The organism is Stenotrophomonas sp. PAMC25021 (assembly GCF_004795795.1).
GTDB classification, from domain to species: Bacteria; Pseudomonadota; Gammaproteobacteria; order Xanthomonadales; family Xanthomonadaceae; genus Stenotrophomonas; species Stenotrophomonas muris.
Genome location: NZ_CP039255.1, coordinates 3,794,918 through 3,907,215, shown reverse-complemented (window position 1 = coordinate 3,907,215; position 112,298 = coordinate 3,794,918). Strand labels below are relative to the sequence as shown.

Annotated in this window: 110 protein-coding genes, 2 tRNA genes and 4 pseudogenes (1 of these 116 cut by a window edge); 43 read left to right on the top strand and 73 right to left on the bottom strand. The window is 65.6% G+C overall.

Annotated features, from left to right (window positions below):
* Positions 1–82 precede the first annotated feature (82 nt).
* A complete protein-coding gene (locus E5790_RS18090) occupies positions 83–463 on the bottom strand; it encodes a response regulator (protein WP_032957303.1) in 381 nt (126 codons plus the stop codon).
* 132 nt (positions 464–595) lie between these two features.
* Between E5790_RS18090 and E5790_RS18085 the strand changes: the two genes are divergently transcribed.
* Both E5790_RS18085 and E5790_RS18075 read left to right on the top strand, forming a co-directional pair.
* A tRNA-Leu gene (locus E5790_RS18085) sits at positions 596–681 on the top strand.
* 305 nt (positions 682–986) lie between these two features.
* On the top strand, positions 987–2,426 hold the full coding sequence (locus E5790_RS18075; protein WP_111205922.1) for a GGDEF domain-containing protein: 1,440 nt from the start codon (positions 987–989) through the stop codon (positions 2,424–2,426).
* Here the strand turns inward: E5790_RS18075 and E5790_RS18070 are convergent.
* The gene (locus E5790_RS18070; RefSeq protein WP_111205921.1) at positions 2,423–4,249 is read right to left on the bottom strand and encodes a methyl-accepting chemotaxis protein; all 1,827 of its coding nucleotides are present in this window, start codon (positions 4,247–4,249) and stop codon (positions 2,423–2,425) included. The two genes, E5790_RS18075 and E5790_RS18070, sit on opposite strands and share 4 nt — an antisense overlap.
* A 580-nt stretch (positions 4,250–4,829) precedes the next feature.
* Here E5790_RS18070 and E5790_RS18060 point away from each other — a divergent pair.
* Together E5790_RS18060 and E5790_RS18055 are read left to right on the top strand one after the other, a co-directional pair.
* Positions 4,830–5,918 carry a DUF5694 domain-containing protein gene (locus E5790_RS18060; RefSeq protein ID WP_014647537.1) on the top strand — a complete coding sequence of 363 codons (1,089 nt, stop codon included), beginning with the start codon at positions 4,830–4,832 and terminating at the stop codon, positions 5,916–5,918.
* Between the two features lie 62 nt (positions 5,919–5,980).
* Positions 5,981–6,271, top strand: coding sequence for a putative quinol monooxygenase (locus E5790_RS18055; protein ID WP_046431272.1), 291 nt, complete (start codon positions 5,981–5,983; stop codon positions 6,269–6,271).
* Here the strand turns inward: E5790_RS18055 and E5790_RS18050 are convergent.
* The 15 genes from E5790_RS18050 to E5790_RS17980 form a co-directional block, all read right to left on the bottom strand.
* Entirely contained in the window at positions 6,213–6,515 is a 303-nt protein-coding gene (locus tag E5790_RS18050) for a hypothetical protein (protein WP_080052993.1), read from the bottom strand. The two genes, E5790_RS18055 and E5790_RS18050, sit on opposite strands and share 59 nt — an antisense overlap.
* A 62-nt stretch (positions 6,516–6,577) precedes the next feature.
* Positions 6,578–8,767, bottom strand: a complete 2,190-nt coding sequence (locus E5790_RS18045) for a PAS domain S-box protein (RefSeq protein ID WP_014647539.1) — start codon at positions 8,765–8,767, stop codon at positions 6,578–6,580.
* A 207-nt stretch (positions 8,768–8,974) separates the two neighbouring features.
* Positions 8,975–11,362 (bottom strand): Tex family protein, encoded by a 2,388-nt coding sequence (locus E5790_RS18040; RefSeq protein WP_111205920.1) that lies wholly within the window; start codon positions 11,360–11,362, stop codon positions 8,975–8,977.
* Between the two features lie 207 nt (positions 11,363–11,569).
* Entirely contained in the window at positions 11,570–11,785 is a 216-nt protein-coding gene (locus tag E5790_RS18035; protein WP_005410085.1) for a hypothetical protein, read from the bottom strand.
* Positions 11,786–12,534: 749 nt separating this feature from the next.
* Positions 12,535–12,987 (bottom strand): hypothetical protein, encoded by a 453-nt coding sequence (locus E5790_RS18030; RefSeq protein ID WP_032956093.1) that lies wholly within the window; start codon positions 12,985–12,987, stop codon positions 12,535–12,537.
* Positions 12,984–13,187: a PspC domain-containing protein gene (locus E5790_RS18025; RefSeq protein ID WP_014647543.1), complete on the bottom strand. Its 204-nt coding sequence runs from the start codon at positions 13,185–13,187 to the stop codon at positions 12,984–12,986. The genes E5790_RS18030 and E5790_RS18025 overlap by 4 nt, the downstream gene beginning before the upstream one ends.
* A gap of 64 nt (positions 13,188–13,251) precedes the next feature.
* On the bottom strand, positions 13,252–13,620 hold the full coding sequence (locus E5790_RS18020; protein WP_049408149.1) for a YfeK family protein: 369 nt from the start codon (positions 13,618–13,620) through the stop codon (positions 13,252–13,254).
* A 33-nt stretch (positions 13,621–13,653) separates the two neighbouring features.
* Positions 13,654–14,721 (bottom strand): class III poly(R)-hydroxyalkanoic acid synthase subunit PhaC, encoded by a 1,068-nt coding sequence (gene phaC / locus E5790_RS18015; protein WP_046431281.1) that lies wholly within the window; start codon positions 14,719–14,721, stop codon positions 13,654–13,656.
* The gene (phaE, locus tag E5790_RS18010; RefSeq protein ID WP_111206947.1) at positions 14,718–15,791 is read right to left on the bottom strand and encodes a class III poly(R)-hydroxyalkanoic acid synthase subunit PhaE; all 1,074 of its coding nucleotides are present in this window, start codon (positions 15,789–15,791) and stop codon (positions 14,718–14,720) included. The genes phaC and phaE overlap by 4 nt, the downstream gene beginning before the upstream one ends.
* Positions 15,792–15,813: 22 nt before the next feature.
* Positions 15,814–16,428: a phosphatidylcholine/phosphatidylserine synthase gene (locus E5790_RS18005; protein WP_014647547.1), complete on the bottom strand. Its 615-nt coding sequence runs from the start codon at positions 16,426–16,428 to the stop codon at positions 15,814–15,816.
* A 454-nt stretch (positions 16,429–16,882) separates the two neighbouring features.
* Positions 16,883–18,244, bottom strand: a complete 1,362-nt coding sequence (locus E5790_RS18000; RefSeq protein WP_111206948.1) for an MATE family efflux transporter — start codon at positions 18,242–18,244, stop codon at positions 16,883–16,885.
* A gap of 118 nt (positions 18,245–18,362) precedes the next feature.
* Positions 18,363–18,980, bottom strand: coding sequence for a DUF2239 family protein (locus E5790_RS17995; RefSeq protein WP_032956104.1), 618 nt, complete (start codon positions 18,978–18,980; stop codon positions 18,363–18,365).
* Between the two features lie 124 nt (positions 18,981–19,104).
* Positions 19,105–19,593: an 8-oxo-dGTP diphosphatase gene (locus tag E5790_RS17990; RefSeq protein WP_014647550.1), complete on the bottom strand. Its 489-nt coding sequence runs from the start codon at positions 19,591–19,593 to the stop codon at positions 19,105–19,107.
* A 41-nt stretch (positions 19,594–19,634) separates the two neighbouring features.
* Complete coding sequence (locus E5790_RS17985) at positions 19,635–20,144, bottom strand: DUF1249 domain-containing protein (protein WP_049444258.1); 510 nt, start codon at positions 20,142–20,144, stop codon at positions 19,635–19,637.
* 178 nt (positions 20,145–20,322) lie between these two features.
* Positions 20,323–21,144, bottom strand: a complete 822-nt coding sequence (locus E5790_RS17980; protein ID WP_014647552.1) for a pyruvate, water dikinase regulatory protein — start codon at positions 21,142–21,144, stop codon at positions 20,323–20,325.
* A 144-nt stretch (positions 21,145–21,288) separates the two neighbouring features.
* On the opposite strand from E5790_RS17980, the gene ppsA reads away from it, so the two are divergent.
* Both ppsA and E5790_RS17970 read left to right on the top strand, forming a co-directional pair.
* A complete protein-coding gene (ppsA, locus tag E5790_RS17975) occupies positions 21,289–23,667 on the top strand; it encodes a phosphoenolpyruvate synthase (protein WP_014647553.1) in 2,379 nt (792 codons plus the stop codon).
* Between the two features lie 148 nt (positions 23,668–23,815).
* Positions 23,816–24,709, top strand: a complete 894-nt coding sequence (locus E5790_RS17970; protein WP_136191781.1) for a mechanosensitive ion channel domain-containing protein — start codon at positions 23,816–23,818, stop codon at positions 24,707–24,709.
* Positions 24,710–24,798: 89 nt separating this feature from the next.
* Here the strand turns inward: E5790_RS17970 and E5790_RS17965 are convergent, their stop codons facing one another.
* The 5 genes from E5790_RS17965 to E5790_RS17945 form a co-directional block, all read right to left on the bottom strand.
* Positions 24,799–25,914, bottom strand: coding sequence for an alkene reductase (locus E5790_RS17965; protein ID WP_014647555.1), 1,116 nt, complete (start codon positions 25,912–25,914; stop codon positions 24,799–24,801).
* A 200-nt stretch (positions 25,915–26,114) separates the two neighbouring features.
* Positions 26,115–26,987: an EcsC family protein gene (locus tag E5790_RS17960; protein WP_046431294.1), complete on the bottom strand. Its 873-nt coding sequence runs from the start codon at positions 26,985–26,987 to the stop codon at positions 26,115–26,117.
* A 170-nt stretch (positions 26,988–27,157) separates the two neighbouring features.
* Entirely contained in the window at positions 27,158–27,730 is a 573-nt protein-coding gene (gene orn / locus E5790_RS17955; RefSeq protein WP_111205481.1) for an oligoribonuclease, read from the bottom strand.
* A gap of 75 nt (positions 27,731–27,805) precedes the next feature.
* Positions 27,806–28,330, bottom strand: coding sequence for a tRNA adenosine(34) deaminase TadA (tadA, locus tag E5790_RS17950; RefSeq protein ID WP_014647558.1), 525 nt, complete (start codon positions 28,328–28,330; stop codon positions 27,806–27,808).
* Positions 28,331–28,405: 75 nt separating this feature from the next.
* The gene (locus E5790_RS17945; RefSeq protein ID WP_049441669.1) at positions 28,406–28,765 is read right to left on the bottom strand and encodes a helix-turn-helix domain-containing protein; all 360 of its coding nucleotides are present in this window, start codon (positions 28,763–28,765) and stop codon (positions 28,406–28,408) included.
* A 78-nt stretch (positions 28,766–28,843) separates the two neighbouring features.
* Here E5790_RS17945 and E5790_RS17940 point away from each other — a divergent pair, with 78 nt between their 5' ends.
* On the top strand, positions 28,844–29,611 hold the full coding sequence (locus E5790_RS17940) for an NAD(P)H-dependent oxidoreductase (RefSeq protein WP_111205482.1): 768 nt from the start codon (positions 28,844–28,846) through the stop codon (positions 29,609–29,611).
* 68 nt (positions 29,612–29,679) lie between these two features.
* Entirely contained in the window at positions 29,680–30,117 is a 438-nt protein-coding gene (locus tag E5790_RS17935; RefSeq protein ID WP_111205483.1) for an acetyltransferase, read from the top strand.
* Positions 30,118–30,150: 33 nt separating this feature from the next.
* Here E5790_RS17935 and E5790_RS17930 read toward each other — a convergent pair whose 3' ends face one another.
* Positions 30,151–30,657, bottom strand: coding sequence for an N-acetyltransferase (locus E5790_RS17930; RefSeq protein WP_111205492.1), 507 nt, complete (start codon positions 30,655–30,657; stop codon positions 30,151–30,153).
* A gap of 258 nt (positions 30,658–30,915) precedes the next feature.
* Between E5790_RS17930 and E5790_RS17925 the strand changes: the two genes are divergently transcribed.
* The 3 genes from E5790_RS17925 to E5790_RS17915 are packed head-to-tail and all read left to right on the top strand — an operon-like array spanning position 30,916 to position 33,594.
* Positions 30,916–31,572, top strand: coding sequence for a hypothetical protein (locus tag E5790_RS17925; protein WP_229653708.1), 657 nt, complete (start codon positions 30,916–30,918; stop codon positions 31,570–31,572).
* 43 nt (positions 31,573–31,615) lie between these two features.
* The gene (locus tag E5790_RS17920) at positions 31,616–32,269 is read left to right on the top strand and encodes a hypothetical protein (RefSeq protein ID WP_014647564.1); all 654 of its coding nucleotides are present in this window, start codon (positions 31,616–31,618) and stop codon (positions 32,267–32,269) included.
* Positions 32,266–33,594: an XVIPCD domain-containing protein gene (locus tag E5790_RS17915; protein WP_111205485.1), complete on the top strand. Its 1,329-nt coding sequence runs from the start codon at positions 32,266–32,268 to the stop codon at positions 33,592–33,594. Before E5790_RS17920 ends, E5790_RS17915 begins: the two co-directional genes overlap by 4 nt.
* 54 nt (positions 33,595–33,648) lie before the next feature.
* Here E5790_RS17915 and E5790_RS17910 read toward each other — a convergent pair whose 3' ends face one another.
* The 25 genes and pseudogenes from E5790_RS17910 to E5790_RS17790 all read right to left on the bottom strand — a co-directional run bounded on the left by E5790_RS17910 (position 33,649) and on the right by E5790_RS17790 (position 57,961).
* Positions 33,649–34,497, bottom strand: coding sequence for a hypothetical protein (locus tag E5790_RS17910; protein WP_229653709.1), 849 nt, complete (start codon positions 34,495–34,497; stop codon positions 33,649–33,651).
* Between the two features lie 519 nt (positions 34,498–35,016).
* Positions 35,017–36,024, bottom strand: coding sequence for an XVIPCD domain-containing protein (locus E5790_RS17905; RefSeq protein WP_075075582.1), 1,008 nt, complete (start codon positions 36,022–36,024; stop codon positions 35,017–35,019).
* A gap of 57 nt (positions 36,025–36,081) precedes the next feature.
* Positions 36,082–36,618 (bottom strand): hypothetical protein, encoded by a 537-nt coding sequence (locus E5790_RS17900; RefSeq protein WP_069118276.1) that lies wholly within the window; start codon positions 36,616–36,618, stop codon positions 36,082–36,084.
* A gap of 490 nt (positions 36,619–37,108) precedes the next feature.
* A complete protein-coding gene (locus E5790_RS22215) occupies positions 37,109–38,062 on the bottom strand; it encodes a hypothetical protein (protein WP_343182306.1) in 954 nt (317 codons plus the stop codon).
* A gap of 36 nt (positions 38,063–38,098) precedes the next feature.
* Positions 38,099–38,266, bottom strand: a complete 168-nt coding sequence (locus E5790_RS22210; RefSeq protein WP_321186030.1) for a hypothetical protein — start codon at positions 38,264–38,266, stop codon at positions 38,099–38,101.
* A 269-nt stretch (positions 38,267–38,535) separates the two neighbouring features.
* The gene (locus E5790_RS17890) at positions 38,536–39,024 is read right to left on the bottom strand and encodes a DUF4189 domain-containing protein (protein ID WP_229653776.1); all 489 of its coding nucleotides are present in this window, start codon (positions 39,022–39,024) and stop codon (positions 38,536–38,538) included.
* A 324-nt stretch (positions 39,025–39,348) separates the two neighbouring features.
* Positions 39,349–39,849, bottom strand: coding sequence for a DUF4189 domain-containing protein (locus E5790_RS17885; protein ID WP_080355775.1), 501 nt, complete (start codon positions 39,847–39,849; stop codon positions 39,349–39,351).
* 182 nt (positions 39,850–40,031) lie between these two features.
* Positions 40,032–40,430, bottom strand: a pseudogene (locus E5790_RS17880) (type IV secretion system protein); the annotation flags it as partial.
* A gap of 834 nt (positions 40,431–41,264) precedes the next feature.
* A pseudogene (locus E5790_RS17870) lies at positions 41,265–41,968 on the bottom strand (type IV secretion system protein); the annotation flags it as partial.
* Positions 41,969–42,147: 179 nt separating this feature from the next.
* A complete protein-coding gene (locus tag E5790_RS22115) occupies positions 42,148–42,435 on the bottom strand; it encodes a DUF4189 domain-containing protein (RefSeq protein ID WP_229301551.1) in 288 nt (95 codons plus the stop codon).
* Between the two features lie 261 nt (positions 42,436–42,696).
* On the bottom strand, positions 42,697–43,779 hold the full coding sequence (locus E5790_RS17860) for a type IV secretion system protein (RefSeq protein ID WP_229653777.1): 1,083 nt from the start codon (positions 43,777–43,779) through the stop codon (positions 42,697–42,699).
* Between the two features lie 111 nt (positions 43,780–43,890).
* Complete coding sequence (locus tag E5790_RS22110) at positions 43,891–44,163, bottom strand: DUF4189 domain-containing protein (RefSeq protein ID WP_229301244.1); 273 nt, start codon at positions 44,161–44,163, stop codon at positions 43,891–43,893.
* Between the two features lie 315 nt (positions 44,164–44,478).
* A complete protein-coding gene (locus tag E5790_RS17850; protein WP_111205489.1) occupies positions 44,479–45,621 on the bottom strand; it encodes a type IV secretion system protein in 1,143 nt (380 codons plus the stop codon).
* A gap of 83 nt (positions 45,622–45,704) precedes the next feature.
* On the bottom strand, positions 45,705–46,520 hold the full coding sequence (locus E5790_RS17845; protein WP_053091844.1) for a hypothetical protein: 816 nt from the start codon (positions 46,518–46,520) through the stop codon (positions 45,705–45,707).
* Positions 46,521–46,572: 52 nt separating this feature from the next.
* Positions 46,573–49,020: a VirB4 family type IV secretion/conjugal transfer ATPase gene (locus E5790_RS17840; RefSeq protein ID WP_069118278.1), complete on the bottom strand. Its 2,448-nt coding sequence runs from the start codon at positions 49,018–49,020 to the stop codon at positions 46,573–46,575.
* Between the two features lie 81 nt (positions 49,021–49,101).
* Complete coding sequence (locus E5790_RS17835; protein ID WP_019660289.1) at positions 49,102–49,410, bottom strand: VirB3 family type IV secretion system protein; 309 nt, start codon at positions 49,408–49,410, stop codon at positions 49,102–49,104.
* Positions 49,403–49,753 (bottom strand): TrbC/VirB2 family protein, encoded by a 351-nt coding sequence (locus tag E5790_RS17830; protein ID WP_229653778.1) that lies wholly within the window; start codon positions 49,751–49,753, stop codon positions 49,403–49,405. Before E5790_RS17830 ends, E5790_RS17835 begins: the two co-directional genes overlap by 8 nt.
* 637 nt (positions 49,754–50,390) lie before the next feature.
* Positions 50,391–50,855 (bottom strand): annotated as a pseudogene (locus E5790_RS22205) (lytic transglycosylase domain-containing protein); the annotation flags it as partial.
* Positions 50,856–50,870: 15 nt separating this feature from the next.
* Positions 50,871–51,914, bottom strand: coding sequence for a P-type DNA transfer ATPase VirB11 (gene virB11, locus E5790_RS17820; RefSeq protein ID WP_069118280.1), 1,044 nt, complete (start codon positions 51,912–51,914; stop codon positions 50,871–50,873).
* Positions 51,915–51,928: 14 nt separating this feature from the next.
* Entirely contained in the window at positions 51,929–53,200 is a 1,272-nt protein-coding gene (locus E5790_RS17815) for a TrbI/VirB10 family protein (protein WP_046431336.1), read from the bottom strand.
* The gene (locus E5790_RS17810) at positions 53,197–53,976 is read right to left on the bottom strand and encodes a TrbG/VirB9 family P-type conjugative transfer protein (RefSeq protein ID WP_014037652.1); all 780 of its coding nucleotides are present in this window, start codon (positions 53,974–53,976) and stop codon (positions 53,197–53,199) included. The genes E5790_RS17815 and E5790_RS17810 overlap by 4 nt, the downstream gene beginning before the upstream one ends.
* Complete coding sequence (locus E5790_RS17805) at positions 53,973–55,028, bottom strand: type IV secretion system protein (RefSeq protein ID WP_111205491.1); 1,056 nt, start codon at positions 55,026–55,028, stop codon at positions 53,973–53,975. The genes E5790_RS17810 and E5790_RS17805 overlap by 4 nt, the downstream gene beginning before the upstream one ends.
* 89 nt (positions 55,029–55,117) lie before the next feature.
* Positions 55,118–55,564 carry a hypothetical protein gene (locus E5790_RS17800; protein ID WP_032957008.1) on the bottom strand — a complete coding sequence of 149 codons (447 nt, stop codon included), beginning with the start codon at positions 55,562–55,564 and terminating at the stop codon, positions 55,118–55,120.
* A gap of 424 nt (positions 55,565–55,988) precedes the next feature.
* Positions 55,989–57,668 carry a type IV secretory system conjugative DNA transfer family protein gene (locus E5790_RS17795; protein ID WP_014647580.1) on the bottom strand — a complete coding sequence of 560 codons (1,680 nt, stop codon included), beginning with the start codon at positions 57,666–57,668 and terminating at the stop codon, positions 55,989–55,991.
* A 35-nt stretch (positions 57,669–57,703) separates the two neighbouring features.
* Entirely contained in the window at positions 57,704–57,961 is a 258-nt protein-coding gene (locus tag E5790_RS17790) for a hypothetical protein (protein WP_014647581.1), read from the bottom strand.
* Positions 57,962–58,107: 146 nt separating this feature from the next.
* Here E5790_RS17790 and E5790_RS17785 point away from each other — a divergent pair, with 146 nt between their 5' ends.
* Both E5790_RS17785 and E5790_RS17780 read left to right on the top strand, forming a co-directional pair.
* Positions 58,108–58,512 carry an HD domain-containing protein gene (locus E5790_RS17785; protein ID WP_111205449.1) on the top strand — a complete coding sequence of 135 codons (405 nt, stop codon included), beginning with the start codon at positions 58,108–58,110 and terminating at the stop codon, positions 58,510–58,512.
* 132 nt (positions 58,513–58,644) lie between these two features.
* Positions 58,645–59,856, top strand: a complete 1,212-nt coding sequence (locus E5790_RS17780) for an MFS transporter (protein WP_111207067.1) — start codon at positions 58,645–58,647, stop codon at positions 59,854–59,856.
* A 16-nt stretch (positions 59,857–59,872) separates the two neighbouring features.
* Here the strand turns inward: E5790_RS17780 and E5790_RS17775 are convergent, their stop codons facing one another.
* On the bottom strand, positions 59,873–60,352 hold the full coding sequence (locus tag E5790_RS17775; RefSeq protein WP_046431348.1) for a MerR family transcriptional regulator: 480 nt from the start codon (positions 60,350–60,352) through the stop codon (positions 59,873–59,875).
* 89 nt (positions 60,353–60,441) lie between these two features.
* On the opposite strand from E5790_RS17775, the gene E5790_RS17770 reads away from it, so the two are divergent.
* The 7 genes from E5790_RS17770 (at position 60,442) to E5790_RS17740 (ending at position 65,441) form a co-directional block, all read left to right on the top strand.
* Entirely contained in the window at positions 60,442–61,680 is a 1,239-nt protein-coding gene (locus E5790_RS17770; protein WP_111207068.1) for an NADH:flavin oxidoreductase/NADH oxidase family protein, read from the top strand.
* 92 nt (positions 61,681–61,772) lie between these two features.
* Positions 61,773–62,249 (top strand): hypothetical protein, encoded by a 477-nt coding sequence (locus tag E5790_RS17765; protein ID WP_014647586.1) that lies wholly within the window; start codon positions 61,773–61,775, stop codon positions 62,247–62,249.
* A gap of 103 nt (positions 62,250–62,352) precedes the next feature.
* Complete coding sequence (locus E5790_RS17760; RefSeq protein ID WP_014647587.1) at positions 62,353–62,622, top strand: hypothetical protein; 270 nt, start codon at positions 62,353–62,355, stop codon at positions 62,620–62,622.
* A gap of 128 nt (positions 62,623–62,750) precedes the next feature.
* Complete coding sequence (locus tag E5790_RS17755; protein ID WP_014647588.1) at positions 62,751–62,996, top strand: hypothetical protein; 246 nt, start codon at positions 62,751–62,753, stop codon at positions 62,994–62,996.
* A 114-nt stretch (positions 62,997–63,110) separates the two neighbouring features.
* On the top strand, positions 63,111–63,359 hold the full coding sequence (locus E5790_RS17750; protein WP_014647589.1) for a hypothetical protein: 249 nt from the start codon (positions 63,111–63,113) through the stop codon (positions 63,357–63,359).
* Positions 63,360–63,369: 10 nt separating this feature from the next.
* Complete coding sequence (locus E5790_RS22105) at positions 63,370–63,552, top strand: hypothetical protein (protein WP_046431358.1); 183 nt, start codon at positions 63,370–63,372, stop codon at positions 63,550–63,552.
* 185 nt (positions 63,553–63,737) lie between these two features.
* On the top strand, positions 63,738–65,441 hold the full coding sequence (locus E5790_RS17740) for a PAS domain-containing sensor histidine kinase (RefSeq protein WP_049442514.1): 1,704 nt from the start codon (positions 63,738–63,740) through the stop codon (positions 65,439–65,441).
* A 7-nt stretch (positions 65,442–65,448) separates the two neighbouring features.
* On the opposite strand, the gene E5790_RS17735 is transcribed toward E5790_RS17740, so the two are convergent.
* The gene (locus tag E5790_RS17735; protein WP_111207069.1) at positions 65,449–66,972 is read right to left on the bottom strand and encodes an FAD-dependent monooxygenase; all 1,524 of its coding nucleotides are present in this window, start codon (positions 66,970–66,972) and stop codon (positions 65,449–65,451) included.
* Positions 66,973–67,054: 82 nt separating this feature from the next.
* Between E5790_RS17735 and E5790_RS17730 the strand changes: the two genes are divergently transcribed.
* On the top strand, positions 67,055–67,699 hold the full coding sequence (locus E5790_RS17730; protein ID WP_046431363.1) for a TetR/AcrR family transcriptional regulator: 645 nt from the start codon (positions 67,055–67,057) through the stop codon (positions 67,697–67,699).
* Positions 67,700–67,772: 73 nt separating this feature from the next.
* The gene (locus E5790_RS17725; RefSeq protein WP_111207070.1) at positions 67,773–69,914 is read left to right on the top strand and encodes a TonB-dependent receptor; all 2,142 of its coding nucleotides are present in this window, start codon (positions 67,773–67,775) and stop codon (positions 69,912–69,914) included.
* Positions 69,915–69,963: 49 nt separating this feature from the next.
* Here E5790_RS17725 and E5790_RS17720 read toward each other — a convergent pair whose 3' ends face one another.
* The 3 genes from E5790_RS17720 to E5790_RS17710 form a co-directional block, all read right to left on the bottom strand.
* Positions 69,964–71,286, bottom strand: a complete 1,323-nt coding sequence (locus E5790_RS17720) for an XVIPCD domain-containing protein (protein ID WP_049442493.1) — start codon at positions 71,284–71,286, stop codon at positions 69,964–69,966.
* A 19-nt stretch (positions 71,287–71,305) separates the two neighbouring features.
* Positions 71,306–72,172, bottom strand: a complete 867-nt coding sequence (locus E5790_RS17715; protein WP_111207071.1) for a hypothetical protein — start codon at positions 72,170–72,172, stop codon at positions 71,306–71,308.
* A gap of 76 nt (positions 72,173–72,248) precedes the next feature.
* Positions 72,249–72,656, bottom strand: a complete 408-nt coding sequence (locus tag E5790_RS17710; RefSeq protein WP_049442492.1) for a hypothetical protein — start codon at positions 72,654–72,656, stop codon at positions 72,249–72,251.
* Positions 72,657–73,289: 633 nt separating this feature from the next.
* Between E5790_RS17710 and E5790_RS17705 the strand changes: the two genes are divergently transcribed.
* Entirely contained in the window at positions 73,290–73,739 is a 450-nt protein-coding gene (locus E5790_RS17705) for a DUF3592 domain-containing protein (RefSeq protein ID WP_049442491.1), read from the top strand.
* 54 nt (positions 73,740–73,793) lie between these two features.
* On the opposite strand, the gene E5790_RS17700 is transcribed toward E5790_RS17705, so the two are convergent.
* Entirely contained in the window at positions 73,794–74,147 is a 354-nt protein-coding gene (locus tag E5790_RS17700; RefSeq protein ID WP_049442490.1) for a winged helix-turn-helix transcriptional regulator, read from the bottom strand.
* Positions 74,148–74,250: 103 nt separating this feature from the next.
* On the opposite strand from E5790_RS17700, the gene E5790_RS17695 reads away from it, so the two are divergent.
* From E5790_RS17695 to E5790_RS17685, 3 genes are all read left to right on the top strand, one after another.
* A complete protein-coding gene (locus tag E5790_RS17695; protein ID WP_111207072.1) occupies positions 74,251–75,240 on the top strand; it encodes an MDR family oxidoreductase in 990 nt (329 codons plus the stop codon).
* Between the two features lie 150 nt (positions 75,241–75,390).
* The gene (locus E5790_RS17690) at positions 75,391–78,144 is read left to right on the top strand and encodes a UvrD-helicase domain-containing protein (protein ID WP_111207073.1); all 2,754 of its coding nucleotides are present in this window, start codon (positions 75,391–75,393) and stop codon (positions 78,142–78,144) included.
* Between the two features lie 127 nt (positions 78,145–78,271).
* Positions 78,272–78,658 carry a DUF6713 family protein gene (locus tag E5790_RS17685; RefSeq protein WP_111207074.1) on the top strand — a complete coding sequence of 129 codons (387 nt, stop codon included), beginning with the start codon at positions 78,272–78,274 and terminating at the stop codon, positions 78,656–78,658.
* 43 nt (positions 78,659–78,701) lie between these two features.
* Here E5790_RS17685 and E5790_RS17680 read toward each other — a convergent pair.
* Positions 78,702–78,791 (bottom strand) — tRNA-Ser (locus E5790_RS17680).
* A gap of 150 nt (positions 78,792–78,941) precedes the next feature.
* On the opposite strand from E5790_RS17680, the gene E5790_RS17675 reads away from it, so the two are divergent.
* Positions 78,942–80,288, top strand: coding sequence for a hypothetical protein (locus E5790_RS17675; RefSeq protein WP_111207054.1), 1,347 nt, complete (start codon positions 78,942–78,944; stop codon positions 80,286–80,288).
* Between the two features lie 72 nt (positions 80,289–80,360).
* Here the strand turns inward: E5790_RS17675 and E5790_RS17670 are convergent, their stop codons facing one another.
* Positions 80,361–81,353 carry a LysR family transcriptional regulator gene (locus E5790_RS17670; protein ID WP_005410175.1) on the bottom strand — a complete coding sequence of 331 codons (993 nt, stop codon included), beginning with the start codon at positions 81,351–81,353 and terminating at the stop codon, positions 80,361–80,363.
* 127 nt (positions 81,354–81,480) lie between these two features.
* Between E5790_RS17670 and E5790_RS17665 the strand changes: the two genes are divergently transcribed.
* Positions 81,481–82,068, top strand: coding sequence for an NAD(P)H-dependent oxidoreductase (locus tag E5790_RS17665; protein ID WP_032957392.1), 588 nt, complete (start codon positions 81,481–81,483; stop codon positions 82,066–82,068).
* Positions 82,069–82,204: 136 nt separating this feature from the next.
* The gene (locus E5790_RS17660) at positions 82,205–82,567 is read left to right on the top strand and encodes a ligand-binding protein SH3 (RefSeq protein WP_111207053.1); all 363 of its coding nucleotides are present in this window, start codon (positions 82,205–82,207) and stop codon (positions 82,565–82,567) included.
* 66 nt (positions 82,568–82,633) lie between these two features.
* Here E5790_RS17660 and serS read toward each other — a convergent pair whose 3' ends face one another.
* Positions 82,634–83,914 (bottom strand): serine--tRNA ligase, encoded by a 1,281-nt coding sequence (gene serS, locus E5790_RS17655; protein ID WP_014647612.1) that lies wholly within the window; start codon positions 83,912–83,914, stop codon positions 82,634–82,636.
* A 113-nt stretch (positions 83,915–84,027) separates the two neighbouring features.
* Between serS and E5790_RS17650 the strand changes: the two genes are divergently transcribed.
* Both E5790_RS17650 and E5790_RS17645 read left to right on the top strand, forming a co-directional pair.
* Positions 84,028–84,666, top strand: a complete 639-nt coding sequence (locus E5790_RS17650) for an energy transducer TonB (protein ID WP_111207052.1) — start codon at positions 84,028–84,030, stop codon at positions 84,664–84,666.
* Between the two features lie 119 nt (positions 84,667–84,785).
* Positions 84,786–85,358: an energy transducer TonB gene (locus E5790_RS17645; protein ID WP_046431429.1), complete on the top strand. Its 573-nt coding sequence runs from the start codon at positions 84,786–84,788 to the stop codon at positions 85,356–85,358.
* 300 nt (positions 85,359–85,658) lie between these two features.
* Here the strand turns inward: E5790_RS17645 and aroA are convergent, their stop codons facing one another.
* The 4 genes from aroA to E5790_RS17625 form a co-directional block, all read right to left on the bottom strand.
* The gene (aroA, locus tag E5790_RS17640) at positions 85,659–86,966 is read right to left on the bottom strand and encodes a 3-phosphoshikimate 1-carboxyvinyltransferase (RefSeq protein WP_111207051.1); all 1,308 of its coding nucleotides are present in this window, start codon (positions 86,964–86,966) and stop codon (positions 85,659–85,661) included.
* Between the two features lie 76 nt (positions 86,967–87,042).
* Positions 87,043–88,248, bottom strand: coding sequence for a prephenate dehydratase (gene pheA, locus E5790_RS17635; RefSeq protein ID WP_181454216.1), 1,206 nt, complete (start codon positions 88,246–88,248; stop codon positions 87,043–87,045).
* Positions 88,249–88,293: 45 nt separating this feature from the next.
* The gene (serC, locus tag E5790_RS17630; RefSeq protein WP_014647617.1) at positions 88,294–89,379 is read right to left on the bottom strand and encodes a 3-phosphoserine/phosphohydroxythreonine transaminase; all 1,086 of its coding nucleotides are present in this window, start codon (positions 89,377–89,379) and stop codon (positions 88,294–88,296) included.
* A 472-nt stretch (positions 89,380–89,851) separates the two neighbouring features.
* Entirely contained in the window at positions 89,852–90,658 is an 807-nt protein-coding gene (locus tag E5790_RS17625) for an FHA domain-containing protein (protein WP_111207049.1), read from the bottom strand.
* Between the two features lie 125 nt (positions 90,659–90,783).
* Here E5790_RS17625 and E5790_RS17620 point away from each other — a divergent pair, with 125 nt between their 5' ends.
* From E5790_RS17620 to E5790_RS17610, 3 genes are all read left to right on the top strand, one after another.
* On the top strand, positions 90,784–91,059 hold the full coding sequence (locus E5790_RS17620; RefSeq protein ID WP_005417302.1) for a polyhydroxyalkanoic acid system family protein: 276 nt from the start codon (positions 90,784–90,786) through the stop codon (positions 91,057–91,059).
* Between the two features lie 80 nt (positions 91,060–91,139).
* On the top strand, positions 91,140–91,631 hold the full coding sequence (locus tag E5790_RS17615) for a phasin family protein (protein WP_049442483.1): 492 nt from the start codon (positions 91,140–91,142) through the stop codon (positions 91,629–91,631).
* Between the two features lie 236 nt (positions 91,632–91,867).
* Positions 91,868–92,872, top strand: coding sequence for a restriction endonuclease (locus E5790_RS17610; protein WP_049442482.1), 1,005 nt, complete (start codon positions 91,868–91,870; stop codon positions 92,870–92,872).
* 146 nt (positions 92,873–93,018) lie between these two features.
* Here the strand turns inward: E5790_RS17610 and E5790_RS17605 are convergent, their stop codons facing one another.
* The 4 genes from E5790_RS17605 to E5790_RS17590 form a co-directional block, all read right to left on the bottom strand.
* Entirely contained in the window at positions 93,019–93,411 is a 393-nt protein-coding gene (locus E5790_RS17605; protein WP_111207048.1) for a type II toxin-antitoxin system HicB family antitoxin, read from the bottom strand.
* Positions 93,412–93,419: 8 nt separating this feature from the next.
* Positions 93,420–93,602 (bottom strand): type II toxin-antitoxin system HicA family toxin, encoded by a 183-nt coding sequence (locus E5790_RS17600; protein ID WP_080053039.1) that lies wholly within the window; start codon positions 93,600–93,602, stop codon positions 93,420–93,422.
* Between the two features lie 94 nt (positions 93,603–93,696).
* Positions 93,697–94,425 (bottom strand): histidine utilization repressor, encoded by a 729-nt coding sequence (gene hutC / locus E5790_RS17595; protein ID WP_032957259.1) that lies wholly within the window; start codon positions 94,423–94,425, stop codon positions 93,697–93,699.
* Between the two features lie 28 nt (positions 94,426–94,453).
* Positions 94,454–95,824 carry a formimidoylglutamate deiminase gene (locus tag E5790_RS17590; protein WP_111207047.1) on the bottom strand — a complete coding sequence of 457 codons (1,371 nt, stop codon included), beginning with the start codon at positions 95,822–95,824 and terminating at the stop codon, positions 94,454–94,456.
* A 67-nt stretch (positions 95,825–95,891) separates the two neighbouring features.
* Here E5790_RS17590 and hutI point away from each other — a divergent pair, with 67 nt between their 5' ends.
* The 6 genes from hutI (at position 95,892) to E5790_RS17560 (ending at position 105,059) form a co-directional block, all read left to right on the top strand.
* Complete coding sequence (gene hutI, locus E5790_RS17585; protein ID WP_046431452.1) at positions 95,892–97,115, top strand: imidazolonepropionase; 1,224 nt, start codon at positions 95,892–95,894, stop codon at positions 97,113–97,115.
* The gene (gene hutH, locus E5790_RS17580; RefSeq protein ID WP_046431447.1) at positions 97,112–98,653 is read left to right on the top strand and encodes a histidine ammonia-lyase; all 1,542 of its coding nucleotides are present in this window, start codon (positions 97,112–97,114) and stop codon (positions 98,651–98,653) included. Before hutI ends, hutH begins: the two co-directional genes overlap by 4 nt.
* The gene (hutG, locus tag E5790_RS17575; protein ID WP_049442479.1) at positions 98,650–99,504 is read left to right on the top strand and encodes an N-formylglutamate deformylase; all 855 of its coding nucleotides are present in this window, start codon (positions 98,650–98,652) and stop codon (positions 99,502–99,504) included. Before hutH ends, hutG begins: the two co-directional genes overlap by 4 nt.
* On the top strand, positions 99,501–101,168 hold the full coding sequence (hutU, locus tag E5790_RS17570; RefSeq protein ID WP_049442478.1) for a urocanate hydratase: 1,668 nt from the start codon (positions 99,501–99,503) through the stop codon (positions 101,166–101,168). The genes hutG and hutU overlap by 4 nt, the downstream gene beginning before the upstream one ends.
* A 148-nt stretch (positions 101,169–101,316) precedes the next feature.
* Positions 101,317–102,753, top strand: a complete 1,437-nt coding sequence (locus E5790_RS17565) for a serine hydrolase domain-containing protein (protein ID WP_111207046.1) — start codon at positions 101,317–101,319, stop codon at positions 102,751–102,753.
* Positions 102,754–102,947: 194 nt separating this feature from the next.
* Positions 102,948–105,059: a TonB-dependent receptor gene (locus E5790_RS17560; protein WP_111207045.1), complete on the top strand. Its 2,112-nt coding sequence runs from the start codon at positions 102,948–102,950 to the stop codon at positions 105,057–105,059.
* Positions 105,060–105,105: 46 nt separating this feature from the next.
* On the opposite strand, the gene E5790_RS17555 is transcribed toward E5790_RS17560, so the two are convergent.
* Positions 105,106–105,624 (bottom strand): hypothetical protein, encoded by a 519-nt coding sequence (locus tag E5790_RS17555; protein WP_014647630.1) that lies wholly within the window; start codon positions 105,622–105,624, stop codon positions 105,106–105,108.
* A 204-nt stretch (positions 105,625–105,828) separates the two neighbouring features.
* Positions 105,829–106,310: pseudogene (locus E5790_RS17550) on the bottom strand (hypothetical protein); the annotation flags it as partial.
* Between the two features lie 205 nt (positions 106,311–106,515).
* On the opposite strand from E5790_RS17550, the gene E5790_RS17545 reads away from it, so the two are divergent.
* Positions 106,516–106,839, top strand: a complete 324-nt coding sequence (locus E5790_RS17545; RefSeq protein ID WP_014647632.1) for a hypothetical protein — start codon at positions 106,516–106,518, stop codon at positions 106,837–106,839.
* Positions 106,840–106,873: 34 nt separating this feature from the next.
* On the opposite strand, the gene E5790_RS17540 is transcribed toward E5790_RS17545, so the two are convergent.
* A complete protein-coding gene (locus tag E5790_RS17540) occupies positions 106,874–107,449 on the bottom strand; it encodes a TetR/AcrR family transcriptional regulator (RefSeq protein WP_049442476.1) in 576 nt (191 codons plus the stop codon).
* A 69-nt stretch (positions 107,450–107,518) separates the two neighbouring features.
* Between E5790_RS17540 and E5790_RS17535 the strand changes: the two genes are divergently transcribed.
* On the top strand, positions 107,519–108,064 hold the full coding sequence (locus E5790_RS17535) for a thioesterase family protein (RefSeq protein WP_046431478.1): 546 nt from the start codon (positions 107,519–107,521) through the stop codon (positions 108,062–108,064).
* Between the two features lie 3 nt (positions 108,065–108,067).
* On the opposite strand, the gene E5790_RS17530 is transcribed toward E5790_RS17535, so the two are convergent.
* The 3 genes from E5790_RS17530 to E5790_RS17520 form a co-directional block, all read right to left on the bottom strand.
* Positions 108,068–108,745: a hypothetical protein gene (locus E5790_RS17530; protein ID WP_046431481.1), complete on the bottom strand. Its 678-nt coding sequence runs from the start codon at positions 108,743–108,745 to the stop codon at positions 108,068–108,070.
* Between the two features lie 141 nt (positions 108,746–108,886).
* A complete protein-coding gene (locus E5790_RS17525; RefSeq protein ID WP_229653779.1) occupies positions 108,887–109,621 on the bottom strand; it encodes an SGNH/GDSL hydrolase family protein in 735 nt (244 codons plus the stop codon).
* A 97-nt stretch (positions 109,622–109,718) separates the two neighbouring features.
* Complete coding sequence (locus tag E5790_RS17520) at positions 109,719–110,684, bottom strand: DUF2268 domain-containing putative Zn-dependent protease (RefSeq protein WP_111207044.1); 966 nt, start codon at positions 110,682–110,684, stop codon at positions 109,719–109,721.
* A 138-nt stretch (positions 110,685–110,822) separates the two neighbouring features.
* Between E5790_RS17520 and E5790_RS17515 the strand changes: the two genes are divergently transcribed.
* The gene (locus E5790_RS17515; RefSeq protein WP_111207061.1) at positions 110,823–111,806 is read left to right on the top strand and encodes a hypothetical protein; all 984 of its coding nucleotides are present in this window, start codon (positions 110,823–110,825) and stop codon (positions 111,804–111,806) included.
* Between the two features lie 13 nt (positions 111,807–111,819).
* On the opposite strand, the gene E5790_RS17510 is transcribed toward E5790_RS17515, so the two are convergent.
* Positions 111,820–112,140, bottom strand: coding sequence for a hypothetical protein (locus E5790_RS17510; protein ID WP_049442473.1), 321 nt, complete (start codon positions 112,138–112,140; stop codon positions 111,820–111,822).
* Between the two features lie 118 nt (positions 112,141–112,258).
* On the bottom strand, positions 112,259–112,298 hold the end of the coding sequence (locus E5790_RS17505) for a hypothetical protein (RefSeq protein ID WP_229653710.1). Its footprint extends 773 nt past the window's final position; only the last 40 of its 813 coding nucleotides appear in the window; its start codon lies off the right edge, out of view; it ends in the stop codon at positions 112,259–112,261.

Below are 112,298 nucleotides of genomic sequence, written 5' to 3'. Positions count from 1 at the left end.
TGGATCAGGGGTTGCCGCCGCGCATCGCAGACGTGAGGATTCAGCCCCCGCAGCTTCCCCCTGCCGGTGCGTGGCGAGCGGCTCAGGCCTTGGCGCTGGAGCGTCCCACCGCACGCGCCAGCGCCCGCGACAGATCGGCCGACAGGTACGGCTTGACCAGCAACAGGCCGGCCAGCATCGGCGCAGGCAGCTGCTCGGCCAGCATCCCGGTGGCCAGCACGAACGGAATGCCACGCGCCGAAAGCGCTGCAGCCACTGGTTCACTGGTCTCGTTGCGGGCCAGCCGGTAATCCAGCAGGGCCACGTCAGGAGTGCTCTGCTCCAGCAGCCGCAGGGCCTCGGACACACTCGCGGCAAGCCCGACCACAGTCGCACCGGCATGCACCAGCTGCATCTGCAGCAGGGCCGCACTCATCTCGTCGTTCTCGACCACCAGCACCCTCAGGTCCTGCAACACTGTCATCAGCTACCGCTCCTGGAGGCAATTGCACGTCGGGAGTATAGCTACCAAGGGGCCAATGCCGACAGGAACCGCCCTGATAGGCTCTCCTACTAGGCATCTCCTGCCGACCTCGGTTACACTCGCATGCTGCCTGCCGGTGTGGCGGAATGGTATACGCAGCTGACTCAAAATCAGCCGGGGGTGACCCCATGAAGGTTCGAGTCCTTTCACCGGCACCACTGCATCAAAGGCCAGGTCCATGACCTGGCCTTTTGCATTTCCCGGGCCGGAGCGCCGGCACTGGCGAGGATGCCCCAGCATGCCCCTCCCACGCTTGCCGACATACTGCGCGCCCATCGCCACGTGCGGGGGCAGCCCCGCGACGTCTGGACGTACGCCCACGTCAACGCCGTCGTGTCACCCCGCTGAAACGAAAATGTGACAGCCGACAAGGTTGCGAATAGCACTAGCGCACACTTTTCTTGCCAGCCTCACCTACTTCTGCCTATCGTGATCCCAGCCGGATCTGGGGGCGGGGGAATGCATGACGTTGCGTGCGGCACTGTTTTTCATGGTCACGCACGCGCTCGTCATTGCCTTGATCGGCCCGCAGGACCCGGTTGGCTCCTACCTGATGCTGATCACCGCCCCCCTTCTGGCCGCTCTGGCCTGCGTGCGACGCGCGCGCGACAGCCAGGCGGCCTGCAAGTGGCGAACGCTGGGCGCTGCCGTCGGCCTGTTCTCGCTGGCCCTGCTGGCCCTGCTGTATCGCAATGTGGCCGGCCTCAGCCCTGCGCAGATGACCGCCTCGTCGCTGATCCTGTATGTGTTCTACCGGATTCCGCTGACCTACGTTGCCGCCAGCCCAGGCGGCGGCAACCGCTGTATCCGTGCGGTGGACCTGGCGGTCATCGCGCTGCTGTGGTTGCTGTACTTCGTGCATACGCGGGCGATGGCACACCTCAACACCGCATTGTGGACGCAATGCCTGCACACCCTGAGCAACGTGCAGAACAGCCTGGTGTTCTGCTTCGCGCTGATCCGCTTCCTGGCCGAGGACAATGCCGACCGCCGCGACTTCTTCCGCACGTTGACGATCTACGCGCTCGGCTACTTCCTGATGGCGCTCTACATCAATACCTGGCAGCCGCAGGTACCCGATGGTGGCTGGGGCGACCTGCTGATCAGCGGGCTGTTCGTGCTGCTGGCAGTGCTGGCCGGCAGCACGTACCGCCCACCGGCGGTGGCTGTGCCGCGCAACCTCCGCCGCATCGTCGATGCCGGCGTGCCGCTGATGCTGCCGTTGCTGCTGATGATGGTGGCGCTGCTGGTGGCACGCCTGCAGCCGACCCTGGCCACCGTGGGGTTCATCGGTGCCATGCTCGGCCATGCCCTGCGCAGCGTGCTCACCCAGGTGCAGATCCAGCGTGAGCGCGACGAGCTGGCGCTGCTGGCCCGGCGCGATCCGTTGACCGGGCTCGGCAACCGGCGCAACTTCGATGAAGCGCTCGGCAGCGCGCACGGCCGCGCCCGTCGCCAGGGCGTGGGGCTGGCGGTGCTGATGATCGATATCGACCACTTCAAGCGACTCAACGACACCTACGGGCATCCGGAAGGTGATCGCCGCCTGCAGGCGGTCGCCGCGATCCTCGACGGCTGCCTGCAACGCGGTGATGACCTGCTGGCCCGCTACGGCGGCGAGGAGTTCATCGCCGCCCTGCCCGCGCCCGACATCGGCCACGCCCTGGGCCTGGGCGAGCGCCTGCGCGCCGCCGTGGAAGCCGCCGCCCTGCCCGCCGCCCAGGCCCACGTGACCATCAGCATCGGCATGGCCTGGCAGGCCGCGCATGATGAGGGTGACCCGCGCAGCCTGGTCGAGCGTGCCGACCAGGCCCTGTACCGGGCCAAGCATGCCGGCCGCAACTGCGTGCACGCCGCCCCGGCCGTCGAGGCCGGGGAACAACACGCCGACCGCCGCGCCTAGACCGCGCGCAGCACCGCCGCACCATGCATGTGCCCCGCCCCACCCTGCACGCGGAAGCTGGCCACCGTCTGCAGCAGCTGCGCCGACTGTTCTTCCATGCTGCGCGCCGCGGCCGAAGCTTCCTCGACCAGCGCGGCGTTCTGCTGGGTGCCCTGGTCGATCAGATCGACGGCATGGTTCATCTGCTGGATGTCGTCGCTCTGCTGCTGCGCGGCCGTGCTGATCTCGGACATCAGGTCGCTGACCCGGCGCACGTTGACCACGATCTCGTCCATGGTGCGGCCGGCGCTCTCAACCTGCGCGGTACCGGCACCGACATTGGTCACCGACGCATCGATCAGCTGCTTGATCTCCTTGGCGGCACTGGCCGAGCGCTGCGACAGTTCCCGGATCTCGGTGGCGACCACGGCGAAGCCACGCCCGTGTTCGCCCGCACGCGCGGCTTCCACCGCGGCGTTCAGGGCAAGGATGTTGGTCTGGAAGGCGATGCCGTCGATCACGCCGATGATGTCGACGATGCGGCGCGAGGACGCGTTGATCACCGCCATGGTTTCCACCACTTCGTGCACTACGTTACCGCCGCGCGCCGCGACATCGGCGGCACCACCGGCCAGCTGACTGGCCTGCCGTGCGTTGGTCGCGGTGCGCTGCACGGTCTCGGCCAGGCCCTTCATCGACACCGCGGTCTCTTCCAGCGACGCTGCCTGCTGCTCGGTGCGCTGCGACAGATCGCTGTTGCCCTGCGCGATCTCGGTGGCGCCGACGGCGATGGTGTCAGCGGCGAACTTGATCTGGCCGATGATCGCGGCCATCGCCTCGACCAGCGAATTCACCCCTTCGCACAGCTCGGCGATCGGCCCGGTCTTGTCGGCGGTGGCCACGCGCCGGGTCAGGTCGCCCTCCTTGGCGGCCGCCACCACTTCACGGGTCTGCGCCACGGCACGCTGCATGGCCTGGTTCTCATGCACCTGCGCGGTGATGTCGGTGGCGTACTTGACCACCTTGAACGGCTTCCCGTTGAGGTCCAGGATCGGGTTGTAGGACGCCTGGATCCAGACCTCGCGTCCGCCCTTGCCGAGGCGCCGGTACTGGCCGGCATCATATTCGCCACGGCCGAGCTTTTCCCAGAACTGCCGATACTCGGCACTGCAGCGATACTCAGGTTCGACGAACAGCGAGTGGTGCTGGCCACGCACATCATCCAGGCTGTAACCGGTGGCAGCCAGGAAGTTGTCGTTGGCCGACAGGATGCGGCCATCCATGCTGAACTCGATCACCGCCTGCGACTTGTCGATCGCCGCCAGCTGGCCGGCCGAGTCGGCCGCCTGCAGCTTCTGCGCAGTGATGTCAGTGGCGAACTTGACCACCTTGTACGGACGCCCCTGCCGGTCCAGCACCGGGTTGTACGAGGCCTGGATCCAGATCTCGCGCTGGTTCTTGCCAAAACGCCGGTACTGGCCCGCGTCATATTCGCCACGACCCAGCCGCGCCCAGAAGTCACGGTATCCGGCGCTGCGCGCCTGCTCGGGGTCGACGAACAAGGAATGATGCTTGCCCTGGATCTCCTCCAGCCGGTAACCCATCGCCTGCAGGAAGTTCTCGTTGGCCTGCAGGATGGTGCCATCGAGGGCGAACTCGATGACCGCCTGGACCCGGTGCAGCGCCGCGACCTGCGCCTCCAGCTCGGCACGGCCATCGGCCGCCGCCTCGACGTCGCTGCGGTGCTGCGGTGCCAGCGCGCCCAGCAGGGCGCGCCACGGCGACCAACGGGTATGCAGCTCGGCCGGCGCCTGCGCGCCCGCCGTAAAGCCTGGAATGAGCATTGTCTGATCCTCGGTGTCCGGTAAGCGGTTGCGACCCGACGGGCGGGATGCCCGGCGGCAACTTCAGTTGCTTGGGACTACAGGTACCGGCAGGCACCCCTCGAGCGGCTGGCAAGAACGTCTGGTGCGGGTGCGATCGGCATAAGGAGCGGCGGAACACACAGCGCGGGCCGCCCGTCGGGGGCAGCCTGGGGTCCTGCAGCGGGCGACTTGAGCGGGATCCAGAGGGAATATCGGCGATGCGATCGGTGGCTTTAGCCGGATTCCGCGACGTCCGTCGCATCTTCAGATGCTGCTGCAGGGATGCGGTAGACAATCGCGATGCACTTCACATTCTGCTCACGCGCGACAGGGGCACCGCCGAGCGGTTTCGCCAGGCGCCGGCTGGGCAGGTTCTGCTCGGCACCGGGTGTCGTCAGGGCATATGTCGCGCGTTGTCGCCGTCACTGGGCATAGCCTTGCCCGGCACGCGGATGCAGTTCAAGCGGAAAAGGTTTGCATGACCAACGGGAGATCCGATGGCAGATGAAACTGGCCAGCATGCAGCGAACCGCAGGACGCTCACTGACACGGAGATCGCATGTTCCCACGCCTGGCCAGTTTCCTCATCCTGGGCCTGTGCAGCAGCGGCGCCTTCGCTGCCGACGCCACCTACCGCCCCAGCTTCCATCCCGACCAGCTGAAGGGCCCGCCTGCCGGGCGCCCGAACGAAGTGCTGGTACTGGGCACCCCCCACTTGTCCGGCCTGCCCAAGTCCTTCCAGCCCGCCTTGCTTGAACCGTTGCTGCAGCGACTGGTCGCCTGGAAGCCCGAGCTGATCGCCACCGAAGACCTGTCAGGCCTGCAGTGCGATTTCATGCGTCGCTACCCGGCACGCTATGCGGAGAGCGTGGCCACCTACTGCTTCGACACCACCGCTGCGCAGGCTGCGACCGGACTGGACGTGCCTACGGCGAACACCCAGGCCGAGCACCTGCTTGCGACCTGGCCGGACGAGCCGACGCCCGCCCAGCGTCGTCGGCTCGCAGCATTGTTCCTGGCAGCGGGTGAACGCGGCTCGGCGCAGGTGCAGTGGCTGCGCCTGCCTGCGTCCGAGCGCAAAGGCGGTGATGGACTGACACCTGCCTTGGTCGAGATCCTCGAAAAAGGCTTGGTTCGCCGCAATGAAACCCACCTGATCGCCGCCGAGGTCGCCGCCCGCCTCGGGCAGGAACGTCTGTGGGCCGTGGACGACCACACGGCCGATTCGCCCACGCCCGCCGAGGATGAAGCGGCGGCCAGCGCGGCCATCACCGGTGCCTGGAACAATACGCACTCGCGCGCGCGGCGGGAGGCCGATGAACGCCTCGTGGCCGATCTGGACAAGCCCGGCGGTGTCATGGCGCTGTATCGGGACTACAACAGCCCGGCGGCGGCGATGGCCGCCTACCAGAGCGACTTCGGCGCGACGCTCGTCGAGCCGTCCTCCAAGGCGTTCGGCCGGATGTACGTCGGTTACTGGGAAACCCGCAACCTGCGCATGGTCGCCAACATCCGCGACGTGCTGAGCCAGCATCCTGGCAGACGCATGCTGGCCATCGTGGGTGCCTCGCACAAGGGCTACTACGAGGCCTACCTCAATCAGATGCATGACGTGCGGCTGGTCAGTGCGGACACGGTATTGCGTTGACGGGAACAGGTGCCGGCCATGCGCCGGCGCTATTCTGCAAGGCCCGATTCGCAGGTGCCGACATGCTGAAAGTGATCGCCGAGGATTTCATCCATCCCGATGCGGTGGACACCGTGCTTCCCCTGTACCGGGAGCTGGTGGCGTGCACGCTGCGCGAGCCGCGCTGCCTCGGCTATGAACTGTTCGTCGACCAGAAGGATCCGGGCCACTTCATCTTCATCGAGCTGTGGCCCGACCGCGCCGCGCTCGACCTGCACTGTGCCAGCGAACACTTCCAGCGCCTGGTGCCACAGATCAATGCCTTCCAGTGTGCGCCGTGCCGGTTCCTGCTGATGGATGCCGTACGGGTGTAGTGCCTGCAGCGGGATGCACATGATCGCTGCGGCCATGCCGCCACAGCAACAGGCAGGCCGCAACCGTGCAGGACAGGCTCAGGACCAGCAGCGCGACTGCACCTTGCTGCAACACGGGCAACAACGCCCTTGCGTGCAGGTCGCCGCGCAGCTGTTCGGCGCGTAGACAGGCGGCCAGCGCCAGGCACCAGCCGATCAGGGCCGGAATGAACTTGCGTACCGCAACCGGGTTCCAGGCATTCATGGAGGTTACCTGCTTGAGTGGAGTGCGCGCAGTATTCGCGCGCGTCCTCTCACAGGCTGAGATCAGTCCTCCGCGGCGTCGGGATCGTCACCCGGAAGCTGGGACAACTCGCCCTGCACCTGCACGTTGTTGCGCCCCATCGCCTTGGCCCGGTAGCACTGGGCATCGGCCGCAGCCACCGCCTGGTCCACGCTCATGCCGCCGGCCAGCGGCGCGATACCGATGCTGGCACCGATCCGCAGCCGGTCCTGGTCCCACGGAATGGACAGCGCGGCCAGGGTGTGCAGCAGCTCGCCCCCGATGCGGGCCGCACGCCGCGGCGTACAACCGGACAGGATGACCGCGAATTCGTCGCCGCCCAACCGTGCCACCACGTCCGAATCGCGCACGCCATGGCGCAGCACGCTGGCCACCGCCCACAGCACGGCATCGCCGGCCAGATGGCCCCAGGTGTCGTTGACCGGCTTGAAGCGGTCCAGATCGATGTACATCAGCGAGGCAGCCTGGCCGGTGCGCTCCACGCGGGTGATCGCCTGCTGCAGGTGTACCTCGAAACCGCGGCGGTTGCTCAGTTCGGTGAGCGGATCGATCTCGGCCAGGTGGCGGGCTTCGCGCTGGCGTGCCCGCTGCTGGGTGTCGTCGCGCAGCACCCACACCGCGCCGCGCACGTGGCCTTCGTCATCGCGCAGCCAGGCGCGGGTCAGGTCCACCGGCACCGTTGCCGTGCCCAGGCGCAGCAGCAGGTCGGCGTGCAGGTCCACCGCGTTGCTCTCCGGGTCCAGCAGCACCGTCACATCCAGTACCGAGCCGGGCGCGTACTCGGTGGTCAGCGCCAGCACGTCCTGCACCTTGTGCCCGGCCAGCGACAAGGCGCCATCACCGGCCAGGGTGCGCACCGCAGCCGCGTTGGCGTAGTCGATGCGGCCATCAAGGCTGACGCTGAGCACCAGGTCGGCCACCGCATCCAGCGTGATTCGGCTGCGTTGTTCACTCTCGAACAGGCGCTGCTCGCTGCTGCGCTGGGCGGTGATGTCCTGGATCTGCGACACGAAATGCAGCGGTTCGCCATGCTCGTTGCGCACCAGCGACACCGACAGCCGCGCCCAGATGATGCGGCCGTCGCGGTCGAGGTAGCGCTTTTCCAGGTGATAGTGGCTGCGTCGCCCGGCCAACAGGTCCTGTACCAGGGCCAGGTCGGTCTGCAGGTCATCGGGATGGGTCAGGCGCTGGAAATCGACCTGCAGCAGCTCTTCTCGCGGGTAGCCCAGTATCCGGCACAGCGCGTCGTTGACATCCAGCCAGCGTCCTTCCAGCGACACCAGTGCCATGCCCAGTGCGGCGGAGGTGAACGCGCCAGCGAACTTCTCTGCCGAAAGTCGTGCTTCGGCGCGTGCCTGCAGGATCTCGGTAATGTCGATGGCCATGCCGACGTAGCCGATGCGCGTTCCATCGGCACTCTCCATGCGGCTGATCGACAGGCGTACCTGGCGTGACTGGCCATCCTTGCGCAGCAGCGTCCACTGCCGCGAGTAGGTCTGCCCGTCGGCACGCGCGCTCAGCGCCTCGAACACGCCGGGAAGATTGCCATCAGCATCAGCCAGCGGCTGCAACCACGCTTTCAGTTCGGCTGGATCGTGGAAGGCGTCGAGCCGGCGCTGGCCGACCACCTCCGCCGCGCTGTAGCCCAGCAGGCGCTCCGCCCCCGTGTTGAACAGGGTGATGGTGCCATCGGTATCGGTGGCGATCACCGCCACCTCATCGGACGCATCGACCACGGCCTGCAGGCGCTGCCGGGTCTCGGCCGCGTCCTGCCTTGCCTGCTGCAGCTCGGTGACATCGGCATGGGCACCGGCCATCCACAGCGGCTTGCCCTGCCCGTCCCATTCAAAGACCCGGCCACGGTCCTGGATCCAGATCCACTGGCCGTTCCTGTGGCGCATGCGCAGCAGGCAGGCGTAGTTGTCGCTGCGCCCTTCGAAATGGTCGTCCAGCGCTGCATCGGACAGCGCAATGTCATCGGGATGGACCAGCTTCAGGAACGTCTTCTGGCAGATCGGTTCCAGCTCATCCAGGCGATAACCGACAATCTCGGCCCAGCGCGCATTGACCCGCATCTCGCCGGTCTGCACGTTCCATTCCCAGGTACCCGCAGCGGTACCGTCGATGATCATCGCCAGCCGGCGACGCTCTTCCGCCAACGCCTGCAGGCGGCGCTCCAGCAGTCCATTGCCGTGGGTGCCCTGGCCCGGCATCACTCCGGTCCCCTGCCGGCACGGGCAGGCGCCGACCGCAGCGAAGCACTGCGGCCTGCAACGAAGACGGCGGGTCGTGCTGGCGTCATGGTCCTCCCCAGCGACAGCGGGGAGGCCAAACGCCCCCCTCAGGCGCAAGTGTGCGCAATCACGGGGAAAACCGACAAGTCCCCCGACCCGGATCAACCGTGACGGGGGGCACGATCCTCAGCTGCGCTTGGCCCGGGCAAAGGCCTCGGCCAGGGCATTGTTGGCCGGCGGCGCAGACTGGGCCGGACGGCCGCCAGCGCCCTGGCCGCGGTTCGGTCCACGGTTCTGGCCGCCAGCGTCACGGCGCGGCCCTTGGCCCTGGCCCCGCTCATCGCGCTGGCCCGGGCGGCTGGTGGCCTGGCCCGGGGTATCGTCCAGGCGCCGGGTCAGGGCGATGCGCTTGCGCGCCACGTCCACCTCCAGCACCTTCACCTTGACGATGTCACCGGCCTTGACCACGTCGCGCGGGTCCTTCACGAAGGTATCGGCGAGCGCCGAGATGTGGATCAGGCCGTCCTGGTGCACGCCGATATCGACAAAGGCCCCGAAGGCGGCCACGTTGCTGACCACGCCCTCCAGCACCATGCCCTCGCGCAGGTCCTTGATGTCCTCGACGCCCTCGGCGAAGCGCGCCGCCTTGAACTCCGGGCGCGGGTCGCGGCCCGGCTTTTCCAGTTCCTTCAGGATGTCGCGCACGGTCGGGACGCCAAAGGTGTCGTCGGTGAACTGTTCTGCCTTCAGGCCACGCAGGAAGCTGCCGTCACCGATCAGCGCCTTGATCGGGCGCGCGGTGCTGGCCACGATGCGCTCAACCACCGGATAGGCTTCGGGGTGTACCGCCGAGGCGTCCAGCGGCTGGTCGCCATCGGCGATGCGCAGGAAGCCGGCGCACTGCTCGAAGGTCTTCTCGCCCAGGCGCGCGACCTTCAGCAGGTCCTTGCGGCGCTTGAACGGGCCGTTGTCGTCGCGATGGCGCACGATGTTCTCGGCCACCGTGGCCGACAGGCCGGACACCCGGGACAGCAGCGCGGCCGAGGCGGTGTTGACATACACGCCGACCGCGTTCACGCAGTCCTCCACGCGCGCGTCCAGCGCCCGCGCCAGGCGGTACTGGTCCACGTCGTGCTGGTACTGGCCGACACCGATCGCCTTGGGTTCGATCTTGACCAGTTCGGCCAGCGGGTCCTGCAGGCGACGAGCGATCGATACCGCGCCACGCAGCGACACGTCCAGCCCCGGGAACTCCTTGGCCGCGAACTCGGAGGCCGAGTACACCGAGGCGCCCGCCTCGCTGACCACGACCTTCTGCAGCTTCGGGTTGGCGGCAGCCTTGATCGCTTCGCCGGCCAGCTTGTCGGTTTCGCGGCTGGCGGTGCCATTGCCGATCGCGATCAGCTCCACGTTGTGCTTGGCGCACAGCTGCTTGATCGTCTGCACCGACTGCTCCCACTGGCGGCGCGGTTCGTGCGGGTAGATGGTGTCGGTGGCGACCAGCTTGCCGGTGGCATCGACCACGGCGATCTTGCAGCCAGTACGGATGCCGGGGTCCAGGCCCAGCACAGTCTTCGGGCCGGCCGGTGCGGCCAGCAGCAGGTCCTTCAGGTTGTCGCCGAACACCGCGATGGCTTCGGCTTCGGCCTTTTCGCGGGCCTGGTTGAACAGGTCCAGCAGAAGATGGGTGTGCAGCTTGGCGCGCCAGGTCAGGCGGCAGGCATCCAGCAGCCAGCGGTCGGCGGCACGCCCCCGGTCGGCGATGCCGGCCTTGCGTGCCACCCGACCCTCGGCGTACTGGTGGCCCGCTTCGGCATCGCTGCCCGGGTCCAGTTCCAGGAACAGGATCTCTTCGCGGCGCGCGCGGAACAGCGCCAGCAACCGGTGCGAGGGAATCTTCGCCAGAGATTCGGCATGTTCGAAATAGTCGCGGTACTTGGCGCCTTCGGTTTCCTTGCCCTCGGCCACGCTGGCACGGATCACGCCGGTCTCGCCCAGCCAGGTGCGCAGCTCGCCAACCAACGCGGCATCTTCGCCCCAGCGCTCCATCAGGATCGCGCGGGCGCCTTCCAGCGCGGCCTTGGTGTCGGCCACACCCTTGTCGGTATCGACGAAGGTGGCCGCGAACGTCTGCGGGTCCTGCGTCGGATCGGCCAGCAGGCCATCGGCCAGCGGCTCCAGACCGGCCTCGCGGGCGATCTGGGCGCGGGTACGTCGCTTGGGCTTGTACGGCAGGTACAGGTCTTCCAGCCGGCTCTTGGTATCGGCGGCCAGGATGTCATTGCGCAGCTCGTCGCTGAGCTTGCCCTGCTCGCCGATGCTGGCCAGCACCGCCGCACGGCGGTCCTCCAGCTCGCGCAGGTAGGTCAGCCGGGTTTCCAGGTTGCGCAGCTGGGTGTCGTCCAGGCCACCGGTCACTTCCTTGCGGTAGCGCGCGATGAACGGAACGCTGGCGCCCTCGTCGAGCAGGCCGACGGCGGCGCGTACCTGGGCGGACTGGGCACCGATCTCGTCGGCGATGGTCTGGGCGATCTGCTGGGCGAGCGCGCTCTGGGCGTTCTTGGCGTCGTGCATTGCTTCAGGTCTGAGCCGCGTTACGGGAAGACCCCATTCTGGCAACCGACGACGGAGCCGGACAAGGCATTGACAGGGGACGAGGTACAGCGGCGTAGCCGGAGTGGACGCCGGCATCCTGGCAAAGAGCGGGCCCGGACTGGCCCGGGGCTGGGATGCCGGCGCGGGCGCGCGATGGTGGGCGCGCCCTGCCGCGTGTTGCGTAGGTCAGCGGTAGTGGCGGGCGGCGCGCTGCATGACGATCTCGTCACGCATGCCTTCCAGGGCCATCAGGCGGACCTTGCCGACACCCTGCAGTTCCATGAACCGCTCCGTGTAGAACTCCGGCCCCAGCGCGGTGTCGGCGCGGGATTTGCTGAAGCCGTAGGGCACCACGCCCTTCTCGCCATCCTTGCTACCACCGACATAAAGAACGATTGCCATGTGATGTATTCCTCCAAATTGCTACTGCGTACTGCACTCGATGAGCCATGCTGCGAGCTCATCGGGGGAGAGCTTACCGCGTCGAACCTGACTGGAACGTCACGAAGGCTAATGACGATCGGTTGCATGCAGATGACTGCGGGATCGCAGCAGAATGCTTACGGATCTTTAACTTCCGGCTAACGAATCCAGGGCCGTTCCCGCCAACGGCGAAGCCCCTCGTGGGTGGTCGTGTAACGCGTTTCATGTGATTGGGCCGCGCACCCACCTCGCCCGGCCCCTGACAGTTTTTCGGGCACGTCCAGCCACGGAAAAGAAAAAAGAAGATCAAAAGCAAAAACAGCTTGCCTGGCCGCTTTTTGTAGAGCCGAGCCCACGCTCGGCTGCTTTCAGGCCAGTCCGCGAAGCCGAGCGCAGGCTCGGCTCTACACAAGCAAGCGCAGCGCGCGACCCGCTTTTGCTGTTCTTTATCTCTTCCGTGGCTGGACGCGCACGGAATCTGTCAGCGGCCGGGTGGGTGGGGGTGGCGGGGTATCCGCGGCATGGGTCGGGCGCATGCGCCCGACGGGTTGGGCAGGACGCCCAACCCCGGTCTTGCCGTGTGCGCAGGACAGCGCACACGTGCAAGCCGCGGCCAAGCCCCCATGAATGGGGTCACGGCGTCCGCGCTGGCCCCACCCACCCGGCCAGCCCCCAGGAAGCAGGCATTCCGCGACCAAGCCACGAGGGGCTGTGCCGTTGGCTGGAAACTACGGCCACCAGCCTTGCCCGAACCGGGCGAAATGATCGGCCGCCCGCTCGAACGGATTGCGCGCACTCACTCCGCCACACAGCAGGTACACCGGCAGGTACAGCGGCCCCAGCACCATGTACTGGTAGACATGCGCACGCTCATGGTCGTCCAGCCGGATCAGCGGCTCCACGCCCCACCCCGCCTGATGCGCGTAGGTCCGGCAGGAAATGCCAAGATCGTGGCCCGTGTGCAGGATCACATTGCCCAAGGTGATCGCCCCACCCGGCCCCCACGGCCAGCGGTCGAACACCAGCGCGCAGTCACGCCCGCTCCAGCGCAATGTCGCGCCGCCGAGCATGCCGGCCAACCCACCCATCAGGCCGATCAGGGTGTTGGGCAGGGTCCACACCGCGCCCAGCACCTGCAGCGCGCGCAGCCAGATCGGCCAAGGCCGGGAGGCGGTGTTCAATCGGCCTCGTTCGGCATCAGCAGCCACAGGATCAGGTAGACCAGGATGCCGGGGAAGGCCGCCGAGGCCAGCGACAGCAGCACGTAGACCACCCGCAGAAGGGTGGCATTCCAGCCGAAGCGATGGGCAATGCCACCCATCACGCCGGCGATCATGCGGTCGTTCAATGAACGCGACAGTGTCTTGGGCGTGGTGTTCATGGCGGCGGCTCCGGGCAACGGACAGGGCAGTCGAGCGTGGCTCGACTCTACACCCTGCCCGTGTCTAAGGCGTGCGGTGACGCAGCGCCTGCAGGCGCGCACCGAACCAGGCGGCTGCGGTCTGTTCAGGCTGCCCCGGGCACTGGATGCGATAGGGTTTGCCGCTCATGCTGCTCTGGCTGGCGGCGCGCTCGATGAACTGCTCGGCGCTGTCCACCATGTCCTTCTTCAGCAGATAGTCGTACTTGCGCTGCAGATGCGCGCGCGCATCGCCGCCGTCGTACCAGCTGCCATTGCGCTGGAACCGGCACTGGGAGCCGTCCAGGCTGGCGATCAACTGGGCGATCTCCCGCCGCGCGTCTGCACCGGGTGCGGCCTGGGCAAGGGGCGCTGCCAGCAGTACCGCAAGAATCAACAAAATCCGGTACGTCATCATCCCTCCAAGTCAGTCGAGCAGGGCTCGACTCTACAGGTCGCGCGCCTTCAGCCAACCATCGATCGTGGCCGGCACTTCGCGCTGCGCGCGCCCGGACACGTAGATGCCGATATGGCCACCGCGGAAGCTGGACTCGGTGTAGTCGTCCGTGCCCAGGCGCCCGCGCATCGCGCGCGAGGCGTCCGGCGGCACCAGATGATCCTGCTCGGCGTAGATGTTCAGCACCGGCAGCGTCACCTGCGACAGGTCCACTGCTTCCTCGCCGATCCTTACCGTGCCCTTCATCAGGCCATTGGCCTGGTAGAACTGCTTGATGAAATCGCGGAACGCCTCGCCCGCCAGGTCCGGCGAATCGAAGATCCACTTCTCCATGCGCAGGAAGTCCTCCAGCGCCGCCTTGTCATCGAGGATGTCGAGCAGGCCGACGTACTTCTGCACGTTCAGGCGGAACGGCTTGAGCATCAGGTAGCTGGCGTTCATCAGGTCGGCCGGGATGTTGCCCAGCGTATCGACCAGCAGGTCCACGTCCACCTGCCGCGCCCAGTGCGAGAGCATGTTGTCGGCGGTCTGGAAATCGACCGGGGTGACCATGGTGATCAGCTTGCCCAGCTTCTGTTGGCGCAACGCTGCGTAGCAGAGTGCGAACACGCCGCCTTGGCAGATGCCGAGCAGGTCGACCGGGCCACCACTGCGCACGCGCAGCGCATCGACCGCTCCGTCGATGTAGCGCAGCAGGTAGTCCTCCAGGGTCTGGAAGCGTTCGGACCGGTCCGGGTAGCCCCAGTCCAGCACGTACACGTCCTGGCCCAGCGCCAGCAGCTTCTGCACCAGCGAACGGTCGGCCTGCAGGTCGACCATGTACGGCCGGTTGACCAGCGCGTAGACGATCAGCAGCGGCGTGCGCCGGGTCGGCGCCTGCTCACCGACGAAGCGATACAGCACCACCTTGCCGTCGCGCCAGACTTCCTCGCGCGCGGTCACGCCATAGTCCACGTCTTCCACCTGCGGCAGCAGCTTCAGCCCTTCCATCAGCTTGCGCTGCATGGCCAGGCTCTCCTGCATCAGGTCATCGGCGTTGAAGCCCAATGGTCCCTTCATCGGTCACGCGCCCCAGCGCGAGGTGCGGCCTTCTTCGCAGATGTCTTCTTTGCAGATGTCCTCTTCGCAGGCGCCTTCTTTGCCGGCGCGGCCTTCTTCGCGGCCTTGCGCGCAGTTGGCTTCACCTTCGCCGGCGCCGGCTGCGCCACCGGATCGACCTCAGCGGTTCCAGCCAGCACAGCCACCTGCGCCTGCAGGCGGCGCAGGCTGCGCTCCAGCTCGGCGATGCGGCGGTGTGCGGCATCCATCTCGCTCCGGGTCGGCAGGCCGATCCGTTCACTCATCTGTTCCACCTCCCGCTGCAGGCCGGCGCGCAGGCGCATCTGCGCGTTGCCCAGCGAGGCGTACACCTGCTGGAACGGTTCGGACATGGCGACCTTGGCGTAGGCCTCCTCGGCAACTTCGATCCACAGGTCGAACATCGCGCGGGCGCTGGTCAGCTGGCTGCCGGGCTGTTCGTGCTCGGCCAGGCGCTGCTCGAACAGCGCAAAGGCTTCGTCCAGTGCCTGCTTGATCTGATCGACATAGGCGCGCGAATGCTGCTGGTATTCCTCCTGCGCACGCAGCAGGGCCTGCCAGCGCGCCTGGTGCTCGCGGCCGGGGCCGAATGCCGGGCTCTGCAGCCACGGGCCCGCCTGCAGCTGGAACTGCTGCAGCCAGGCGGCGAATTCGGGTATCGCGGCGCCGGCGTGCGTGCTGCCACGGGCGCCCTGCAGCATCCACTGGAGCATGCCGTCGCCCTGCCCCTGCACCGCCTCGCGCCAGGCCTGGGCCACATCGGCACTGCTGGCGTCGCGGCCCGCAAACCGTGCGGCGACCTCCTGCATGGTGCCGTACCAGCTGCCCGCCTGTTCGCGGAACCGGCGCACGGCATCTTCCGGCGCGCCCTGCGCCTGCTCGGGCAACAGCTGGCCCCACCAGTCGAACAACCGCTGCCAACTGCCGGGATCGTCACCGGCGGGTGCGCCGGGCGTGCTCGCATGGCGCAGGGCATCGCCCCAGGCGCCGAAATACTGCCGGGCCAGGGTTTCGAAATCGCTGCTGCCGGTGTCGTGGGCCGAGCTGGTCATCGCAGGCCTCCGCAGGGCTGGCTCATGGCTTGGGAATACGCAGGGTCTTGCTGATCATCAGCGACCCGGACAGGGCGAACAACAGCACCATCGGGTGCAGCTGCCACGGGCCGATCTGCCACTGGCCGAACCAGATGTTCTGGCCGATGGCATCGGTGCCGGCGGCAATCGCCAGTACGATCACCAGCACCAGGCTGGTCGGGATCGGGGTGCCCTCGAAATACGTGACCTTGCCCTCGTCGCCGGCGAGCGCCTCGGCAGTGACGTTGTAGCGTGCCAGGCGGCTGACGCCGCAGCAGACGAAGTAGCTCAGCACCAGCCAGTCCCATCCGCCCTGCATGCCGCAGGCATAGGCCAGCGCCGCCGGCGCCACGCCGAAGGAGATCACGTCGGACAGCGAGTCCAGCTCGCGGCCCAGGGTGGAGCTGGACTTGCGCCAGCGCGCGATGCGCCCGTCGAGGGCGTCGAAGATGAAGGCCAGCGGGATCAGCGCCATGCCGAACAGCAGATAGCCGCGCTCGCCGTCCTGCAGGAAGCGCATCGCGGCAAAGACCGCACCGGTGCCGCAGAAAGCATTGGCCAGGGTGAACCAGTCGGCCAGCTGGAATTCGCGCAGCATCGAGAAGTGACGTTTCATGGGTCTCACGGAGCATCAAGGCCCACAGGTTACCGCGAGCGCCGCCGCTGGCGACAGCGCTGGCTCAGCCGATCCTTCACCGCCCCCTCACCCGCCGTCACCGGCGGTGAATTTTTCGCCACCCATCTTGACAGCCTAGGGGGGTGGCGCCTGTCGGGGCTTATCCACAAAGTTGCCCACGCGTAATCCACACCCCCTGTGGACAACCAGATCTCACCGACTGCGACGGTGGACATTTCCTCATCACTCGTCCGCGGGGTTTCCCTACTTCCCAAGCCGCAGAGTCGGCGCTATGGTCACCGGCGGGCCCGCCGCCGCCGCGTCCGATTCCTGGTGACGGGCGGCGATGATGCCGGATGCTTCCACCTGCCGCTGGCGCAGCGGCCCTGAAGTGGTAGAGCCGGCCGCTGGCCGGCTGCCCCGACCGTTCCGCGTTGCCGGCCAGCGGCCGGCACTACCCAGCCTGCACCCGCCGCCAGCGCTCGAAACAGAACACCTGCATCACCAGCATCGCCAGCAACCCCAGCGGCCACGCCCACCACACGCCGGCCAGCCCGTGCTGCGCCTGCATCCACATCGCCAGCGGCAGCTCCAGCAGCAATACCGCCACCATGCCCAGCAGCGCTGGCCGCCATACCGTGCCACTGCCGCGCATCACCCCTACCAGCACGGTGCTGCCGCCCATCGCCAGCACGCCCCATGCCACCGTGCGCAACTGCAGCGTGGCCAGTTCATGCGCTTCGGCAGCCACCAGGATCAGGCCGGTCAGCCAGGGCGCAAGCGCCATCACCAGCAGCACCACTGCACTCAGCATCGCCAGTCCAAGCAGCACGCCGGTGCGGGCGATGCCGGGCAGCCGTGCCGTACGCCCCGCGCCCATCGCATGCGCCGCAAGGATGGTGGCGGTAATGCCCAGTGACATGGCCGGCAGCTGCACCCAGCTCATCAACTGGTTGACCGCACCGTAGGCCGCCGTGGCCGTGTAGCCGTAGCGGTTGATCCAGCCCAGCAATACGATCTCGGCAATGGCCAGGCTGAGCATCTGCAGCGAAGACGGTACGCCGATGCGCAGCATCGCGCGGATGAGCGCGCCATCGAAACGGATGGCACGCAACTGCTCGCGCCGTGGCGCCAGGGGATGTCCTACCCGATGCCAGCGCCACAGCAACCAGCCCAGGGCCAACAATGAGGCAAACGCCGCCGATACAGCCGCACTGGCCGACCCCAGCCGCGGCAGGCCGGTCCAGCCCAGGATCAGCAGCGGCGTGCACAGCAGGCCGACCACCGTGGCCAGCAGCAGCGCCTGCAGCGGCGTCTTTGCATCGCCCACTGCGCGGCTCACGGCAGTGGCCAGCCACAGCAGGAAGAACACCGGAGCCGCCAGCAACAGCACGCGCGCGTACACGATGGACTCGCCGAGGATCGCTGCCGGCGTGCCCAGTGCCGCCAGCAGCTGTGGCGCGAAACCGCCGCCCAGGGCCATCACCAGCACCGACAACAGCAGGATCAGCGCCACCGCGCTGCCGGCCACCGCGCGCGCCTGTTGCGGGCGGCCCGCGCCCCAGGCCTGGCCGATCAGCACCATCGCGCCCGTGGCCAGGCCCATCACCAGGGCCAGCAGCAGGAAAAAGACCGGGAAGAACGCCGCGGCCGCAGCCACCGCCTGTGTGCCAAGCAGGTGGCCGAGATAGATGTTGTCCAGCGTGCCTGCGGCCAGCTGCAACGCATTGGTCAGCAGCATCGGCAGCAGCAGCGTCAGGTAGGTGCGCCACAGCGGGGGTGCTGCCGGAGGTGTCGGATGTACAGGGGGGCTCATGGGATTCTCTGGGCAAGGCGCCGCCCTGCCCGGCGTTTCCGCCAGCAAAGCAAGCACAGGGGAAGCGGGCCGCGGCCCGCGATCAGATGACGCCGTCGCTCAGCAACGGCGCGATGGCTCAGCCGTCAGCGTCTTCGAACGCCAGGCGCAGGGCGTGGTCGCGCACATCCCTGGGCCAGGAATGCAGCGCTGCTTCCAGGCCCGCGCGGTCATGCGCGAACAGCACCCGAATGGCCTCCTCGAAGCCCGGCAGGTCACCGGCGATGGCCTGCAGGAAGTGATAGGTACGCTCGCTGTGGCGGCGCTGCCGATCCTCGTCGGCACCGGCACGGCTGGCCGCTTCCACCAGCCTGCGCAGCACCACCGAAGCCCCACCCGGCTGTTCGGCCAACCACGCCCAATGCCGCGGCAGCAGCGTCACTTCGCGGGCGACCACGCCCAGTCTGGGGCGGCCACGGCCACGCGGGGTTGCGGGCGCCTCTCCGGTAGTGACGTCGGCATCCGCCTCCACGGCGGAGGGAAACGCTTCGGTCACCCGTGCCAGCAGCTCTGTGTCGCTGCCGCGCGTGTCGAAATCGCGGGTTCGCCCGCTGGCGTTGTCGAACACCAGCAGCGGACCGGCTGCGTTGTCGGCACGCAGTTGTTTCAACGCCAGCGCTGCCACTTCCGGCGTGCCGGAAGCGACCAGGCGATGGCCGTCGAAACAGCTGAAGGGAGGAAGTCGGGACACAGGCATGGCAATGGCATCAGAGGCGATGCGTGAATATTGCCCGGGTAATTTCACCGAGTCAATATTGTCCGGGTATTAATTTGCCAGAAGAGCGTGCCAACCAAGGTTGGCACCCACCCGATTCGTCACCTCACAGCCGGCTGTAGGACCAACTGACCATGCGGCCGTCCTTGTACGGCATCACGCCGTGGAACGGGCGCGGGTCGGCGTCGAACACCAGCGGCAGGAAGTTGCGGTCGCCCTCCCACATCGGCAGCGTGTCCAGCTTGTCCAGGTCCACCCACTCCAGCGTGCCCTCGTGGTTGCCGCCGTGCGGGGTGCCTTCGAAAGTGTCGATGACGAACACGAAGCCCAGCCAGTCTTCACCGTGCTTGCCGAAGCCCGGCCAGCTGAGGGTGCCGCGCAGGCGCATGCCGGTGCAGTCGATGCCGGCTTCCTCGGCGATCTCGCGACGCATGCTGGCTGCCACGTCCTCGTCCGCTTCGATCTTGCCGCCCAGCCCGTTGTACTTGCCCAGGTGGTGGTCACCCGGACGGGTGTTGCGATGGATCATCAGCACCTGGCGACGATCAGGCGACAGCACGTAGCCCAGGGTGGCGACGATCGGGGTGTACGGCATGGGCGGCATCCAGCGGCAGGTCAGCCGTGGATTATGGCCGATCAGCGCACCAGCGACAGGCGGCGCTCGGCGAGTGTGCCTGCGCCATCGGGATCGCGGCGCAGGGTGGCCACGCCGTGACCGCGCTCAGCCAGGTATTCCAGCCACTTGCCGAGGAAGGTGTTCATCCGCATGCGGTGGCTGATCAGCTCGGCCGGCGGCGGGTACAGGCCCATCGTGTCCTGCCAGCGGCGGCCGACGTAGCAATGGGTGGTCTCGGCCTGGCGTGCGTCACGGTAAAGGCGCACATACGCCGAGGGATCCGGCTCACCGGTGACCGGGTCGGCCAGGTCGTAGGTCAGGCGCAGTTCCACCGTGTAGCGGTGGCACTCGATCACGTCCAAGCGTACGTCCAGGCCGTCGCCGATCGAGGAAATGTAGCTGCCCGCCACCAATCCGGCCGGTTCGAACAGGCGCACCAGATGGCGGTAGTTCTCCGCGTACAGGCCCATGAGCCAGCTCAACCGGCTCAGGCGGGGAATACGTTCGGTGCGGGGCGAGGCTTGGGCCATGGGTCGATCCTACACGTTGGTGCTTCAACGTGGGGGCGCCTCAAGCCACAGCCAACCCGTCAGCGACGATCCCCGTGTAGAGCCGAGCCCATGCTCGGCTGCTGTTCGGGAAGAACCCGGCGGCCCAGCCGAGCGTGGGCTCGGCTCTACAGGGCGAAGTGCAGCGCGCCGGAACGGATCAATACAGCTCGCGCTGCAGCCCCAGCGTGGCCAGCACCTTGCTGGAAATCTCCTCGATCGAGGTATGCGTGGTGCTCAGGGTCGGGATCCGCTCCATGCGGAACATGGTCTCGGCCGCAGCCACCTCGCGCTTGCAGGTCTCCAGGTTGGCGTAGCGCGAGTTCGGACGGCGCTCCTGGCGGATCTGCTGCAGCCGGTCCGGATCGATGGTCAGGCCGAACAGCTTGCGCCGGTAATTGCGCAGTCGCGGCGGCAGGCGATCGCTTTCCAGGTCTTCGTCGGTCAGCGGGTAGTTGGCCGCGCGTACCCCGTAATGCAGGGCCAGGTAGATGCAGGTCGGCGTCTTGCCCGCGCGCGACACCGCCACCAGGATCACGTCGGCATCGTCGTAGTTCACCGCGATGCCGTCGTCATGCGTCAGGGCGAAGTTCATCGCGTTGATGCGACGGTGGTAGGTATCGAAATCGACCATGCCGTGGGCCTGGCCGACCCGGGCCAGGCGCGGGCTGGCCAGTTCACGCTCCAGCGGCTCGATGAACGGCGCGAACACATCCAGCATCAGTGCCCCGCTGTCGGCCAGGATCAGGCTCAGGCTCTGGTCCACGCAGGAGTTCACCACGATCGGCCGGACTTGGTAGCGCTCCCCTGCTGCCTGGATCCGGGCACAGGCTTCACGCGCTTTTTCGGGGTCGTCGACAAACGACATGCGGTCGGTAATGAAGCTGAACCCGGAGAACTGGGTCAGCAGGCTATGCCCAATGGTTTCAGCGGTGATACCGGTTCCATCGGAAACGTAGAACACCGGACGGATGGTCGACATGCGCGCTTTTACCCCCTACGAAGCTTAAAAAGGCCGCCAGCACAAGCTTGTGCCGACGGTGCTCTGCCCGGCATCATATCGGCTTCTTCCTACGGACGCGGCCACTCAGCCCGCCTCGGGCGATGGCCAAACGGAGCATCGCGCTTGAACGAGAACATCCTGTGGTTGCACGAACTGCGTCTGGCCGATCTGGCCCGCGTAGGCGGCAAGAATTCGTCGCTGGGCGAGATGATCGGCAACCTGGCCGGTCTGGGCGTTTCGGTGCCGGGCGGTTATGCCACCACCGCTGAAGCCTTCAAGGACTTCATTGCGCACAACGATCTGTCCAAGCGCATCTTCGACAGGCTGGCCACGCTGGACGTCGAGGACGTCAACGCGCTGACCGCCGCCGGCAAGGAAATCCGCAGCTGGGTGATCGATGCGCCGCTGCAGCCGCAGCTGGACCAGGACATCCGCACCGCTTACGCCAAGCTGAGCGCCGACAACGGCGGCGGCGATGTGGCCGTGGCCGTGCGTTCCTCGGCCACCGCCGAGGATCTGCCGGATGCCTCCTTCGCCGGCCAGCAGGAAACCTTCCTCAACGTCACCGGTGCCGACGACGTCGTGCACAAGGTCAAGGAAGTGTTCGCCTCGCTGTACAACGACCGCGCCATCGCCTACCGCGTGCACCACGGCTTCAAGCATGAGGATGTGTTCCTGTCCGCCGGCGTGCAGCTGATGGTGCGTTCGGGCGTCGGTTCGTCCGGCGTGCTGTTCACCCTGGACACCGAGTCCGGCTTCCGCGACGTGGTGTTCGTCACCTCTTCGTTCGGCCTGGGCGAAATGGTCGTGCAGGGCGCGGTCAATCCCGACGAGTACTACGTCTACAAGCCCACCCTGCAGGCCGGCAAGCCGGCGATCCTGCGCCGCTCGCTCGGCAGCAAGGCGATCCGCATGGTGTATTCCGATGTTCCGGGTGAGCGCGTCAGGATCGAGGACACCCCGGCCGAGCTGCGCAACACCTTCTCGATCAGCGACGAGGACGTGCAGGAACTGTCCAAGCAGGCGCTGGTCATCGAAAAGCACTACGGCCGCCCGATGGACATCGAGTGGGCCAAGGACGGTGTCAGCGGCAAGCTGTTCATCGTGCAGGCGCGCCCGGAAACGGTGAAGTCGCGCAGCCACGCCACCCAGATCGAGCGCTTCGCGCTGACCGAGAAGGGCGGCAACGTGCTGGCCGAAGGCCGCGCCGTCGGCGCCAAGATCGGCTCGGGCGTGGCCCGCGTGGTGAAGACGCTGGACGACATGAACCGCGTGCAGCCGGGCGACGTACTGATCGCCGACATGACCGATCCCGATTGGGAACCGGTGATGAAGCGCGCTTCGGCCATCGTCACCAACCGTGGCGGCCGTACCTGCCACGCCGCGATCATCGCGCGCGAGCTGGGCGTGCCGGCCGTGGTCGGTTCGGGCAACGCCACCAAGGTGATCGAAGATGGCCAGCTGGTCACCGTCAGCTGCGCTGAAGGCGATACCGGCTTCATCTACGAAGGAAAGCTCGGCTTCGAGCGCACCACCACCGATCTGGGCAACATGCCGCCGGCACCGCTGAAGATCATGATGAACGTGGCCAACCCGGAACGTGCCTTCGACTTCGGCCAGCTGCCGAACGCCGGCATCGGCCTGGCCCGCCTGGAAATGATCATCGCCAGCCACATCGGCATCCACCCGAACGCGCTGCTGGAATACGACCGCCAGGATGCGGCGACCAAGAAGAAGATCGACGAGAAGATCGCCGGCTACGGTGATCCTGTCAGCTTCTACGTGGACCGCCTGGCCGAAGGCATCGCTACGCTCACCGCCTCGGTTGCACCGAACCCGGTGATCGTGCGCCTGTCGGACTTCAAGTCCAACGAGTACGCCAACCTGATCGGCGGCAGCAACTACGAGCCGCACGAAGAAAACCCGATGATCGGCTTCCGCGGCGCCAGCCGTTACGTCGACCCGAGCTTCTCGGCCGCCTTTGCGCTGGAGTGCAAGGCCGTGCTGCGCGTGCGCAACGAAATGGGCCTGGACAACCTGTGGGTCATGATTCCGTTCGTGCGCACCCTGGAAGAAGGCCGCAAGGTCGTCGAGGTGCTGGAACAGAACGGCCTGAAGCAGGGCGAGAACGGCCTGAAGATCATCATGATGTGCGAAGTGCCGTCCAACGCACTGCTCGCCGATGAGTTCCTGGAGATCTTCGACGGCTTCTCGATCGGCTCCAACGACCTGACCCAGCTCAGCCTGGGCCTGGACCGCGACTCGTCGATCGTCGCGCACCTGTTCGACGAACGGAACCCGGCAGTGAAGAAGCTGCTATCGATGGCGATCAAGGCCGCACGCGCCAAGGGCAAGTACGTCGGCATCTGCGGCCAGGGCCCGTCCGATCACCCGGATCTGGCCGAATGGCTGATGCAGGAAGGCATCGAGTCGGTGTCGCTGAACCCGGACACCGTGGTCGATACCTGGCTGCGCCTGGCCAAGCTGAAGGCCAACGGCTGATGCCGTAATGGGCTGACGTCGCTTTCATCGACGTCCGCACATACTGCTGCCGCACGCAAGCCCCGCCTCTGCGGGGCTTGCTGTTTCTGGCGTCCGTGCACGCCACGCGCACCTCGCGCCTGTCCCTCAGCAGCAAAGGAACTCCCGCATGATCGCCGCCGCCCGACCCGCCCCCGCCGCAACGCCCTGGTTCCACTCGCTCAACTGGGAGCGCCTGCTGGAAACCTACGGCGTACCGTTGCTGGCCGCGATCGTGGTGCTGCTGGTGGGCCTGTGGGTGGCACGGCGCCTGTCCAACGCGATGCCGCGCGCTACGGCTCGCATGGGCGTGGACCCGATGCTGGGCAGCTTCCTGCGCAACGTGGTGTATGCCGCATCGCTTGTGATCGTGGTGGTGCTGGCGATCGGCACGCTGGGCGTGCAGATCACCCCGTTGCTGGCCGTGCTCGGTACCGCTGGCCTGGCCGTCGGCCTGGCATTGAAGGATTCGCTGTCCAACATCGCCTCGGGCGTGATGCTGGTGACGCTGCGACCGTTCCGCGTGGGCGATGTGGTCACCGTGGCCGGACAGACCGGCACGGTGCGCGAAGTGCGCATCTTCCAGACCGTCATCACCGGTGCCGACAACCAGCACACCACCATTCCGAACACGTTGATCACCGCTGCACCGATCATCAACCTCACCGCCGAACCGACCCGCCGCGTCGAACTGGTGATCGGCATCGGCTATGAAGACAACATCCAGCTGGCGCGCGATACCGCGCTGGCGTTGATGAAGGCCGACCCACGCGTGCTGCAGACACCGGCACCGGACGTGGTGGTGTATGAGCTGGGCGCGCACGCCATCAACCTGGGCATCCGCTGCTACGTGAAGTCGGCCGACTGGTTCGGTACCAAGGTCACGCTGCTGGAGCAGCTGAAGCTGGGCTATGACAAGGCCGGCATCAACATCCCGTATCCGCAGCAGGACATGCACCTGTACCTGCATGGAAAGGATGGCGGGGTGATAGAGGCTGACGCGCTGGTGCGCGACAAGCCCTGATCCATGCCGGTAGTGCCGACCAACGGTCGGCACCCACCCATCGGCGATACGACATCGGAATGCCGGCCGCTGGCCGGCAGCGTCCAGGATCAGGCCGCGACGCTCTCTTCCAGCGTCGGATAATCGGTGAAGCCCGCCGCGCCACCGCCAAAGAATGTCGCACGATCCGGCGGATTCAGCGCCGCACCGGTACGCAGTCGCTCCGGCAGGTCCGGGTTGGCGATGAACGGCCGGCCGAAGCCGATCAGGTCAGCCCAGCCTTCAGCCAGTGCCTGCTCGGCGCGTTCGGCGGTGTACTTGCCGGCGTAGATCAGCGTACCCGGGTAGACCATGCGCAGCGCCTGCTTGAACGCCACCGGCATCAGCGGTGCATCGTCCCAGTCGGCTTCGGCGATGTGCAGGTAGCCCACGCCCAGCTCACCCAGCAGGTGCGCCGCGGCCAGATAGGTCGCCTGTGGCGTATCGTCCACCGCGCCCTGCAACGTCGTCAGCGGCGCCAGACGGACACCGACGCGGTCACCACCGGCTACGGCCGTCACCGCCTGCACGACCTCGCGCAGGAACCGCAGCCGGTTCTGCAACGCGCCGCCATAGCCGTCGGTGCGCCGGTTGGCCTGCGAGTCGATGAACTGGTTGATCAGGTAGCCATTGGCCCCGTGCAGCTCCACGCCATCGAAGCCGGCGGCCAGTGCATTGCGGGTGGCCTGTGCATAGTCGGCGACGATGCCCGGAATCTCGTCTTCGCGCAGCGCGCGCGGCATCGAGTGCTGGATCATCTCGCCCACGCCCGCTTCCGGGCCAGCGCCTGCAGGGTCGACAAACACCTTCACGCCTTCGGCCAGCAGCGCCGACGACGACACCGGTGCGGCACCACCCGGCTGCAGGGCCACGTGCGAGACCCGGCCCACATGCCACAGCTGGGCGTAGATGCGGCCGCCAGCGGCATGCACGGCATCGGTCACCCGGCGCCAGCCCTGCACCTGTTCCGGGCTGTGGATGCCCGGGGTCCAGGCATAGCCCTGGCCCTGCGGGCTGATCTGGGTGCCTTCGCTGACGATCAGGCCAGCACTGGCGCGTTGGGCGTAGTAGGCGGCCATGTCCGCGGTGGCGACGTTGCCGTCGGCGGCACGCGAGCGGGTCATCGGCGGCATCACGATGCGGTTGGGCAGGGTCAAGGCGCCCAGGCGGTGGGGAGTGAACAACATGGCGGCGATCTCTTGCGGGGGGGACTGCCGCAAAGGATGGGGATGCCAGCTGCCAGGCAACAGGCATGTACTGGCAAAACAATTGTTCCCCCAAGGCAAGGATGACCGGCAGAGCCCCTTCCTGCGGAACGGGATCCGACCCCGCGCGCAACCGGGGTCGGATCCCTTTGCAACGCAAAGGGCTCCGACCCCGAAGCCGGTTACAGCGTGGGCTCGATCAGCACGCCGCCATGCGCCACGCGGTCATAGCAGGCGCGCACCACGTCTTCCCCGTACTTCAGCTCCAGCCGACGCACGATGAAGTGGCCGCGCGCCATGTCCTGGTAGTAGTCGGTGAACATGGTATTCAGTGTTGCACCGGCGGCGGCACCGACGATCGGCACCGCCTGCGCAGCGAATTTCTCGGTAACCACCACGCCGAAGCGCGCCGCCACCTTTTCCACCATCTTCGCCAGCAGCTTGCCAGCTTCCTTTGGCGCCACGCCCAGGGTCAGGTCGCGGCCGGTCACCACGCGCCCGGCCAGCTCGGCCGACAGGTGGCGCATCACATCCGTGGTGAAGCCGCGGGCCAGGTAGTAGCCGGTCTCGCTGGCATCATCGCGCGGCGAGTTGCCGCCCAACGCGAACACCTCCAGGCACGCCTGGCGGGTGCTGAACTCGGACAGGTCGAAGCCCTCGCTGCGGGCCACGTCGGCCACCGCACGCATCATGATGGTGGTCGACACCGGCAGCTCGATGAACAAGGCCGCGAAGCCGAAGGCCCCACCGACCGCGCCCGAGGTGGCCGCCGCCAGTTTGTGCCAGCGGGTGGACGCCCCCTTGCCGGGGCTGTTGTCCATGCTCCACAGCGCGGCCTGCGCCGATTTGCTCAGCGCCGCCTGCACAGCGCCGTGGATGCGGTTGGAGACCGAGCTGGGCAGCGCCTTCACCGCGAACTCCAGCGGCGTGCCGACCAGGTTGGCCATGCGCGCGGTCAGGGTCGGCGCTTCCAGCAGGGCCACCGCGCGCTGCAGGTCGGACCAGTCGCGGGCGTCATGGGCGATGTCGCGGGGGAGCAGGATCGGCTCGTTCATGGCGCCGATCTTAGCGCCAGGAAGTTGAACGGTTCGTCGCGGGGTACGACAGAGGGGGCAGAGCCCTTTCCGCAGGAAAGGGATCCGACCCCGGCGCCTTGCCGGCCAGCGGCCGGCACTACCCGTTGGCGTGTCATCCGATAGCGCCGGGCCATGCCCGGCGTCGTTGTTCAGGCAACCGGCAGCGCCGACAGCGCGCCCATGAACTGGCGGTAGTGGCGCAGCTCAGCGATCGAATCGTGCACGTCGCTCAGCGCGGTGTGGTTGCTGTTCTTGCCGACGCCGGCGGCCACGCTCGGCGCCCAGCGCTTGGCCAGTTCCTTCACCGTGGACACGTCCAGGTTGCGGTAGTGAAAGTACTTCTCCAGTCGCGGCATCTGGCGGTGCAGGAAGCGGCGATCCTGGCAGATCGAGTTGCCGCACATCGGCGACAGGCCGGCCGGGATCCACTGCGCCAGGAAGTTCACCGTCTGCGCCTCGGCCTGGCCCAGGGTGGTGGTGCTGTCCACCACGCGCTGCCACAGGCCCGAGCGGCGGTGCTGGTTGCGATTCCACTCGTCCATCGCTTCCAGCGTTTCCAGCGGGTGGTGGATGGCGAATTCCGGCCCTTCGGCCAGCACGTTGAGCTGGGCATCGGTGACCACGGTGGCGATCTCGATGATCGAATCGTTGTCGGTATCCAACCCGGTCATTTCCAGGTCGATCCAGATCAGTCGCTCGTTGGCCGCGCCGTTGTGCGCCATGTGTCGCCTCGTTGCTGGGCAGGCGCGCGGCCTGCCGGTGATGGAAAGAGGCGCCCATCATACCGGTTCGCCCCCTCAGGCCTCACCGGCATGGTCTTCCAGCAGCAGCGGCGGCTTGCCACGCTTGGCACGGAAATAGTTGGTCAGGCGCATGCTGGCCTCCTTGGCCAGCACCCCACCGTGGATCTCCACCCGGTGGTTGTGGCGGGCATCGCCCAGCAGGTCGAACACGCTGCCGCAGGCGCCGGTCTTGGGGTCGCTGGCGCCGTAGACCAGGCGGGCAACGCGTGCATGAACGATGGCCATCGCGCACATCGCGCACGGTTCCAGGGTCACGTACAGGGTGCTGCCGAGCAGCCGATGATTGGCCAGCCGCGTGCCACCGGCCCGCATGGCCACGATCTCAGCATGCGCACTGGGATCGTGCGAAGCGATGTTGAGGTTCCAGCCCTCGCCCAGCAGCTGGCCATCGGCGCCCACCAGTACCGCACCAACGGGGATCTCGTCGTACTCGCGCTGCGCACGCTCGGCCAGCGCCAGCGCATGGCGCATCCAGTGTTCATCGGCGTCGTGCACCGGTACACCCAGGGCGTCGGTCATGGCGGTTCTCGCGTGTCTGCAGGGCCAGGATGGCCGCCGGGGCCGCATTGTACGCCCGCGGCCGTGCAGGCGCCGCTAACGCGTGTCGAAGCGCTCGCGGGCGGCGTCCAGCGCCGGGAAATTGTGCTCGGCCCAACGGTCCAGGGCGGACAGCGTGTCAACCAGTCCACGTGCGACCTCGGTCAGCCGGTATTCCACATGCAGTGGCTTGCTGCCCAGATCACACCGCTCGACCAGGCCGTTGCGCTCCAGCTGCCGCAGGGTCTGGGTCAACACCTTCTGCGAGATCCCTTCGATCTTCCTCAGCAGCGCGCCATTGCGTTGCGGGCCCTGCGCCAGCGCCGGCAACAGCAGCATCACCCACTTGCCGGAGATCAGCGCCAGCGCATCGCGTGCCGAGCAATCGGCGGCATAGACATCGCCCGGGTAGGCCATGGTTACCTCAAGGTGCGTAATTGCCGGGGCACTCCGGCATCGCGAGGATGGTCGCACACTCCACCAACACCTCGCCCCATGCGCGCCCTCATCCTGCTTGCCCATCCCGAACCCCGCTCGTTCAACGCCCACCTGGCCGCACAGGCCGCCGAACAGCTGCGGCATGACGCGCTGCAGGTGGACGTGGTCGACCTGTATGCAGAGGGCTACGATCCGCTGGAAGCGGCCCGCCATCATTCAAGTCGCTTGCAGCCCGGCCGTTTCGATGCCCAGCGCGAACAACGCCACGGCGCCGAACAGGGTCGGCTGCCCGCCGATGTGCAGCGCCATCTGCAGCTGCTGCAGGCCGCGGATCTGGTCATCCTGCAGTTCCCGCTGTGGTGGTTCGCGCCGCCGGCAATCCTCAAGGGCTGGCTGGATCGCGTGCTGGTCTACGGGCCGATGTACAACAGCCGCCTGCGCCACGAGCACGGCGCGATGCGCGGCAAGCGTGCGTTGCTGAGCGTCACCACCGGCTCATCGGCACGGGCCTGCGCCGTCGACGGCCGCGAGGGAGATACCCGGTTGTTGCTGTGGCCCTTGATGTACAGCCTGCGCTACGTCGGCTTCGACGTGCTGGAGCCGCATCTGGTGCATGGCGTGCGTTCCGGGCTGGCAGCGGAGCACGTGCAGGCACACGACGAGGCATTGGCTGCAGCCACCCACTACTACCGCGAACGCCTGGCGCAATGGCCGCGGTGGCCCACCGTGCCCTTCAACGACAGCGGCGATTTCGAGGATGGCGTGGTGCTGCGCGCGGAGGCCACTGCCTACAGCCCCTTCATCCGCCATCGCAACACCGGATGAATCCACGCCTGCGCGCTGGGTCGGGACGCGCCATACTACGCGCTCTTTGCAAGCACCTTGGTGAACCCATGACCACCCTCCGTCCCTCGCGCGCCGACGACGGCGCCGCCCTCGTCGACCTCTGGCGCCGCGCCGTCGACGCCACCCACGAGTTCCTCAGCGCCGACGACCGCCAGGCCATCGATGCCGAAGTCGCCGGCTTCCTGCCGCAGGCTCCGATGACCGTGGCCGTCGACGCTCAGGACCGCCCCCTTGGCTTCATGCTGATCGACGGCACGCACATGGAAGCGCTGTTCATCGATCCGGACGTACACGGCACCGGTATCGGCCGGCAGTTGCTGCAGCACGCGCTGGCCCTGCATCCGCAGCTGAGTACCGACGTCAACGAACAGAACGCGCAGGCCGTCGGCTTCTACCAGCGCATGGGCTTCGTCGAAACCGGACGTTCACCGCTGGATTCGCAGGGCCGCCCGTATCCTCTGATCCATCTCCGGTACAACGGCTGACATTCGACGGATGTTCGAGGCCCGCCCCGATCATCAGGCCGTGGCCTCGAATGCCGGCGAGTACTGCACCTCTCCCTGCGCCATCGGTGGCCGCAGGCACAGCGCCTGGAAGTACTCTGGCGGCACACCCGGCAGCACCAGGCCCGGCTCGGCGCGGAATCCGAATCGACCGTAATACGCGGGCTCTCCCAGCAATACGCAGCCCTGTGCCCCCTGCTCACGCAATGCGCCGAGCGCCGCGTGCATCAGCGCCGCACCGATGCCCTGCCCCTGCCAGTCCGGCAGTACCGAGATTGGCCCGAGGCCGAACCAGCCGGTGCTGCCATCGCTGATCGTCACCGGCGACAGCGCGATGTGCCCGACGACCTGTCCGTCCTTCTCGGCGACCAGCGAAAGACTCAGCTCTCCACGCGAACGCAGCGCATCCACAATGAACTGCTCGGTGTGGCTGCTGTGCGGGGCTTCGCGGAAGGCCGCCTCGGTGAGTGCATGGATGACAGCGTGGTCTTCGCGGGTTTCAGAGCGGATCGTGCAGATCAAGGACAACACCTTTGATGAAGTGATGGACATGTGAATGATCGATTCCGGTCACGGATTCAGCTGCGAACCTGCGTCGGCGTCAGAGCCAACGCGACGATCGGATGCCCTGTGCGGCAAGCGATCTGCCGGCGGCGCGCCCCGGGAGCGTCAAAAATCCGTCTCCAAGGGTGGCACAGGGCTCCCGGCACGCTCCATAATCGAGAAACCTGCCACCCAGGAAGGATAGACGGACATGGACGCACGATGCAGGATCGGGCCATGGGTGTAGCGCACCTCGCACACAGGGGACGGCCGCTGCTGGCAGTGCTCGCCCTCGTCCTGCTGGCGGCATGCTCGCCCTACGCCGATGCAGAGCGCGACGTCGCCGCGGGTGGACGCGGCCTGGCCAAACTCAACCCGGCGCCGAAGCAGGCCTATGAGCTGGTGCTGACACTTAAGGGCGCGCCAGGCCCGTTCGCCGTTGTTGAGGGCGTGGCCCAGTACGACGCCATCAACTACGCAGACTGTGGACGGATCGTGCCTGCAACAGGCACTGCAGGCCGCATCACCAGCCAGGAGCCCATCACCCTGCACAAGGTCAGCGAGAACGAGTACCGCGGTACGTTTTACCTGGACCGTATGCTGGATGAGGACTACTACGGGCGTGGCGTCTGCCATTGGACGCTGACGGGTGTCGGTGCGATGTTGCGCGCCACGACCAGCAAGGCGGATACGCGATTCCTGACGTTCATCGACAAGAAGCGCATGGAGTACGACTCGCCTCTGACGCTTTATTACCCGAACCTTGTCTATCCGCGCGCCGACACTGTCGCCAACTTTGGCGCCAGTGGCGAGGAAGCTCCGTCGGGGTACAGCGAAGAGCTGCGCAATGCGCTGTTCTCAACCACCACCACTGTGCAGAAGCTCGTGCCATGAGCCGCCAGTGCCACATTCACCCTTACACACCAGGAGGCCGACATTGCGCCACAAGATGATTCCGTGCCTTGCTCTACTTCTGTTGACCGCCTGCCATCCGGAGACCGCCATGAACCAGGAACGTGCCGCTGCTGAAGCCGATGTCGCCCAGGGTGGGCGCGGCCTCGCCAAGCTCAACCCCAGCCCGCGCAAGGCCTATGAACTGGTGCTGCGCCTGAAGGACGCCCCGGGCGATTTCGCGGTGGTCGAAGGTGTCGCGCAGTACGACGTCACCAACGAAGACCAGTGTGGCTATATCGAGCCGGCCACCGGCACGGCTGCACGGATTACCAGCCAGGAACCGGTGGAACTGCGCAAGGTCGCTGATGGCGAGTACCGGGGCACTGTATACATCGACCGCATGCTGGATGAGGATTACTACGGTCGCGGTGTCTGCAAGTGGGAGTTCACCGGTGCAGGCGCGATGCTGAAGGCGACGGGGGCCGAGGGCGAGACGCGTTTCCTTTCATTTATTGAAGCAGCGCCATTCGTGAAAGGCGAGACCGAGACTCGCCACTATCCTCGTTCGGACTATCCGCGCGTGAACGAGATTCCTGACTACGGCGCAAGCGGCCAAGAAGACCCCACCAAGTTCCGCCCTGAGCTGCAGAATTCGCTGTTCTCGGCTTCACTTGAAGCCAATGAGGTCCGCCAATGAGCCTCAGCAGCCAAGACTATGCGGGTATTTCCGACGACGTGTACAAGGACCGTGCGGTCGGTCGACGCGCTCCCGGCAAGGAAGAGCTCGTAGCGATCAACGGGCATGAGTACAAGATCCTCGAGCACGTTGATAATCGATTGAACGGTTATCAGGGAACGATCTACCAGCGAGTCGACACCAATGAAATTGTCGTCGCACATCGCGGCACCGAACAGATCGCCCGCGATGCGATCCTGACCGATGGTGGCATGGTTGTCGCCCGCACCAACGTCCAGGCACCGGACGCCATCGCGCTGACCCAACGCGCCCTGGCCTACGCCAAGAAGGAGGGGCAGGATCTCGGACAGCGCCCACCCGAAGTCACCGTCACCGGCCACTCTCTCGGTGGCGCGCTGGCCCAGATCACCTCGCACCATTTCAATGTCAAGGGCGAGACCTTCAACGCCTATGGCGCGGTCAGCCTCAGCTACCGCATCCCGGAAGGCGGCAACACCATGATCAACCATGTCATGGCGTCCGATCCGGTCAGCGCGGCGTCGCCGCACTTCGGCCAGGTGCGCATCTACGCCCGGCCAAATGAAATCAGCACGCTTGCCGCGAACGGCTTCAGCAATCACTCGTTGCGCGCCCTGATCCCTGACCGGCCGATCATCGCCGCAGGCAGCTCGTTCGGTGCGCACAAGCTGGGCAACTTCCTCGGCGACGGCTCGGTGCTGAAACACCCGGAAACGCAGAAGCTGGCAAAAGACAACGCCAGGATGATCGAGGAGTACCGCGACGACGTTGAATCACTGCGCCGTGGTGTCACCCGCGCGGCGCGCGGCATTCCGGGCGGCGCCGTCGATCTGTACGACCATATCCGCGGCCCGCTGCAGCCCGGTGAGCCGGCACGCCGCGAAGCGGAGAAGAACGGCCATCACACCAGCATGCTGCGCATGGACGACGCCAACCATGTGGGCAACCCACTGTTCAACGACGCGATCCGTGGCGTGCACGCGCAGGACGTCCGCGTCGGCCGGGTACCGGACGTAATGAGCACGCAACTGGCCGGCAGCCTGGCCGCCGAAATGCATGCGGCGGGCGGCAAGCGCATCGACGAGGTGGTCATGAATGCCGATGCCTCGCGCAGCTTCGCCGTGCAGGGCCAGGGCGGTGACCCGGCCCACCTTCGCGTGTCAGTGGATACGGCGGTGGCGATGAACACACCGCTGGAACAGAGCAGCCAGCGCATCGACCAGCAGGCCGCAGGTCAGCGCCTTGCACTGGAGCGCGACCAGCAGCTGGAACAGCAGCAGAATCAGACCCGCAGCCTGCAGGCCTGATGGACAGCACGGGAGCCGGTAATTCCGGCTCCCGTTGTACATCGGCACTCTGGTTCAGGGGCTGGGGGCCGCCACCGGCAGCAGTGATGCTCCGGCCGTCACGAACAGATCCGGCCCGGAATCCGGGAATCCACCACAGGCGCGATCGCCAGGTGCTACCGGATCACAGGCCCACTGCGCCCGCGCGACTTTGTCGCGCAGCTCGAAGCGATCGCCGGTCCAGACCACGAACGCGATGTGCTCGCGGTTCCAGTCACCGTAGGCGCGCGGACCACCCTTCTGCGCCGACTCCGGATACTGCACGAACCAGCGCATGGCCGGGCCATACTGCAACTTGCTGTGGTCCAGGCTGATCCGTCCCTCACGCGAGAGCTGGCGCGCACGATCAGCTTCCGCCTGCTGCGGCATGGCCGGCATGGCATCGGTGGTTATATCCCTCGGCGCCGCATCCCCGCGGACCTGGTACACACGCTGGGCCACATGGGCCTCGCGGCATTCACCCGCTGGCACGCGGACCGGCTCCGCGCCGTACTCATCCCGGTTGGCGACCTGGTCGCTGCAGGTGAACGGCGCCGACACCAGGTAGAACGTGCTGTCGGCGTCGCGCCCTTCCAGCGAGCGCACCCAGATGTCGCCCATCCGCACGATGAAGTCCGGGCGCTGGCCGTAGCCCGGCACCGCCTTGAACCAGGCCTTCTGCCGCACCTCACGCTCGCGCCAGCTGCGCGGCAGGTGGATGTCCTGCTCGGGCAGCGCGACCAGCATCGCAGCCAGATGCGCCGGCATGGTGCCCTGGCAGGCGCCGATCAGCAGGTCGCCCTGGCTCGCCAGCCGCCCGGCCAGATCCACCGGGCAGCGGGCACCGAGCGCACGCTCGGTCGCCTGCTCGGGCGGCAACGGCACGATGGCCAATGCAGGCGGTGCCGGCGCTACCGCCGGGACCGCTGACTCGACGACTGTAGGCGGTGCAGCCACAGGCGCCGCCGCTGCGGGCGGAACGGGCGCAGGCGCCGGGTCCGCAGCCGGCGCCGGCTGCGTGTCCACCACCGGTGTCGCAGGGGGTGTCGCGGCAGCCGGTACTTCGGGAGCCGGCGCCGCGACAACGGCGTCGGCCGCCGCGGGCGCTGCAACGGGCGCCGCCCCTGCAGGCGCCTCAACGGTAGCCTCGGCAGCGGGGCGCGTCTCCACGACGGGCGCCGCTGCCTCCTGGGCTTGTGCCGACGCTGCGGCAAGTCCAAGTGACAGCAACCAGAGCGGCGGCAGGCGACGCACGGGTGCATTGCAGCGGGCAGCGGCGTGGCGGGCATTCGGGGGAACGATTCGCATGTGGTGTCCTTACGGGTGGGTTTCCATGTCGGCGCCACAGGGCGCCACGCGTCGTACGTAAAGCGCCAGCGGGCACCCTGCCCGCCGGCATCGGTGTTACAGGGATCGAGAACGCTGCTCCTGCTCGCGGGCGAGCGCGGCCGCCGGGTCCTGCTGGGCGACATTGGCAGCCAATTGCTGGCTGCTCTGCGCCAGCGGCTGCTGCGCCGCCTGTTCGCGATCGACCGATGCGCGCAGCATGGCCGGATCGCCCAGCGCGCCCTGTACAGCAAACAGCGTGCGACCGTCATTACCCGCCAGGAGATGATCGATGCGCGACATCCCCGCCTTCTGCGCGCTCAGCGCCAGTGCGCCGGCGGCATTGTCCAGTTCCTGCACGCTGCGCAGACCGCTTTGCGGCCCCATCTGCTGCAGGTGCTGGCGCGCTCCCGAGAACAGCGTGTATCCCGGCTCGCCCGGTTGCGACATGTCGCGTCCCGTTGTGGGCTGGGCAGGCGCCCCCACTTCGCCACGCTCCAGGCGCGCCATCACATCGGGGGTCAGCTTCTGCTGCCACACGTCAAAACGCTGCTGGCGGGCTTCGATGCCGTTGAGCGCGCCATTCAGGGCACGCGTCGCTTCGCGCACGTCCTCGCGCGCCGCTTCCGGCACCCGCGTCTGCCACTGCCACACGGCAATACGGCCTGCGTGCTCGGGTTGCGCGGCCAGCTCCGGCTGATTCACCAGGTCCAGGTCCAGCGCCTTGCCGGCACGCTCGTAATTCTCCTTGCCGACCAGCGGCAGATAGCCACGGCCGTGATACTTCAGTGCATCACCGGGCGCGTCATTGCCCATGCGCCCGCCATACATCAGTTCGGCCAGGTTCTCCGGCCGCCCACGCAGCGCCTCCTGGCGGGCGCTCTCAAGCGCGCCGTTGCCATTGCGCCACGCTGCTTCCACCGGGATCTGCGAGATGCCCCGGGTGAAGTTGAAACTCTCGTTGAGACGGCTCAAGCCACGGGATTCATGCCCGGCCTGCGCCATGAAGTTGGCCAGTTCCCGGGACGAAGTCATGCCGGCCTCCGTGGCCTGCCGCAACAGCAACGACTCCCTATCCTGCGACACGGTGAAACTCCTGCTCGATCATCGTTGGATACTCCCGCCTCCTCACAGGCATGGCACTCAAGGCAAGCTCACGTCGGCGACGACGGACGGATCGAAATCCTCGAACCGCACCCGGCCAAGCTCGGCCGCGGAGAAATCGCGCGTGTGGGTTGCTTCGGTTTCGGTGTCCACCACCTTGCGCTGCACGCCATGCACCCAGCACGTCTGCTCGGCAGGTGCATACCGGAAGGTGTAGACGCTGCTCCAGCGTTCGCGGCTGCCGCCGTTGGTAATCACGCTGAACGCGCCGTCTTCAATCGTCACGTAGGCGAAGGGGTCACCGGCCATGCCACCGCGCGTTGAGCACGGCACCAGCTTGTCGTTGCGTGCCGCCAGCTGCCAGCGGCCCGTGGCATCGCCCAGCAGCAACAGCAGGACCCGGTTCGGTCCGTGCTCGCCGGGCAGCAAGCCCTCCGGAGGAGGTTGGTCGATCACCAGGAGCTGGTCCTGGAAACCATTGCCGGTCAGATCGCCGCGTACGGCTTCCAGCAGGTTCGCGCCGGACGGAACGAACGCCAGGGCATTGTCCATGTGCGTGCCACTCCCCTTCTCCATCCCCTGCAACTCCTTCAATCCCGTCTTGCCAGTTCCCGAGCGGAGGCCGGAAACGGGGCGATGCCTCGCACGTGCCCTGCGGCCGCCATGGCGGATGATAGCCCCGAGCCCACGGCAACCGCGATGGTGGCAAGCGTCACCCGCACCGCGGGGGGACACAGTCCTCATGGACGGAAAAGCTCCTGTGTTCGATGGCACCGGCGCGTCGGGATTTTGACGCGCACGCAGCTTACTTCGAGGAGGCAGCGCTCGTCGAAGGGTGCTTGGGATGAAAAGCGCACTTGATCACAGAAACAGCGCGGTTAACGTGAATGGTGGCTTATCCGACAATCAGACACGCGGTGGATGGCACCGCAGGTATGGCTCGCATTCCCACATACGGTCTGGTCCGGCCGGGGCGATGTTGCACGGAAAGCCTACGCCGCTTAAGTCGACGGGTGCGGGACCCAGCACAAGCCATGCTTCCTCGCGTCGTGGCCAGCAATCGCGCTCAGCGCAACTGCTGGGCGCATGCGGCCCCCTGTGTGGCGTAGTCGCGGACGTAGCCGTCCGTCGTCAGCACCGTGATATCGCATCGATTGTTTACGTCACTGACGACATGCCCATAAGCATTCAATCCCTGCACACGCTCGCCACGATGCAGGTACAACGTGCGCGAACCATCGGCCCCGTTCTCCACACGATCCGATGGGCCCCACGTCCGCACGAATTCCTGCTCTGTCTTGCCGATCCACAGGTCCATGAGATTGTTACGACCCACCCGGTTGGCTGCGCGTCGCGACTCATCCAGAGCTTTGCTGGTTTCACTCTGGCCGCGCGCCACAGCCGCTTCCAGGCCACGCACAGTACGATCCATTTCAGCGTCGCTCGGCAGATAGGTGAATGCTGGACGTTTGCCGTCCTTCCACAGGCTGGCCCAGATGAAATCCACAGGCGATTGCCCGACGTCACCGATGGAAAGGAAGCCACGCTTCATCATTTCCGCTGGCACCTTGGCCTTGGGATCAGGCCCAACTAGACAGGCAAACCGCACCAGTTGCACCTGCCAGGGAGCAATCGCCTCGGCCTGCGGTTCGAACTTATCCGGCGGGACGTTCTCCATTGGCCGATCGCGCCACTGGATCAGGCTCGTCCTGATGGCCACGCTGTTCTGCGAACAGTTCACCCAGTACTTTCTGACCAGTCGATTCGGTTTGGTCGCGTTCTCGTAGACGGTATTGACCTGGATTTCGCACACCGGCTCCGGACCCGCAACTGGGTCACCGGGCTTCGCCGGCTTCCTGCGGCGCAACTGCTTCAGGTACGCGTTCTGCTCTGCCGCATTTGTCGTCTGCGCAGGTGTATAGCTGCCCGGCGGCTGCCCATTCGGACCAGGCGCCGCCGCAGGGCTGCCACCTATCTGCGAATATTCCACGAAGCCACCCAGCATGCCCTGGAAGAACATGGCCGCCATTGAGGGTCAGAATCAAGGTCGTCAGGATCAATCCATGCCGCCCTGCTGCATCGCCTGACTGGTCATACCGTCACTGGACGCGCCCATGAGCGGGGACTTGTTCACAAGCGGCGTCATCCAGAACGAGGCAGACACGCGGATCACCATGTCCAGCGCGATCGAGACCATCGCCGCCAGCACCGCCATGGAGAACATGGTTCCAATGCCGTAGAACAGCCATCGTGGGAACAGCTGCTTGGTTTGTTGAACAGCAGCGACATTGAACTCACAGTCACTGCTGGGCCACCCGTGCCGGGGGCGATTAATCGAATGACCCGAGCCTTGTCCTGCTGAAGTCCGGAATCACTCAGATGATTCATGCAGTCGAAGTTTGACGTAGCCCCGTGTATCGACGACAGGCGCTCTTCGATCTGCAAATCCCGGCTACTTGTCGTTTCCGACCATAGCAGCAGCCGAAACCTAAATCAGAATTTCTCAAACTCTGGCTCGGTGCACCCGGAATAAATGACCTTGCAACCGTTACTTCCCTGTCTCACGCAAGCATCCACAGCCATCTTGCTCGCAGCATCGACAGAAGCCGCACGCGCAAACGTAGAGCCACCAAACCTTGCGTCACTGGGTGATACGAATGCAGCGCATTGATTATTGAACGCCAACACAACCTTGCAATCCGTTGCCCCACGCTGTCCACAATTGGCAAGCGACTCAGAAGCTGCGTCTCCCTTCTTTCGTTTACCAAGAGCTACTCCTACGTCCCCGCCCTTGGCCAAAGCGATGGCGCCCCAAGTTTTGATCCAGCGCCCCGTTGCAACTGGCGCCGCCGATACCGTTCCAGTGTTACCCCCCGGAATGGGGGCGCAGCCACCCACTCCCTGACCACCAATTGGATACTGACCGGGAGGACATCTTCCTTCCGCACTGGCCGTCTGTGGCAGGCTGGCAATGACTCCCATACCCATAAGGAGTACTGCAACTGAATAGACACGAATTGACTTCATTTCCGGCTCCTAATGTAAAGCTAAGCCTTTACGGCCAGTATCCGAATTTCCTGACCCGACTGTGGAGTTACTGCCCGTCACTACGACATTACTCCCAACTGAAGTCGAACCGCCCGATTGACTGCCACCGCTCGTCGAAGGCTTATCCGGCGTGTCATTCCTCCACAAACGTTGGTGAAGACTGCAGGAATTTCCTGAGTAGGGCCACTGAATTCACCAACTGGTCGAAAGTCAATCCATGACTGACCGCATGTGATGCGCTCTTCGCCCCAACTACGATTAAAAGCTCTCAAAAAGCGGCTTAGTACAAGCACTGTACAGTTTGCTGCACCCCGCACTACCCCGCGTGGTGCAGGTCTTCATCGCCAACTGAGTAGCGACCTGCTCGGTTTCCGCACTTGAGATCACAGAACCTCCGCGCTCAGATGTAGTTGGCGAGATCAACGCAATACACTGATTTTTATAAGCCTGCGCCATTTTGCAATCACGGCCACCCAACTTGACGCATTGAGAAACTGCTTCCTTGGCTGCATCAGACTTTGAGAGCTTCTCAATTGCCACGCCAACTTCGCCAGTTGAGGACGTTGCGATTGCACCCCAGGTTTTGATCCAACGTCCTGTTGGTCGTGCCTCCTGGGGCGCGCCACCGCCGCTGGCGATTGGCGCACATCCCCCGACGCCTTGTCCGCCAATGGGATACGAACCAGGAGGGCAACGACCCTCTGCGCTCGCAACAAGCGGAACACTCAATAGTGCAATGCAACCAATTGCAAGCACCATAATGACTTTCCGCAGCATTGCAACACTATAAGGACGTTGCATCATAGGAATACACCTTACCTAACTTTGTTTGCCAGACCCTAACGACCTAGATCAATTTCGGATTGGCCTGGAGATGCCCCCTGCCCCGACACCCGCGAGGATACATCAGCCTGTGTTGTCGTAGTCTGAGCCGCATTAGCGCTCGGCGCCGGCGGCGTATAGGAGCCCGGCGGCTGACCCTGCGGACCTGGCTGAGCTGCCGGGGATCCACCTATCTGCGAATATGCCATGAAGCTACCCAGCGTGCCTTGGAAGAACATGGCTGCCATTGGGGGCGCAGTCGGAATCAAGGTCGTCAGAATCAGGCCCATGCCGCCCTGCTGCATCGCCTGACTGGTCATACCGTCGCTGGAAGCCCCGTCAAGCAGGAACCTGTTCAGCAGCGCCGTCGCCCAGAACGAGGAAGACACACGGATCACCATATCCAATGCAATGGACACCATTGCCGACAGCACCGCCATCGAGAACATGGTCCCGATTCCGTAGAAGAGCCATCGCTGGAACAACTGTTTGGCCTGATCGAACAATAGATAAAGTACTAACGTCACCCCATGCCAATGAAATCAGTATTGCAGCTATAAGCCAGCAGGCAAATGAATTTCAGACCGAAGCTTGCTCTCCAAGAGCGCTCGACACTCTCACGTAGACTAAACCTGTGAACAGCGACACCCAACCTTAGTGCAAAGTAGACGTCTCAAGCGAAAAATAGAAGCGACCCACTTCTCAGCAGGCCACCCTCTAAAACAACAAACAAAATGTCATTATTCACAACATCAACCCAACGCCAGGATTCACATCAGCGGAATGGCTTAAACTCAGACATGCTGCAGGCAGAGTAGATAACAGTACAACTGCGACCCTTACCCTCGGACTCACAACGGCGCACTGATTCCACCTTCGCATCTTCTTCATTAGGTGATCGATACGCCACAGTTTTCACGTCGACGAGGGGTACTGAACCAATCACCGGGCCAGCTAGCGCGGCGCATTGATTGTGATACTCAAGAATAACTTTACACTTCTGCCCCCCCATGCGCTGACATTCAGAAAGCGCGAGGGACCTAGCTTCTCTCTTTGTTTTTTTAACCTCTGCCACACCAATCGCCAAATTCTGGCCGACTTGATGGTCTGTGTCTTGCGCCAAAGCACCCCATCGGGTTTCCCATTTACCGGTCGGCATGGGGCCACTGCTCTCACCACCAGCTTGACCACCGGGAATTGGCGCACAACCTCCTACACCCTGACCTCCCACGGGGTACTGCCCTGGGGGGCAACGTCCTTCTGCCAACGCCACATTAGAAATAACGAGCAGCAAAAGTACGACAATGCACTTCATACGCACACCTTTATCATTCGACACTGTCAATCCACGCTCAGGCGCCCACCTGCCCATACTTTCCAGTATGTTTCTTGACCTCACCTGAGCGCCCGATACCGTAACCAGAAGTCGCGCCATGGCCGGAACTGACCGATGGAGCACTGGAATGATCCTTTGTCTGGGCCGGCGCATAGTAGCTACCCGGTGGCTGCCCACTTGGCCCCGGCGCCTGTGCCACCGGGCTGCCACCTATCTGCGAATATGCCATGAAGCTACCCAGCGTGCCCTGGAAGAACATGGCCGCCACTGGGGGCGCAGTCAGAAGGTCGTCAGGATCAATCCCATGCCGCCCTGCTGCATCGCCTGGCTGGTCATGCCGTCGCTGGAGGCGCCCTCGAGCAGGAACTTGTTGACCAGGGCGGTGGACCAGAACGCGGTCGAGATACGGATCACCATGTCCAGCGCGATCGATACCATCGCTACCAGTACCGCCATCGAGAACATCGTGCCGATGCCGTAGAACAGCCATCGCTGGAACAGCTGCTTGGTCTGGTCGAACAGCAGACACAGAATGAACAAGGGACCCAGGCCGATGAACAGCGCCAGCGCGACCTCGTAGAGCAGCAACATCGCACCAGCGGTGACGGCCGGACCGCCCGTGCCCATGCCGATGAACCAAAGCGCCCGCGTCTTGTCCGCCTGCAACCCTGGATCATTCAGGATCTTGATGCCATCAATGCTCGACAGCGCCACCTGCATCCGCTTCCTGGTCCCGGCTATGGGATACGAAATTCAGGGGCAAGGTCACACACTCAACATTACCACCTAGATCGGCCGTTCCAGCTCACCCACAAATGAGATGGCCTGCTCTTCAGCAGGCCATTCCCAACATGCAAAGGCCGATTCAAGGATCCCGTCCATGATTCGACTGGCATAGCTTAGAAAGATTCAAATATTGGCTCAGCACAATCCGTGTACAACACCTTGCACTGCCCTCCACCGTTCTTCGCGCAGTAGGAGAGAACCCGACTGGTCGCGTCCTCTCTTGAGCCGGCGACTGAAATAGAAACTATTCCCTTACTGCCCGGCTCAGGGTCAGCATATGCGACGCACTGGTTCTTGTACGTTGTATCGATCTTGCAGTCTTTCGCTCCATGTGTCGCGCACCGAGCAAGCGCTTCTGAGACAGCCTCTCGCTTGGAGCGCCTTCCAACGGAAGCCCCCATATCGCCCGTGCTTGCCGCCCCCGCAATAGCCCCCCAAGTCTTGATCCAACGCCCAGTAGCAATGGGGCCGCTCTGGACGCCACCGGTACCGGAGCCCGGAATAGGTGCGCATCCACCTACGCCCTGACCACCAATGGGGTACTGCCCTGGCGGACAACGCCCTTCCGCTCTCGCCTCACCCGCCACAAACAAACATAGGAGCAAGCCGACAAGAATGAGAGGAAACATGTATTTCACACTTCTACTCCGTACGCATGGGGGCTATTGATTGCCGGGATGTGCAGCTCTGAGACCGGTTTCGGCAACCCTGGAGGATTCCGACGACGGAAGGGTTGAACGTGCGGTCGCATGTCGATCATGCGCACCACTGTCTTGGCCGGACTGCCCCTTCTCCGGAGCGGCCGGCGTGTAGTAGCTACCCGGCGGCTGCCCATTCGGGCCCGGCGCAGCAGCAACCGGGCTGCCGCCTATCTGCGAATATGCCATGAAGCTACCCAGCGTGCCCTGGAAGAACATCGCTGCCATTGGGGGAGCGGTCAGGATCAGGGTCGTGAGAATCAGGCCCATGCCGCCCTGCTGCATCGCCTGGCTGGTCATGCCGTCGCTGGAGGCGCCTTCGAGCAGGAACTTGTTGACCAGGGCGGTGGACCAGAACGCGGTCGAGACACGGATCACCATGTCCAGCGCGATCGATACCATCGCTGCCAGTACCGCCATCGAGAACATCGTGCCGATGCCGTAGAACAGCCATCGCTGGAACAGCTGCTTGGTCTGGTCGAACAGCAGACACAGAATGAACAAGGGACCCAGGCCGATGAACAGCGCCAGCGCGACCTCGTAGAGCAACAACATCGCACCAGCGGTGACCGCCGGGCCGCCCGTGCCCAGGCCGATGAACCACAGCGCCCGCGTCTTGTCCGCCTGCAACCCTGGATCATTCAGAATCTTGATGCCATCAATGCTCGACAGTGCCACCTGCATCCACGCCAGGCTCTTGTCGATCTGGTCTTCCGGCTGCTGGTCCTTGCCGGTCACCACGTGGGTGATCAGGCCTTTGACGTCCTCGTTGAGGAATTTCTGCAGGTTGCTGCCGAACATCGCCATGCTGCTGGCAACGCTCACAATCAACGCCGCGCGCGCCATGTTGGTCACCAGCACCATCATGGAGTCGCGGCTGCGGCCGGTGACGATCCGGAAGCCCTGAATCAGCACCCACAGGGTCATCAGTATCAGGGCGATGCTATCGACCCACGCCATCATGTTGCCGAGCAATTCGATGCCGAACTCGTCAATCCTCTTGCGCGGATACGACAGGATCGACCGGAAGAACACGAGGTCCCCGATCGATCAGACCCACATGGCGTTTTGAGATAAGCATCCAGCCAACGCACATGCATTGAGCCTGATCACGAACGTGGCGCCGTTGGACAGACTTCAATTGAGTCAACTCAACTTTCAAAATTTTCGAAAAACTGGCTCGGAGCAATCAGCGTAAAAAACGGTGCACTTTTTGCCACTCGGATCCACGCACTTTCTCTGCGCTTCTGCAATCGCAATCCTCTTTTTTGGAGCACGGCCAACCGCAGATTGGGCTCCAGGTAAATCAGCAGATGGAACTAACCATGCCACGCATTGGTTTGAGTAGGATACCGTAACCTTGCAATCCCGTGCTCCACCACCAGCGCACCGCCGCATGGCTTCAGAAGCAGCAAGCTCTGCAGATCGCATATCTGAGACCATTCCCACCTCGGAAGTAGCAAGAGAGGTCGCTATCGCTCCCCAAGTGCTGATCCATTCGCCCGTGGGCCGAGGCGGCAAGGGTATCTGGTCACCTGATCCAGCAGCGCCGCCAGGAATTGGAGCGCAGCCGCTCGCGCCCTGCCCCCCAATTGGGTAGAAGCCCGGAGGGCAACTTCCGCCCTCTGCACGACCAAGATTTGGAAGAAAGGCGCCAAGAACACCAAACGATGCCAACAAAATGAACGGATACATGCGCATGATATGACGACTCTCCAATTTCTGCGGAAACGCTTCCGCTTTCAGTCAACGAGTGGGCGCATTTCCAAGCGCTCCGGGAGTGTGGCTCGGCGCATCATGACTTGGCGCCACCTTCGGCATCGTCAACTGACTGCTCTCTGCGCGCCTCTCGGTACTCGTGGGATCAGTAGGCTTGTAACTACCCGGCGGCTGTCCATTAGGTCCCGGCGCAGCAGCAACCGGGCTGCCGCCTATCTGCGAATATGCCATGAAGCTACCCAGCGTGCCCTGGAAGAACATCGCTGCCATTGGGGGAGCGGTCAGGATCAGGGTCGTGAGAATCAGGCCCATGCCGCCCTGCTGCATCGCCTGGCTGGTCATGCCGTCGCTGGAGGCGCCTTCGAGCAGGAACTTGTTGACCAGGGCGGTGGACCAGAACGCGGTCGAGACACGGATCACCATGTCCAGCGCGATCGATACCATCGCTGCCAGTACCGCCATCGAGAACATCGTGCCGATGCCGTAGAACAGCCATCGCTGGAACAGCTGCTTGGTCTGGTCGAACAACAGACACAGAATGAACAAGGGACCCAGGCCGATGAACAGCGCCAGCGCGACCTCGTAGAGCAGCAACATCGCACCAGCGGTGACGGCCGGACCGCCCGTGCCCATGCCGATGAACCACAGCGCCCGCGTCTTGTCCGCCTGCAACCCTGGATCATTCAGGATCTTGATGCCATCAATGCTCGACAGCGCCACCTGCATCCACGCCAGGCTCTTGTCGATCTGGTCTTCCGGCTGCTGGTCCTTGCCGGTCACCACGTGGGTGATCAGGCCTTTGACGTCCTCGTTGAGGAATTTCTGCAGGTTGCTGCCGAACATCGCCATGCTGGTGGCAACACTCACAATCAACGCCGCGCGCGCCATGTTGGTCACCAGCACCATCATGGAGTCGCGACTGCGGCCGGTGACGATCCGGAAGCCCTGGATCAGTACCCACAGCGTCATCAGCACCAGGGCAATGCCACCGACCCAGGACATCATGCGCCCCATCAGGTCGATGCCGTAGTCACTGATCCTGTCGCGCAGGTAATCCATGATCAGCTTGAAGAAGACGAAATCGCCGATCGACTGGACACGCACAGCGTAGCCCAGCAGATCCTGCAATCCGCCTGAGAAATCAAAGTTGGCCAGCCACCTGATCGTCATTTCCACAATCCCTTGGTAATTCCGTTACTGCATGAAATGCCGCATTGCTTTGCAGCGCATGTCTACGTATTAGCGGCCTGCGATCACTTGACGCTGAGCGCGGCCTTCAGTGCGGTGGTCTTGACCATGTCGCTGATCAGCTGCTTGGTCGGGTCCCCCTTCAATGCGGCCTGCGCCACCACCTTCTGGTTGGCCTCCATGACCTCGATATAGGCATCATAGGATTTCATCCGTGCTTCCCAGCTCTGGGCAAGTGCGGCAATGTCATTGGCGGTGCGGAGCGATTCGCTGTCGGCACCCTGCACGGTGCCCTGATCGTTGTTGGTCAGGCGGATCTTGAGGATGCGGGTCAAGGAGTTGTTGATGCGCGGAACGGTCTGGGTCAGGAAATCGATCGCGTCGTTGTACTTGCGGTTCTGCATCATCCGGATGTTGACGCAGATCTGCATCTGCTGCTCCTTCACATCCGCCTGCGGATTGAACACGAACACCTTGAAGGCGGACTCCAGGCTGAAGTCCAGCGCCTTGCCGCAGGTTTCGGCAACCAGATAGTTCGGTGCCACCGGCACCAGCGGCGCGCTGTCGGGCATGCCGAAGCTGTTCACCGCCGCCTGCACCTGGATCAGCGCCTGGCGATACTGCTCCAGCGTGCGGATCCAGCGGGTGTTCTGCTCGACGTACTCGGCCGCGTCCTGCGCTTTGGCCGCGTAGACGGTCGCCTCGGTCTTGTAGGTGTTGATCTGATTGAGCAGGTGCTGGATGAGGCTGGTACCGGTCTCCTGCACGGGAATCCAGGCGCTGACATTGCCGGTGCCGAGCGCCATCATGGCTGCCACGGTCATCGCTGCAAGACGGGGCGCGCGGCGGCGGGGCGAGGAAGCTTGCTTGGTATTGTTCATATCAGTCTCCATTGATCGGAACTCGTAGTCTTCGGGCAGGCCGTCTCGCGGATCAGGTAACAGTGTCGCGCGCTGCGACAGCCGCCTTGCCCGAGCCCTTTCGATTCTTGTAGAAATCTTCAAGCCACTGTTCCGGCGTCAGCTCATCCACCGTCACCCGTGCGCGTACCGCAGCTGTCTGCAATACCCGATGCATGATGTCGATGTTGTCAGTGGACGCCGAGATCACCGACAGAATGTCATCCATGCCGCGCAGGTTGAGCTGGCACACGCTGGACGCGTGACCCTGCTTGACCAGGAAGCAGCGCGAGCGCTCGTCCAGGGCAGTGACCACCTTGAACTCGGCCTCGGTCAGCTTCAGGCCGTCCATGTAGTCGCTCTTGCTGGCGTTCGGGTTCGGCAGCAGGATCAACGTGGCAGTCTGCTCGATCAGCGCTGCCGAGATGTCGCTCTTCAGCGCGTCCTCCGGGCTCTGCGTCGCGAAGATGCCCAGGCCATTCTGCTTACGAATGGTCTTCTGCTTGTTCTTCGCGAACTCCTTCAGGCCACCTTCGCCATCCAGGATCTTCCAGAATTCGTCCATCACGTAGATCAGCGGACGACCATCGATCAGCGACTCCAGGCGGTGCAGCAGGTAGTTGATGACCGGCACGCGCACTTCGGGGTTGTCGATGATGTCGGTGTAGTCGAAGCCGATGATGTTGGCCTTGCTCAGATCAACGGTGTCGACCGGATTGTCGAATACCCAGCCCAGCGAATTGCCCGAGGTCCAGCGGCGCATGCGCGCGTAGAGCCCATCGTCGCCCATGTTGGGCAAGCTCTTCTGGAAGTTGGTCATGCTGCGCAGGTGCATCGGCGTATCGAGCATGCTTTCCACTGCGCGGTAGATGTCCTCTTCCTCGCGCGCACTGTACTCACGCTTGCCGGCCAGCACCTTGATCAGGTCGGCCAGGAACTGCACGTTGGCTTCGTTGTTCTCGCACTGGAACGGGTTGAAACCGGTCGGCGCGCCGTTCTCCAGGGCCAGATAGTTGCCACCGCAGGCGCGCACGAAGATCTCCGCACCACGATCCTTGTCGAAGAAGAAGATGGTCGGTGACGGCTCGTACTTCTGAACCTGGCTGAGCAGGAAGTTGATCAGCGCGGTCTTACCGGTACCGGACTTACCAATCACCATGGTATTGGCGATCGCCTTCTCCCCCAGCGAGTTTTCCGACGGATGGGTCGCGTGGAAATTGAAGTAGTACGGCTGGCCGTTGGTGGTCTGCAGCGTGGTGACGCAGTCGCCCCACGGGTTGTTGTGCTGCTTGCCGGTGGCGAAGTTGTGCAGCGGCGACAGGCCCAGGAAGTTCAGCGAGCTGACATTGGCCAGGCGGGTACGATAGCGCCAGTTGCCCGGCAGCTGCGAATAGAAGGACGAGGTGACCGCAAGGTCTTCCTTGGTCGACACGAAGCCGGCGTTGGACAGCTCGGCGCGGGTCGATGCGACGTTCTGCGACAGCTTGGCCTGGGTGTCACCGTAGACCGCCATGATGAAGTGGTATTCACCCAGCACGAAGTTGCCGGACGACAGCTGATCCATGGCCTGGTCGAGCTCGACGATCTGGCTGACCGCCTTGTCGCCGGAGGAGATCATCATGCCCTTGGTGCGATCGAGCACCTTCAGCGCGTCCTGCCGCCCCATCGGGCTGAACGAATGGGTGATGACGTACTCGTAGTCGAGGTACTTCAGGCCGTTGAGGATGCCCGGGTAAGTGCCCTCGGCATACTCCTTGATGTTCAGAATGGCGCCGAAGTGGTTGGCACCATTGGGGGTATTGATCGCGAAATCGCCGGTCTTGGCCGAGAACATATGGCGGCTGACAGGCAGGTAGTCCTTGATCGGTGCCGACAGCACCGGCACCGGCTCGTCGATGCGATTGATCAGGTAACCGAACAGCTCCAGCGTTTCCGAGAACACCACGCCGTTCTTGGCCTCGTACATTCCCAGGCGGTATGGCGCATAGTCCCGGATGACGGCCTCGACGTTGCCGGCCAGCTCCATCAGCTTTTCGACCGCCTGCTCCTGCTCGGCGCGCAGCTTGTCCACGTTCGCCGACTTCTCTACGAAGCGCTTACCCGCCACCACGGGGCGGTAGATCATGGTCAGGTACAGCTCGTTCTGCATGATGCGCTGTGAGGACAACATGCCCATGTACTGATCGGACACATCCTGGTTGAAGCGCTGCTTGTAGTTGCTCTTGCCCTTCAGGGTGCGGCGACGACGGATGTCGTGCACCCAGAAGGCGACGTTGACGAAATCCGGCGCGCGCAGCGTCTGCAGCAGGCGGTTGAACGTGTTGTGGCGATGTTCGAGCTCCCACTCCTCGCGGCCGACGAACGGCAGCCCTTCCAGATGCCAGGTCAGCAGGTAATCGCCGCCCGTGGTCTTGACCACGTTCGGAGCGACATGCGACGACAACGGAATGAACTCACTGATGGAGGTGTCAGGGCTGAACATACGACTGCTTCCAAAGAGGTAGTGCCAAGGAGTTACAAAAGACCCGGCGGGCGCAGACGCCCGCCAGGCCGGATCCGGACCTCAATCCATTCGGGCCGGCTTGTCGCGGTAATGGTTGGGGTTGAATACCCACATGCCATCGTGTTCCTGCACGTTGCGGACTTTCAGCTTGAACATCAGGCGCAGGCCCAACAGGCGGAAGATCATTTCGTCACGCTTGGCCATCTGCCGCATGATGAAGACCGCCACCGGAATGGTGAGCAGGAACCAGAAGTTCGTGTACATGCTGAGCAGCAGCAACCCACCTGCCACCATGAAAAATGGCAGGTAGGGGACACCCAGGAACATCGCTGGGCGCGTGCAGCCGCGGAACACGACGTTCTTATGCACTGTAGTACTGGATCACGTGGTTGATCAGGTAGGAGGTGCTGGTGCCACCACCGCACTTGCCGTCGCTACCCTCGCCCAGCAGCATGCGCGCAATCTGGCCGGCGGCACCGATCAGCACGCCACCGATCAGGATCGGCGCGACGTCACCGATGCGCTTGTGCGCGAAGGCGATCTGGTAGCCGGCGAAGATCACCGCAATGGTCACGACGGCGATCGAGGCCATGTTCAGCAGGCCGTTGATGTTGGAGAAGAAACCGCAGACCTTCTTGTCGGTGCCGCCGAAGTCGGTGCCGGTTGCGAACACCTGCGGGGCGAACAGTGCGCCAACGAAGATCGTGGCCATCAGCAGGGTCTTCAGCGTGCGCTGGGCCTGGACGAGGTCGAGATTGGATCGCTTCATGGATTGATTTCCTTGTTGATGGACTAACACAACTGAATCGGCCAGCCGGGGGACTGGCCGCACCACGACTTCGTCAGAACACGAAGGCCGCATCCCCTGCGGGAATCTGCTGCACCGGCGCAGCCTGCACCGGTGCGTTGAATGAATTGTCGCCACCGGCGACAGGCTGGTTGCGCTCGCTCCAGGGCCGCAGCATCACTGGCCCCTCATTGCCGGCGCCGGCAGCGCCTGGCAACTGCTGCGGCATGGCCATCGCCTGTGCAGCACCCTGCTGAGGCAGCTGCTGCGGCATGCCGCCGGCCTGCTGCTGCGGATAAGCGCCCGCCTGGGCCGGCTGCGCCTGCGGCTGCATCATCCGATCCACCGAACCCAGTACCACCTTGGACAGTGCCTGGTCGGCGATGTTCAGGAGGCTGCCCCGCGCCATCGCCCCGGTGGACGGGTACACGACATAGGCGCGTGCGGGATCTTCCGACGGCACGTACACGGGGCCATTGGATTGAGCAACGATGCGCGCCTGCGCCGGCGAAGGCAGCTGCGGGTGATGCTCGACCTTCACCGCGCGGCGCTCCCCCCGACTGACCACGTCGATCGGTGCGACACCATTACTGGCGACCTGCTGCCCGCGGCGGATCGAGTCGTAGATCTTCTGCACGTAGCCATGACGGAAGCCGGTCTCGAAGTTGCCCGAGTAGTAGCAGCTGAACGACTTGCCCCAGTCACCACCGGAGCGCTTGTAGCACTCGGCGAGGATGCGCGAACCGGCCTGCAGGTTCGGGCACTGCTGGAAGGCCTTCTCGTAGGAATCCAGGCCGTACTTGCCCAGGTTGTAGCGATTGACCTGGGCCAGCCCGATCGAGAAGTTGTAGCCCTTCTCTTCCAGCATGCGCACCGTCGCCAGTGCTTCATCCAAGGCCTTGGGCTGGCGCACCAGTGCACCGCCAACCACGCCGATCGCGTAGGGATTGCGCGACGATTCGACGTTGATGACGTGCTGCATCACATCCATCGACACGGCCATCTCCGGGCACGCCATCATTTCCAGTCCTGGCAGCATCCTTCAGCCCCCCTGCCCCTGGGCACGCCCAGGATTGAAGTCGATGCCGGTGATGTAGCGCGAGCCGGCATGCGCCTTGATATGCACGACGATGTCGATGGTCATCATCAACAGTCGCTTGATCACGTTGAATTCCAGGCCCGAACCTTCGGTCGAGGCCTTCACCATCAGCGCCAACTGGTCCCAGGTCTGCTCCGGGCTGCCCGCATGGCAGCTGGTGATCGAACCCGGATGACCGGACGCGCAGTTGCGGATGAAGTAGAACGCCTCGTCACCGCGCAGCTCGGCCAGGATGATGCGTTCGGGCTTCATGCGCAGGCAGGCTTCCATGCAGCTCTTGGCGCTGACATTGCTGGTGCTTTGTCCACCCTTGGAATACAACAGGTGCACGACGTTGGGCTGGGTCAGGAACAGTTCGCGCGCGTCCTCGATCGTGACCAGGCGCTCGCTGTCCGGGATATGGTTGACCAGCGCCTTCATGAAGGTGGTCTTGCCGCTACCGGTCGCACCGGATACCACGATGTTCTTGCGGTACATCACCGCACGCCGGAAGAACTCGGCGTACTCGCGCGAATGGCGCAGCTCCAGCAGCTCGCGATCCTGCTCGCTGATGCTGCCATCACTCTCCAGGATCTGGTTGAAGAAGCCATCTTCGTGATACTGGCTGAGCGACTTGGTGTGCTTGGACGGCAGACGGATGGTGATCGACACCTTCCCTGCATCACATGCCGGCGGAATCACGAACTGCGCACGCTGGCCGGTGGGGAACGTGAGCGACACGACCGGATCGGCATCGGTGATGCGCTGGCCGGTGTTGCTCTCGTTCACCACCGCCGTGCAGAACTGCCGGGCCCGCTCGAAGGTCAGGCTCGGCACGTCCACCCGCTGCCACCCCGCCCGGGTTTCCAGGTACAGCTCGCCGGGACGGTTGATGCAGATTTCCGTCACTTCCGGAGACGTCATGTACTCGGCGATGCCCAGCACTTCGTACTGATAGCGCAGGAAATCGCTGGAGACGAGGGCGAGGGGTGACACTTCGGCGTCCATGATCGTTCGTTGGGTTACCGGCGGGGGTGCAGCACGTTGGTGAAGTCGACGTCCTTGGCGACGTAGACGTTCACGATCGTGCCCTGGTTGATGGTGACGGTCGGCGGGCGACGGTTGCTGCTGAGTGCCTCGTTGGCCAGACGCTCCATCGTGCGTGCGGTAGCACTCTCATAGGGCGACTGCACCGTCATGCCGTTATTGGCGATGGTGGTGGTCTCCGGACCGTGTTCGGCGGCTGCGTACTTGAAGGCATCGGAAATCAGGCTGATCATCAGCGCCGAGGCGATACGGCTGCCCCAGTGCGCGCTGTACTGGCCCGGATGACCGGCGCCACCCAGCTGATCCACGCCCGGGCTGGACATCGCAACGTCGATGCCATTCGGAGTGGTGATGCGATCCCAGATCACTTCCACGCGCTTGCCCATCGGACCGCCGCCGTAGGCGCCATAGATCTTGGAGCCCTTCGGCAGCAGCAGGTTGCGACCGTTGATCGAGTACACCGGCTCGGTCAGCAGGCACGAGGTATAGCCGGCGAGATCGGTGATGATTCGGGTTTCCAACACGCAACGCAGGTAGGTGCCACGCACCAGCAGCGCGTCGGGGCTCTGGATGTAGGTGGCGCTGGAGACATCCTCGACGTCCGGGCCGCGGCGAACCTTTGCCGGCGCCGCCTGATTGTTGGGCAGCTGGGCCAGCATGGCACGGGTGTACTCATCCATGCCGCGGCCGCCATTGCTCCCGTTGCCATCCTGTCCATCACCACCACCCACCCCGCTCCCGGAGCCGATGCGGCGGTCCAGCAAAGTCGGGCCACGGTCAATCTCGCGCGCCGAATCGGACTGGGGAACGAACAGCGGGGTGGAATCCAGCGGCGGCGGCGGTAGCGGCGGCGTCATCGGAATCGGATCAACCGGTTGCATGGCCTGGGAGGGCACCGGACTCGTCTGCACGGCGTCCGGCAGAGTCGGCGTAGACACGCGCGCAACGTCCGGCACCTTCTGCACAGCGTCCTTGTCATCCTGGCCCTTGCGGAACAGCAGGAAACCCATGGCCACCAGCAGCACCACGATGCCGCCCAGGAACAGCAGCGCCTTTCGGTTCAGCCGCTGCTCTTCGGCCGAGCGCAGCTGCGGCGCGGCCGCATCCAGATCCGGCGCAGGCTCGGCCTGGGTCGTGCCGAAGTACGGGTTCGACTGCGCGTCCGAAGCACCCTGTGCGCCGTACGGGCTCTGGCTCTCGTCGCGTCCGTTGTTCGGGTCGTTTCCGGGAGTGTTCTGCTGGCTCATTTCTTCACGTTCCTTCGCAGGCCGACGACGAAGTCGCCGTGGCGGATGACCAGGTACGGGTGTGTCCCGTGCACGATCAGCGTATTGCCTTCAACCGTGGTGTTGACCACGAAGTCTTCACCGTATTCTGTTTCACGACCAAACACCGCCGGGAAGATGCCGGTCTTGTACTCCGGCGAATTCGGCAGTTTCAGGTAGGTGAAACGACCATCGTCATAGGCGTTGACCGGGATCAGCCACCCCATCTTCTTCGCCTTGCTGGTCGAATAGGAGTAGTTGAAGTTGTACTGGCGGTCCTTGGCCAGTTCCGAGCTCAACAACGGCTTGGCCTCTTCCTCGACCGCTTCCTGGGCGACGCCGAACACGGTGTCGTTCGGATAGACGAAGGCGATCTTGTACTGCACACCGGCACGACGGGCCTGTTCCAGCTGGCGCCAGTCGGTGGCCACCACCTTCAGCTCGAAGATGTAGGAATGGGTCTCGGTGCGCACCATCATGTTGGTGTCGACGTCGACGTTCTTCGGCTTGAGGTAGAACACGTTCTCGCGACGGGTCAGTTCCCAGCCGCTGCTGAAGCCGGTGCTGTAGTCGAGGATCTTCTCGTTCGGGCTCAACTCGATCTGGGTGGTCAGGCCCAGGCCGGTGCGAACCGGATAGATACGGTCCTTCTCGTACTCGTAGTGGTCAACCGCCTGCGCCATCGCCGCTGCTGAGAACAGCAACGACAACATCGACAGCAGCGCCAGCGCGCTTCCCCTGATATTTCGACTACTCATCGGTTGCTTGCTCCATCAGCAGTTCCGGTGGAATTGTTCTGCGCCGGCCTCATGGCCGGCTGTCCGGGCGTGACCTGCCCCGGCATTGCTTGCCCCTGCACCGGCTGACCCGGCATGGGTTGACCCTGTAGCGGCTGGCCCGGCATTGCCTGGCCCGGCACCTGGCCGTTGACCGGAGCCGCGACCGGCTGGCCGGTGGCCGGATCGATCATGGTGGCCGCGGCCGGATTGTTGGGATCGTAGACACCCTGTGCCTGCTGCGCCGCCTGTGCGGCCTGCTGCGCCTGCGCCTGCATGGCGCCGTCATCCGGCACCGGCACGCCACGCGAGTAGTCGTTGTCGACGCGGTACTCGGTGACCTGGAACGCCAGTGGGTTCAGGATGCGATCCTGTTCGGACAGCGCCAGGTTCTGGTTGTAGCTGAAGCGCATCGTCACCAGCTGGTTGTCCAGGTAGGTAGAGACGCCGGTGCGCTTGTCCAGCAGGCTGCGCTGGATGCGCACCGAAGCGCCGCGGAAGCTGCCGTTCGGCTCGGCCCCCAGTGGCGTGATGCTGAGGATCTTGACCCGGATGGCGCGCTCGCGACCGTACATCACGAACGGGTTCTGCGGATTGTTGCCGGCATAGCGGACACGCATGGACTGCGCCACCGGATCGGTGGACATCACGAACACCAGTTCCCAGTCACGCAGGCCCATCACCGCCGAGTCATACGATTCGCGCGCGAGCACGTACTGGGCGACGTTGCTGCGATTGATCGCTTCGTTGGTGGTGATCGTCTCGCCCTGGAACGTGCCACTCAACCGCGCGACGGTCGCCGTACCCGTGTAGGCATCGGCCATGACCAGGAACGGCACCTTTTCCTTCAGCGGCAGCATGTAGTAGTAGCCGCCCGCCAGTGCGAGCGACATCAGCAACGAGCCTGTGGCGACCCACCACGCACGCCGCTCGCTGCGGCGCGCCATGTCGGCCACGGTGATCTCGTAGCTGACCGCCTTGGCGACCGACTGCTCGACCTTGGGACTATTGCCGGGATCCTTCTTGCGGAACATGGATTCTTCCGTACTGCTGAAACATCAATGGGCGTGGCACCCCTGCGACAGGCGCGGGGAGCGGCACGTTCGATGATTTCGAGGTGGACTCAGGTGCCGCTGTTGGAATCAGCGCCCTGTGCCGACGCGGTCGGCGTCGAGCCAGCGCTCTGCACAACGATCTGGTTGCCAACGATGGAGACGGAGATGCCCTGCGCTGCATAGGCCGCCGTCAGATCGATCACGGCCTGCTGAGCGTTGGTGGTGTCGATGCTGGAGACCGCGCCGTACAGGGTGAAGTCCGAGCTCAGGCGGTAATCCAGCGTGCGTCCGGAATCCTTGGCCCAGCGCTCGAGCATGGCTTTGAGCGTGCCATCCATCGGCGAGGCCTGGTAGACGTAGCTGGAGTACAGCGGGATCTCGGTGGGTGCCGCAGCAAAGCGGTTGACCGGCTTCCAGCGGCCTCCGAAATCGGGAGCGGACTTGGTGGCGCAACCGGCCACCATCAACGCCGCCACTGCGGCGATGGACATTTTCGCGATAAACGCCTGATTCATACGGGCTTCACTTTGACGTACGAAAAAGCAGTCCCGAGCATTGGCCCCCTGGTCGTCCGGCGCTGCGTCGCGCACGCCGGAATCGGAGCGACGCACTGACTGGCAGCACACCTGCTCCGGCTCCCCTGCAGCCAACGGCTGCCAACCAAGTCGCGGGGCCGCCAGACACTGCCGACGACACACCCGCATACCTCACCAACGTCGAAACCATCCTTGTTTCATGGCACAAACTCCTGGCCACCCTGCTCTACAACATCTGCCATCCATCACACATTTCTGAACGACATGCACAGGGTCGCACAACCACGCGTCAATTCCATGTCAGACAAGTCTGAAAATCCATGAACAAATGCCAAATTCTTGACCTAAATCACGAATTCACATTCTTAACTACGAATGGTGATCACAAATTCAGCGACGTGAATTAGACGTTCAGCATCGGAACGTCCACCTTCGGCAGCAACCTCGAGGTGAAGTAGCGATCCTTGTAGTACCGGATCTTGTCGCACTTCACCGGGTGAGGTATCCCCTCGTACAGGAACACCTCCATGTCCGGCCCCATCGCCTTCAGCTCCTGCGGCAGCATCAGCGCGCGCCGTTCCTCGGTGAAGTTGTGGGTCTTCTCGCGGGCATGGGTGACGTTCTTCCTGCGCACCGTGGTGTAGCCCAGCATGTCCGAGTAGTCGTTGGCATCCTGCTGTTCGCGCGGCGCGTACAGGATCTGCAGCGCGTGGTTGGTGATGATCGTGCGAGAGACTTCCCGGCCGTAGGTGGCGTCGAGTTGGGACATGCTCTGGATGATCGGCAGCAGGCGGATGTTGTAGCCGGCCATGTAGGAGACCGCCGAGGCGATGATCTCCACTTTGCCGATCGAGGTGAATTCGTCCATCAGCAGCAGGCACTGGTACTTCAGGTCCGGGTTGGACTTGGGCAGTTCCTTGGTGTTGAGGTTGATCAGCTGGCTGAAGAACAGGTTGATGATCAGCCGGCTCTCGGCCAGCTTGTTGGGCTGGATGCCGATGTAGATGGTCATCTTCTTCTTGCGGACGTCGGTCAGCAGGAAGTCGTTGCTGCTGGTGGCCTTGTCCAGCACCGGGTTGATCCAGGGATTGAGCGGCTCCTTGAAGGTGCCCAGGATCGAGGCGAAGGTCTCATCGGCCTGCGACAGCATGTTGGCGAACGCCGAACGGGCATTGGCGCTGAGGAACGGTCGCTCCGACAGGGTCTTGAGGTACTTCTTCAGGTCGGTGCCGTCGCCGGAGGACAGACGGTACACCGCACCGAGCGTGGGCGTGCCGGCGCCGCCCGGGAAACCGCTGCTGCGCTCGTCGTCCCAGTTCTCGAACAGGTACAGGGTAAAGGCCATGAACGCGTTGCGTGCCTGGCTGACCCAGAACTTCTGGTCCTCGGCCCCGTCTGGGTACAGCATCGCGGCGATGCTCATCAGGTCCGACACCCGGAAGGCCGGATCGTCGGAGACGTAGCTGAGCGGGTTCCAGCGGTGCGTGCGCCGGTCCTCGGCGAAGGGGTTGAACAGGTAGATCTCCTGGCCCTGGCTGGCGCGCCAGCCGCTGGTCAGGTCGAAGTTCTCCTGCTTGATGTCCAGCACCACCAGCGATTCGCCGTACTCCAGCAGGTTCGGGATGACCACGCCCACGCCCTTGCCCGAGCGGGTGGGCGCGGCCAGGATCACGAACTGCTGGCCATCCAGGCGCACCAGCTTGCCGCCATGGCTGCCGACCACGATGCTCTGGCCGGTCTTCTTGAACATGCCGTGCTTGGCCAGGTCGGCACCGGTGGCGAAGCGCGCGTCGCCGTGCAGCGAGCGCTTGTCCTTCTTCAGCAGCAGCACCAGGCCGGCCACCAGCAGCACCAGCAGGGGCAGGCCGAAGCCTACGTAGCCCGCCCATTTGATCTTGCCCACGAAAGGCGCGACCTGCGGTTGGCCGATGGCGTGGACGTACTGGTAGTAGGTGTTCCAGGTGAACAGCTGGGTGTCCAGCCCCAGGAACAGCAAGGTCAAGTAGCCGGAGAACACGAAACCAAGCAACAGGGTCGCCAGCGTGATGATGGCGATGAGCAGATACTTCTTACTGGGCAACACCCGAATCCTCCATGATGCGCACGCGGCGCGACGGCCTAGCGGTGGCGCCAGCGCGACGCCTTCTTCCGCAGGTGGTTCTCGTTTTCCAGCCCGGGCTCCTCGCCCTCTTCACGCACCAGTTGCAGCAAGCGTTGGCGCGCTTCGGCCAGTGATATCAGGTCGGTCAGACGATCCCCATCGTCGGCGACGACCGCATGGCCGACCACATCGCCGGGAGCGTACACCGGCTCGTGGGACACCGCTACCAGCTGGTAGCGGCCACGGGTTTCCAGCACATGCCTGAATTCCTGCATCGCACTCCTCCTTGTCGGGGCAACACTGCGCCCCCTGCCCCGCCATCATGCCGGTGGCAGCGTCATGGGCGCATCCACAACCGCTGCGGCTTCTGCGCGAAACTGTGCGCGGATATCCAAGGAAACCGCAATGGACTGGGTAGCACTTGCCCCGCACGCTGGCCACCGAGGCCCACGCGGGGCAGATCGACAAGGCCGGCCAGCCTTACATCGGCCATGTGGCGCGGGTGGCGGCTGCGGTGCGCGGCGACGATGACGCCGAAGTGGTGGCCTGGCTGCATGACGTGGCCGAGGACTGCCCGGCGTTTGCCGCGCGGATCGAGGTATTTCCCGCACCGCTGCGCGAGGCGGTGCAACTGCTCAACCGCGATGCAGCACCCGACGCGGACAGCTACTACGCGCGCATTGCCGCCCACCCGCTGGCACTGAAAGTGAAGCGCGCCGATCTGGATGACAACGCCGATCCGCAGCGGCTGGCAATGCTCGATGCGGCGACGGCCGCGCGCCTGCACGGAAAGTACGCTCATGCCCGGGCGGCGCTGGGCATCTGAGCCGGACGCGACGAGGCGCGGCGGGCCGGCGTGTCACCGATCAAACGCTGATTTACCCTGAGTGCTGCTGCTCCTGCTGCAGTGCAGCAGTACAATGGGCGGCTCCCGCCCCCCCCCCCATCGCGCCCCCGCATGAGCCCCAACTCTTCCCTGGCTGCGCGGCTGACGCCCCGCCAGCGCACCCTGATCATCCTCGCCCTTTCACTGGGTGGCTTCGCCATCGGCACCAGCGAGTTCGCCAGCATGGGCCTGATGCTGGAGATCAGCCGCGGCCTGTCGATTTCCGAAACCCAGGTCGGGCATCTGATCAGCGCCTATGCCATCGGCGTGGTGGTCGGCGCCCCGATCCTCGCCTTCGTCGGCGCCAGCTTCCCCCGCCGCAAGCTGCTGCTGGCACTGATGGGCTTCTACGCGGTCGGCAACCTGGCCAGCGCGCTGGCACCGAACTACGGCACGATGCTGGTGGCGCGCTTCGTTGCCGGCCTGCCGCATGGCGCCTACTTCGGCGTGGCGATGCTGGTGGCCGCGGCGATCAGTCCCGCAGGCCAGCGCGGCCAGGCGATGTCACGCGTGCTGCTGGGCCTGTCGATCGCGATCCTGGTCGGCAACCCGCTGACGACCTGGCTGGGTCAGCAGCTGAGCTGGCGCACCGCCTTTGCCCTGGTCAGCGTGCTGGCCATCGCCACCGTGGCGATGATCGCGCGCTTCCTGCTGCCGGACCCGGATGAAGTACGTACCTCGCCGATGCGCGAGCTGCGCGCCTTCAACACGTCCCAGGTGTGGCTGGCGCTGACGATCGGCGCGGTCGGCTTCGCCGGCATGTTCTGCGTGTTCACCTACCTGGCACCGACCCTGGTGCAGGTCACCGGCGTGGCCGAATCGTGGATGCCGCTGGCGGTGGGCGTGTTCGGCATCGGCGCGATCATCGGCAACATCGCCGGTGGCTGGCTGGTGGACAAGTTCCACTTCAAGGCCGCCGCCGTGGTGCTGCTGTGGTCGATCGTGATGCTGCTGCTGTATCCGCTGGCCGCACAGTCGGTGTGGACCATCGGCCCGATGATCATCACTGTCGGCACCATGGGCGCACTGGCGGCGGTGCTGCAGACCCGCCTGATGGACGTGGCCGGTGAGGCGCAGACGCTGGCGGCGGCCTCCAACCACGCCGCTTTCAATACTGCCAACGCACTCGGCCCGTGGCTGGGCGGCATGGCAATCAGCGCCGGCTTCAGCCCGGCCAGTACCGGCTATGTCGGCGCGGCTACCGCGATCGGCGGCCTGCTGCTGTGGTGCGTGGCGGTGATGCTGGACAAGAAGCGCAGCACCGCCGTCGTCGGCAGCCACTGAACATTGCGCCGGATCGTCAGTTGCTGCCTCTGCGGCGACGGCGATCCGGTCGCAGCAACGCTGTATCGCCGGCCACCAGGGTCGGCCGCGCCAGCTCACCGCGCTTCACACGGTCCAGCACCCGCCGCGAATTGGCTGCACAGTCGATGCCGTCCGGCCGCGCCTGGATGTCCTCGATCAGGGCCAGCAGGTGCGCCCTGCTCTCTGCCAACCGCAGCTGCAACGCTTCGATGTCAGCCACCTTCTGCTGCAGCATCGCGATCAACGCCTCATGCTGCCACTGGCCCATGTCCGGTGGCAGCAGGGCGCGGATCTCTTCCAGGCTGAAGCCTGCACGCTGCGCGCCCGTGATCAACTCCAGCAACAGCACCGCCTGTTCCGGATAGTCGCGGTAGCCATTGGCTTGGCGCTGCGCCACCAGCAGCCCCGCGTCTTCATAGAAGCGAATGCGCGACGCCGCGAGGCCCGTGAGGCGGGCCAGCTCACCGATCTTCATCTGCCTGAATCCTCGCCATGGGCGTCTGTTGACCTTCAATAAAACTTGAAGGTTAGCGTAGCGCCATTCCCCTGTCCTGGAGCTGTCCGATGTCGCTGTTCTCGCCCCTGGCACTACCCTCCGGTGCCATCATCCGCAACCGCATTGCCAAGGCCGCGATGGAGGAAAACATGGCCGACGCCGACCACGCGCCGTCCGCTGCACTGCTGCAGCTCTACCAGCGTTGGGCCGATGGCGGCGCAGGACTGATCATCACCGGCAACGTGATGGTCGATGGCCGCGCCATGACCGGCCCCGGCGGCGTGGTGCTGGAAGACGACCGCCACCTTGACCGCTTCATCGCCTGGGCCGAAACGGCACGCTCACGGGGCGCGCAGATGTGGATGCAGATCAACCATCCCGGGCGGCAGATGCCGGCCGCACTCCGCCAACCGGCACTCGCGCCGTCAGCCGTCGCCCTGGAGATGGGCGCGCTGTCCAGGCAGTTCGCACCGCCGCGGGCGATGACCGAGGCGGACATCGAAGAGGTGATCGCCCGCTTCATCCGCAGCGCCGAGCTGGCCGAGCGCGCCGGGTTCAGTGGCGTGCAGATCCATGCCGCGCACGGTTACCTGCTCAGCCAGTTCCTGTCGCCGCTGTCCAATCGCCGCGACGACCGCTGGGGCGGCAGCCTGCACAACCGTGCGCGCCCGCTGCTGGAGATCGTGCAGGGGGTGCGCGCCACCGTGTCGCCCACGTTCGCGGTGGCCGTGAAGCTCAATTCCGCCGATTTCCAGCGCGGTGGCTTCTCGCCCGAGGATGCGCGCGCAGTGGTGGAAATGCTGGCGCCGCTCGGCGTGGACCTGGTCGAACTGTCCGGTGGCAGCTACGAAGCACCGGCCATGACCGGTGCCGCGCGCGACCAGCGCAGCCTGGCCCGCGAGGCCTACTTCCTTGAGTTCGCGCGTGAGATCGCCACGGTGGCAACCATGCCGCTGATGGTCACCGGTGGCATCCGCCGGCGCGCCGTGGCCGATCAGGTACTTGACAGCGGTGTGGCCATGGTCGGCATCGCCACCGCGCTGGCGATCGAGCCGGATCTGCCCCACCGCTGGCAGCAGGGCCGCGACCCGGTGCCGACACTGCGCACCATCGACTGGCGCAACAAACCGTTGGCCGCCAGCGCACACATGGCCGCAGTGAAGTACCAGTTGGCGCGGCTGAGCAGGCTCCGGCCCACGGCGCCGGGTGTTTCGCCCGTCTGGGCACTGCTGCTGGCACAGGCGGCCGCAAAGTGCCGGACCCGCCGCTACCGGCGCTGGATCGGTGCACGCGCAGGAGGATACTGAGCGGGCAGGCTTCTCATCACCGAATCGATGCTTCACCATCTGCATGATCGGCGGCAGCCCGCCGCCGGTCGCAACACGCAGAAGGAACCCTCGTGGCAGCAGGACCAACCAGGAACCACGAAAAGCTGCTCGATGACCTGCTCTCACTGGGCCGCAACTGGGCGCTGGCCATTGCCATCGCAGGTGCCGGAGCTGCGGTCCATTACAGCGAGTCGGTCTACGAAGCAGGCATCTGGCGCGACCTGCTGCCCACGCTCTGCTTCCTGGTCGCCATCGTCTGGATCGTGCTCAGCATCATCCGCTTCGACCTGACCATCCAGCAGCACTTCGAGCGGAAATTGTCACGCTGGCTCAGCCGTCTGCTGTATGTCGTGCTGCTTGGCACCGGCATCACTGCCGTGTTCTTCGTCACCGAACTGGCGGACAACAATCACATCGCGCGGATGTGCGACTCGGTGGCCAATGAACCCGGCAGCCGCATCCACAGGTCGGCCGAGTGCCAGCGGCTGTACCAGCATCGCGCGGCGTACCGGCAGCGTCTGGAATCGGCCGAGGGTGAGTTCGACTGAACGGGCTTCATCGCGGTCTTCGCGCGCGATGAACACATTTCGTGGATGTGCATTTGGGCACAGTGCAGCCGACGCCGCGCTCTCGGCCCGTACCGGACCCGCAATGCCCCCCCATCGCGCACCTGCCCGCCATGATGCCATCGCCTTGCAGGCCGGCATGCTGGGCAGCGTGTTGGGCGTGGCGCTGTTCAAGGCCATCGCACTGTCTGCGTTGGCGACGGGTTCGATGATGGGTATCGGGCTATGGGTGATGGCCTGCGCGCTGCTGGCAGCGTGGGCGCTCGCAGCCTATCTGGCCTGCCTGGCACTGAGCCGGCGCGTGTTCGTGCTGATGCTGGTGCTGTGCACGGTACTGGTGATCTGCATCGCCTGACGCCGGCAGGGGCCGGACTATCGCGCATCTGTTATAGAATAACAAGTGCGGTTGGTCCGATTGTGCATGCCCGGTGTCACGGATTTGAATTCCATGGCCATCCCGGCATCACCCGAGGCCCCCCCCCCGTGAACCTGCAGCCCCCGCTCCGCGCGACCCTCATTGCCATCGCCCTCGCATCGCTCAGCGCCTGCGCCACCTATGACGACAGCAACATGCATCAAGCCTGCCAGGAGTCGCCGCACCTGAAGGACCTGCCGCCCGAGGTCGCTGCCCGCGAGAGCCGCTGCAACAAGGGCATGGAAGTGTGGTCGAGCGAGCGCAAGGGCAGTGACAAGCCGCTGGACCTGAGCGGAAAGAAGAACAATCCCTGACGAAGGTGCGCGCCCGGTTGCCGCGCCTGTCTTGATCGCGCCCATGCATCCGGCTGACTGCTCCATCACAGCCGGCGCGCGACGATGAGGTCTCCCCACCCTGTCGAGACTCAGATGCCGGACACTGCCCACCCTGTCATTCGCGCGTTCGAGGCCGTGTTCGATCTATCAGGCAGCGTGCAGCGCATCACTGCGCTCACGGTCACCTGCCGGCATTGCTCGTCGACCAGCTCTGCCAGCGAAGACAACCTGGTGCAACTTCCTGGCGGGGCGTTGTTCCGTTGTGACGGGTGCGGCTGCCATCAACCGGTCAGCCACGCCCGCCTGTCGGACTGGCAACCGGCGTCGTTGCTGGGTATCTGAGGGCCGCCACGTGGAAATGACTGCGGAACAGCGGAAAATACTCCAGGCAATCGCCGCTGCAGAGCCGGTGCGCGGCGATGCCGCAACGTGGGCTGTGACCGCCGGATGGGCGGTACAGGCGGAAGACGGGGATATCGATCTGACCGAGGCTGGCCGGGATGTGCTCACCGCGCAGGCAGGTCGTAAGGGCTAGACCCGCCGATCAGGCCAGCTTCGCCTCCCTTCGCGCTGCGCCGCGGTAGCGGCAACCTGCTGAACAAAGGGTGCATCCCTGCCACGTCAACGGCGAAGTGGCGAGGCCCTTCATGCCGACGGTGTGCAGGGCGTCATGACATGCGCTCGGCTATGCTGCGCCACCTCCCTGCGCCAATGGCGGCCATGCATCCTTTTCCCCTGCCAGTCTCCGCACCTGATCAGCTCGCCTACCGACTGCTGCAGGACAGTGACTGGGCCCGCTCGGCCACTGCCGCAAGCGCACCTGCCGAACTTCGCACCTTGCTGGCGATGATCCTGGATTCGCCGGAACCCCTGTGGCTTGCCTGGGGCAAGGAAGACAAGGCGTTCTTCTTCAATGATGCCTATCTGCCGATGCTGGGGGAAAAGCTGCACGGCGCGATGGGCAACCGTCTGGAGGATGTCTGGGCGGACGTATGGCCGGACGTGGTGCATGCCGTCGACGACGCCTTTGCCGGCACCAGCCGCAGCTTCAAGAACATGCCATTGATGATGGATCGCGACGGCACGCTGCGCGAAACTTTCTGGACGTTTTCCTATTCACCGCTGCGCGTCGGCTGCGGCAGTGTCGCCGGTATCCTGTGCGTGGTCAGCGAGCAGACCGAACGGGTGATCGAGCGCGACCTGCACAGCCGCCAGGTCGCGGCGATCACCGAGCAGGCGCGGGAGGCCCATCTGGAACTGGTGCGCGCCCGCGAGCAGCTGCGCCAGTCGCAGAAGCTGGAGGCGATCGGCCAGCTCACCGGCGGTGTGGCCCACGACTTCAACAACCTGCTGCAGGTCATCACCGGTTCGGTGGACATGCTCCTGCACACGTGGCCGTCAGACGACACCCGGCGCCGCTACATCCAGGCCATTGCCACAGCCTCGGACCGCGCAACCAAGCTGACCGCGCAACTGCTTGCGTTCTCGCGTCGCCAGAGCCTGTCGCCGGAGGTCTTCGATCTCTGCGAGAGCGTGCACGCGCTTTCGGACATCATCACCACGGTACTGGGTGCACGCATCCAGGTGTCGTTGACGTTGCCCGGCACGCCATTGCCGGTGCTGCTGGACCGGACCCAGCTGGACACTGCATTGATCAACATCGCGGTCAACGCGCGCGATGCGATCGAGGGACACGGCAGGGTGACCATCGAGGTGGAGCAGGTAACCGCGGTGCCTTCGGTGCGCTTCGCCGCGCCGATGAAGGGCGACTTCGCCGCGATCAGCGTGACCGACACCGGAGCAGGCATCGACCCCGCCGTCGTCGACCGCATCTTCGAGCCCTTCTTCACCACCAAGAGCGTCGGCGCCGGAACCGGCCTCGGCCTCAGCCAGGTGTTCGGCTTCGTCAAGCAGTCGGAAGGCGAGGTGGACGTGCAGAGCCAGGCGGGCGCCGGTACCCGCTTCACCCTGTACCTGCCGCTGGCGCAGGCGAGAGAAATGACGGAACGGCCCGCGACGCTACCGGGGCTGCAGCATGGTCACGGTGTCTGCGTGCTGGTTGTGGAAGACAACGTCGATGTGGCCGAATTTGCCGTCGGCGCCCTGCGCGAGCTCGATTACAACGTGGTACTTGCGCACAATGCGGACGAGGCCCTGGCGGAGCTCGAACGGGACGCCTCCCGCTTCGATGTAGTGTTCAGCGACGTAGTGATGCCTGGCATGAACGGCCTGGATCTGGCCCGTACCATCCGCAGCCGCCTGCCTGGGCTTCCAGTGATCCTTACCAGCGGCTACAGCGAACTGTTGGCCCGGGACCCTGGCCATGGCTTCACCCTGCTGCGCAAGCCTTACTCATTGAAGCAGCTGGCCTCGGTGATGACCGAAGCCGGGCGCTGCGCGCAGGCCGTGGTAGCGTCGCCCTAGCGGGCGGTCACCGCAGCGAACCGAACCAGCGTTCCAGCGAAGGCTCCAGCCCCGACGTGTCACCGCCAGCATCGCAGGCCCAGGCGACGATACCGTCGGGGCGGACCAGCACGGCGCCCAGTCCCAGCGTGTCGCGCGCCGTGGACATCACGCAGGTGACCGACCGCTGCCAGCGCTCAATGATCGGACCGAGCGAATCGCCGGTATCGAGCCCCAGCAGCACGCCCTGCCCTGCACGCAGCAGCTCTCCCATCCGACGGTCATCAGCCAGTTGGACGTCCGGTGCGCTTCGGCCAACCCGCGGATGGCTGCCGTCGAGCACCGGTGGCGGTGCTACACCCCACAGCCGCTCGGCGAGATAGGTGGCACCGTCGCGGGTCGCGGCCAGGTCGGCGATGACCGCCGCCAGCGCGCGCGACCCGGGGCCTGGCCGCATCAACGCCACCTGCGCACGTGACCAGTCGAGCACCTGGGCGCCGATCGGATGGCGCTCAGCCTGATAGCTGTCCAACAGCGACTCTGCCACATCACCTCGCACCACCGCGGCCAGCTTCCACCCCAGGTTCATCGCATCGCCGATGCCGAGGTTCAGCCCCTGCCCGCCCAACGGCGAATGCATGTGCGCGGCATCACCGGCCAACAGCACGCGGCCGCTACGATAGGCCGTGGCCTGGCGCGCGGCATCGGTCCATGTGGTGGCCAGATGCAACGCCGTGATCGTTGCCTCTCGCCCGGAGACACGCCGCAGCAGCGCCTGGGCGGTGTGCCGGTCCAGCGGCGTGCGATGGCCGGCGCCACCGTCGAAATCGGCCAGCGCCAGCATGCCCGGCGGATTGAAATTGCACATGCCGTGTTCGGTGAACTGACGCCCCGGGACGAGCACCGACGGGTCTGCCAGTTCGACCTGCAGCGTGTGCCCGGTGAACTCCGGCGCCGTCCCTGCGAACACGAACCCCGACTGCTTGCGTACCGTGCTGCGGGCGCCATCGCAACCGACCAGCCAGCGGCCCCGCATCAGCCCGCGACCGGTCTGGACCACCATCTGTGCTTCGCGTGCGTGCACCGCCTGCACCGTGCAGCCACGCTCGATCTGTACACCCAGTGACACCGCACGCTCGGCCAGCACCGCCTCCAGCGACTGCAGCTCGACCGCCATCTGGGTGGGCACCGGCGTCGGCAGGCGATGGCGCCAGCGCGCACTGTCCACGTTGTCCAGCGCAAAAGGAATGCCGGCGAAGTGGCCGCCCAGCGGCCGCGGTTGCGCCAGCCAATGGGCGGTGCCGGGCGGCGGTGCGCCGTTGTCCGGCTTCAGCACCTGACTGGCGGCAACCGCATCCAGCAGGCCACGTCGATCCAGGGCCTCCAGGGTGGGCGCGTTCAAGCCGCGCAAGCCAAAGGGCAGGCGTTTCAAGGGTGTCTCGGGCGACACTGCCTGCTCCAGCAACAGGACCGAACAGCCGGCCTGGGCCAGCTCGCAGGACAGGAACAGGCCGACCGGGCCGGCCCCGGCGATGACGACGTCGTACAACATGGGATTTCCCTGTGAGCGCCAGGCCGGCGCTCTGGCGACGCCAATGTTACACTCGGTATACGTTTCCACAAGTGAACCGCCCATGATCCCGCCCCGGGGCCGCCGCGAGCAGCGCAAGACCGAGACCCGACAGACCATTTCGGACGTCGCCACCGAACTGATCATCCGCCGCGGCTTCGAAGCCGTGTCCATGTCCGAGATTGCCAATGCGGCGGGGGTCTCGCGCAAGACGGTCTTCAATTATTTCGCCAGCAAGGAAGACCTGGTGTTCGACCGCGATGAGGAGGCCCGGACCCTGCTTCGCGAAGGCATGGCGGCGCGCCGTGGCATGGCCCCGCTGGCCGCCTTCCAATCGCTGGTGCGGGAGCTGCTGGACAGCGGCCATCCGCTGTTACGGATCAACTCCGGTGCAGCGGCCTTCTGGGCAACCGTGGCCGACAGTCCGGTGCTGGTGGCGCACGCGCGACGGCTGCAGGCACAGCTGGCCGACGACCTGGCCCAGCTGATGGCCGACGCGGCCGGTCGGCCCGCGCAGGACGCGGAGGCACGCCTGGGCGCAGCCATGCTGCTGGCGTCGATGGTGGCCGCCTATGAGAGTGGACTGGCCAGCCAGCAGAGGGGCGAGGATCCGCGCCAAGCGATGCTGCAGCTGATCGTGCGCGGTGGCACCGGCGTGCTGGTGGCCTTGGCCGGCACCCCATATACCGACCCGGGCCTGCGTCCATAGCGCAATCGGGGGATAGGTCACGAAGCGTTGCAAATGCTACTCTTTCTCATTTGCAGCCCGCCCCGACCCGCTCATGCCGCTTCCAACCCCGCTCAAGCACGCCCTCTGCCTGGCGCTGCCCCTTTCCCTGGCTACGCCTGCACTGGCCTCCGAGGCCTCCGCTGACACCCCGAAGGACCTGGACAAGGTCGAAGTCCGCGGCCGCGCGCAGACCCTGTACCGCGCCAACGATGCGGCCGTCGGCACCCGCACCGATACCCCGTTGGAACTGGTGCCGCAGTCGATCCAGGTCGTGCCGCGCGAGCTGATCGACGACCAGGCCGCGCGCCAGGTCACCGATCTGTACCGCAGCATCAGCGGCATCAGCTTCTTCAGCTATGCCGGCGTCACCCTGCGCGGGTTCCGCCAGGAGAACGTTCTCTACGACGGCCTGCGTGGTGATCCCTATGCGGGCTTCTCGGTGCCGCAACTGTTCAATATCGAACGCGTGGAAGTACTGAAAGGTCCGGCCGGTGCGCTGTACGGCGGTGGTGATGCGGGCGGTGTCATCAACTATGTAACGCGCAAGCCCAAGGCGCGCGCCGAACGCCGCATCGAGCTGCAGGCAGGCGACAAGGACTTCCGCGCCGGATCGATCGAAGGCACCGGCCCCTTGAATGCCAGCGGCAGCATTCGCTATCGCGCCGGCCTGTATGCCGACAGCGAGCAGGGCGTGCGCTGGAATGCCGACAGCGAAAGCGTGATCGGCGATGCCTCGCTGGCCTTCGATGTCGGCCAGACCGGCGAGCTGGTGCTGCAGTTCACCGACATCACCCAGAACCTGGGCGGCAACCGCCTGCGCGGCGTGCCGGTGAACGATGCCGGCAGCTTCCTGACCGACCGCCGCTGGAACCACAACGAGGCCAGTGACTTCCTCGACATGCGCGCCAAGGTCGCACTGGCGCAGTATCGCTTCGCACCGCGCGACAACCTGGACGTGGACCTTGCTGCGCGCTGGTTCAGCAACAACGAGCACCAGATGTACCACGAGCCGATGGGGCTGATTGATCGTGACCGCGACGGCCTGGCCGAGTGGATGACGCGCCAGCTGCGCAACCAGATCCGTGACAACACTGCCTTCACCGCCAGCGGCAATGCCGTCTGGCGGATCAACACCGGCCGTATCGAACACAAGGTGCTGTTCGGCGCCGACGTGTACCAGCTCGACGCCGACTTCACCGCGCAGACCGCCAACAGCGCCGACCTGGCACGCGGCGCCGGCCCGGTGCGCGGCATCGACCTGTTCAACCCGGTCTATGGCGCGAGCACCTGGCATGACTACAACCTGGCCGCTCTGCCGTGGCGCAGCACCGCCACCCGCAGCAAGCACTACGGCGGCTACCTGCAGGATGAGCTGGCACTGGGCACGCGCTGGCATGTGCTGGCCGGGCTGCGCTGGGATGGCTTCAAGGATCAGGACCGCATGGGTGGCGGCAGCGTGGATGGCAACGATCTCAGCTGGCGCCTGGGCAGTACCTTTACCGTCCGGGACGGCGTGAACCTGTACGCCAACATCGCCAGCGGCTTCGTGCCGCAGAGTGCCACCAACCAGAACCCGGCGGCCGGCGGACCGTTCGACGCGGAGCGCAGCAGGCAATGGGAAGTCGGTCTGAAGTCCCTGCTGGCCGACCGTGTGACCCTGAACATGGCGGCCTACCGCATCGACCGCAGCAACATCGTGCAGGCCACCGGCGAGGTGATCGGCGGGGTAAACCAACTCGCTGCACTGGGCCTGGTACGCAGCACGGGCATGGAACTGGACCTGCTGGCCGACGTGACCGAGCGCTGGGTGGTGAACCTGACCTACGCCTACAACGACGCACGGGTGAAGGATGCCGGACCGAACGGCATCACCAATGCCTCCGGCGACCGCTTCGCCAATGCGCCACGCAACAAGCTCGGCCTGTGGACGCGCTACGACCTGCCGTCGATCAACTCGGCCATCGGCTTCGGCGCCGACCATGTGGGCGAGCGTGTCAGCCTGGATGGGCAGGCGGTCAAGGCATACACGGTATTCGACATGAGCTGGAAGACCACGTGGAAGCAGTGGCAGTTCCAGGCCAACGTCAAGAACCTGTTCGACAAGGTGTACGCGGCCAGCGGCTTCATCGAGCGCAACGGGCATTTCCCGGGCGAGCCGCGGCGGGTGTATGTGCAGGCGGCCTACCGCTTCTGAGAAGGCCTTCCAGCAGAGCCGGGCGCCCGCTCGGCTCTGCTACGTAACCTCAGCCCATCCGCATCGCAGGGTTGTCACGTGCGTGGACGTCGTTGTCCTGCTGGCGCTGCATGGCCGCCTGCTGTCGCTCCAGGCTGGCGGCCTCGATCTGCCGCAGCGAGTGTTCGACCGGCGTCTGCACTGCCGTGTCCGTAGGCATGACCGCTCGCAGATGCGCGGGATCGCTCATCTCGCCCTGCACCACGAACACGTTGCGGCCGGCCGGATGCTCGGCGGTCTGCGCGCTCAGCAGCACATGGTCGGCCCGTTCAAGCTGGTTGCGACGGGCCAATGCCATCACGCTCGCTACGAGGCGCTCACTGTTCTCGTCGTGGGTACGCCCGGCGCCGGCATCGATCGCGGCCACGCCTTCGCGCACCTGTTGCATCAGTGCGTAGTCGCGGTGGCCCGGACCAATGTCGGCCAGGCGGGTCGGTGCCTGCGAGAAATCCGGCACGTCGTCCACGGCTGCGGTCAGCGGGCTGCGGGTGATGGTCCGGTACGGGTCGTCCGGGTGGAACTGGGTGCGTTTTTCCTGGCGCTCCAGACGAACCTCGCGCGCGTCGTTGAGCTCGGCGATGCGAGCCGGATCGGTGATCTCACGCATCGACATGTGGCCACCACCCGCGCTGACACTGGCCCATTTCCTGTCCGCTTCGAAGTACATCGCGTAGTAGCTGTTGCCACCGATGACGTTCGGATCGACCGCCGAGCGCCCTTCCAGTGCCTGGGTGGCTTCCAGCACGCTCAACCGGGTCAGGTATTGCCCGCCCTTCGTCCATCCCATCTGGCTGATGGCATCGACGCTGGTGTTGCCTACGCGCGGGCCTCCGGCGTAGTCATTGTTGAGCATGTTGGTCCAGATCTGTTCCAGCTTCTCGGGGCCGCTCTTCTGCTCAGCCGCCTGCAGCAACACGCGCGGCGTCCAGCAGTTGGGATCGAGTTCATGCCGTTCGAATGCCCGGTCGTGTGCCAGCATTACATCCTTGCCGGGAAGATTCAGTGCAAATTCGGGACGCCCCTGCTCCATCCAGAACAGGCGTCGCTCCAGGTCCTGGCGCAGAAGCGTCTGCCCAAACATCTCCCATTGCCGCTCGCTCAGCTGCGCATCGGGAAAGCCGGAGCCCTTGCCTTCCTGATCTCGGGCGTAATCCTGTGCGTAGCTGTTTGCAACGCGGCCTGGCAGGCTGTCGTTGCGAACAACACCCAGCGCAAGCGTGCCATAGCCATCCGCATCTGGCAGCTGCGACAGATAGTTCCAGTACAACTCACGGTTTCCGGCCCTGGCATAGCTGGCCAGAATCCTAAGATTCTCTTGCGTCAATCCGCCCATCGCCTGCTCCTGAATGCACTCACTGCCGGACGCGGGAGCGCGCGAGAAGATCCCGCACCGCATCTTCCATCCGCTTCCAGTCCGCCAGGAAGGCCCGCTTGTAGTTCAGCGAGATGGAGAGCTTGTTCTCCACATCCGAGAAATAGTGGAAGCACCCCGCAGCGGCTTGCCCTTGCTCACTGATGACCTGATCGCCCTGCAGGCGAACGCCATCCCCCCGAAACGCCGTGCTTTCGCATTTGATGAATGTGGTCAGGCTGCCGTTGGGAGCGCGCGCGATGTACCAGTCATCTTCATAGGCAGGATTACGGGTGGGCGGCTTTCCATAGCGTGCCTCGTATTCCTTCGAGAAAATCCCCATCCGCGTTTCATCGATGGCGTAAGGCGTCAGTCCCATGACGTCGGGCCGCGCAATACGCAGATCGAGTCGATCCCGAGGATCCCCTCGCTCCACCGATCCTTCCTCGGTGGACGCCTGGCTGGAGGACAATCGCTCCAATGATGTTTCGATTGGCGCACGATCGATGTAGTCGATCGCCACAGCAATTTCCTTCCGGAAATCATTCGTACGCGGATTGGCCCGGGCGCCCGGCGCCGTCGGCTTCATGTCCGGCCACTCGATGACCAGCGTCACGCCCTCGCCGGGCCACGGTGCGATCTGGCTGTCCAGGTAGTTGGCCGGAATGCGGAAAGTGTTCGGCCCGAGCTTCACGTCCACGGGCGCATCGGTATAGGTGTGGCCGTTGATCGTGCGGCCGGTCTGCGTTGCGCCGGACATGGCGGGATTCCTTTCGTGTTCGGTGGACGGCGGCCGCGCACACGCGCCGGCACTCACCGCGACGGCAAGTGCAAGCGTCAGGCAACGGCCGGGGGACATCACGTGCATGGGCATTCCATTGCAGAGTTTCAGCGCCACTATAGGGAACCGGGCGTCAACGGAACAGGAACCGCGTCGCAGCCCTTCACGGCACCAGGCAGCGTTCCACCTGCAGCGACAACGCCTGACAGGCGTTGAACAGACCTTCGACCACGGCGGCGGAGGGACAGCAGGCGGGATCGTCGCTCTCCCGCGCCACATGCGCAGCGTGCAGCACCGCGGTCAACGCCGTGATGCCCGAAACGCTGCGGGTCGCCAGGGCCATGTCGAAGGCCCGGCCAGGGCTCAGGTGCATTTCAACCCAGGCCTCGCCATCGGCGCGCAGGTTCCTGCCGTGGCCTTTCAGGTGTGCAAAGAATGCCGATGGGGTGACGAACTCGGCGGATTCGCGGAGCGCGTCCTCCAGCGTTTCGGCCGAGGCAGCGGGAAGATCAAGTACGGCGGCACCCAGCAGCGCGTGCAGGCGGGGATGGTCGGGAAGACGTTCGGGCATGACGGCAACCTCACGATGTGGCCACCTGCAGATGCAAGGTGGCGGACGGTGCGGGTTGGCGTGCCGGATACATGATGCAAGAAGCCGGCGGATCGAGAGATCCCCACGCACCGTCCGCCATGAACTGACAGGCGATGCATTGTCACGGTTGCAACTCTGGCTGCAACCGTGACGCCGCGCATCATGTAAGTTCGGGACGCCAATCCCGGCCAGGGCGAGTGCCTTGGCGCGGCGATGATGGGCGCACTCCATCGCCGAAGCAAAGTAGGAAAAGTCCGCGCTGACGCGTTCCTACGCTGGTTGCGTCACGGGATGGCGAACCGTCCACCGACTGACGTGCTTCGTTGATACATCGCGCCTGCCTGCGCGTACTACCCAACGATCACATCGAGCCGAACGCGACACGCCGACCATGGCGATCGCGCAGAAAGTCGCAATACGCACGGCCTCCGCCTTCAGCTCCAGCACAGACGTTCCGCGCTGGATACACACCGGGAACGCTTGCATGTAGGAGCCCACAGGCACATTCGAGCGCGATCTGATCACAACGAAATTTCTGCGCCAGGCCATTTCCGTACGAGATCCGCGAGGTGAAGGCTATAGTCGCCGACCTCAATGGATCAGGAGCTCATTATGGAATTCACTTCCTGGCGCAACATTCTTGTTGCTGCTGGCGTGGCGGTCGCACTTTCCGTGGCCGCCTACAACGACCATCACCGTCATGCCCTCACTGACGGTGCCGAGGGGCGCGATACGGTGGGCCTCGTCACCGAAGTGCATTGGGATGAGAAAAGGGGAAGAAAGAGCAACTTCGTCCTGAATGTCGAGTTCGAAACCGAAGACGGCCAATCACGCGTCGAGAAGATCGCGGTCTCCAACGACCTTGGCAATCGGATGCGTGCCACCGACGAGGCGGAAGAGATTGATATCCGCTACAACGCCAAAGACCCGTCCGTGGCGATGGCCGTTGGCGAAACGGACAACTCCCTGCTGTTGTTGTGGCTGGCCATCGCCTCCGGGCTGGTCACCCTGGCGCTGCTGGCCACCCGGGTGGTGCAGGGCCGGAAAGCGCAGCCGGCCTGACCCATCCAGGCGCGAGCGCATCCAGAATGCGCTCGCGCAGGACCAAAAGTGTCTTCAACGCTGGCAATCGTCTTCCGTGCTTCCATGGCCACGATAGGTTTCACCCCACTCGCGCATGGCCAGCAGCACCGGTACCAGCGTGCGCCCGAACTCGGACAGCTCGTATTCCACTTTCGGCGGCACTTCCGGGTACACGTGGCGGATCACCACGCCATCGGCTTCCAGTTCACGCAGCTGGCTGGTAAGCATGGACTGGGTGGCATTGGGCACCCGTCGCGTCAATTCCATGAAACGCCGCTTGCCGGTCATCAGGTGAAACAAAATGATCGGCTTCCACACGCCGCCGATCACCGACAGCGTGACTTCCACCGCGCAACCGCTCTTGCCATCCCAACGCTTGCTACGCATGCATACTCCGGAAAACCATAGTACCTACGGAAAATCGTCGTTCTTGTTGCGATAACGGTGCGAGCCTAGCATGGGGCCATCCACTGAACGTGAGCCCCCAACCATGAGTTTCAAGGCACTGCTGACCCGCAAGACGAACGACGGCATATCCACGGAACTGGTCGATTTCAATGAAGCCGACCTGGTGGACGGCGACGTCCTGGTACAGGTCGAGTACTCCACGCTCAACTACAAGGATGCGCTTGCCCTCACCGGCAAGAGTCCGGTCATCCGGACGTTCCCGCTCATTCCCGGCATCGATCTGGCAGGCGTGGTGCTGGAATCCAGCAGGGCCGACTTCAAGCCAGGCGACCGCGTCGTGCTCAATGGCTGGGACCTGAGCATGGGCCACCACGGCGGCCTGGCACAGCGCGCCCGCGTACGCGGCGAATGGCTCAACCGGATTCCCGGCAACCTGAGCACCCGCGACGCCATGGCCATCGGCACCGCTGGCTATACCGCGATGCTGTGCGTGCTGGCCCTGGAGCATGCAGGGGTGACGCCTGCACAGGGCGATGTGCTGGTTACCGGTGCCAACGGCGGCGTCGGCTCGATTGCGGTGGCGATCCTTTCAAAGCTGGGTTATCGCGTGGTGGCCGCCACCGGGCGGCCGGAGCACGCCGAGTATCTGCACAACCTGGGTGCGGCCGAGATCATCGATCGTGCGCAGCTCTCGGAGCCGCGCGAGCGGCCGGTGAGTGCCGAGCGATGGGCCGGCGTGGTGGATGTGGCCGGCGGCCCAACGCTGGTCAATGCCATCGCCGAAACGAAGTACCGCGGTGCCGTGGCCGCCTGTGGCCTGGCCCAGAGCGATGCACTGCACGGCTCGGTGCTGCCCTTCATCCTGCGCAATGTGACCCTTGCGGGCGTGGATTCGGTGAATGCCCCACAAGAGGTTCGCCAGCGCGCCTGGGATCGGCTCGCGACCGACCTGGACCCGCAGAAGCTGGAAAGCACCGTGCAGCAGATCGGCCTCGCCGAGGTGCTGGATGTCTATGAGCAGATCATCCCCGGCAAGGTGCGTGGCCGCATTGTCGTGGATGTGAACGCCTGACGCCTGCCGCGCCGGCGAGGGTGCAATGCCATCGCTGGCGCGCGTGCGCGAGTGACCGGAATCCCAGCGCGCCATGCCAAGCCGCCTTATCATGGGGCGGCAAGGGCACTTTACGCCCGGTGACGTACGCAAGGCAGTATCTGGATGTCTATGGAATGGCGCCCCTCGGGCTGGGGCCAGCGTGTGACCCGCTCGCCGGACTGGCAGTTGCAGCTGGATGGCGAACAGCTCGCGCTTTTGATCGACGGCAGGCAGTACCGCCAGCATGTGGCGAACGAACACAGCGTGCGGGTCGTTCGCGGCGTGCTCTGGTCCAGGGTCGAACTGACGACCGAGCGCGGTGAAGCACTGTCCGTGGATGGGCTGCCCAACAGCCAGGGCTCCCGGCTTGCGGCGGCGCTGCAGCAGGTGCACTTTGCGCGCACCACACGGGGACGCAAGGCCCTGTTTGACACGATCCTGGAGCAGATCCAGGCGTGGCTGGCCGAAGCAGACGCGCTTACCGACCGAGGCACCACCGGACGCCGCTGGATCACCCACGAACAGCAGCAGGCGTTGCTGGCCGACCGCCCCGCCCTGCCCCTGCCGCCCGCCGAGCTGGAGCAGCTGTTCCTCGACGAGGAGGTGCACGACGACCTGCACGCGCCCGGCCACCGCATGGCGCTGGACGCCCTGCACGACTGGCAGCTGGATTGGCCCGCCGTCTGGGCCGAGGCCAACGCGACCATGGCAGAGCGCGAGCGGGTGCTGGCCAAGGACTTCCTGGACCGGGTCGAGAGCAAGCCCCTGACCGAGGAACAAGCCCACGCCGTCATCTGCTTCGACAACCGGGTACAGGTCGTGGCCGCGGCCGGCTCTGGGAAAACCTCCACAATGGTCGCCAAGGCCGCTTATGCCATCGACCGCGGCTTTGTCGAACCCGAACGGATCGTGATGCTCGCCTTCAACAAGGACGCCGCCCAGGAGCTGGAGGAGCGCGCGCAGCGATGCTTCGACCGGCTCGGCATGGGCGACACCGTGGTGGAAGCCCGGACTTTCCACGCCCTGGGCCTGTCCATCATCGCCAAAGCCACAGGGCGCAAGCCGGATATCCCGAAATGGGCGGTCGACGCGACGCTGGGCTTCAACAAGCTGGCCGAACTGGTGGACGACCTGAAGGACCGCTCGACCCATTTCCGCACCCAGTGGGACATGTTCCGCCTGGTGTTCGGGCGCGACCTGCCGCCGTTCGGTGCCGACATGATGGCCGATGGTTACGACCGCGATGGCACGCCCTACATCCGCACCCTGAAGGGTGAGCGGGTGAAGAGCCTGGAGGAGTGCGTCATCGCCGACTGGCTGTTCTACAACGGCGTGGCGTACGACTACGAGCGGCGCTACGAATTCGATACCGCGACAGACACCCATCGCCAGTATCGCCCGGACTTCTACTATCCGGACGCCCAGCTGTATCACGAGCACTTTGCGCTGGATGCCGATGGCCAGCCGCCGAAGCACTTTGCCAACTACAGCGAAGGGATGCACTGGAAGCGCCAGCAGCATGTGGCGCGCGGCACCGCTCTGGTCGAGACGACGTCGTTTGGCCTGCGCAGTGGACAGGCCCTGCAGCATCTTGCCGAGCGGCTTGGCGCGTCTGATGTCGAGCTCGACCCGAACCCGGACCGCGAGCTACCTGATCAAGGCGCCAAGCCGATGCCGGACGCAGACCTGATTGGCCTGATGCGCACCTTCATTGCCCATGCCAAGAGCAACTGCCTGACACTGGACGATATGGCGGCGCGCCTGCGGCAGATGCCCGAGGATCAGTTCAAGGAACGCTACCGGCGCTTCCTGGAGATCGCCGGGCCGGTATTCCAGGCCTGGGACAATGCGCTGGCTGACGAGCGCAGCATCGATTTCGAGGACATGCTCAACATGGCGGCCGGGCTGCTGGAACAGGGCCACTATGAATCGCCCTACGAACTGGTGATGGCCGACGAATTCCAGGACGCATCGCGCGCCCGCGCGCGCCTCTGCCGTGCCCTGGTCAGCCAACCGGGCCGCCATCTGTTTGCGGTGGGCGATGACTGGCAATCGATCAATCGCTTCGCTGGCGCCGACGTTGCGGTGATGACTGGATTCCGCGAATGGATGGGCCATGGCCAGGTGCTGAAACTGGAGCAGACGTTCCGCTGCCCACAGGCGCTGTGTGATGTGTCCAGCCGCTTCATCAGCCGCAACCCCGCGCAGATCGCCAAAAACGTTCGCTCTGCTGCGCCGGCAATGCGCCCGGTGCTGCAGGCGTTCCAGATGAACCGGCGCGAGGAGGTGCAGGATGGCGTTCGCCAGTACCTTGCGAAGCTGCACCAGCAACTGTTGTCAGGTGCAGTGCCGCAGGGCCGCACCGGGCGCGTGACGGTCTTTGTTCTGGGGCGGTATCGCGCGGATCGCGGTGCGATGCCTTCGGATTGGAAGACGGCCTTCGGCAGCACGATGGACGTCGAGTTCCTTACCGCACATCGATCGAAGGGGCGCGAGGCGGACTACGTGATCCTGCCGGGCATGATCAACCGCAGCTTCCCGAGCCTGCGCGCGGATGACCCGGTGCTTTCGCTGGCAATGCCGGACGGCGATACCTATCCGCTGAGCGAAGAACGGCGCCTGTTCTATGTCGCGCTGACGCGTGCGCGACGGTCGGTCGCGATGTTCACCCTGCAGGGCAAGCACTCGCCATTCCTGGATGAGCTGGTGAAGGACGGGGCAGTGGAAGTAACCGCGATTTCAGGCGCGGCCATCCACGATGAGCGCTGCCCGGTGTGCAAGGTGGGCGTATTCGTGGACCGGAATGGGCCACATGGGGCTTTCCGGTCGTGCTCGAGTTACCCGTTGTGCCACAACAAGCCTAAGGGCGGGCGTAGGGGGTGAGCGCATTTTCTGCGCTTTCCTGGCGATGTGCGCACTGCCCTCACCGTCACCGTGAGCTTCGCCCAGGCCGGAGATCGACCACTCACTCCGGCTGCTAGACTTTGCCGACATTCAAATGGACGACCCCATGGAACGGTGGTATTTGGCAACACTGCTGGCGTTGGTCCTGCACCAGATTGATGCAGCGTTCTGGCACGAGTGGACCCTGTTCGGCCTTCCCGGCGGCGTCCAGGGGTTTCTGGCTTTCAACCTGATCGCTGTGGGCGCCCTGCTGCATGGCTATCGCCAGGTTGTGCTGGCCAAGCCCTCCGCGCGGGCGTATGCCAGCCTGTGCGGGACAGTTGGCGCCGGCACCGCCATGATTCATGCGGGCTTCGCCGCGGCCGGTCGTGACGAGTTCCTGCTTCCGTTCTCCATCGCAACGTTGGCGGCCTGCCTCGTGGCCGGCGTCGGGCTCCTCATGCAAGGCCGCCGTGCTACCCCGGCTCGCGTGCAGATCGATGGCGTGGACTGACGAGACGAAAAAGCCCCTGAATCCAGGGGCTCTTTGAATCAACTGGCGGAGAGAGTGGGATTCGAACCCACGGAAGGTTTGACCCTTCGCCGGTTTTCAAGACCGGTGCCTTAAACCGCTCGGCCATCTCTCCGTGTCGGCACAGCCTGCTGGCCGGGCACGCATTCTCGCACGGCCGGGCGATTTGCCCAAGACCCCTACGCCACGCCCATCTGCAACTAATCCGATAGCCTTCCCACGCCCCGGCTGGCTAGAGTGACCAATTCCCTCTGGTCCCCACCCCATGGACAACTCCAGCCTCCTGAACATACGCCCGGGCATGCCTTCAAGCGCCCTGGCCCAACTTCTGGGCACCCGATGGAAGGAGCCGGATGAACAAGGTCATCTGACTTGCCTGAGCAAGGACGTTTTCGTTCGACTGGATAGCGATCGAGCCATTGGATACGTCATTTTCGCCTGTTCAATGCCCAAGACGGTGCTGGTCGAGGGCCTGCGTACAGGCATGGCCATCGGCGACGCTCTCGCCAACAATCCTCGCCTCGCTGTACTGCCGGAAGAGCCAGAGGACTCATGCGAGGGATGGGCGACCTTCGGCTTCATCACGGATGACGGATTGCAGGTGGCCGCGAACGTGAACACGCGGGACAACACGGTAAGGAGCATTCGCCTGGAGAACCCGAATGCCACCTACTGTGAACCTGCAGCGCCCATATTCGATCCGACGTTGACCAAGGCCTTTGACATCGCGCTTGGCCCTCAGCGCGTGCTCCCCAAAGCAGGCCGGGGCAGCGAATGGGCCGGAGGCTGGACACTGGGCCTTCCCCCAGGCATCACCGCTGAACAATGGCCTTTGAGTTCCAGCAACGGGCACCCGCTGCGGCACGCCTTTACGTTGCACCTGCCCTCGGAGTACCGAACCAAGGGAAATGAGCTGGTTGCTCTCTCTCTGTTCGTCGACGACCAGCAGGAGGAGCTCTGCACCGTCGAGGAAATCGCGGAATACTTCACCTCTCCCCTTTCCATGACCCCGCCAGAGGGCCGCGACCTGCTTCCCTTCTGGCAGCATCGCCAGGCCAAGCATGCGCACAGCCACAGCATGGAAGACATCCTTGGAACGCAATTCTGCGCCATCTGGCTTACACAGCAGGAGTTTGATGGTGAGCTGAGCCTGCCGCCCAAGCTGAATTCAGCCCTGCTGGGTGCCCCTCCGAGCTGGATCGGACAGGACTACGCGAGCTATTTCTACGAGCGATGGCTGTACACCAGGAACGGAAATGCCGTCATCCCGGGCGCAGGAATCGGAGGCGCCTCCAGCGAGGCCGTTGCATTGCCGATCAGCACAGGCATCCGCGCTGACGATCCCAACGTTGGGAGATCACCGCGGGAGTGGGAAAGCGAATGCGCCATCAGTGGATACATCGAAGCATTCAGCGAGCGCGGTGAGGAACTGAACCTGAGTCGCTGGGATTCCATTGCCCACCTCGGCGGAACAATGCAGCCCCAGCAGGGCTACCCTGAGTTCGGCCCCTACTACCTCGAATTCGAGGAGGGTTTTGGCGGCTTCAATTTCGGTGGCGGCAACGCACAGTTGGATCTGCAGCAGATGAAGATCGACTGGGCGTGCGGATGACACCGTCGCATTGAAGTAAAAAGCCCCGGAACGTCGCCGGGGCTTTTCTTCACGGAAGCGGTGCAGCAGCTCTCAGCCCGCATCCACCGCCAGCGCACCCAGTGCACTGGCCTTGATCCGCTCCTTGGCCTTTTCACAGGCGCCACCGCAATCCAGGCGCGAGGCCTCCAGCTGCGGCGGCAGGTGCTCGGCCAGGAAGTCGATGAACACGCGCACCGCCGGCAGCAGGCCGCGGCGCGAGGCGAACACGGCGTGGCACACGCCCTGCGGCAGCGACCAGTCCGGCAGCACCACTTCCAGCTCGCCATTACGCACGGCGTCGGCGCACACGGTTTCCGGCAGCATGGTGATGCCGAAACCGTCCTTCACCATGCTCTGCAGCAGCGGGAAGTCGAAGCCGGCCACGCGCGGCTGCAGGTCGACCCGGCGCACTTCGCCTTCCGGGCCATGCAGTTCCCAGCGCTGGCGGGCTTCGTCTTCGCTGATGCTGAGGGTCACGTGCTGGGTCAGCTCTTCCGGGTCCTTGGGGCGGCCGGCGCGGTCGAGGTACTTCGGGCTGGCCACCAGCAGTTCCTGCACCTGGCCGAAGCTGCGCATCACCAGGCTGCCGTCGTCGTCCAGGCGCGAACGCACGCGCAGGGCCACGTCGTAGCCTTCGTTGATGATGTCCACGCGGCGGTTGCTGATGTTCAGCTGCAGCCGCACCTTCGGATACTGCTCAAGGAACTTGGGCAGCAGCTTGGGCAGCTGCATCTGCGCCAGTGACACCGGCACGCTGGCGCGCACCACGCCGCGCGGTTCGGCGCTGAGGCGGTCCACCACTTCGCGGGCGGCCTGGGCCTCGGCCAGCATCGTCTGCGCATGCCGGTGCACGCTGGTGCCGACATCGGTGACCGCGAAACGGCGCGTGGAGCGCTGCAGCAGGCGCACGCCCAGGTCGGTTTCCAGCTGGCTGATGCGGCGGCTCAGTCGCGACTTGGGAATACCCAGCGCCCGCTCGGCGGCGGCAAATCCGCCGTGGTCGACCACCATCGCGAAGTAGTACAGGTCATTCAGGTCATGCATGCCCGAGTTCCATATCTAGAACAATACGTGGCATTCAATCACCTTTATTCCGCCTTTGCAACAACCTATCGTTCTCTCCGTCGGCGGGGCCACCCCGCCCCTTCCTCCCAGAACATAGGTGACTGCCATGAAGCTTCTGCATCTCGACGCCAGCGTGCTTGGCGACAACTCCGTCTCGCGCCAGCTGTCGGCCGCCGTGGTCGCCCGCCTCGCCAGCCAGATCGACGGCCTGCAGGTCGATTATCGCGATCTTGACGCCAATCCGGTACCGCACCTGCGCAGCAGCTCGCTGGCCAAGACCGACGCCGCTGAAGCGACCGATGCTGAACAGGTGATGCAGCAGTTCCTGGAGGCCGACATCGTGGTGATCGGCGCGCCGATGTACAACTTCAGCATCCCATCCACGTTGAAGGCCTGGATCGACCGCGTGGCCGTGGCCGGCCGCACCTTCAAGTACACCGAGAACGGCCCGGTGGGCCTGGCCGGTGGCAAGCGGGTGATCATCGCCAGCAGCCGTGGCGGCATCTATACCGACTCGCCGGCCGACTTCCAGGAGCCGTTCCTGCGTCAGGTGTTCGCCTTCATGGGCATCAACGAAGTCGAGTTCGTGCGCGCCGAGGGCATCGCCTACTCGCCGCAGCACCGTGAAGACGCCATCGCCGGTGCGCTGGCGGCGCTGCCGTCGCACGACGTGGCCGAAGCCGTCGCGGCGTAACGCGTTCCAACGTTCGGCGCCCCTCTCTCCTCGTCTGGGCGCTGAACGCGGGCCGGGATCCCCTCCCCCTCCCGGCCCACCCTGGCGGCCCCGCTGTGCGGGGCCGTTTTCTTTTGCGGCGCGCTAGGCTGGGGGCATGAACTACATCGTGACGGCTGCGCACCGCAGCGAATTTCCGCACCCGATCATCCTGCGCCGCGGCCAGGCGCTGGTGGTGGGCGAACGTTATGAAGGCCCGGAGGGCTGGGACGACTGGTTCCTCTGCGAGGCCGAGGGACAGCAGCCCGGATTCGTGCCGACGCCGGTGATCGGCCGCGATGCGCAGGGTGGCGCGTTTGCCACGCAGGATTACTGCGCGCGCGAACTGGATGTGGACCCCGGGCAGACGCTGCGCGGGATGCGCACGCTCAATGGCTGGGCATGGTGCGTGCCGGAGAACGGCGAACCGGGATGGGTGCCGCTGGAGAAGCTGCGGGCCATAAAGGAGAGCCGAGCATAGGCTCGGCTCTACACAGATCTGTAGCGCCCGAGCCCATGCTCGGGCGGCGGCGCGCAGCGCCGGCTATCAGCCAATGGTTTCCAGGCCACCCATGTACGGGCGCAGGGCCTCCGGCACGGTGATGCTGCCGTCGGCGTTCTGGTAGTTCTCCATCACCGCGATCATCGCGCGGCCAACGGCCACGCCCGAGCCGTTCAGCGTGTGCGCCAGCTCCGGCTTGCCGGTGGCCGGGTTGCGCCAGCGCGCCTGCATGCGGCGGGCCTGGAAGTCACCACAGTTCGAGCACGAGGAAATCTCGCGGTAAGTTTCCTGCGACGGCAGCCAGACTTCCAGGTCGTAGGTCTTCACCGCCGAGAAGCCCATGTCGCCGGTGCACAGCAGCACCTTGCGGTACGGCAGGCCCAGCTTTTCCAGCACCACTTCGGCGCAGCGGGTCATGCGCTGGTGTTCGGCGTCGCTGTCTTCCGGGCGGCTGATCGAGACCAGCTCGACCTTCTCGAACTGATGCTGGCGGATCATGCCGCGCACGTCGCGGCCACCGCTGCCGGCCTCGGCACGGAAGCACATCGAGTGGGCGGTCATGCGCAGCGGCAGGCGCTCGGCGTCGACGATCTCATCGCGCACGATGTTGGTCAGCGGTACTTCCGAGGTCGGGATCAGGTAACGCGTGGAGTCGCCCACGGCGGTCTTGAACAGGTCGTCTTCGAACTTCGGCAGCTGGCTGGTGCCGCGCAGCGAGTCGGCGTTGACCAGCAGCGGCACATTGGTCTCCTCGTAGCCGTGCTCGCCGGTGTGCAGGTCGACCATGAACTGGGCCAGGGCGCGGTGCAGGCGCGCGATCGGGCCACGCAGCACGGTGAAGCGCGAGCCGGACAGCTTGGCCGCGGTCTCGCCGTCCAGCCAGCCGTTGCGGGCGCCCAGTTCGACGTGGTCAAGCACCTTGAAATCGAACTGGCGCGGGGTACCCCAGCGCGCCTGCTCGACGTTGTCGTTCTCGTCGGCACCGGCCGGCACGTCGTCGGCCGGCAGGTTCGGAATGCCCATCGAGATCGCTTCGATCTTCTCGCGCAGCTCGTCCAGCGCCACTTCCGAAGCCTTCAGCTCGTCGGCGAAGGCAGCGACCTCGGCCATGATGGCCGAGACGTCCTCGCCCTTGGCCTTGGCCTGGCCGATGGCCTTGGAACGGCTGTTGCGCAGGCTCTGCAGCTCCTGGGTCCGCACCTGGATGCGCTTGCGATCCGCCTCCAGGGACTCCAGGGCAGACACGTCGAGCTCGAAGCCGCGGCTGGTGCGCAGGCGTTCGGCGAGGTCGGCGGGCTGGTGGCGGAGCAGGGCTGGATCAAGCATGGCAGGTGTCGTGGTGGGTATCAGGGATGGGATTATCGCTTGTTATACGGATTTCTGCCGCCCGGTTCATTCCTGGCGTGGCAGAATCGGGCTATTCCGTACTGGTCCGGTCCATGTCTGCACCCCGCTCGTCGTCCGCCAAGTCGTTCACTGTGCATATCCCGCGCAACGCCCTGAAGATCGCCGGCATCGCTTTCGGCGTGGGCGTGCTGTTGTTCGTGCTGGTCTGGTTGACCGGCCGCGACAAGGAGTTCTTCCGTGCCGATCCGGCCGCGCAGACCCCGCAGGAGACCGCGCAGGTGGAACCGCTGCCGGAACCGCTGGCCGCCGCCGCAGGCTCCAGCGACATGCCCGATGCCAAGCCGGCCCCGGTAGAGGACGACGCCCCGAAGCTGGTCGAAACCGCCCCGCCGCCGCCGGCGCCCATCGCTGAACCGGCCCCGGCCACGCCGGCCCCTGCGCCAGCCGCCACCGGCAACAGCCAGCCGATGCCGATTGCCGGCCAGTCGCCGCCGCCGGCCTACCCGGCCGCGGCCCTGCGCGCGGGCGAGACCGGCAGCGTGGTGGTGCGCGTGGACGTGGATGCCACCGGCTACCCGAACAATGCCACGGTCATCCAGCGCAGCGGCTCACGCGAGCTCGACCGTGCCGCCACCGACGCCGTGCGCCGCTGGCGTTTCACCCCGGCGCAGAGCAACGGCCAGGCCGTACCGGGCAGCATTGAAGTGCCGTTCGACTTCAAGACCCAGTAACTGAACGTTTCCCGGCAGGCAACCTGAACCCTGCCGGTGACGTTGACGTAACGCTGACACTTCCCGCCACTGGCCCGCGCAACACTCTCCCCGTCGTCCATTGACGGAAGGAGTTTGCGATGACCGCCACCACCCACGAAGACCTTCATTCGCCGCAGCTGCAGCAAGACGCCAGCGAACAGCACAAGCCCACGTCGCCCTGGATGTGGATCGCGCTGATCGTGGCGATGTTTGCCGCCGCGCTGCTCTGGCTGCGTCACTCGAATCAGGAAGACGTGGCGCCGGCACCGGTCGGCGAGCGCATGCTGCCCGCCCCCGAGCAGGCGCCGGTGGCCGACGCGCAGGAGCCGGCGGCCCGCCAGGCCGCACCGGTCGGCAACCAGCGCAAAGCCGCCCCTGCGGTACGCAATCGCGAGGCGCGCCCGCTGGCAGGCAACATCAAGCCGACCTACCCCGCCGCCGCGCTGCGTAATGGCGTACAGGGCAGCGTGATCGCCAGCCTGAATGTCGATAGCCGCGGCCAGGTGACCAATGCCGCGATTGTTTCGCGCAGCGGCGAACGCAGCCGTGACCTGGATCGCGCGGTGCTGAGCGCCGTGCAGAACTGGAAGTTCCAGCCGGCGATGCATGAAGGCCGTGCAGTGGCCAGTGTGGTGCGGGTCCCGGTGGATTTCCGTACCGAACAGCGTTGATCGCGGACGAGGGGTTCGTGATGTTTAGACGGAGGCTTCGGCCTCCGTCCTTTTATCTGGAGAGGCGTGCCAACCAAGGTTGGCACCTACCGGGCGATGTGAGCTTGCCAACCAGGGTTGGCACCTACCGGGTGATGTGAGCGTGCCAACCAAGGTTGGCACCTACCGGGCGATGTGAGCGTGCCAACCAAGGTTGGCACCTACCGGGCGATGTGAGCATGCCAACCAGGGTTGGCACCTACCGGGTGATGTGAGCGTGCCAACCAAGGTTGGCACCTACCGGAAAACGCGATCCGCCGATCAGGCCAGGTTGAAGCCGGCGCTGCGCGCCAGGCCATCGAAGTCCGGGAAGGACGTGGCGACGTTGGCGATGTCGTTGATGCGCACTTCGCCGTCGCTGATCTGGCCGGCAATGGCGAATGCCATGGCGATGCGATGGTCGCCGTGGCTTTCGATGGTGCCACTCCCCAGCCGAGCCCCGCCGTGCAGGGTGGCGCCATCCTCGGTCTCGTCCACCTGCATGCCCAGCGCGCGCAGGCCATTGGCCATCGCCGCAAGACGATCGGATTCCTTCACCCGCAGTTCGGCAGCACCGCTCACCACGGTCTGGCCTTCGGCGGCGGCGGCGGCCACGAACAGCGCCGGGAACTCGTCGATCATGTCCGGCACCAGTGCTTCGGGAATACGCGCGCCCTTCAGCGGAGCGTAGCGCACCACCAGATCGGCCACCGGCTCACCGCCCTGCTCGGCCGGATTCTCTTCGCTGATATCCGCCCCCATCAGGCGCAGCGCGTGCAGCAGGCCGGTGCGACGCGGGTTCAGGCCAACCTGCTTCAGGCGCAGTTCGGAACCGGGAATGATGCTGGCGGCGACCAGGTAGAACGCCGCCGAGGAAAAATCGGCCGGCACTACGATGTCCGTGGCGCGCAGGCGCTGGCCGCCCCGCAGGCGCGCCTTGCCCGGCGAGAATTCGATGTCCACGCCGAACGCGGACAGCATGCGTTCGGTGTAGTCGCGGGTCGGGTGGGGTTCCACCACGCGGGTTTCGCCCTGCGCGTACAGGCCGGCCAGCAGCACGGCCGACTTGATCTGTGCGCTGGCCACCGGCGAGGCGAAGTCGATGCCATGCAGCGTCTGGCCGCCATGCACCTGCAGCGGCGGCGTGCCGTCGTCCTGGGTATCGATCCTTGCGCCCATCTGCGACAGCGGGCCGGTGACACGGCGCATCGGGCGGCCGGACAGCGACTCATCGCCGATCAGCGTGCAGTCGAACGCCTGGCCCGCCAGCAGGCCGGCCAGCAGGCGCATGCCGGTGCCGGCATTGCCGCAGTCCAGCGGTGCCTCCGGTGCTTTCAGGCCGTCGATACCCACACCATGCACGATGCGCTGCGACGGGCTGGGGGTTTCGATGCGCACACCCAGCTGGCTGAAGATGCGCGCGGTGGCGCGGGTGTCCTCGCCTTCCAGGAAGCCTTCGATATGCGAAGTGCCATCGGCCAGCGCGGCGAACATCACCGAGCGGTGCGAGACCGACTTGTCGCCGGGAATGGTCAGGCTGCCCTGCAGCGGCTGGCCCTTGCGGGCGATCCAGTGTTGCGCGTTGCTCATCGTTCGATCGTTCCGTAAACGCCGGCAGCGCCGGCGATGCATCAGGGAGCGGCGGCCAGGGCCGCCACAGCAGCACTCAGGGCACGGCCACCGGGTAGGAGCCCAGCACCTTGATCTGCGCCGAGTGCGCTTCCAGTTCGGCCAGCGCCGCCTGCATCGGCGCGTCGTCGATGTGGCCGGCCAGATCGATGAAGAAGCCGTATTCCCACTTGCCGTGGTGCGACGGCCGCGACTCGATGCGGTTCATGCTGATGCCGTGGCGGGCGAACGGGCTGAGCACATCGAACAGCGCACCGGGCTTGTCATGGATGAACACCAGCACCGACGTGCGATCGTGGCCGGAGGTCGGGAAGATGTTGCGACCCACCACCAGGAAGCGGGTGGTGTTGTCGGCATCGTTCTGGATCGGCTTGGTGACCACCTTCTTCAGGCCGTACACGTGGCCGGCGCTCTCGCCACCAATGGCCGCCGCATCATCGGCGTTGCGCGCGCGACGCGCGCCTTCGGCGTTGCTGGATACCGGAATCTTCTCGGCCTTCGGCAGGTTGGCGCGCAGCCACGCCGAGGTCTGCATGAACGACTGCGGGTGTGCGTAGATGCGCTCGATGTCCTCGATGCGGCCGCTGCGCGACATCAGGTACTGCTGCACGCGCAGTTCCACTTCGCCACAGATCTTCAGGTTGGAGGTCAGGAACATGTCCAGGGTGATCTGGATGGTGCCCTGTCCCGAATTCTCCACCGGCACCACGCCGAAATCGGCGTTGCCCGCTTCCACTTCCTGGAACACTTCCTCGATGCTGGCCATCGGCAGGCCCAGCGCGGAGCGGCCGAAGTGCTTGAGCACGGCCTGCTGGCTGAAGGTGCCTTCCGGGCCGAGGTAGCCGATCTTCAGCGGCTCCTGCTGGGCCAGGCAGGCCGACATGATCTCGCGATAGACATGCACCAGCAGCTCGTCGCTGAGCGGGCCTTCATTGCGGTCCACCACCATGCGCAGCACCTGCGCTTCGCGCTCGGGGCGGTAGTAGTCGACAGCGGCGGCCAGCTTGCCCTTGGCCTTGCCGACCTGGTGGGCGAAGCGCGCGCGCTCGGCGATCAGGCTCTGGATGTCACGGTCGATCTGGTCGATCTTCGAGCGCACATCGGCCAGCGCCAGCGGTGCCAGGGTGGGTGCCGGGTTCGAGGCGGCCTTGGCCTTGCCCTTCGCCTTGCTGGGCGCGCTGTCCTTGGCCGGTTCGGCCTTCTTCGGCGCCTTCTTGCTGGATTTGCTGCTTGCCATCGGAATTCCTTGTTGCGGGACCCGCACCCGACGGTGCGCGCCGTTCATTGCTCAGCCGTGACGCTGCTGGAAATCGGCCATGAAGGCGACCAGCGCCTCGGCCCCGGCCAGCGGCATGGCGTTGTACAGCGAGGCACGGATGCCCCCGACCACCTTGTGTCCCTTCAGCGCCAGCAGGCCGGCAGCCTTGGCTTCGGCGACGAAGCGGGCATCAAGCCCGGCATCGGGCAGGAAGAACGGGATGTTCATCCGCGAGCGTGCCGCATGCGCGACCTCGTTGCGGTAGAAGCCGCCGGAGCCATCGATGGCGCCGTACACCAGTGCCGCCTTGGCGGCATTGCGCCTGGCGAATTCGGCCACGCCGCCTTCGGCCAGCATCCACTTGAACACCAGGCCGGCCAGATACCAGTTCCAGGTCGGCGGGGTGTTGAGCATCGAATCGCGGGCGACATGCGAGCGGTAATCGAAGATGTCCGCACGCGGCTGGCCAGTACGCTCGAGCAGGTCGCGGCGGACGATCATCACTGCGATGCCGACCGGGCCCAGGTTCTTCTGCGCGCCGGCATAGATCACACCGTAGCGGCGTACATCCAGCGGCTCGCTGGCGATGGATGAGCTGAAGTCCGCCACCAGCGGCACATCGCCGGTATCCGGCACATCACGGAACTCGACGCCGTGGATCGTCTCGTTGGCGGTGATGTGCACATAGGCGGCGTCGGGCGAGAGCTGCCAGTCGGCGCGGGGCGGCAGCGTGCGATAGCCGTCGGGCTCGCTGCTGGCGGCAATGTTGACGTCGACGTAGACGCCGGCCTGCTTGACCGCAGTCTTTCCCCAATGGCCACTGACCACGTAGTCGGCGCGCTGGCCGGGGCTGGCGAAGTTGAGCGGGATCAGCGCCTGCTGGGTGGTGGCGCCACCGGACAGGAACAGCACCGCGTAGTCGTCGGGGATATCGAGCAGGCGGCGCAGGTCGGCCTCGGCCTCGGCGGCCACGGACATGAATTCCGCGCCGCGATGGCTCATTTCCACGATCGAGGCACCACTACCGTGCCAGTCCAGCATTTCCGCCTGCGCCTGGCGCAGGACCGATTCCGGCAAGGTCGCAGGGCCGGCACTGAAGTTGAACGCGCGCGTCATGTCACACCTGTGGGGCAAGACCCCTAGTATGCCGCAGTGCACCAGCCTTGCGGCCTAGTGCGGCAAGGGAAATTTGGTTTCATTGGAATCCATTCGCCGCAGGCGTGCCGCCGGTAGTCGCCGACCTTGGTCGGCGTACGCCGTCAGGCGTCATGCCCGCCGAAAAAGCGTGCCGACCAAGGTCGGCACCTACCAAAGCCGTGTGCTGCCAGGCGTCAAGCCCGCCGACGGAGCGTGCCGATCAAGGTCGGCACCCACCAGCGCGCGGACCCAGCGGATTCAGATCAGCAGCAAAGCCCCGGTAGTCGCCGACCTTGGTCGGCGTACGCCGTCAGGCGTCATGCCCGCCGAACAAGCGTGCCGACCAAGGTCGGCACCTACCAAAGCCGTGTGCTGCCAGGCGTCAAGCCCGCCGACGGAGCGTGCCGATCAAGGTCGGCACCCACCAGGGCGCGGACCCAGCGGATTCAGATCAGCGCGCGCCGAACCAGAGCAGCAGGCTGAGCAGTGCGGCCAGCAGCAGCGCACTCACCAGCAGCCACGGCCAGCGCCGGACCCTGCGCGGCGCGGCCGGCAGCACCGGCGCCTGCTCGGCCTCGTGGCTGGCGTCGTCCTCGGCGGGCAGCGGCCGCCGGCGCGGATCGTGCGGCACTTCCAGCACGAACCGGTGCTGGCCATCGAACACGACCTGGTCGCCGGCCTGCAGCCAGCAGTGGCGCACGGCCATGCCGTTGACCCGGGTACCGTCGGCGCTGCCCAGGTCGCGCAGCAGCACGCGCTCGCCGTGCACTTCCACGCGGGCATGCTGTTCGGCGAAGGCCGGGTCATCGATGGCGATGTCGGCCTCGTTGCCGCGGCCGATCAGGCGGGCCTGCGACAGGGTGAAACTGCGGCCATGGTGCAGGCCACCGACACCGCGCAGCAGTCGTTGCTGCTCGTCGCTGCCATCCTCGTTCTTCGGCGCAGGCGCCTGCAGCAGGCTCTCGACTTCGCCCTGCAGCACCATCTCCACGCCATCCACGTATACCGCATCGCCCGCGCGCAGCAGGGCCATCCGGCGCACCGGTCGACCATTGACGTGGATGCCGCGGATGCCATTGCCGACCTGCAGCCAGAGGCCGCGATCGTCCATGCAGAACTGGGCCAGCAGCAGGGCGCCGTGGCCGGCATCACCGAGCCGCACACTGCCGTTGGCCTGGCGCACGATGCGCTGCACCCCGGGCCGCAGGGGCTGGTCGGGCTGTTGTTGCTGACTGAAGTGAACTAGCAGGTTCTGCACGCGGCGCAGCCTAGCAGGTTGGTCGCCAACGAAGAAGAACCCACGATGAGTGCTTGGCGCGGCGGCCCTTGATGCGCACAATGCTCGCCCTCTTTGATCATCCCCGCCCTGCGCCAGGAGCCTGCATGTCCACCATCGATGTCCGCCACGCCCACGCCCTGCCCGACGCACAGGCGCGCGCCGCGATCGAACAGGTCGCTGCCAAGCTGTCCGAGCGCTTCGGCCTGAAGTCGTCCTGGACCGCCGACGTCCTGAACTTCTCCGGCAGCGGTGTGGACGGTGCGATCGAACTGCAGCCGGGCGCCGTGCGCGTGACCGCCAAGCTCGGTTTCCTGCTGTCGGCGATGAAGGGCATGGTCGAAGGCGAGATCCAGCGCGTGCTGAAGGAAAAGCTGGGCTGAATCCTGGCGGCGGCCATCACGGCCGTGCAACGCCACCGCGCGCTACTCTCGGGGCAGGCCCAACTCCCACGGGAAGTGCGATGAACCACTACGAGAACGACGACCGCCGCAACGACGACGCCTCTTTCGGTGACCAGGCCGAGCGCTTCTCGCGCAAGCTCAGCGATTCGGCGCAACAGGTCTGGCTGGCCGGGCTGGGTGCGCTGGGGCGCGCGCAGGCCGAGGGCAGCCGCTTCTTCGACGGCCTGGTGAAGGAAGGCGAAGCCTGGGAAGCCCGCCGCCGTGAACGCAACAGCGAACAGGGCCCGGGCTGGCGTGACAACGTCGAAACCTCACTGGACGAGGCCCGCGAGAAGGCCTCCGGCACCTGGAACAAGGTCGAGAAGGCCTTTGATGACCAGGTACAGGGCGTGCTCAAGCGCCTGCATGTACCCACTGCCGACGAGGTGACCGCGCTGGAAGCCCGCATCGATGCCCTGCACGCGCGCCTGGCCAGGCTGGAAAACCGGGCAGCTTCGGGTGCAGATGCCCCCGCACCGGGCAGCCATCAATCGCCGGACAGCATTCCCTGAGCGCAATTGTTGCAATGCAATAAATTTTGATTGACAATCGCGAGCAACCCGCCAATCGCTTCGGCTGCCGTTTGTTCCCTCCCCTCACGGCTTCAGGATTGGCGGGTTTTTCGTGTCCGTCGTATACCGTTCTGCGCGCTCCATCACGCTTCCTGTCAGGAACATCCTGACCCAGCCGGGCACCGCGACCTTTACACTGTCGCTCTCCGCTTTCGCCCCTTCCGCCCTACTCCTGCATGCTCCCCTGGATCCTGGCCCTGCTGTCGGCCCTGCTTACCTGTTCCCTGGCCGTTGTCTATCTGTGGTGGATCAAGCGGCGGCAGAAGGAGATGCAACTCGGCCTGCAGGCTCTGGCAGGCATGCACTGGCGCGAATTCTCGGTTCTGGTCAAGCGCATGCTGCGCGAACAGCGCGGCCTGCGTGAGCTGATCGATCCGGCCGAAGATGCCCGCGAGCCGAGCAGCGACTTCCTGCTCAGCGATGGCCCCAATCAATGGCTGGTGTCGTGCAAGCACGGCCTGGCCTACCGCATCGGCACCGCCGCAGTGAACGAACTGGGTGCGGCCGCGCGCCTGGCCGGCGCCAAGGGTGGCGTACTGCTGACCGAAGGCCGTATCGAGCGCGACGGCCGTGGCGCCGCCGAGAAGCAGGCGGTTGAAGTGCTGGACGGGCCGCGCCTGTGGCCGTTGCTGCAGCCCTACCTCCCTGCCGATATCGAAGCGCGCGTGCGCGCCAGCGCCCGGCACGAAGCGCTGCGCCGCATTGCCATTGCCGCACTGGGTTCGGCCACGCTGGGGCTGCTTGTCGGCCTGGGTCTGCAGGGCCTGCATGTGGAAGAGGCCACTCCGGTCGCTGCGGCGCCGGTGGTGGCAACGCCTTCGGCCGCGCCTTCAGCCGCACCCGCCCCGATCGAAGCAGTCCCTGCGGTCGCCCCCGCTCCCACGCCTGCCGTCGCCCCCGCGACCGACGCGCGCAGCAATCCCGACCCCGATGCCGCCACGCTGGAGCGCTTCCAGGCCGATCTGGCCCGCGCCCTGGCCGGCAAGCCCGGCATCGCCAGCGGTGTCTGGCTGACCCGGCAGACACTGGCGATCAACCGCACCGGCGAACTGGACGCGGTGTGGCCGCTGGTCTGCGAGGAAGTGCTGCACTACCCCGCGCTGCGCAACGTGCGCATCCAGCTCAACGCCCGCCCCGGCGTGGATGAGCCCGTACGCTGGCGGCAGTGCGCTACGTATTGATGGCGCAGCATCCGCGCATGGCGTGGATCTACTGAATCCCGATGCGCGACCCCTTGGTAGATCCACGCCACGCGTGGATGCCTTTGCAGAGTTGAGCCACGCGCGAACAGCAGCCGAGCATGGGCTCGGCTCCACATGGCGCCTGCTCAGCCCAATGCCGCGAGATGGGCGATGTAACCGGAGCGCGATTCACCCGCCGCTCTGGCCTGCGCATCCAGCCTCGCCAGGATCCGGCGTGGCAGGCTGATATTGACCCGCTCGATGGTGTCGTCCAGCAGAGCCGGATCAACGCAGATGTACGCAAGAATCCAACAGATGTCCTTGGATGCCTCGGCGGCGATCTTCTGCGGCGCTGAAGGTGTCGGAATCGAGCGCCCCTCATCCAGGGCCACATCAATCCAGGCGAGCGCCGCCTCTTCCGCCGCAGTGAGCGCATCATCAAGCGTGTCGGCCGCTGAGAAGCACCCCGGCAGATCTGGAACGACCACACCCCACGCGGTGCGCTCATCGCCCGCCTCGATCAAGACTGGATATCGCATGGGCCCTCCTACGTCAGTCCTGCGAGCTTCCGCAACGCCTGCACCAGCCCTTTCCCCAGATCCTTCCTTGGGTGAGGAACGGTGATGATGTGAGGGTGCTGCGAGTGCACGAATACATGATGGGATCCGCGGATCCGACGACAGATCCAACCTGCCGCTTCCAGTTCCCGGATGAGGTCCCTGCTCTTCATGCAGGGACGGTACACATCGTACACACGCCCCGACAGAGTTCAAGGCGACAGTCGTTTCGGCAGAGTAGATCCACGCCATGCGTGGATGGAATCCCTATCGCGCGCCCGGCGCGAAGCGCGCCACCAGGTCCCAGGCATCCCCCAGGAACACCTGGCGAACGCGGGTGATCGGCTGTTCGCCACGCCAGGTCAGGCGTTCGATCACCAGGCAGGCGGTACCGGGCTTCACATCCAGCAGCCTGGCGGTGGCAGTATCCGCGCCCCAGGCACTGATGCGATGCTGGGCACGGGTCCAGGACACGTTCTGCAGCAGCCAGCTGCCCGGGGCGGTGGTGCTGAAGTCGACCTCCAACACCTCGGGCACGCCCACCGGGCTGATCAGGCGGTGCTCCAGTGCCAGCGGGCGGCCATCGGCCAGGTGCAGGCAGCGCATCGCCAGCAGCATTTCGCTGCCGGCCAGCTCGACTTCGCCGGCATTGCCGGCATCGGCCAGGCGCAGGTCGCGCTGCAGCAGTCGATAGGCGTACTGATGTCCCCGCGAGCCGACTTCCATCGCGATATCGGGAATCTCCAGCGCCACCTGCTCCAGGTGCGGTGGCTGACGCGCCACGAACGAACCCGCGCGACGGCGGCGCTCGATCATGCCGCTCTCGGCCAGTGCGGTCAGCACCTTGTTCACCGTCATCCGCGAGCATCCGTACTGCTCCATCAACTCGTGCTCGTACGGAATCCGGAAGCCCGGCGCCCACTCTCCACTGAGGATGCGGCTTTCCAGATCGCTGCGGATACGCTGGTTGAGCGTGGCGGACTTGCTGGCCTTCACGTAATGGGGTCTCGGTGGCGGGAGGCGATCAGCCCAGCACGCCGCGCAGGGCGGCAGCGAAGGCGCTGGTGATCGCCTCGCGCTGCAGGTGGCGGCCCTCGGCCACGCACTGGCGGCCATGGCGCCAGACCGATCGCAGCGCGCCATTACGTGCGGCGAACACCCAGCTGTCAAGCCATGCGTCATCCTGTCGCGCCTGCAGCGCCGGGTGTGCGGCGTCCAGTTCAACCAGGTCGGCACTGGCGCCGACCTGCAGGCCGGCGGCCACGCCCAGCGCCTGTGCGCCACCGTGCAGTGCGCCTTCGAACAGGAAGCGGCCGGTGCTGCGGGTGGCATCCGGGGCCAGTACGTTGCGACCGCGCAGGGTCAGACGCTGGCCGTATTCGAGCAGGCGCAGTTCTTCGGCCGCGTCGATCAGCACATTGGAATCGGAACCGACGCCGAAGCGCCCGCCCTCGCGCGCGAACGCCTGCATCGGGAACAGGCCGTCGCCCAGGTTGGCCTCGGTGATCGGGCACAGGCCGGCCACGGCTTGGCTGGCCACAATGGCCGCGCGCTCGTCATCGGTGATGTGGGTGGCATGCACCAGGCACCAGCGCGCATCCACCGGCGCATGGTTGTACAGCCACTGCACCGGGCGCTGGCCGCTCCAGGCCAGGCAGGCCTCCACTTCGCGCACCTGCTCGGCGATGTGGATGTGCACCGGGCCGTCGGTCAGCGGCAGCAACGCACTCAGTTCCTCGCCGGTGACCGCACGCAGGCTGTGCGGTGCGATGCCGAGCACCGCGTCGGGCAGCGCGGCCAAGGCCGGCTTGGCGGCCTCCAGCAGCTGCGCGAAGCCGTCCACGTCGTGGATCAGGCGCCGCTGCGCTGGATTCGGCGCCGCCCCGCCGAAATCGGCATGTGCATAGAACACCGGCAGCAGGGTCAAGCCAATGCCGGTCTGGTCGGCGGCGGCGGCGATCCGCGCACTCATCTCGGCGCGGTTGGTATACGGCCGGCCGTCGACATCGTGGTGCAGGTAATGGAACTCGCCGACGCGGGTGAAGCCACTTTCCAGCATTTCCATATAGGCCTGGGCGGCAATGGCCTGCACCGCGTCTGGGCGCAGGTGGGCCAGGAAACGGTACATCAGCTCGCGCCAGCTCCAGAAGCTGTCACCGTCGCCGCCGCCGATCTCGGTCAGCCCGGCCATGCCGCGCTGGAAGGCATGGCTGTGCAGGTTGGGCAGGCCCGGCACCAGGATGCCGACCCGGGTGTCGCCCGCCTGCGCGCCCTGCCCCGTGCTGATGGCCGCGATGCGACCGTCCTGCACCTGCAGGCGGACATCGCGGACCCAACCCTCGGCCAGCAGGGCGTGGGCGGCATGGAAACTGTGCGGGGAACGCGAATCGGACATGGCTGGACAACCCGAAATGGACGCCTATATTGTATAGACATATAAGCACAGCCGCGTTGTGGATGCCATGCACGTCGATACCCTCTGGTCCAACGTCCACCTGATCACCCTTGATGGCGAAGGGCTGGGTGTCATCCGCGATGGCGTCCTGGCCTGCGCCGACGGCCGCATCGTCCATGTCGGCGCGGCCGGCAGCGATGCCCACCTGCAGCCGACCACCCGCATCGACGGCGAAGGCCGTTGGATTTCGCCCGGCCTGATCGACTGCCATACCCACCTGGTCTACGCCGGCAACCGCGCCAACGAGTTCGAGCAGCGCCTGCAGGGCGTCAGCTATGCCGAGATCGCCCGTGCCGGCGGCGGCATCGTTTCCACCGTGCGCGCCACCCGTGCCGCCACGCCGGAACAGCTGGCCCGCGAAAGCCGGCCACGCCTGCTGGCGATGCGCGCCGAGGGCGTGACCACCCTCGAGATCAAGTCCGGCTACGGCCTGACCCTGCCCGACGAGCGCAAGCAGCTGCAGGTGGCGCGTGCGCTGGGCGAGGAATGCCGGGTCAACGTGGTGACCACCTTCCTCGGCGCGCACGCGGTTCCGCCAGGCCGCGAAGCACAGGAGTACACCGACGAAGTGTGCGAGGTGATGATTCCGGCCATCGCCGCCGAAGGCCTGGCCGAAGCGGTGGATGTGTTCTGCGAGAACATCGCCTTCTCGCCGGCGCAGGCGCGCCAGGTCTTTGAGGCGGCGCGCGCCAACGGGCTGTCGGTGAAGATCCACGCCGAGCAGCTGAGCAACCAGCATGGCGCCGAACTGGCGGCCCGCTTCGGGGCACTGTCGGCCGACCATATCGAACATCTGGACGACGCCGGCATCGCCGCGATGGCCGCTGCCGGTACCGTCGCCGTGCTGCTGCCCGGCGCCTTCTATTTCACCCGCGATACCACCCTGCCGCCGATCGCCGCGCTGCGTGCGGCCGGCGTACCGCTGGCGCTGGCCACCGACAGCAACCCGGGCACTTCGCCGCTGACCAGCCCGCTGCTGGCGATGAACATGGGCGCCACCCTGTTCCGCCTGACCGTGGACGAGTGCATCGCCGGCTTCACCCGTGAAGCGGCGCGCGCACTGGGCCATGGCGAGCGCATCGGCCGCCTGGCGGTGGGCATGGACTGCGACCTGGCGATCTGGGACATCGATGCCCCCGCCGACCTGGTCTATCGCATTGGATTCAACCCGCTGCACGCGCGCGTGGTGCGCGGACAGCCCGACCTGCCTGCCTCCTGGAGCAACACATGAGCAACACCCTGGTTCTTCGCCCCGGCCATGTCACTCTCGCCCAGTGGCGGCAGGTCTATCGCGGTGCGCCGCTCGCACTGGACCCGGCCGCGCTGCCGGTGGTGCGCGCCAGTGCGGCGGCGGTGGCCGCCATCGTCGCCAAGGGCGCGCCGGTGTATGGCATCAATACCGGCTTCGGCAAGCTGGCCAGCGTGCGCATCGAGCGCGAAGACCTGGCCACCCTGCAGCGGAACATCGTGCTCTCGCATGCCGCTGGCGTGGGCGAGCCGATGCCGGCCAGCGTGGTGCGCCTGATGATGGCGCTGAAGCTGGTCAGCTTGGCGCAGGGTGCTTCGGGCATCCGCGAGGAAACCCTGCTGCTGCTGGAAGCGATGCTGGTCAAGGGCGTGCTGCCGGTGGTGCCCGCGCAGGGCTCGGTGGGTGCCTCGGGTGACCTGGCGCCGCTCTCGCACCTGGCCAGCGTGATGCTGGGCGTAGGCGAAGCCTTCATCGGTGACGAGCGCCTACCGGCAGCCGACGCACTGGCACGTGCCGGCCTGCAGCCGATCGAACTGGGCGCGAAGGAAGGCCTGGCGCTGCTCAACGGCACCCAGTTCTCCACCGCCTATGCGTTGGCCGGCCTGTTCGAGATCGAGACCGTGTTCCAGGCCGCACTGGTCACCGGCGCGCTGTCGGTGGAAGCGGCCAAGGGTTCCGACACGCCCTTCGACCCCCGCATCCACGCGATCCGCGGCCAGCGCGGGCAGATCGCCACCGCCGCCACCCTGCGCACGCTGATGCAGGGCTCGGACATCCGCGAATCACACCGTGACAACGACGTGCGCGTGCAGGACCCCTACTGCCTGCGCTGCCAGCCGCAGGTGATGGGCGCGGCGCTGGACATCCTGCGCCAGGCCGCGACCACGCTGGAAATCGAAGCCAACGGCGTGTCCGACAATCCGCTGGTGTTCACCGATACCGGCGAAGCGCTGTCCGGTGGCAACTTCCACGCCGAGCCGGTGGCCTTTGCCGCCGACATGCTGGCGATGGCGGTGTGCGAGATCGGTTCGATCAGCGAGCGCCGCCTGGCGATGCTGGTCGATCCGGCGCTGTCCGGCCTGCCCGCCTTCCTGACCCCGCGTCCCGGTTTGAATTCCGGTTTCATGATTCCGCAGGTGACTGCTGCTGCACTGGTCTCGGAAAACAAGCAGCGCGCCTACCCGGCCAGCGTTGACTCGATCCCGACCTCGGCCAACCAGGAAGACCATGTGTCGATGGCCGCGCATGGCGCACGCCGGCTGATGCAGATGGCCGAGAACGCCGCCAACGTGATCGGCATCGAGCTGCTGGCCGCTGCGCAGGGTTGCGACTTCCACGCCCCGCTGCGCTCCAGCGCCGCGCTGGAAACCGTGCGCGCCACCCTGCGTGCGCAGGTGCCGACGCTGGAAGAAGACCGCTACTTCCATCCGGACATGGTGACCGCCACGAATCTGGTGCGCAGTGGCGCGCTGGCGCAGGGCCTGACCGACCTGCTGCCAACCGTGGAACCGCAGGCATGAATACCCATCCCGAATGGCTGACGGTGCACGAAGGCGACGCCCCCCTCATCGTCAGCTTTCCGCATACCGGCAGCGAGCTGCCGCACGACCTGATCGGCGACTACCACTCACCGTGGCTGGCCCGCCGCGACACAGACTGGTGGGTACACGAACTGTACGACTTCGTGCGTGGCATGGGCGCGACCACGGTGCGCTCGGCGATCTCGCGTTCGGTGATCGACCTCAACCGCGATCCCAGCGGCGTGTCGCTGTACCCGGGCCAGAACACCACCGGCCTGTGCCCGCTGACCACCTTCGACAACCAGCCGCTGTACCACGCCGGGCGCGAACCGGACGAAGCGGAAATCGCCCGTCGCCGCGACACGTATTTCCTGCCTTACCACGATGCGCTGGCGGCGCAGATCACGCGCCTGCGCGCACGCCACGCTACCGTGGTGGTGTACGACGCGCACTCGATCCGCTCACACATCCCGCACCTGTTCGAAGGCGAGCTGCCGCAGTTCAACCTGGGTACCGCCGGCCCCTCCGGTGCACCGGACACCTCCTGCGACAACGCCTTGAGCGATGTGGTGGAGAACCTGCTGGCGCTCAGTGGCATGAGCCAGGTGCGCAACGGCCGCTTCAAGGGCGGCTGGATCACCCGCCACTACAGCAACATCCCGGGCGGCGTGCATAGCCTGCAGATGGAACTTGCCTGCCGCGGCTACATGCACGAGCCCCTGCCGGACCAGGTGGACGAACACAGCTGGCCCACCCCGCTCGACCCCGACCTCGCCGCACCACTGCGCCACACCCTGGCGCAGGTGCTCAACGCCTGCCTTGAATTCGCTACGAACCGGAGCGCCGCATGACCCGCAACGACCCATCCCGCACCGTCGCCGCGCCGACCGGCACCACGCTCAATGCCAAGAGCTGGCTGACCGAAGCACCGCTGCGCATGCTGATGAACAACCTGCACCCGGACGTGGCCGAGCGCCCGCAGGAACTGGTGGTGTACGGCGGCATCGGCCGCGCCGCGCGCGACTGGGAAAGCTTCGATGCCATCGTCGAGACGCTCAAGCGCCTGGACGACGACCAGACCCTGCTGGTGCAGTCGGGCAAGCCGGTAGGCGTGTTCCGCACCCACGCCGACGCGCCGCGCGTGCTGATCGCCAATTCCAACCTGGTGCCGCGCTGGGCCAACTGGGACCACTTCAACGAGCTGGATAAGAAGGGCCTGGCCATGTACGGCCAGATGACCGCCGGCAGCTGGATCTACATCGGTGCGCAGGGCATCGTGCAGGGCACCTACGAGACCTTCGTGGAAATGGGGCGCCAGCATTTCGGCGGCGACCTGACCGGGAAGTGGCTGTTCACCGGTGGCCTCGGCGGCATGGGTGGTGCACAGCCGCTGGCTGCCGTGATGGCCGGCGCCTCCTGCCTGGCCGTCGAGTGCCGCAAGAGCAGCATCGACATGCGCCTGCGCACCGGCTACCTGGATACCTGGACCGACAACCTGGACGAAGCGCTGCGCCTGATCGACGAGTCGTGCAAGGCCGGCACGCCGAAGTCGGTGGGCCTGCTCGGCAACGTTGCCGATGTGCTGGCCGAACTGCTCAAGCGCGGCGTGAAGCCGGACCTGCTGACCGACCAGACCTCCGCGCACGACCCGGTGAACGGCTACCTGCCGCAGGGCTGGACGGTCGAACAGTGGGATGAGAAGCGCGCTTCCGCCCCCAAGGAAGTGGAGAAGGCTGCGCGTGCATCGATGGCCAACCACATCCGCGCCATGCTCGGCTTCCACGCGCTGGGCGTGCCGACCGTGGACTACGGCAACAACCTGCGGCAGATGGCACTGGAAGAAGGCGTGGCCAATGCCTTCGATTTCCCGGGGTTCGTGCCGGCCTATATCCGTCCACTGTTCTGCCGCGGCATCGGCCCGTTCCGCTGGGCCGCACTGAGCGGTGATCCGGAAGACATCGCCAAGACCGATGCAAAGGTGAAGGAACTGATTCCGGACAACCCGCACCTGCACCGCTGGCTGGACATGGCCGCCGAGAAGATCAAGTTCCAGGGCCTGCCGGCACGCATCTGCTGGGTCGGCCTGGGTGATCGTGATCGCCTCGGCCTGGCCTTCAATGAAATGGTGGCCAACGGCGAACTGAAGGCACCGGTGGTGATCGGTCGTGACCATCTGGACAGCGGCAGCGTCGCTTCGCCGAACCGCGAAACCGAAGCGATGGCCGACGGTTCCGATGCGGTGTCCGACTGGCCGCTGCTGAACGCCCTGCTCAACACCGCCAGCGGCGCGACGTGGGTGTCGCTGCACCACGGTGGCGGCGTGGGCATGGGCTTCTCGCAGCACGCCGGCATGGTGATTGTCTGTGATGGCACCGAAGCGGCGGCGAAGCGGATTGGCCGCGTGCTGTGGAACGACCCGGCCACTGGCGTGATGCGCCATGCCGATGCGGGGTATGGCATCGCGATCGACTGCGCGAAGGAAAAGGGACTGGATCTGCCGGGAATCCTCGGCTGATCACGGAGGTACCGGCCAGCGGCCGGCACTACCGAAACGTGTGGTAGTGCCGGCCGCTGGCCGGCTCTCCCCGATGCGGGAATCGGCGGCCTTGACCCGCTCGTCGGTCGTGACCAACATGCGCCATCACCGCTGATGGATCACCGCGATGTACCGCACGCTCGCTGCCGCACTGCTCTGCACGCTGTTTGCGATCCCGCCCGCTTCGGCGCGTGACGTCCCCACCACTCTCTCCACTCAGCTCGACGCCCAACTGCAGAGCAACCGCGAGCGCTACGGCATTGCCGGCCAGGCGGTACTGGTCACACACAACGGCCAGGTGCTCTACCAGGGCGCCAGCGGTGAACGTGATCCCGCTGCCCATGCCCCTGCCACCGTCGAGACCATCTTCGCCGCGCAGTCGATGGCCAAGCTGCTGACCAGCACGCTGGTGATGCAACTGGTCGATCAGGGCAAGGTGGATCTGGATGCGCCGGCCAGCCGCTACGTGCCGGGCCTGCCGATTGCATGGCAGGCGATCCACGTGCGTGATTTCCTCAACCACAGCTCCGGCATCGGCGAGTACTACGACCGGGTGGATAACCGCTGGGTGAGCAAGGGCTACCCCGGTGTAGCGCCTGACCTTGCCGCTGCGCTGAAAGTCGCCGGCGCGGCACCGATGCAGTTCGCCACCGGCAGCCGCATGCAGTACACCCAGGCCAACTACCTGGTACTGACAGCGCTGCTGGAAGCACACTACCGCACGCCCTACCCGGCCATCGCGCGCGAACGCATCCTGCAGCCATTGAAGATGACCAGCACGTCATGGGGCATCGCCAACGTGCCGGTCGAGAGCGCGGCGGTGCCGTACATCGGCAAGGATGGCGCGTTGCAACCGGCCAATGAAGATCCCTGGCCCAACTACGGCTGGGCGCATGCCGACCTGCAGACCACCGTGGGCGACATGAACCGTTTCCTGCAGGCGCTGGCGACCGGCAAGCTGGTGCGCACGGCGACCCTGGAAAAACTCTGGCAGCCGCAGAAGCTGAGCGGTGGCGGCAGCAACTTCTTCTCCACCGGCTGGGACACCACCCGCAGCGACGGCTACACCCAGGTCGGCCACGATGGTGGCACCCGTGTACGTGCGCGATTGGCCTACAAGGGCACGCTGGCCAGCGGCTACTGGGTGTTCGTGTACCTGACCAATGGCAGCGCCCGCAATGTCTGGTCCAGCACGCTGGTGGAGAGCACGATGGCGGTGGTTGCGCCCGGGGAGTTTCCGCATGCGGTGTTGTCCGAGCGGCTGATCGGCTATGCGCTGGATGACAGCACCGATGCGAAACCGCAGATGCGTAGCTGGCTGCGCGACAGCAATGGCGTTCCCACCGGCGAACTGGAGCGTGCGATCAACGGTGATGGCTATGCCATCCGCGAAAGCCTCGGTGCACGCAAGGCGCTGAAGGTGTTCGCGCTGAACACCGAGCTGTATCCGCAGTCCGCCAACACGTGGGACAGCCTGGCCGAGTGCCACGCTGCATTGGGGGAGAGGGAAGCGGCTGATCGGCTGTACGCGAAGGCCAAGAAGCTGGCGAAGCCCTCGCCATAAACCCTGCTGTAGCGCCGAGCCCGTGCTCGGCTGATCTTCGCCGCGATGGCAGACAACCCGCGCTTCGCGCGATTAGCCGAGCGTGGGCTCGGCTCTACAGGAACACGGCGGGCGGCCATACGCCGCCGGCGGGTGACGCGGCGCTGTCGACCTGTTAACTTGCGCGCCACTTTCGTGGTTTACAGCATTCCCGCATGTCGCTTCCGTCGTACCGCCCTCACCCGTCGCTGCTGTTCCTGGCTGTTTCCCTCGCCCTGGCTTCCACCGCCGCCGCCGCCCCGCAGGCCACCACCCTCGATGCCGTGCAGGTCACCGCTGCCGCCGATGCCAGCGCGCAGGCGCGCGAGGCCCTGAAGCGCATCCCCGGCGCCAGCAACGTCATCGACGTGGCCAAGGCCGACAGCCGACTATCCACCAGCGCCGATGTGTTGGCCTACCAGCCGGGTATCAGCGCGCAGTCGCCGGGTAATGAGGGCACCAAGATCTCGATCCGTGGCTCGGGCATCAACCGGGGCCCGGGCGCGCACGCCTCGGGCATTGCGGTGTCGATCGACGGCCTGCCACTGACCGGCCCGGGCGGCACGCCCTACGAGCTGCTGGAACCGCTGTGGCTGTCGCGCGTGGAAGTCCTGCGGGGCGCCAACGGCTTCGAGCGCGGTGCGTTGGCGCTGGGCGGTGCCATCGACTACGTCAGCCGCAGCGGTCGTGATTCGGCGGGCGTGCAGCTGCACTACGAAGCCGGCAGCCGTGGCTACCAGAAGCGCGGCATCAGCTGGGGCGGCGTCAGTGGTGATGTCGACTACTTCCTGGCCTACACCGATACCGAATTCGACGGTTACCAGCGTCATGCGCGCGGCGACGGCAAGGGCGCGATGGCCAACATCGGCTGGCAGATCACGCCCGACCTGCAGACTCGTTTCTTCGTGCGCTACCGCGAAACCAATCATGAAACGCCCGGTCGCCTGACCCGCGATCAGATCCGTAACGATCCGCGTGCCGCGAATGCGGCCAACCTGGCCATCGATGCGCGTCGCCCGCAGCCGGGCAGCACCTGGGTGGGCAACGTCACCACGCTGCAGATCGATGAAGACTCCTCGTTGCAGGCCGGGCTGGTCTATCACACGTACCCGATGGACTTGAACGAGAGCCTGTACCGGCAGCAGCTGGACTACGCCAACCTCAACGCCACGCTGGACTACCGCCGCCGCCACCGGCTGTTCGGCCTGGACAGCGAAACCACGGTCGGCCTGCGCGTCACCCACGATCTGGACGCCGATGTGCGCGAGTCGCTGCGCTTTGCCAGCAACGGCTATGCCGCCGGCACGCGCACGCGTGACTTCCGGCACCACGGCACCGACAGCACGCTGCACGTCGGCAACACCCTCACCTTCAATGACCGCCTGCGCATGCAGACCGGGCTGGCACTGATCAACACCCGTCGCGATGTGCAGGTGACCTGGCCGAGCAGCGGTGGCCGCCTGCGCGACCACGACTGGGACTACGCGCCGCGACTGGGCTTCACCTGGCAGCACAGCGCCCGGACCCAGTGGTTCGGCAACCTCAGCCGCTCGGTGGAGGCGCCGCACCCGTGGTCGATGATCTGGGGCTCGAACCAGTACTTCGGGCCAGGCAATGGCCCGTCTACCGGCCGCCAGCGCGCGCCGGTGCCGATGCAGAACCAGACCGCCACCACGCTGGAACTGGGCGCGCGCGGTGACGCGGCGCTGGGCCGCTGGGAACTGACCGGCTACTACGCGCACGTGAACCACGAACTGCTGAGCGTTGAACTGCAACCGGTGCCGAACCTGTTCATCGCCGAGAACAACGCCAGCCCCACCGTTCACCGCGGCATCGAGGCCGGATTGGACAGCACGCTGTGGCAGGCTGCACCGGGCCGGCTGTCGCTTCGCCAGGCCTATACCTTCAGCGATTTCCGCTACCGCCACGACGCGCGTTTCGGCAGCAACCGCCTGCCCGGCCTGCCGCGCCACGCCTACCAGGCCGAGCTGCGCTTCGATCATGCATCCGGCCTGTACGCCGCGCTCAATACCGAATACGCCTCGCGCATCGCCGTCGACTACGCCAACAGCTACTGGGCCGACAGCCATGTGATCTTCGGCAGCCGCATCGGCTACGACGCACCCGGTGGCCGCTGGCAGGCCTGGGTGGAGATGCGCAACATCGGCAACCGCCACTACGCCGCCACGGTCACGCCGGGCTACGACGACGTAGGCAGGGATATTGCCCGCTCGACGCCGGGCGAAGGCCGTGGCATCTACGCTGGTGTGCGTTTGCGGTTTGACTGATGACCGCAGGCGGCGCCGGGTGTGATCCGGCGCCGCCGTTCCAGTGTCAGCCGATACGCCAGGCCGGCAGGCGCTCGCTGCGCTTCCAGATGGAAGGCGCCAAGCCGATCAGCACCAGTGCCGCCAACCACTTCGGCGAGGTACTGAGCAGTGTCGAGGTGAGCGAGCCATCGGCGGGGGCGGCCATTTCCTGCCACGGGTTGTAGCCCAGGTAGACGACGCTGCCAGCCCACCACAGCAACGCCAGACCGACACCCACCAGCAGCAGGGCCAGCGTGCGGCAGGTCCAGCGCTGCGAGGTAGTGCCCCATTCCCGCGACGCCGCGGTCAGCAGGCCCACCACCAGCAGCGACACCAGTGCCACCAGGCCGATATCGACCTTGGTTCCAATGCGCTCATAGGTACAGGCGCGGCACTGCGCCTCTTCCGCGGCGGTGGCGGCTTCGGCGCCATCGGCCTGCCCGGCTGCGGGCTGCGCCAGTGCTGCAAACGGCAACAACGCCGCCAGCAGCGTCACCATGATCCAACGAAACAACGTCCTGTTCCTGCGTGCAGCGACATCCATGCGCTCTTCCTCGTCAGTGGTTGTGTGTCCCAGTGGGCGTCCGGCCATCCAGCGCCCCTGTTTCAGATGCAGTACGACAAGCTCCCGATAGGTGACACCGCCGGGACACGAATCCCGGCCGACCGCGATCATAGCCTACTGTTCAGTGCAGCTGAAAACGGGGCGGGTCCAGGCGATATGAAGGAGCCAACCGCACTTCCCCCCCTGGATGACCTGCAGCAGATGGCTCGCACCCGGCACGCATTCCTGCGCGAGCCAGCCCAGTACGGCGAAAAACAGCAGCAGGCCGAGCAGCGGCCAGATCGTATGCGACACGCATACCCGCCACCATCCCTGTTCCTGCATGCCCTGCATGCGAGGCGATGGGCTGCCACCGCCCACATCCGGCGACAGTCCCTCCAGTACGTTGCCCAGCGCCAGCGGATCCAGATCCACACCAGCAGCAGGAACACGCCATAGGCCAGCAACACGGCCATCGGGTAGCGAAGCAACATCGCGTCGATGCCGGCCAAGCGCAGCAGGTACGAGGCAAGGAATCCGGCCGCACCGGTCAGGGCGACGATCAGGGCCATCTGCAGGCGTGGCCAACCCCGCTGCTGCAGGTGCTGGCGCGCACGCACGACTTCGCTGCCGTGGTTTACGGGCAATTTCAGTGGACCGCGTGAAAAATGGCGTGAGCGCTTCATTCCGCCGCCGGGGGCCGGAGGCAGCGCGGCCAGGGACTTCGGGAACCTGATGCTGCATGCGGACATCCTTGCCGGGCACGCGTAGGCGGTGGTGGACGGATTCCAGCGCGATGGGGCCGTGGGTCCATCACCCACAGGCCGCACTGGCGCCGGCCTTGTACCCGCGCGCCGGCGGCTGGATCATGACTTTCCGCTACGAAAAAGTATGCTCTACGGCATGCACGTCTCCCAGCTCACCCGCTCCACCGCCCTCGTGATGTTCGTTCCAATGATTGGCCTCGCCGGTTGGGGTTCGTGGTTTGGTAGCCGCTGCATCAGCGATGGCTGCCTCGGCGTCCTGGTGGCATGGCTTGCCGCCGTGGCCACCTTTGCGGTGCAGGCGTTGCTGGTGCTCCCGACGCATGCCTGGGCCCTCAAGCGGCAGGGATCCCCCGCCTCCCGCAGCTACCTGCGTTGGTTGGGCGCGTCGGCCATCGCTGCCTTCCTGCCCATCGGGCTCGGCTGGGGCTATCTGATGATCTTCCGATGACCTGCTGCGCGTCTTCCGCACGCGGATAGCCGGATCAAGGACGCGCGGCCGCCTTCAGCAACTGCGCGGCCACCTGGTCGAACGGGGCGATGTCCTGCAGTGCGCGGCACATCGCCACTGCGCCTTCCACGCTGGCAATCACCAGGCTGGCCAGCTCGCCCGCCGCTGCGGGGGCGCGCCCTTCAGCGACGAACGCCGAGGCGAGGTGCCCCTGCCAGCGCGCGAACACTTCGGCAGCAGCAACACGTGGCTGGCTGGGCACGGCCTCCACCGGCTCTTCCACTGCCGCGGCCAGCACCGGACAGCCCGCGCGGAACCCGGAACGCAGCAAGCGCTCACGCCACATCGCCAGGAACTGCTGCAGGCCCTGCACCGCCCCCCCCTTCAGCAGCTCCACCAGCAGCGCTTCTACCTTGTCGCCAGCCATGTGGGTGGCGCGCGCCAGCAACTCCTGCTTGCCGCCGGGAAAGTGGTGATAGGTGGAGCCCAGCGGTGCCTCGGCCAGCTTGGTCACCTCACGAATGCTGGTGGCATTGAGACCCACGCGCGCCAGCATCTGTGCCGCAGCATCAATCACGCGTTGTGGCGCATCAGAGGGACGCGGGCTCACGGCGGGCTCCTTGCTAAGACAGTCGTCATAGATTAGCGTACCGGCGATTCTATAACAGTCGTCATAACCATGAATCTCTGGTTCCGCCTGCTCCACCTGCTGCTGTACAGCCTGTTCCGGCCGAAGCTGGAGGCCCCGTTCGGGGTCTCGCGCCTGCAGTTCCGGGTGCTGCCCAACGACCTGGACAGCAACCTGCACATGACCAACGGTCGCTACTGGAACATCTTCGACCTGGGCCGGCTGGACCTGATCCTGCGCATGGGCCTGGGCCGGGTGGCGCTGCGCGAGAAGTGGGCGCCCATCGTAGGCGCCGGCACCATCCAGTTCCGTCGCGAGCTGAAGCCGTTCCAGCGCTTCACCCTGGAAACGCGCCTGGTGGGCTGGGTCGGCTCGCGCGGCATCATGGAGCAGCGCGTGCTGATCGGCGCCGAGCAGAAGATCGCCACGCGCGCGCTGCTGGTCACCGGCATCTACGACCGGCGTGCGCGGCAGTTCCTGGGCATGCCGAAGATGATGGAAGCGATCGGCGTGGTCGCCCCGCCGTCGCCGCCGCTCAGTGCGGCCGCCGAAGCGTTGCTGGCCGCCGATGCGGCGTTGAAGCAGGACGACGCCTGAGCTTCAGGGGGCCGCCACCGGCACCGCGTGCGGTTCGCGCGACACGACCTGGGTGCGCCCTCCCACGTGCAGCACGTACTCGAAGGACTGCCGCATGCGGCTGTATGCGCCGCCATCCGGCACGCCGTAGTTGGCACCCACGCTCAGGGTATGCCGGCCCGGCGGCAACGGCTTGAGCATTACCCAATAGCCGTCGGCGGCGGCCAGCCGAGAGTGTTCGTCGCCAGCATCCATGCGGAAGCAGCCTTCACTGCGGACCCGATGCCTGCGCATGTCGCCCAGCGGTTGGCCGTCCAGCAGCACCACCGCGCTGATCAGGTAATCGTTGTTGACCGCCGCCCCCGCCTGCAGCTCCTTGCAGGACACAGCCTCATCCATCTGGTAGTGCGCCATGTTGATGATCGGCAGCAACAGGTACTTGCCAGCCGGCACCACGCATTCGCGATGTGGCCGGAAACGGCCATTGGTGCCGGCCAGGTTCCAGACCGGGCCTTCCTGGCCCAGATCACACACACGGCCATCCGGGTCGAGATAGGGCGCGCCGCCCTGGGCGTCGGCCCAGCGCCACCAGCGGGCGGTCCATTCGGCCAACGAAACGCCGCCCACCGGTTCACGCGTCAGCGGCGAAGGCACCGCCGTGTCTGCACTGAACGCCGGCACGGCGGCCAGCAGCAAGGCCATCGTTGCGCCACTGCGGCAAAGCCATCCCTGGATTCCCTTCCGCATCACCCACCCCATCGTCCCTGGCGGCCACGCGGCGTGGCCAGCTTCGGCGCCACTGTACCTTGGCGGGCTGGATCCTGTGCAGTGCGGGTACTGTGCCTACTCCAGCGCCATTGCGCGCTTGACCGCCGCCTCGGCCAACGGCGCCATCACCGCATAGCCCTTCGCGGTGGGATGCACGCCGTCGTCGGCCAGCTGCGGATCCAGCCCTCCAGCGGCATTGGCCATCGGCGTGTAGTAGTCCAGATAGACCAGCTGCTTCGCATCGGCATAGCGCTTCAATGCCGCGTTCAATGCGCGCACCTTGGGCGCAGGTGCCGTGCCCGGCAACCACGGGTAATCGCTGACCGGCAGCACCGATGCCAGCACCACGGCAATGCCATGTGCACGAGCCAGGTCCACCATCGCGTGCAGGTTGTCTTCGATCATCGCCTGCGTGGACGGGCCGGTGTTGCCGGCGATGTCGTTGGTGCCAGCCAGGATCACCACCACCCGCGGCTTGAGTGCCAGCACGTCCTGCGGGAAACGCACCAGCATCTGCGCCGTGGTCTGGCCGCTGATCCCGCGATTGAGCCAACCCTTGCCGGGAAAGAACGTCGCGCTGCCCTCCCTGCCCCAGCCTTCGGTGATCGAGTCACCGAAGAGCACCACGCGTGGTTGCCCCGGTACGGCGGCAGGCAGTCGCGCGTTGGCATCGCGGTAACGCTGCAGTTCCGGCCAATCGGCCAGGCGCTGCTGCATGAAGCGCACCTCGTCCGGGCGCAGTCGCTCGACAGGTTCCACCAACAACGGGTTGACGGCGGGCACGTCGGCCGCCATCCCATGGGCGCTCATCGCGCTACCGAGGGCAACCGCGGCCAGGCCAGCGGACAAGGAACGCATGGGGTCTCTCCGTTGAATGTCTGCGCCAGTCTAGCGCGCGGCCCCGCGCTCAGCGTGCCGCCGACCGCGCCGCCACGCCGGTCACCTTGGCCGGCATCCACATGCCTGGCGTCCAGCCACTGGCGGCCAGGATCGCCTTCGGGTTGTCCTGCTGGATCAGCGCACGCACCGCGTCACGCTTGTCCTTGGCCTGCAGGTAATAGGCCTTGGCGATGCGATAGCCCACCCAGTAGCCCAGATCATAGGGTTCCTGCGAACCGGGCCTGTAGTTGTACAGCCACGGCGACAGATCGGTGCTGTCCACATCCAGTGCGAAGGCGCTTTCGATATGTACTTCCCGGCCACGGGTCCAGGCCGCGTGGCGACCGTTGCCGACATTGCCGGAAATCAGCTCGCCGATGAACTCGGCGATGCCTTCGCCCAGTGAAACACGCAGCACCGTCGCATGCGGGTCGCCCGGCTCGACGTCGGTCAGGCCGGTCTGCTGGATGTGCACGTACTCGTGCGCGATCACGTGCACGAAGCGGTCCTGCACATTGGGATTCATGAAATCGGCTGCGCACAGCGCTTCCAGGCCGATGATCACCCCGCTCTTGGAGGTCAACCCGACCGGTCGGCCGCGGCCGACCGCGATGGTCACCGGCGGAAACGCGGCCTGTGGATAGATCGCCTGCAGGTTGCCGAACACCTGCACCAGGCGCTGCTTCACCGCCGGCAGCTCTGCAAGGCAACCGCGTCCCTGCGCATACACCCCGGGCTGGCTGGCAATGGCCTCGGCCATATGCTCGGGCGTGACCCGGCGCGCCTTCGCCAGTTCACCCAGGCCCGGACTGCCTTCCGCCAGGTAACTGGCCAGCTGGGCGATGCTGGGCTTGCCGCCGGTGCTGTCGTAGAGCGCGTAGAAGCGGCTGGCATCGGTGGTGAGGATCTGCGGCCCCGGCGGGGTTCCCGCCGACGCCACGCCGACCGCCCCGGCACAGGCCAGGGCAAGCAGGCAACGCAGGAAACTGGACATCGCTCCGTCCTTGGTGGAGTGCATGCGAAGCGCGCAATCTACCACTCCGCCCCGGCCACCGCAGCGGGCACATGCAGGCCCTTCGGGGCTGTGCCAGACTCACTCAGGCACCTGCCATGGATGATGGAGCACCGCACGATGATGATCGTTCCCGCGTACTGGGCCGAAGCCCGCCTGCAGGCCCGTTTCCGTGGCCGGCCGATGGTCGTGCGCCGCTTCGGCTGGTCCGACGAGGGGCCTGCCCACGCCCAGGCCCACGCCGACGCACGTGCCCATGAAGCCCTCAACGCGATCATCGCCGGGCAGGTGCTGCCGCGTCGCGAAGTGCGCAGCAACTACGGTGTGGAGGGCGTGCCGATCCGCGAGCAGATCGTACAGCGCGATGGCGATGTCATCATCACCCGCAACAGCTATGGCGCGCTGTGCCTCAACAGCCCCGACGTGCTGTTCGCCGACATCGACCATGCGCAGCCACCGGCTGGATGCGTGATACCGGCCATCGTCGCTGCGCTCGTGCTGCTTGCCGGCGCCGTCATCGGCACCGTGCTCTGGCATTGGCTGGTGGGCCTGGTACTGGGCGTGGTGGCAGTGCTGCTGGTCAACGCGGCACTGCTGATGCGGCGGAAGCAGCGCCTGGCCGCTGCCGGCGGTGCTGAAGGGCTTGCGCTGAAGCGCGTGGACGCCTTCAGCGAGCAGCATCCCGATTGGCATCTGCGCGTCTACCGCACCCCGGCGGGGCTGCGCGTGCTGGCGATGCATGCCACGTTCTCACCCGAGGACGAGCAGCTCCAGTCATTCTTCAAGGCACTGGGCACCGACACCCTGTACGCGCGCATGTGCCGGCTGCAGCATTGCTTCCGTGCCCGACTGACACCGAAGCCGTGGCGCGTCGGCCTGCGTTATCGCATCAGGCCACCGGTGGCTGCGTGGTCAGCCGAACAGGCCAACAACCCGGACCGGTTGGCCTGGATTGCCGATTACGAAAAGAAGAGTGCCGGCTTCGCCGCCTGCGCCTACCTGCGCAGCTTCGGTGATACCACCCGGGTGCATGCCAAGGCCGAGCATGTGCGTGACCTGCATGACCGGCTGTCACGCGCGCAGGATCGCCTACCGCTGGCGTGAGAGTGGCAGACGCTCAATCAGCGCCCTGCACGAACGGCTGCCCTGCCAAGGTAGTGCCCAGCTGCACCGCGATCTGCTGCCCGCCCTTCTCGAAGATTGTCGCGCACTGCTTTCCGCCCTTCTGGCATCCGACTTCCGGAAAGCCCTCAAGTGATTCGGGGGCGCCCTGTGCCGGACTCGCCTGCCAACCTGCCGCATCCAGCAGGCGCTTGGCCTTGGCATAGGGCATGCCGGCGACGATGCCCAATTGCGTCAGCTCAGCAGGAAACGACTGGGCATGGGCGGTTGAAACCAGGGCCAACGACAACGTTGCAGCAAGGAGAATGGCTTTCATCGCAGTGACCTGAAACGAGCTATCAGGTTCAGCCTAGATCATTTGCGTGGCGTGCGAATGTGCCGGTAACACGCCGTTACCGTGTCTCCACGGTTGATTTCAGGACATGCGCAATTGATCACATGGCGGATTCCCTGCCCCTGGCGCCACAGTCCAGC

What these genes read in the sequence shown, in the direction of transcription:
- E5790_RS17605 (WP_111207048.1), bottom strand. Translation starts at nt 93,411, where the DNA reads ATGCGATATCCAGTCTTGATCGAGGCGGGCGATGAGCGCACCGCGTGG.
- E5790_RS17720 (WP_049442493.1), bottom strand. Translation starts at nt 71,286, where the DNA reads ATGGGCGGATTGACGCAAGAGAATCTTAGGATTCTGGCCAGCTATGCC.
- E5790_RS17845 (WP_053091844.1), bottom strand. Translation starts at nt 46,520, where the DNA reads ATGAACAATACCAAGCAAGCTTCCTCGCCCCGCCGCCGCGCGCCCCGT.
- E5790_RS17790 (WP_014647581.1), bottom strand. Translation starts at nt 57,961, where the DNA reads ATGCAGGAATTCAGGCATGTGCTGGAAACCCGTGGCCGCTACCAGCTG.
- E5790_RS17685 (WP_111207074.1), top strand. Translation starts at nt 78,272, where the DNA reads ATGGAACGGTGGTATTTGGCAACACTGCTGGCGTTGGTCCTGCACCAG.
- E5790_RS17945 (WP_049441669.1), bottom strand. Translation starts at nt 28,765, where the DNA reads ATGGCCTACCCGGGCGATGTCTATGCCGCCGATTGCTCGGCACGCGAT.
- E5790_RS17990 (WP_014647550.1), bottom strand. Translation starts at nt 19,593, where the DNA reads ATGCCGTACACCCCGATCGTCGCCACCCTGGGCTACGTGCTGTCGCCT.
- E5790_RS17610 (WP_049442482.1), top strand. Translation starts at nt 91,868, where the DNA reads ATGCTCCCCTGGATCCTGGCCCTGCTGTCGGCCCTGCTTACCTGTTCC.
- hutH (WP_046431447.1), top strand. Translation starts at nt 97,112, where the DNA reads ATGAGCAACACCCTGGTTCTTCGCCCCGGCCATGTCACTCTCGCCCAG.
- E5790_RS17560 (WP_111207045.1), top strand. Translation starts at nt 102,948, where the DNA reads ATGTCGCTTCCGTCGTACCGCCCTCACCCGTCGCTGCTGTTCCTGGCT.
- E5790_RS17840 (WP_069118278.1), bottom strand. Translation starts at nt 49,020, where the DNA reads ATGTTCAGCCCTGACACCTCCATCAGTGAGTTCATTCCGTTGTCGTCG.
- E5790_RS17700 (WP_049442490.1), bottom strand. Translation starts at nt 74,147, where the DNA reads ATGCGTAGCAAGCGTTGGGATGGCAAGAGCGGTTGCGCGGTGGAAGTC.
- E5790_RS22215 (WP_343182306.1), bottom strand. Translation starts at nt 38,062, where the DNA reads ATGTTCTTCCAGGGCATGCTGGGTGGCTTCGTGGAATATTCGCAGATA.
- E5790_RS17665 (WP_032957392.1), top strand. Translation starts at nt 81,481, where the DNA reads ATGAAGCTTCTGCATCTCGACGCCAGCGTGCTTGGCGACAACTCCGTC.
- E5790_RS18040 (WP_111205920.1), bottom strand. Translation starts at nt 11,362, where the DNA reads ATGCACGACGCCAAGAACGCCCAGAGCGCGCTCGCCCAGCAGATCGCC.
- E5790_RS17740 (WP_049442514.1), top strand. Translation starts at nt 63,738, where the DNA reads ATGCATCCTTTTCCCCTGCCAGTCTCCGCACCTGATCAGCTCGCCTAC.
- E5790_RS18025 (WP_014647543.1), bottom strand. Translation starts at nt 13,187, where the DNA reads ATGAACACCACGCCCAAGACACTGTCGCGTTCATTGAACGACCGCATG.
- virB11 (WP_069118280.1), bottom strand. Translation starts at nt 51,914, where the DNA reads ATGGACGCCGAAGTGTCACCCCTCGCCCTCGTCTCCAGCGATTTCCTG.
- E5790_RS17645 (WP_046431429.1), top strand. Translation starts at nt 84,786, where the DNA reads ATGACCGCCACCACCCACGAAGACCTTCATTCGCCGCAGCTGCAGCAA.
- E5790_RS17935 (WP_111205483.1), top strand. Translation starts at nt 29,680, where the DNA reads ATGACCACCCTCCGTCCCTCGCGCGCCGACGACGGCGCCGCCCTCGTC.
- E5790_RS17980 (WP_014647552.1), bottom strand. Translation starts at nt 21,144, where the DNA reads ATGTCGACCATCCGTCCGGTGTTCTACGTTTCCGATGGAACCGGTATC.
- E5790_RS17530 (WP_046431481.1), bottom strand. Translation starts at nt 108,745, where the DNA reads ATGGCCTTGCTGCTGGCCGCCGTGCCGGCGTTCAGTGCAGACACGGCG.
- E5790_RS18050 (WP_080052993.1), bottom strand. Translation starts at nt 6,515, where the DNA reads ATGAATGCCTGGAACCCGGTTGCGGTACGCAAGTTCATTCCGGCCCTG.
- E5790_RS18045 (WP_014647539.1), bottom strand. Translation starts at nt 8,767, where the DNA reads ATGCCGGGCCAGGGCACCCACGGCAATGGACTGCTGGAGCGCCGCCTG.
- E5790_RS18000 (WP_111206948.1), bottom strand. Translation starts at nt 18,244, where the DNA reads ATGAGCCCCCCTGTACATCCGACACCTCCGGCAGCACCCCCGCTGTGG.
- E5790_RS17565 (WP_111207046.1), top strand. Translation starts at nt 101,317, where the DNA reads ATGTACCGCACGCTCGCTGCCGCACTGCTCTGCACGCTGTTTGCGATC.
- serS (WP_014647612.1), bottom strand. Translation starts at nt 83,914, where the DNA reads ATGCTTGATCCAGCCCTGCTCCGCCACCAGCCCGCCGACCTCGCCGAA.
- E5790_RS17710 (WP_049442492.1), bottom strand. Translation starts at nt 72,656, where the DNA reads ATGCCCGAACGTCTTCCCGACCATCCCCGCCTGCACGCGCTGCTGGGT.
- E5790_RS18070 (WP_111205921.1), bottom strand. Translation starts at nt 4,249, where the DNA reads ATGCTCATTCCAGGCTTTACGGCGGGCGCGCAGGCGCCGGCCGAGCTG.
- E5790_RS17805 (WP_111205491.1), bottom strand. Translation starts at nt 55,028, where the DNA reads ATGTTCCGCAAGAAGGATCCCGGCAATAGTCCCAAGGTCGAGCAGTCG.
- E5790_RS17690 (WP_111207073.1), top strand. Translation starts at nt 75,391, where the DNA reads ATGGAATGGCGCCCCTCGGGCTGGGGCCAGCGTGTGACCCGCTCGCCG.
- E5790_RS17750 (WP_014647589.1), top strand. Translation starts at nt 63,111, where the DNA reads ATGCCGGACACTGCCCACCCTGTCATTCGCGCGTTCGAGGCCGTGTTC.
- E5790_RS17780 (WP_111207067.1), top strand. Translation starts at nt 58,645, where the DNA reads ATGAGCCCCAACTCTTCCCTGGCTGCGCGGCTGACGCCCCGCCAGCGC.
- E5790_RS22210 (WP_321186030.1), bottom strand. Translation starts at nt 38,266, where the DNA reads ATGTTCTCCATGGCGGTGCTGGCGGCGATGGTCTCGATCGCGCTGGAC.
- E5790_RS17660 (WP_111207053.1), top strand. Translation starts at nt 82,205, where the DNA reads ATGAACTACATCGTGACGGCTGCGCACCGCAGCGAATTTCCGCACCCG.
- E5790_RS18005 (WP_014647547.1), bottom strand. Translation starts at nt 16,428, where the DNA reads ATGAAACGTCACTTCTCGATGCTGCGCGAATTCCAGCTGGCCGACTGG.
- E5790_RS18060 (WP_014647537.1), top strand. Translation starts at nt 4,830, where the DNA reads ATGTTCCCACGCCTGGCCAGTTTCCTCATCCTGGGCCTGTGCAGCAGC.
- E5790_RS17830 (WP_229653778.1), bottom strand. Translation starts at nt 49,753, where the DNA reads ATGGCCACGATCTTCGTTGGCGCACTGTTCGCCCCGCAGGTGTTCGCA.
- E5790_RS17525 (WP_229653779.1), bottom strand. Translation starts at nt 109,621, where the DNA reads ATGAGCGCCCATGGGATGGCGGCCGACGTGCCCGCCGTCAACCCGTTG.
- E5790_RS17800 (WP_032957008.1), bottom strand. Translation starts at nt 55,564, where the DNA reads ATGAATCAGGCGTTTATCGCGAAAATGTCCATCGCCGCAGTGGCGGCG.
- E5790_RS17670 (WP_005410175.1), bottom strand. Translation starts at nt 81,353, where the DNA reads ATGCATGACCTGAATGACCTGTACTACTTCGCGATGGTGGTCGACCAC.
- E5790_RS17515 (WP_111207061.1), top strand. Translation starts at nt 110,823, where the DNA reads ATGATGATCGTTCCCGCGTACTGGGCCGAAGCCCGCCTGCAGGCCCGT.
- E5790_RS17900 (WP_069118276.1), bottom strand. Translation starts at nt 36,618, where the DNA reads ATGGAGAAGGGGAGTGGCACGCACATGGACAATGCCCTGGCGTTCGTT.
- E5790_RS18035 (WP_005410085.1), bottom strand. Translation starts at nt 11,785, where the DNA reads ATGGCAATCGTTCTTTATGTCGGTGGTAGCAAGGATGGCGAGAAGGGC.
- E5790_RS17695 (WP_111207072.1), top strand. Translation starts at nt 74,251, where the DNA reads ATGAGTTTCAAGGCACTGCTGACCCGCAAGACGAACGACGGCATATCC.
- phaE (WP_111206947.1), bottom strand. Translation starts at nt 15,791, where the DNA reads ATGACCAGCTCGGCCCACGACACCGGCAGCAGCGATTTCGAAACCCTG.
- E5790_RS17760 (WP_014647587.1), top strand. Translation starts at nt 62,353, where the DNA reads ATGCCCCCCCATCGCGCACCTGCCCGCCATGATGCCATCGCCTTGCAG.
- aroA (WP_111207051.1), bottom strand. Translation starts at nt 86,966, where the DNA reads ATGAGCAACGCGCAACACTGGATCGCCCGCAAGGGCCAGCCGCTGCAG.
- hutG (WP_049442479.1), top strand. Translation starts at nt 98,650, where the DNA reads ATGAATACCCATCCCGAATGGCTGACGGTGCACGAAGGCGACGCCCCC.
- serC (WP_014647617.1), bottom strand. Translation starts at nt 89,379, where the DNA reads ATGACGCGCGCGTTCAACTTCAGTGCCGGCCCTGCGACCTTGCCGGAA.
- E5790_RS17545 (WP_014647632.1), top strand. Translation starts at nt 106,516, where the DNA reads ATGCTCTACGGCATGCACGTCTCCCAGCTCACCCGCTCCACCGCCCTC.
- E5790_RS17705 (WP_049442491.1), top strand. Translation starts at nt 73,290, where the DNA reads ATGGAATTCACTTCCTGGCGCAACATTCTTGTTGCTGCTGGCGTGGCG.
- E5790_RS17960 (WP_046431294.1), bottom strand. Translation starts at nt 26,987, where the DNA reads ATGAACGAGCCGATCCTGCTCCCCCGCGACATCGCCCATGACGCCCGC.
- E5790_RS17885 (WP_080355775.1), bottom strand. Translation starts at nt 39,849, where the DNA reads ATGGTGCTTGCAATTGGTTGCATTGCACTATTGAGTGTTCCGCTTGTT.
- E5790_RS17965 (WP_014647555.1), bottom strand. Translation starts at nt 25,914, where the DNA reads ATGTTGTTCACTCCCCACCGCCTGGGCGCCTTGACCCTGCCCAACCGC.
- E5790_RS17555 (WP_014647630.1), bottom strand. Translation starts at nt 105,624, where the DNA reads ATGGATGTCGCTGCACGCAGGAACAGGACGTTGTTTCGTTGGATCATG.
- E5790_RS18075 (WP_111205922.1), top strand. Translation starts at nt 987, where the DNA reads ATGACGTTGCGTGCGGCACTGTTTTTCATGGTCACGCACGCGCTCGTC.
- orn (WP_111205481.1), bottom strand. Translation starts at nt 27,730, where the DNA reads ATGGCGCACAACGGCGCGGCCAACGAGCGACTGATCTGGATCGACCTG.
- E5790_RS17770 (WP_111207068.1), top strand. Translation starts at nt 60,442, where the DNA reads ATGTCGCTGTTCTCGCCCCTGGCACTACCCTCCGGTGCCATCATCCGC.
- E5790_RS17890 (WP_229653776.1), bottom strand. Translation starts at nt 39,024, where the DNA reads ATGGGAGTCATTGCCAGCCTGCCACAGACGGCCAGTGCGGAAGGAAGA.
- E5790_RS18020 (WP_049408149.1), bottom strand. Translation starts at nt 13,620, where the DNA reads ATGACGTACCGGATTTTGTTGATTCTTGCGGTACTGCTGGCAGCGCCC.
- E5790_RS17850 (WP_111205489.1), bottom strand. Translation starts at nt 45,621, where the DNA reads ATGACGATCAGGTGGCTGGCCAACTTTGATTTCTCAGGCGGATTGCAG.
- E5790_RS17675 (WP_111207054.1), top strand. Translation starts at nt 78,942, where the DNA reads ATGGACAACTCCAGCCTCCTGAACATACGCCCGGGCATGCCTTCAAGC.
- E5790_RS17600 (WP_080053039.1), bottom strand. Translation starts at nt 93,602, where the DNA reads ATGAAGAGCAGGGACCTCATCCGGGAACTGGAAGCGGCAGGTTGGATC.
- E5790_RS17510 (WP_049442473.1), bottom strand. Translation starts at nt 112,140, where the DNA reads ATGAAAGCCATTCTCCTTGCTGCAACGTTGTCGTTGGCCCTGGTTTCA.
- E5790_RS17650 (WP_111207052.1), top strand. Translation starts at nt 84,028, where the DNA reads ATGTCTGCACCCCGCTCGTCGTCCGCCAAGTCGTTCACTGTGCATATC.
- E5790_RS17590 (WP_111207047.1), bottom strand. Translation starts at nt 95,824, where the DNA reads ATGTCCGATTCGCGTTCCCCGCACAGTTTCCATGCCGCCCACGCCCTG.
- E5790_RS17970 (WP_136191781.1), top strand. Translation starts at nt 23,816, where the DNA reads ATGATCGCCGCCGCCCGACCCGCCCCCGCCGCAACGCCCTGGTTCCAC.
- hutI (WP_046431452.1), top strand. Translation starts at nt 95,892, where the DNA reads ATGCACGTCGATACCCTCTGGTCCAACGTCCACCTGATCACCCTTGAT.
- E5790_RS17725 (WP_111207070.1), top strand. Translation starts at nt 67,773, where the DNA reads ATGCCGCTTCCAACCCCGCTCAAGCACGCCCTCTGCCTGGCGCTGCCC.
- E5790_RS17735 (WP_111207069.1), bottom strand. Translation starts at nt 66,972, where the DNA reads ATGTTGTACGACGTCGTCATCGCCGGGGCCGGCCCGGTCGGCCTGTTC.
- E5790_RS17995 (WP_032956104.1), bottom strand. Translation starts at nt 18,980, where the DNA reads ATGCCTGTGTCCCGACTTCCTCCCTTCAGCTGTTTCGACGGCCATCGC.
- E5790_RS22115 (WP_229301551.1), bottom strand. Translation starts at nt 42,435, where the DNA reads ATGGGGGCTTCCGTTGGAAGGCGCTCCAAGCGAGAGGCTGTCTCAGAA.
- E5790_RS17620 (WP_005417302.1), top strand. Translation starts at nt 90,784, where the DNA reads ATGTCCACCATCGATGTCCGCCACGCCCACGCCCTGCCCGACGCACAG.
- phaC (WP_046431281.1), bottom strand. Translation starts at nt 14,721, where the DNA reads ATGAAGGGACCATTGGGCTTCAACGCCGATGACCTGATGCAGGAGAGC.
- E5790_RS17535 (WP_046431478.1), top strand. Translation starts at nt 107,519, where the DNA reads ATGAATCTCTGGTTCCGCCTGCTCCACCTGCTGCTGTACAGCCTGTTC.
- hutU (WP_049442478.1), top strand. Translation starts at nt 99,501, where the DNA reads ATGACCCGCAACGACCCATCCCGCACCGTCGCCGCGCCGACCGGCACC.
- E5790_RS17730 (WP_046431363.1), top strand. Translation starts at nt 67,055, where the DNA reads ATGATCCCGCCCCGGGGCCGCCGCGAGCAGCGCAAGACCGAGACCCGA.
- E5790_RS17775 (WP_046431348.1), bottom strand. Translation starts at nt 60,352, where the DNA reads ATGAAGATCGGTGAGCTGGCCCGCCTCACGGGCCTCGCGGCGTCGCGC.
- E5790_RS17925 (WP_229653708.1), top strand. Translation starts at nt 30,916, where the DNA reads ATGGGTGTAGCGCACCTCGCACACAGGGGACGGCCGCTGCTGGCAGTG.
- E5790_RS17810 (WP_014037652.1), bottom strand. Translation starts at nt 53,976, where the DNA reads ATGAGTAGTCGAAATATCAGGGGAAGCGCGCTGGCGCTGCTGTCGATG.
- E5790_RS22110 (WP_229301244.1), bottom strand. Translation starts at nt 44,163, where the DNA reads ATGCGATCTGCAGAGCTTGCTGCTTCTGAAGCCATGCGGCGGTGCGCT.
- E5790_RS17715 (WP_111207071.1), bottom strand. Translation starts at nt 72,172, where the DNA reads ATGCACGTGATGTCCCCCGGCCGTTGCCTGACGCTTGCACTTGCCGTC.
- E5790_RS18055 (WP_046431272.1), top strand. Translation starts at nt 5,981, where the DNA reads ATGCTGAAAGTGATCGCCGAGGATTTCATCCATCCCGATGCGGTGGAC.
- E5790_RS17985 (WP_049444258.1), bottom strand. Translation starts at nt 20,144, where the DNA reads ATGGCCCAAGCCTCGCCCCGCACCGAACGTATTCCCCGCCTGAGCCGG.
- tadA (WP_014647558.1), bottom strand. Translation starts at nt 28,330, where the DNA reads ATGACCGACGCCCTGGGTGTACCGGTGCACGACGCCGATGAACACTGG.
- E5790_RS17940 (WP_111205482.1), top strand. Translation starts at nt 28,844, where the DNA reads ATGCGCGCCCTCATCCTGCTTGCCCATCCCGAACCCCGCTCGTTCAAC.
- E5790_RS17615 (WP_049442483.1), top strand. Translation starts at nt 91,140, where the DNA reads ATGAACCACTACGAGAACGACGACCGCCGCAACGACGACGCCTCTTTC.
- E5790_RS17520 (WP_111207044.1), bottom strand. Translation starts at nt 110,684, where the DNA reads ATGTCCAGTTTCCTGCGTTGCCTGCTTGCCCTGGCCTGTGCCGGGGCG.
- E5790_RS18090 (WP_032957303.1), bottom strand. Translation starts at nt 463, where the DNA reads ATGACAGTGTTGCAGGACCTGAGGGTGCTGGTGGTCGAGAACGACGAG.
- E5790_RS17915 (WP_111205485.1), top strand. Translation starts at nt 32,266, where the DNA reads ATGAGCCTCAGCAGCCAAGACTATGCGGGTATTTCCGACGACGTGTAC.
- E5790_RS17815 (WP_046431336.1), bottom strand. Translation starts at nt 53,200, where the DNA reads ATGAGCCAGCAGAACACTCCCGGAAACGACCCGAACAACGGACGCGAC.